This window comes from Burkholderia sp. HI2500 (assembly GCF_002223055.1).
GTDB lineage: Bacteria > Pseudomonadota > Gammaproteobacteria > Burkholderiales > Burkholderiaceae > Burkholderia.
In genome coordinates this window covers 572,535-683,671 of sequence record NZ_NKFL01000004.1, presented here as the reverse complement: position 1 = coordinate 683,671, position 111,137 = coordinate 572,535, and the positions used below count along the sequence as shown (strand labels likewise).

Genomic DNA, 111,137 nt, shown 5'->3' with positions numbered 1-111,137 from the left:
CCGCAAGGAAGTGACGTACTCGTACTTCGCCGATCCGATGTACGTGTTCATGGACGCCGACTACAACCAGTTCGAAGTCGAAGCGGAAATGATGGGCGAAGCGCTGAACTACCTCGAAGACGGCATGGCTTGCGAAGTCGTGTTCTACAACGAGAAGGCGATCTCGGTCGAACTGCCGACGGTCCTGGTTCGCGAGATCACCTACACGGAACCGGCAGTCAAGGGCGACACGTCGTCGGGCAAGGTGCTGAAGAACGCCAAGCTCGCAACGGGCTTCGAACTGCAAGTGCCGCTGTTCTGCAACACCGGCGACAAGATCGAAATCGATACGCGTACGAACGAATACCGCAGCCGCGCGTAATCGCCAGCGATACCCGCATCGAACAAAGCGCCCTTCGGGGCGCTTTTTGTTTGTCCGGCACCAACAACCGGGCGAGAGTCAGGCTCATGTAAAGCACAAAAGCCACCGGTAAAGATATTCAATTTGTATCATCGGTAACTGTTTTATAGCGCCGGAGAAATATTGCTCGTTACGCGTTCAGCGGGGCATAAAATCAGTCTTTAATCTGACATGCGGCTGCGGCCACGATGACCGACAGCCCGCCTCTCTTGACTCGACTTGCGTCCACCATGCCACACGCCCTGATTGTCGAAGACGATCCCAACAGTCTGTCCGGCCTCACCGCGCTGCTCGCCGCGGACGGCTTCTCGGTCGACACGGCCACGTCGCTCGCAGAAGCGCGCACGGCGCTCGGCCGCTCGATTCCCGATGTCGTCCTGGTCGACCTGAACCTGCCGGACGGCAGCGGGTTCGACCTGCTCCAGCACCTGCCGCAGCAACAGCCGAACGGCTCGCTGCCCGTCATCGTGCTGACCGGCAATGCGACGGTCGAGAGCGCCATCGAGGGGCTGCGTCACGGCATCTGGGACTACCTGCTGAAGCCGATCAACATTCCGCGCCTGCGCAGCCTGCTCGCGCGGATCCCGCGTCCGTACGAACTGATCGACGAAGTGCAGTCGTTGCGCGCGTCGCTGCGCCATCTCGGCCGCTTCGGCGCGCTGGTCGGCCGCAGCGACGCGATGCAGCACGTGTACGACATGATCGAGCACAACGCGCGCACCGAAACGGCGGTGCTGTTCTCGGGCGAAGCGGGTACCGGCAAGAAGCTGGCCGCGCGCACGCTGCACGACCTGAGCCGGCGCCGCAAGGGGCCGTTCGTATCGTTCGACTGCCGGACGATCGCACAGGCCGGCCGGCACGGTGCGTCGCTCGACAGCGTGCTGTTCGGCCATGAGCGCGGTGCGTTCGATGGCGCCGAGCGCCGCGAATCGGGCCTGTTCGAACAGGCCGGCGGCGGCACGCTGTTCCTCGACGAAATCACCGCACTGCCGCTCGTGCTGCAGGAAGCGCTGCTGCATGCGCTCGATTCGCAGAACTTCATGCGGATCGGCGGCACGAGCTCGATCACGAGCGATTTCCGGCTGATCGCGACCACGCGCCGCCCGGCGCGCGAAGCGGTCGCGAACGGCACGCTGCGCGAGGATCTGTGGCTGCGCCTCGATGCGGCATCGATCACGATGCCGCCGCTGCGCGAGCGCGACGGCGATGCGCTCGCGATCGCGGATGCGCTGATCGACGAACTGAACCGCGACGCGCGCGCAACCGGCCGCAGCACGACCGACAAGCGCGCGGCGCCGGGCTTCGTCCGTGAATGCCTGTCCTACGAATGGCCGGGCAACGTGCGCGAGTTGCAGGAGCGCGTGCGCTTCGCGTACGACGCATCGGGCGATTTCATCGAGACGCTGCGCGCGGGCGAGCCGAGCTTCTCGGCCGGCGCCTCATTGAACGGCAGCAGCGTGCAGATCAAGGTCGGCACGCCGCTGTCCGATGTCGAGGATCTGCTGATCCGCGCGACGCTCGACGCCGTCGGCGGCACGCGCCACCGTGCGGCAACGTTGCTCGGCATCAGTCCGAAGACGCTGTACAACAAGCTGCAGCGGATGAAGGTGAACTGAGCAGGCGGCGATGCTCGAGGGTACTGCAGGACTTGACCGTTAGTTGCGCTGAAACTCACTACGTCGACCTGCCTGATTCCTGAAGCTGCCCGGTTCGCACCAGCAGTAATCCATGAAAAAGCCGCGCGATTGCGCGGCTTTTTGTTTCGGTAACCGGAACGGCGCGGGGCGCGCCATCCCCTCCCCGCTCAGGCCAGTGCGCTGCTCAACAGCGCCTGCGCCTGCAGATACTCGGGCTGCGCGATCAGCTTGTCCCACTTGAGCGCCTTGCCGCGCCCACGCATCCGCTTGATACGTCGCACCGACTCGTCTGTGGCCCGCGCTTTCAGCCCGTTCAGCACGACCTCGGCCGCGTCCGGCTGGTTGCAGACGAGCACCATGTCGCAACCGGCCGCGAGCGCGGCGTCGGCCGCCTGCGTGAGCGTGCCGCCTTCGCGCGCGGCTTCCATCGACAGGTCGTCGCTGAAGATCGCGCCCGTGAAGCCGAGCCGTCCGCGCAGGATGTCCTGCAGCCACACGCGCGAGAAACCGGCCGGCCGCTTGTCGACCTGCGTGTAGATCACGTGTGCGGGAATCACCGCGGACAGCGACAAACCGAGCCAGTCGTACGGTGCGACGTCCTGCTTGAGGATCGCGTCGAGCGTACGGTCGTCGGTCGGCAACGCAACGTGCGAGTCGGCCTCCGCGAAGCCGTGCCCCGGGAAATGCTTGCCGCAGTTCGCCATCCCCGCGAGCGACAGCCCGTGGTTCAGGCTCTTCGCGAGCAGCGTGACGACGCGCGGATCGCGATGGAACGCGCGATCGCCGATCACTTTCGAGTGCCCGTAGTCGAGGTCGAGCACGGGCGTGAAGCTCATGTCGATCCCGCACGCGCGCAGCTCGGCGGCCAGGACGTAGCCGACGGCCGTGGCGACCTTCGTCGCGAGCAGCACGTCGCGATCCCACAGCTCGCCCAGGCGGCGCATCGCGGGCAGCACCGTGAAGCCGTCGGTGCGGAAACGCTGCACGCGCCCGCCTTCGTGATCGACGGCGATCAGGATGTCTTCGCGCACCGCGCGGATCGAGTCGGTCAGCGCGGTCAGTTGCGCGCGGTTCTGGAAGTGCCGCGCGAACAGGATCACGCCGCCGGTATTCGGATGCGCGAGGCGCCGCGCATCGTCGCGCGACAGGGCCATGCCGACGACGTCGAGCATGACCGGGCCGGGAGTCGTTTTCATCGAATCGGGTATTCCGTCAGGAGGAGGTTCGGGAAACAGGTGCAGGCGCGGCGTCCGTCTCGGCGACCACGAACGACACCGCATAGTCGCGTTCGTCGCTGACCGTCACGCGCGCCGTGATGCCACGGGCCGCCAGCCAGTCGGCCAGCTCGCCCGATGCGACGACGTACGGCTCGCCGCTCGGGTGGTTGAGGGTCTGCAGCGCACGCCACGTCATCGGCCAGTGCATGCCGAGGCCGATCGCCTTCGAGAACGCTTCCTTCGCGGAAAAGCGCGTCGCGAGGAACGCGATGCCGCGCGCCTCGGAGCGGGCGCGGCGCGCATGGAACACGCGCAGCTCGTCCGGGCCCAGCACCTTCTCGGCAAACCGGCCGCCCGTGCGTTCGAGCACGGCCGCGATGCGGCTCACCTGGGCGATGTCGGTACCGATGCCGTAGATCGCCATGTCAGTACGCGCCGGTACGACCCGGCCGGGCCGGGTCAGGCATGACGCGCGACGCGCGGTGGCATGTCATCTTCAGCGCGCGCCGCCATGCAGCGCGGCAACGCGTGCGGCGACCATGATCGCCTTCATTTCGCGCACCGCGTTGTCCCAGCCCGCGAAAATCGCGTGCGCGACGATCGCGTGGCCGATGTTCAGTTCGACGATGCCGTCGATCGCGGCGATCTGCTGCACGTTCGTGTAGTGCAGGCCGTGACCGGCATTGACCTTCAGGCCGAGCTGCGCGCCCGCCTGAACGCCCGCGACGATGCGTTCGTATTCGCGCTGCTGCTCGGCTTCGTCGTGCGCTTCCGCGTAACGGCCCGTATGCAGCTCGATCACCGGCGCGCCCGCTTCGTGTGCGGCACGGATCTGCGTCTCGTCCGGGTCGATGAACAGCGACACGCGCACACCCACGTCGGCAAGCTGCTTGCATGCCGCACGCACGGCCTCGAAGTGGCCGGCGACATCGAGACCGCCTTCGGTCGTCAGTTCCTCGCGCTTCTCGGGCACGAGGCACGCGTCGTGCGGACGCACTTCACAGGCGATATCGAGCATCTCGGCCGTCACCGCGCATTCGAGATTCATGCGCGTCTTCAGCAGCGGACGCAGCTTGCGCACATCCGCATCGACGATGTGGCGGCGATCCTCGCGCAGGTGCAGCGTGATCGCATCCGCACCGGCTTCTTCGGCGGCGAGCGCCGCGCGGATCGGATCGGGATAGGTCGTGCCGCGCACATTGCGCAGCGTCGCGACGTGGTCGATGTTGACGCCGAGGTCGATGGCGGTGGGCGTTGTCAGGAAGAAACTCATAGGTTTTGCAGGTCGATCAGGATCTGACGCGTGGCAAGCGGCGTACCGCCGAGATAGGTGTTCAGCAGGAAGCGCATCAGCGTCTTGCTTTGCGCAACCGTCTGGGCTCGATGGTAATCGTCCTGCTCCATGTCGAGCAACGTCTGTCCGGAAATGACCGGCCAATGCGACGGGACTTCGTCGTCCGCGTTGCGCACGCCACGCTCGGGATCGAACACGTAGCGACGATCGGGCTCGACCGCGCGGCGCGCGACCGTGCGGTTCAGCGCCATCGCGTAGCCGGTCTCGCGCAGCAGCACGCGCTCGAACGAGCGCAGCACCTGCACCGCGGGTTCGCCGTGCGCGAGGCGCGTGAGGGTCAGCACGTAATGATTGAAGAGCGGCGGCTGGGGATCTTCGCGTGCGCAGAATTTCACGAGCAGCTCGTTCGCGTAGAAGCCGCACAAGAGCCCGTCGCCGCCGAGCGGCAGCATCCCGCCGACCCACTCGGCGCCCGTCAGCGTGCGCACCTCGGATTTGCCGGACCAGGACAGCAGCAGCGGCTGGAAGGTCTGCAGTACGCCGCGCAGCGCGGAGTGCGGGCGCTTCGCGCCCTTCGCGACGAGCGCAAGCCGGCCATGATCACGCGTCAGCACGTCGATGATCAGGCTCGTTTCCCGATACGGATAACTGTGCAGCACGTATGCCGGCTGCTCCGCGACGCGGAAATCGGACGTGCGTGACGTCGCGCGCCGCGCCTTGCGCGGCGGTTCAGGCGGTGCCGGCAGCGGCGCGTCGTTCGCGCCGGCCGTCACCGCGTCTTCAGTCGACGTCAGCGCGTCATTCGTACCCATAGGCGCGCAGCCCTGCCTCGTTGTCGGCCCAGCCGCTCTTCACCTTCACGAAGGTCTCGAGATACACCGGGCCGTCGAACAGCTTCTCCATGTCCATCCGCGCCTCGGTGCTGATCTGCTTGAGCTTCTCGCCCTTCTTGCCGATCACCATCGCCTTGTGCGAATCGCGCTCGACGAGGATCGTCGCGAAGATGCGCTTCAGGCGCCCTTCCTCCTCGAACTTGTCGATCAGCACGGTGCTCGTGTACGGCAGTTCGTCGCCGGTCCAGCGGAACACCTTCTCGCGCAGGATTTCAGCTGCGAGAAAACGCGAGCTGCGGTCGGTCAGCTCGTCCTCGCCGTAGATCGGCTCGCCTTCCGGCAGGTATGGCTTGATCGTGTCCAGCAGGCGCTTGATGTCTTCCGGTTTCTGCGCCGACAGCGGCACGAGCTCGGTGAATTCGCGCAGCTCGCTCACCTCCTGCATGAACGGGAACAGCGTGGCCTTGTCGTTCACGCGGTCGATCTTGTTCGCGATCAGCAGCGTCGGCATGCCAGGCGGAATCAGGTCGAGCACCTTCTGGTCGTCGGGGCCGAAGCGGCCGGCCTCGATCACGAACAGGATCACGTCGACCGACGTGAGCGTCGACGTGACCGCGCGGTTCAGCGAACGGTTCAGCGCGGTGCTGTGGCGGGTCTGGAAACCCGGCGTGTCGACGAACACGAATTGCGCGTCGTCGAACGTATTGATGCCGGTAATCCGGTGGCGGGTCGTCTGCGCCTTGCGCGACGTGATGCTGATCTTCTGGCCGACGAGTGCGTTCATCAACGTCGACTTGCCGACGTTCGGGCGGCCCACGATCGCGATCATGCCGCAACGGAAACCGGTAGGAGCGGGAGTGTTCATATCGTTTGGGAGACAGGTTCGGAAACGGCCGCGCGGCGCGCGGCACGATCGATGGGCAATTCAGTGGTCGGCATCGGCCACGCGCGCCTGCGCAGCGGCGAGGCTCGCGCCGCCCGGCGGCGTCTCGGAATCCGGTGCCGCGGCGTCGCGTGTGCGCGCAGCCGCACGCGAAGCGGGGTCGGTACCGGCGGAAGACTTGTCGGCGGACGACGATGCCGGATCGGCGGACTGGCCAGCCGGCTTGTCGGCTGCGCGTGCAGCGGGCACGGCTTCCGCGGGCTTCTCCGCGGCCTTGTCGGCTCGCTCGGCCGGCTTGTCGCCAGGCTTGTCGGCCGCCGGCTTCGCCGCCCGTTCGCCCTTTTCCGCAGCCGCGTCGACATGCGCCGCGCGAATCGCGGCCATCGGCGCCGCGGCCGGCTCGGTACCGGTCGCAGCGGTGGCCGCAGGCGCCGCACCGGCCGCCCTCGCCTCGCGCGCCGCCGCGCGTTCCTTCCGCTCCGGCGAGCGCAGGTCGAGCGCTTCCTGCACGCCCTTCACGCCCGGCACGATTTCGGGTTCGACATGCTTCGACCCGCGCGCGTTTTTCGAGCGCTTCGGCTTCGCGGCCAGCATCGGCGCGGCCGCCATCACTTCATCGAGCGCCTTCTTCGCGGCAGCCTGCTCGGCTGCGCGCCGGCTCGCACCGGAGCCCGACACCTTCACGTCGAGCTTCGGCACCGTGCATTCGACTTCGAATTGCTGATTGTGCGCCGCACCATGCGTCGCCACCACCGTGTAGGTCGGCAGCGCGATCTTGTGCCCCTGCAGGTATTCCTGCAGCAGCGTCTTCGCGTCCTTGCCGAGCGTGCGCGGATCGATGTGGTCGAGAATCGGGATATAGAGGCGCTTGATGACCCCTTGGGCGGCTTCGAAGCCGCCATCGAGGAACACGGCCCCGATGATGGCTTCGAACGCGTCCGCGAGGATCGACGGGCGACGGAACCCGCCGCTGCGCAGCTCGCCCTCGCCGAGCCGCAGTCCGTCCGAGATATTCAGGGCCTGAGCAATTTCGTACAGCGACTGCTGTTTGACGAGGTTGGCGCGTACGCGCGACAGATCGCCTTCGTCCAGCTTGCCGAAACGCTGGAACAAAAGGGCGGCCACCGCGCAATTCAGAACGGAGTCGCCGAGAAACTCGAGCCGTTCGTTGTGCGTGGCACTGTGACTGCGATGGGTCAAAGCCTGGCGCAACAATTCCGCATTGCGAAATTCGTAGCGCAGCCGGCTTTCCAACTGGGATGAGGGCATGTGCAGGAGTATAACGCGGGCGCCCGGTCGGGCCGAAACGGCACGGCCGGACGCGAAAAGGCGTGACGAGGCGGTGTTACCGCCGGTTCTTAAAGTAGTTCGGCAATACGCGACGCGGCCCGTGCGTCGCGTAGTGCGAGTGAGTCGATTGCGATCAGTTGAAGGAACCGATGCGCTTCAGGTCGCTGAAGTTCATCCAGATGAAGAACGCGCGGCCGACGATGTTCTGGTCCGGCACGAAACCCCAGTAGCGGCTGTCCGCACTGTTGTCGCGGTTGTCGCCCATCATGAAGTAGTGACCGGGCGGCACCTTGCAGATCACACCGCGGCTGTTGTACGTGCAGTTGTCGCGAAACGGATAGTCGTATGCGCCCATCACGAACGGCGGCACGGCCGGGTTGTTGAGGATCGCGTTCTTCTTGTTGCCGATCGTTTCCTCGAACTGCTTCGCGTAATTCTGGCGCTCGTCGTCGAAGAAATCGGGCAGCGGCGTTTCGGGCACCGGCTGGCCGTTGATCGTGAGCTGCTTGTCCTGGTACGCGACGGTATCGCCCGGCAGGCCGATCACGCGCTTGATGTAGTCGACCGACTCGTCCTTCGGATAACGGAACACGACGACGTCGCCGCGCGACAGCGGGCTGCCCTGCGTGATCTTCGTGTTCGTGACCGGCAGGCGCAGCCCGTATTCGAACTTGTTGACGAGGATGAAATCGCCGACGAGCAGCGTCGGCACCATCGAGCCCGACGGAATCTTGAACGGCTCGACGACGAACGAACGCACGACGAACACCGCCAGGATCACCGGGAAGAAGCTCGCCGTGTACTCGAGCCACCACGGCTGGCGCAACTTCTCGTCGCGCAGCTTCGAACGCGTCTGCACCGCGTTTTCATCCGCGAAGCGCTTGTCGATGCGCGACTGCTGGCGATCGAACTCCTCGATCGCCGAGTCGGCCGCCTTGCGACGCTGCGGCAGGAACACCAGTTTGTCCAGCACCCACGCTACGCCCGTCAAGATGACGAGCACAAAAAGAATCAGCGCAAAATTCATAAAAGGATCAGTCCTGTTATTTGTCTTCGACGCGCAAGATCGCAAGGAACGCTTCCTGCGGGATCTCGACCGAACCCACCTGCTTCATTCGTTTCTTGCCTTCCTTCTGCTTTTCGAGCAGCTTCTTCTTTCGCGTGATGTCACCGCCGTAGCACTTCGCGAGCACGTTCTTGCGCAGCGCCTTGATGTTCTCGCGCGCGACGATGTGCGCGCCGATCGCGGCCTGAATCGCCACGTCGTACATCTGGCGCGGGATGATCTCGCGCATCTTCGCGGCCACTTCGCGGCCGCGATATTGCGACTGCGAACGGTGCACGATGACCGACAGCGCATCGACCTTGTCGCCGTTGATCAGCATGTCGACCTTCACGACGTCCGACGAACGGTATTCCTTGAACTCGTAGTCCATCGACGCATAGCCGCGCGACACCGACTTCAGGCGATCGAAGAAGTCGAGCACGATCTCGGCCATCGGGATCTCGTACGTGAGCTGCACCTGGCGGCCGTGATACTGCATGTTGATCTGCGAGCCGCGCTTCTGCTCGCACAGCGTGATCACCGAGCCCACGTAATCCTGCGGCATGTACAGGTTCACGGTGACGATCGGCTCGCGGACTTCGGCGATACGGCCGGGCTCCGGCATCTTCGCCGGGTTCTCGACCTTGATCGTCGAGCCGTCGCTCTGCACGACCTCGTAGACGACCGTCGGTGCGGTCGTGATGAGATCCATGTCGAACTCGCGCTCGAGCCGCTCCTGCACGATTTCCATGTGCAGCAACCCGAGGAAGCCGCAGCGGAAACCGAAGCCGAGCGCCTGCGACACTTCCGGCTCGTACTGCAGCGATGCGTCGTTCAGCTTCAGCTTCTCGAGCGATTCGCGCAGCGCGTCGTACTGGTTCGCCTCGACCGGATACAGCCCCGCGAACACCTGCGGCTTCACTTCCTTGAAGCCCGGCAGCGGCTCGGTGGCGGCCTTGGACACGTGGGTGACGGTATCGCCGACCTTCGCGGCCGTCAGTTCCTTGATGCCCGCGATGATGAAGCCCACCTGCCCCGCCGACAGCGATTCGAGGTTGCGCGACTTCGGCGTGAACACGCCGATGTGCTCGACCGGATACTGCGCGCCGGTCGCCATCATCTTGATCTTGTCCTTCGGGCGCAGCGTGCCGTTGACGATACGCACCAGCATCACGACGCCGACGTAGTTGTCGAACCAAGAGTCGATGATGAGCGCCTGCAGCGGCGCGGCCGGGTCGCCCTTCGGCGGCGGCACCTTCGCGATCAGCGACTCGAGCACGTCCTCGACGCCGAGGCCCGTCTTCGCGCTGCAACGCGTCGCGTCGGTCGCGTCGATGCCGATCACGTCCTCGATCTCCTCGATCGCGTTCTCGGGGTTCGCGGCCGGCAGGTCGATCTTGTTCAGCACCGGAACGACCTCGACGCCGAGCTCGATCGCCGTGTAGCAGTTCGCGACGGTTTGCGCCTCGACGCCCTGGCTCGCATCGACGACCAGCAACGCGCCTTCGCACGCGGACAGCGAACGGCTGACTTCGTACGAGAAGTCGACGTGCCCCGGCGTGTCGATCAGGTTCAGGTTGTAGACCTTGCCGTCGCGCGCGCGATAGGACAGCGCGGCAGTCTGCGCCTTGATCGTGATGCCGCGCTCGCGCTCGATATCCATCGAGTCGAGCACCTGCGCTTCCATTTCACGGTCGGCGAGGCCGCCGCATACCTGGATGATGCGATCCGCGAGCGTCGACTTGCCATGGTCGATGTGCGCGATGATCGAGAAATTGCGAATATGATCCATTCAGTGCCGATCAAGCGAAAAAGGCGCGCTCGACGACTGCAGAGCACGCCTTGTGTAAGTCGGTGAAAAAACAGCTTATTTTAGCCGAAAAGGCCTTTGCCGGGCGGTATTTCCTACGCCGGGCCGGGCGGTGGTCGCCGGGGGGGGGCGCCCGCCGGGCCAAGCCCCGTGCGAAACGACGCGCGCCCGCGGCAGGTCAGGCTCGGCGCCGGGCCGCCAGCGCGTCGCGCACCCGCGCGTCGTCGAACCGGTGGCGGCATACCTCCGCCCCGTCCAGCAACAGCACGGGCACGTCCTCGTCGTAGCGGGCGACGAGCGCCGCATCGGTGTCGATGTCGACGTAATCGACCGCGACGCCGAATTCGGCCGCCACCGGCGCCAGTGCGTCGCGCATGTCGTCGCACAGGTGGCACCAGCCGCGGCCGTAAAGCGTGAACATCGGCGCGTTACTTCTGGCGCGGCCGCACGGGCACGAATTGCGTGTTGTCGCCACGCCGCACGAGCACCGCGACCGCCTTCTGCGGATCGAGCTGCGCGGTCACGTCGGCGAACTGCTTCGCGTTCGTGATGTCGGTGTCGCCGACGCGCAGCACGATGTCACCGCGCTGCAGGCCCGCACGGGCGGCCGGGCCGTCGACGCCGTCGATCTGCACGCCGTTCTTCAGCTTCAGCGTCTTCATCTGCTCCGCCGTCAGGTCGCTGACCGTCAGACCGAGCGAATTGGTCTGGCGCGGCTTCTGCGGCGCGTTCTTGCGCTGCTCGGCCTTTGCCGTCGTTTCGGCCGGCGTTTCCGCGATCGTGATCGGCAGATCGCGTGCCTGACCCTTGCGCCATACGCTGACCGTCGCCTTCGTGCCGGGCTTCGTGTCACCGACCATGCGCGGCAGATCCGACGCCGCGTCGACCGAACGACCATTGAACTTCAGGATGATGTCGCCCGGCTGGATACCCGCCTTGTCGGCCGGGCCACCCGGCTCGACGCTGCTGACGAGCGCGCCCTCGGCCTTCGGCAACCCGATCGAATCGGCCACGTCCTTCGTCACCTCGCCGATCGCCACCGCGATCCGGCCGCGCGTGACCTTGCCCGTCGCCTTCAGCTGGTCGGCCACGCGCATCGCCTCGTCGATCGGAATCGCGAACGAGATGCCCATGAAGCCGCCGGTACGACTGTAGATCTGCGAGTTGATGCCGATCACCTCGCCCTGCATGTTGATGAGCGGGCCGCCCGAGTTGCCGGGGTTCACGGCAACGTCGGTCTGGATGAACGGCAGGTAGTCACCCGTATTGCGGCTCTTCGAGCTGACGATGCCGGCCGTGACCGTGTTGTCGAGGCCGAACGGCGAACCGATCGCGACGACCCACTCGCCGACGCGCACCTTGTTCGAATCGCCGATCGCGACGACCGGCAGGTTCGACGCCTGGATCTTGACGACCGCGACGTCCGTGCGATCGTCGACGCCGATCAGCTTCGCCTTGAATTCGCGCTTGTCGGTCAGCGTCACGTAGATGGTGTCCGCATCGTCGACGACGTGCGCATTGGTCATCACGTAGCCGTCGGCCGACACGATGAAGCCCGAGCCGACGCCGCGATTCTGTTCGGTGTCGGGCGGATTGTCCGGCGTCGGCGCGTTCTTCGGATTGCCGCCGCCATTGCCACTACCGTTGCCCGGCGCCTGCGGCAGCGGAATGCCGAAAAAGCGGCGGAAGAATTCCGACATGTCGCCGTTGTCGAAGCCCGGCGGAAGCACGCCGCGCGGGCCGGGTACCGGCACGTTCGCGGTGGTCCGGATGTTCACGACCGCAGGGCCGACCTTTTCGACGAGATCGGCGAAATCGGGAAGGCTGGCAGCGGGAGGCGTGACAGCGACCGCGGTTTGCGGGACGAGCGGCAGGCAGGCACACAGCGCCGCCGCCGCGAGCACTTTGCGCAGCGTGAGTTTCGTCATGTCGGAAGCCGTAGCGTTACTTGGAAGCCTTGTATTCTATGGCAGACGCGAACTGCTGCAACGTAGCCGGCGGCACTTCTCCGAGTACGGTGATCCAGTAGTCGCCGCGGCGCTTCACGAGAACGTTCGTCGCACCGGTGCTGCCTGCGCCTTCCTTGCGCGTATTCTTTTCGGCCGGCTCGATGAAAACCGAGATCGTCGCGAGGCCGTCGGTGAAGACGGCCTGATCGACCGGGATCGGCGGCTCGCCCGCGTCACGCGCGGCCATCGGCCGGCGCACTTCACGAATCTTCTGGAAACCGGCCACGCTCGGGGCGAGCTGCCAGCCCTGCGCTTCCATGTCGACCGTCGCGACCGGCGGCCGCACGACCGTCCAGCCGCTCAGGTTGCGCATGCCGGCCGCGATCGCGGCCTTGTCGCCGCTTGCGCCGCCCGTCTGCAGTTGCGAGAACGCGATCTGCTCGAGCACGTGATCGTTCGCATCGAGCGTCTGCGAGCGCAGCAGCAGCCCCGTGCGCGCGTCGGCCCACAGCTTGTACGTGAAGCGGTACGCATCCTTCGGCACGAGTTCGACGACCTGCGCGTCGATCCCTGCCACGCGGTCCTTGCCGAGCGACTTCGCGTCGTAGACGGACATCACGTGCTCGCCGCTCGCGCCGAGCAGCGCGGGGAACGAGTCGCGCGTCTGACGGCGCTCGACCACGCACAGCTTGCGCTCGGGCACGAACGTGTACAACTCGTCGTTATGTCGCAGAAGCTTGCGCGGCTTGCCGTCGAGCGTCTCGATGCGCTCGAACTCGCCGTCGCGGGACGCGACGTGCGCGATGCGCGACGACTGCACATAACCGCCGCGCTGGTAGACGAACGTGCCTTCGTAACTCTGCTGCTGCGCCGCTTGCTGGACACGGTCGAGCCAGTCGGCGGCACCCTTGCGGGTCGCGACGGGATCGTCCGGTTGCTGGGCGCTGGCAGGAAGGGATTGAACGGACAACAGGGCGGCTGCGCAAAGCAGGAGGGCCGGCAGCCGCTTCCATCCGGAGATGGCGTGATTCAACTGCAATGTCCGCATCGGGTTTATTGGCCTGGCGTGGTGGTCACGGCAGCGCGGATCAGCGGCATCGAACCCGTGACGACGGGCTGCTGCGCGAATTGCTGGTGCGCTTCAAGGTATTGGTCGAGGCTGGCGTCGCGAATGATGTTGACGTCCTGCAGGCCCGGCTGGGCCGATGCCTGCGCAACCGTCACGCGCTGCAGGTTGCCGCCTTGCGGCGCACCGGCCGACGCGACCTGGACGGCGCCCGGGGCACCGGCCGTCTGCATTTGCGGGACGACGATCCACGTCAGCGTGGCCGCCGCGGCAGCAACCGCGAACGCGGGCACGACGCGCCGGCGCAGCGACAGCAGCTTGCGCGCGACGGGTGCGGCCGCCGGCGCGAGCAGGTGCGGCTCGCTTTCGAGCGCAGCCGACATGCGCGCGGTGAACGCCACGCTCAGCGCGGGCGACAGCGCGAGCTCGTCCGAGCGCAGCGCATCGCCGATCAGGTGGTAATGGGCCCACGCAGCGCGATCCGCGCGGTTGAGCTCAGCCAGAAACTGCCCGTTGTCCGGGCCCTCGAACATTTCGCCGTCGACCAGCGCGGAAAGGCGCTCGCCGCGCGAGCACGCTTGCGACTGCGTATTGACCGACCCCATGATGCTCCCCATCTTGCACACCCCGTCGTGACTTCACGACTCTAACCGTAACTAGACCCCGACCCGCGTCGCTCCGCCCATCGCGCTTACCAGCGCTTGCCTTCGGGCGTATCGAGCAGCGGACGCAATTTGGCAGCGATTGCCTCGCGTGCGCGGAAGATCCGCGACCGGACCGTCCCGATCGGACAGCCCATCATTTCCGCGATCTCTTCGTAGCTCAGGCCCTCGATCTCGCGCAGCGTAATTGCCTGGCGCAGTTCTTCGGGCAGCAGAGCCATGGCAGCGTTGACCGTCTCGGCAATCTGCTTGCTCATCAACATCGACTCAGGCGTGTTGATATCCCTTAGTTGGTCTGCGTCGGAGAAAGTTTCCGCTTCCTCCGCATCGGCCTCCGTCGAGGTCGGCGCCCGGCGGCCTTGCGTCGCAAGGTAGTTCTTCGCCGTGTTGACGGCAATTCGGTACAACCACGTATAGAACGCCGACTCGCCGCGGAATTGCGGCAGCGCACGATACGCCTTGATGAACGCGTCCTGGGCCACATCCTCGACCTCGGCGGGATCCCGCACGAGGCGCGAAATCAGCCGAATGATCTTGCGGTGGTATTTGGAGACCAGGAGTTCGAACGCTGCCTTGTCGCCCTTCTGTACGCGCTCGACCAGAGCCTGATCGATTTCTTTTTCACTCACCTGACAAATCCGTTAACTAGGGATGCAACGCGGAGCGCTATTGTAGCGTTCCCGCGCCGGCCGCTGGTTACGGTAGGTAACCGTGCCGCCGTCAAACCCGCCCCGCCGCGCCCGCCGTTCTCGCCAGCACGGACAGCGCGCTGAACGATGCGGCGTCGAGCGCATCGGCCGGAATCAGCAGCGGCCGGGCCCGCCGGGCGCCCTGCCCGACCGACAGCACCAGCAGCAGGCTGCTCCAGTGCGCATGCCCCGTCACGCGGCCGCGTGCCAGCAGGCGCCCGGTGCGGCCAAACGCCGCGATTTCCCCGAATGCGTCGATCTGCAACTCGGCCGGCAGCCGGCGGGCACAGGCCCGCGCAGCGCACACGGCCAGCAGCGCGGCCGTCACGGCTGCCACGCCTGCACCGGCGGCCGCGCCCGCGCGCGGCGCCCAGAACAGATAGGCCGACGCGGTAGCCGACGCGACGAACACGGCCAGCACGAAATACGACACGGCCGAGGCCCGCAACGCAAAACGTTGCGGGCGCCCGGCCGGAGCATCGAATGGACTCGTCAAGCGATTGCGGCGTCAGACGCGCTTGAACACCAGCGTGCCGTTCGTACCGCCGAAGCCGAAGTTGTTCTTCACGGCAACGTCGATCTTCATGTCACGCGCGGTGTTCGCGCAGTAGTCGAGATCGCACTCCGGGTCCTGGTTGAAGATGTTGATGGTCGGCGGCGACACGTTGTTGTGCAGCGCCAGCACCGTGAACACCGATTCGAGGCCGCCCGCGCCGCCCAGCAGGTGGCCCGTCATCGACTTCGTCGAGTTCACGACGATCTTGTACGCATGCTCGCCGAAGGCCGCCTTCACCGCGTCGGACTCGTTCTTGTCGCCCAGCGGCGTCGACGTGCCGTGCGCGTTCAGGTACTGGACCTCGTCCGCGTTCATGCCGGCGTCGCGCAGTGCCGCGACCATGCAGCGGCGCGGGCCGTCCATGTTCGGCGCGGTCATGTGGTACGCGTCGCCCGTCATGCCGAAGCCCGAGACTTCCGCGTAGATCTTCGCGCCGCGTGCCTTCGCCGCTTCGTACTCCTCGAGCACCATCACACCGGCACCCTCGCCCAGCACGAAGCCGTCGCGGTCCCTGTCCCACGGGCGGGATGCGCTGGCCGGATCGTCGTTGCGGGTCGACAGCGCACGCGCTGCCGCGAAACCGCCGATGCCGAGCGGCGATACCGTCGATTCGGCGCCGCCCGCAACCATCACGTCGGCGTCGCCGGCCTGGATCAGGCGCGCTGCGAGGCCGATGCTGTGCAGGCCGGTCGTGCAGGCCGTCACGGCCGCGAGGTTCGGGCCCTTCAGGCCGAACATGATGCTCAGGTGACCCGAGATCATGTTGATGATCGAACCCGGCACGAAGAATGGCGAAATCCGGCGCGGACCACGATCGACGTAGGTCTGGTGCGTATCTTCGATCATCGGCAGGCCGCCGATGCCGGAACCGACCATCACGCCGATGCGCTCCGCATTGGCTTCGTTCACTTCCAGCCCGCTGTCCTTGATGGCCTGGACGCCGGCGGCGATGCCGTAATGGATGAACGTATCCATGCTCCGGGCTTCCTTCGCCGGGATGTACTCCTCGGCGCTGAAGCCCTTCACTTCGCCCGCGAAATGGCAGGCGAGGTTCGACGCATCGAACTTCGTGACGGTGGCGATACCGGACTTGCCGGCGACGAGATTGGCCCAGCCGTCGGCAACATTATTGCCAACAGGCGAAATCAGCCCCAGGCCTGTAACAACAACACGACGGCGGCTCACGGTAACCTCTTTTCCATTATTGGATGACAAAAACAAAAGCCACAGTGGCCACAGGAACCAGCCCTGCGAGCCCTGTGGCTGTTAGTCCGTCCGGCGCGAAGCCGGCAGGATGGCGCGTCAATCGCGAAGATCGCGGCGACGTGGCGGACAAGCGCGAAAGGCGCTTACGCCTTGACGTTTGCGCGAGCGTAGTCGATCGCTTGCTGAACGGTCGTGATCTTCTCTGCTTCTTCGTCCGGGATTTCCATGCCGAACTCGTCTTCCAGAGCCATCACCAGTTCGACCGTGTCGAGCGAGTCGGCGCCCAGGTCGTTCACGAACGAAGCTTCGTTCTTGATCTCGGCTTCCGCGACGCCCAGTTGTTCAGCGACGATCTTCTTGACACGTTGTTCGATGTTGTCCATTACCCCTCCGAGGGAAAGTTCAGATTTACAAGTGCGCGCATTTTATCAGGTTTGCTGACGCCAAAACGCGCGTTGGCTTGATGGTCGATCAAGCGCCGGTCCGCCTGAAAAACGGGATACGGCGCGGATGGTAAACGAAAATCGTTACGACATGTACATGCCGCCGTTCACGTGCAGCGTCGTACCGGTGATGTAACCGGCTTGCGGCGATGCGAGGAACGCGACGGCATGGGCGATGTCTTCCGGGCTGCCGAGGCGGCCGAGCGGAATCTGGGTCTTGAGCGCGGCCTGCTGTTCTTCCGGCAGCGTCTTCGTCATGTCGGTGTCGATGAAGCCCGGCGCCACGCAGTTCACGGTGATGCCGCGGCTGCCGATTTCACGCGCAAGCGCACGCGTCATGCCCGCCACGCCGGCCTTCGCAGCCGCGTAGTTGACCTGACCCGGGTTGCCGGCCGAGCCGACCACCGACGTGATGTTGATGATGCGGCCGCCACGCGCCTTCATCATCGGGCGCAGCACCGCGCGCGACAGGCGGAACACCGACTTCAGGTTGGTGTCGATCACCGCGTCCCAGTCCTCGTCCTTCATCCGCATCGCGAGCTGGTCCTGCGTGATGCCCGCGTTGTTGACGAGCACGTTCAGCGCGCCGAATTCCTTCACGGTCGCGTCGATCAGCGCCTCGGCGGCTGCCGCGTCGTTGACGTTCAGCACCGCGCCGCGGCCCGTGACGCCCGCTTCCGCGAACGCCGCGGTAATCGCAGCGGCGCCCGATTCGCTCGTCGCCGTGCCGATCACCGTCGCACCCAGGCGCGCGAGCTCGAGCGCGATCGAACGGCCGATGCCGCGCGATGCGCCGGTGACGATCGCAACCTGTTTATCGAGAGTCTTGTCCATGAATCGAATATCCGTCTCTTGAGAAAAGGCGCCGCGTCAGGCGGTCACCAGCTTGAGCGCTTCGTCGAGCGAAGCCGGATCGAATACCGACGCGCCCGCCAGGTTGCCGTCGATGCGCTTCGTCAGGCCGGCGAGCACCTTGCCCGGGCCGCATTCGATCACGTGCGTGACGCCCGTGCCGGCGATGTGCTGCACGCACTCGACCCAGCGCACCGGGCCCGCGGCCTGGCGCACCAGCGCATCCTTGATCGCAGCCGGATCGCTGACCACGGCGACGTCGATGTTGTTGACGACCGGGATTTGCGGCGCCTTGACGTCGACGTTCGCAAGATAGTCGCGCAGTTGGTCCGACGCCGGCTTGAGCAGCGACGAATGGAACGGCGCCGACACCGGCAGCGGCAGTGCGCGCTTCGCGCCCTTCGCCTTCGCGATCTCGCAGGCCTTTTCGACCGCGGCCTTGTTGCCTGCGATAACGACCTGCGCGGGTGCATTGAAGTTCACCGCTTCGACGACGCCCGCTTCCGCGGCTTCGGCGCAGACCGCGCGCACCGTGTCGTCATCGAGGCCCAGGATCGCGGCCATGCCGCCCTGGCCGACCGGCACGGCCGTCTGCATCGCCTGCGCACGGAAGCGCACGAGCGGCACCGCGTCCTTGAACGCGAGCGCGCCGGCAGCGACGAGCGCCGTGTATTCGCCGAGGCTGTGGCCGGCGACGATCGACGGCGCCGGGCCGCCTGCCTGCTGCCACGCGCGATAGCACGCATAGGCTGCGGTCAGCATCACGGGCTGCGTGTTGGTGGTGAGGTTCAGCTCTTCGGCCGGGCCTTCGGCGATCAGCTTGCCGAGATCCTGATTGAGTGCATCGGACGCTTCCTGGAGCGTCTCGCGCACGACGGCCAGATCGGCGAATGCGTTGAGCATGCCGACCGCCTGCGAGCCCTGCCCCGGAAATACGAATGCAAATTTCATATCGTCCCCAATTGAATCGATTCGGACGGCGCGCACGAATGGCGCGCCGATGGGATCCGCGCGCAGCTGTCGCGCGCCGCGGATCAGTAGCGGAAGACCGACGCGCCCCAGGTAAAGCCGCCGCCGACGCCTTCGATCAGCACGTGCTGGCCGCGCTGGATGCGTCCGTCGCGCACCGCGGTATCGAGCGCCAGCGGGATCGACGCGGCCGATGTGTTGCCGTGCTGGTCGACCGTCACGACCATGCGCTCCTGCGGCAGGCCGAGCTTGCGGCAGGTGCTGGTCATGATGCGGATGTTGGCCTGGTGCGGAATCAGCCAGTCGATCTGCTCGGGCGCGAGATTCGCCTTCGCGAGCGCCTCGATCGCGACCTTCTCGAGCACGTTGACCGCGAGCTTGAACACGGCCTGCCCGTCCATGTACAGGAACGCGCTGCCTTCGATCACGCCGCGGTTGACGTTGCCCGGCGTGCAGAGGATGTGCGAATAGCTGCCGTCCGCGTGCAGCGCGCTGCCGAGCACGCCCGGCTCTTCCGACGCGGACAGGATCACCGCGCCCGCGCCGTCGCCGAACAGCACGCAGGTCGTGCGGTCCTTGAAGTCGAGAATGCGCGAGAACGTCTCCGCGCCGACGACGAGCGCCGTGCGGTGCTGGCCGCTGCGGATGAAGCTGTCGGCCGTCGCCATCGCGTACGCGAAGCCCGAGCACACGGCCTGCACGTCGAATGCCGCGCCGCCGTTCTTGATGCCGAGCTTGTTCTGCAGCAGGCACGCGGTGCTCGGGAACACGAAATCGGGGGTCGAAGTCGCGACGATGATCAGGTCGATCGACTGCGGATCGATGCCGGCGGCTTCGATCGCGCGACGCGACGCCTCGAGCGCGAGATCGCTGGTCGTGACGTCGGGTGCGGCGAAATGGCGCGCATGGATACCCGTGCGCGCAACGATCCATTCATCGCTCGTCTCGATGCCTTCCTTCGCAAGGCGATCGGTCAACTGCTGGTTCGTGACGCGGTCAGGCGGCAGGTAGCTGCCCGTGCCGAGCACGCGGGAATAGAGAGTCGATTGGGCCATTTATGCTTTAGAGGATTGCGCAGCGGAAGGGTCGGCGTGATGGCCTGCGGCAGGGCTTGCATGGCCCGCACCGCCCGCGTCGTGCTCGCCTTCGCCGAGCGACACTGAATTATCCGCCATCGCGCGCGCGAGGCGCTCCAGCACGCCGTTTTTGACGGCATCATACCCGCGTTTGATCGCCCACTCAAACGCGTAGGCATCGGCCGAACCGTGGCTCTTGATCACGAGGCTTTTCAGCCCCAGCAGCGCCGCGCCGTTGTACTGGCGGTGGTCGACGCGCTTCTTGAAACGCATCAGGACAGGCAGCGCGAGCAGCGCCATCAGCTTCGACATCAGCGAACGGCCGAACTCCTCGCGGATGATGTCCGACAGCATCTGCGCGAGCCCCTCGGACGTCTTCAGCGCGACGTTGCCGACGAAGCCGTCGCACACGATCACGTCGACCGTGCCCTTGTAGATGTCGTTGCCTTCGACGTTGCCGCGGAAATTGAGCGTGCTGGCACGCAGCAGTTCGCCTGCGCGCTTGATCGTCTCGTTGCCCTTGATCACCTCTTCGCCGATGTTCAGCAGGCCGATCGTCGGACGCTCCTTGCCTTCGAGCGCCGCCACGAGTGCGTGCCCCATTTCCGCGAACTGCAGCAGGTGCTGCGGCTCGCAGTCGACGTTCGCGCCGAGGTCCAGCATCATCGTGTAGCCGGTCGGGTTCGGCAGCGCGAACGCGATCGCGGGCCGCTCGATGCCGGGCAGCGTCTTGAGTACGTAACGGGAAACGGCCATCAGCGCGCCGGTATTGCCGGCGGAGATGCAGGCCTGCGCCGCGCCTTCCTTGACGTGGTTGAGTGCGACGCGCATCGAAGAATCCTTCTTCTTGCGCAACGCCACTTCGACAGGGTCGTCCATCGCCACGACTTCGGTGGCGGGAACGATGGTCAGCGCGGGATCGTCGAGGGCTTTCAGCTTTTTCAGCTGAGCGCGGATCGCGCTTTCGATGCCGACGAGCATCAGGTGCGCATCGGGATGCGCGCGGACGAACTTGACTGCCGCGGGAACGGTCACGGACGGGCCGTGGTCGCCTCCCATGCAATCGATTGTGAGCTTTACGGTCATGGAATGCGACGAATTTCAGGCACAAAAAAGCGGCAGTTGAATGCCGCCTTTTTGTTGAGCCAGGAAAGTGTCAAGCGAACCAGTTGTCACGCGAACGGCAAGCGTAGCGCGCAACGCGTGACTTGACGCTTAGTCGTTCTTCGTCTTGACGACTTTCTTGCCGCGGTAGTAGCCGTTCGGGCTGACGTGGTGACGCAGATGCACTTCACCCGTGCTCGGCTCGACTGCCAGCGGCGCTGCCGTCAGGAAATCGTGCGAACGATGCATGCCGCGCTTCGACGGCGACTTCTTGTTTTGCTGGACTGCCATGACTAACTCCTAAATAATTTTCCGGATTCTAACACAGCCCGATCCGGCGCTTAACTACCCTGGCCCAAAGCCTTTACGCCTTCCCGCGCCACAACTGCTTAGTGTTTCTTGGTGCCGTCACCGTCCTTCTTCAGCGCTTGCAGCGCTGCGAACGGATTCGGCCGTTTGCCTTCGTCCCCGGTTTCGTCGGACTCTTCGTCCGCCGCTTCCGCGGGACCGCTCGCACCCGACACGAGGCTTTCGTGAACTGCCGGGCAAACCTCGTGCTTGGGCACGAGCGGCAACGAAAGCAGCAATTCCTCTTCGATCAAGTCGACGAGATCGAACTGGCGTGAGCCCACGATCACATCGGCTTCATCGTCGTCGAGCGGAAATTCTTCAGCTTCTTCTTCGGTCGCGACGATCCGGTACGTCATGTCGACGTCGAACGCCTGGTCGTACGGGGTCATGCAGCGCTGGCACGTGAGCCACGCATGGCCGTGCACCGCAAGTCGCAGATACGGCTGCTGCCCGTCGGCGCCGTCGTCCTGCAATTCCTTCTGGGTGAACCCTTCCGCCTGCCATGTGAAGACCGTGTCGCGATCTGGCGCGTCCGCGGGCACTTCGTTTAACATGCGCGGCAGTTGCGAGAGGCGCACCGCACCAGATGCCTGCCGCCCGCTGCGGGCGAACTCGAACAGGTCGATTGCATGCGGATCAAGCGCCGCAGCCGGTTTGCCAGAAGAAGTGTTCATGTGCGCTCCTGCCTACAGGCTGACTTGCGAATCCGGCTTGGTACCGCTCGCGTACGGCTCATCCACGGATGACGTACTTTACTTCCGAAGACCCGGCAGGCGCCACCACACGGAAGCCTGCCGACGAAAAGCGGGAAAGCATACCTGTTTTACCTTTTGCGGTCAATCACTTAAGCTTGCGTCCGCGCAACGCCGCACAACACCTGACGACTCACCGATCCAACCGACCATGCCGGATACCGTTTGCCGCCCGCCGCGGCTGATTCTTGCCTCCAGTTCACGCTACCGCCGCGCGCTCCTCGAGCGCCTCGGCATCCCCTTCGACGTCGTGTCGCCCGACCTCGACGAAACCCCGCACGACGGCGAAACGCCGGCCGCGACCGCCCTGCGGCTCGCCGGCGCGAAAGCGCGCGCCGTCGCCGCGACGATCGACGCGCCCGACGGCGTGCTCGTGATCGGGTCGGATCAGGTCGCGACCTTCGACGGGCTCCAGATCGGCAAGCCCGGCACCCATGAGCGCGCGCTCGCGCAACTCGTGTCGATGCAGGGCCGCGAAGTCGAATTCCACAGCGCGCTGTGCCTGTACGACAGCCGGACGGGTGAAGCGCAGGTCGAGGACATCGTCACGCACGTGCGCTTCCGCTCGCTGCCCGAGGCCGAACTCGATGCGTACCTGCGCGCCGAAACGCCGTACGACGTCGCCGGCAGCGCGAAGTCCGAAGGGCTCGGCATCGCGCTGCTCGACGCGATCGACTCGAATGACCCGACCGCGCTCGTCGGCCTGCCGCTGATCGCGCTCACGCGCATGCTGCGCGCCGCCGACTATCCGTTGTTTGCAACCACCCGTGGAGACCGCGCATGACCGCCGGCACGCTTTACCTCGTCCCGAACACGCTCGGCGAAGGCGACGAATCGATGCTCGCGGCCGTCCTGCCCGCGGCCGTGCAGGCGCGCGCCGGCACGCTCGGCTATTACATCGGCGAGAACGCGAAGACGACGCGTGCATTTCTGAAGAAGATCGGCACGACGCGCCCGATCCAGGAAATCGAGATCAGCGAACTGAACGTCAACACGCCGGCCGGCGCCATCGACCGGCTGCTCGCGCCCGTACTGGCCGGTGCGGACGCCGGCCTCGTGTCCGAAGCCGGCTGCCCGGCCGTCGCCGACCCCGGTGCGTTGCTGGTGCGCCGCGCCCACGAGCGCGGCGTGAAGGTGGTGCCGCTCGTCGGGCCGAGTTCGATCCTGCTCGCCCTGATGGCATCGGGCCTGAATGGCCAGAGCTTCGCATTCAACGGCTACCTGCCGGTCGACGCGGCCGCGCGCGCGAAACGCCTGCGCGAACTCGAACAACTGTCACGCAAGGCGCGCCAGACGCAGATCTTCATCGAAACGCCGTACCGGAATCAGGCGATGCTCGACACGCTCGTCGCGACCTGCGCGCCGTCGACGCAGATCTGCGTCGCAGCCGACCTGACCCTCGCGACCGAGACGATCGCGAGTCGTACCGTCGCGGACTGGAAAAAGGCGCCTGCGCCGAATCTGCACAAGCGCCCTGCGATCTTCCTGCTGCTGGCGAACTGAACGCGGCAGGCGCTCCGCCAGGTGAACGGCGGGCCATCGCGGCCCGCCCGCCTCCGGTCAGCGCAGGCTGACCGACGCGCCGCCGGCCGTCAGCGCCTTCATCGCGGCGCCGCCGACGGCCGCACCGAACTTGCGCGCGACGCGGTTCGTCAGGCTTTCCTTCACCGTATAGTCGACAAGATCCGGCGCCTTCAGCACGTCGCGCGCGACCGTGTCGGTCGTGCCGTAACCGTCCGCCAGCCCGAGCTCGACGCTCTTCTCGCCGGTCCAGAACAGTCCCGAGAACATGTCGGGTGTCTCGTGCAGCCGCTTGCCGCGGCCATCCTTCACGGCCTTGATGAACTGCGCGTGCACCTGGTCGAGCAATGCCTGCGCATGCGCGTCCATCTTCGGCGTTTCCGGCGAGAACGGGTCGTAGAAGCCCTTGTTTTCACCCGACGTATGCAGGCGCCGCTCGACGCCGAGCTTGCCCATCAGCCCGGTAAAGCCGAACCCGTCCATCAGCACGCCGATCGACCCGACGATGCTCGCCTTGTCGACGAAGATCTTGTCGGCCGCGGACGCGATGTAATAGCCGCCCGATGCGCACATGTCGGTCACGACGACATACAACGGCTTGTCCGGATGCTTCGCGCGCAGCCGGCGGATCTCGTCGTAGACCATCCCCGCCTGCACCGGGCTGCCGCCCGGGCTGTTGATCCGCAGCACGACACCGGCCGTGCCGTCGTCGTCGAACGCGGCGTCGAGCGCCGTGTTGATGTCCTCGGCATTTGCGTTGACGCCGGCCGCGATCTCGCCGTCGATCGTCACGAGCGCCGTATGCCGCCCGCTCGACGAGAACTTCGAATCGCTCGAGAAATCGATCAGCGCGAACGCGAACAGCACGAATACGGCGAGGAACGCGAAGCGGAAGAAGATCTTCCAGCGCCGCGCCGCGCGCTGCTCCTTGACGGCCGCGAGCGCGATCCGCTCGAGCGCCGCACGCTCCCAGTTCGGTTCACGGCTATCGGAACGGGGGGAGGAATCAGGGGAATTCGGTTGGTCGGCCATGCAGGGTTGTCGTTAGTCGGTCGTGGCGGGAACAGCGGGACGCAGGTCGGCGTCGGGCACCCAGAATACCGCACGCCCGTCGGACGTGTCGCGCTCGTCGACCTCGACCGGCCGCAGGCGGCCGCCGCGGCACGGGCCGCCGACGCACTTGCCGGTGTTCGGCTCGTAGATCGCGCCATGCGTCGCGCACATCAGGTAGAGGCCCGACGATTCGAAGAACTGCCCTTCGGCCCAGTCGAGCTCCATCGGCACATGCGCGCAGCGATTCAGGTAGCCGTATGCGTGGCCCTCGTAGCGCACGAAGAACACGACGGCCTGCTCGCCGCGCAGCGTCGCATCGACGCGCACGCCGGCGCCGCCGTCGGCCAGCGCATCCGATGCGCACACGCGCACGGCGTCCGGCGCCGCGCTCATGCGTGCTCCCGCAGCCACGCGGCCAGCGCGCCGACGTCCGGCGCGACGAAGCGCGGCGCGAGCGCGGCCAGTGCGTCGGCCGTGTGCGCGCCGTACGCGACGCCGACGCCGGCGGCCCCGGCACTCGCGGCCATCTGCAGGTCGTGGGTCGTGTCGCCGATCATCACGGTGCGCGACAGGTCCTGCCCCAATTCCCGGGACAGTTCGTGCAGCATCGCCGGATGCGGTTTCGAGAAGGTTTCGTCGGCGCAGCGCGTCGCATCGAACAGGCTCGTCAGCTTCGACTGGTCGAGCACGCGGTTCAACCCGACCCGACCCTTGCCGGTTGCAACGGCGAGCAGATAGCCCGTGTCGCGCAACTCGGCCAGCAGTTCGCGCACGCCGGCGAACAACTCGATGCGCTGGTCGTCGAGCAGATAGTGATAGCGGTAGCGCTCGGCGAGCCGCGAATAGTCGGACGGATCGAGGGTCGGAGCCGTAATCTGCAGCGCATCGCGCAGGCCGAGGCCGATCACGTAGCGTGACGCCTCGTCGGACGGCGTGGGCAAGCCGAGATCGCGGCATGCGGCCTGGATGCTGTGCGCGATGTGCGCAGTCGAATCCATCAGCGTGCCGTCCCAGTCGAAGACGATCAGGTCAAATTGCTGTCGAGCCATGCGGTTCAGGCGGTATCGCGCAGTGCGCTGAGTTGATCGAGGAAGCGCCGGCATTCGTCCGGCAGCGGCGCATCGAACTGCAGTGCCTCGCCGGTCAGCGGGTGGGCGAGGCGCAGCCGGTACGCATGCAGGAACATCCGTTTCAACGACGGCTGCGCATTCGCGCGCGCCAGCGCCTTGTTCAGTGCGAAATCGCCGTACTTGGCGTCGCCGGCGATCGGCAGGCCGAGATGCGCGAGGTGCACACGGATCTGATGGGTCCGACCCGTTTTGAGTTCCGCCTCGAGAAGCGCGTACTCGGGCCACAGGTCGACGAGGTTGAACACCGTATGCGACGGCAGCCCGTCGTCCTGCACCCGCACGCGGCGCTCCCCTTCCGGGGTCGAATACTTGAACAGCGGCGCCTTCACCGCGCGGCGACGCCCCCAGTCGGACTGCCATTCACCGTGGACGCACGCGAAGTAGCGCTTGTCCATCCGGTTCTCGCGAATCTGTTCGTGCAGGCCCACCAGCGCCGTACGCTTCTTCGCGAGCATCAGGATCCCGGACGTCTCGCGGTCGAGCCGGTGCACGAGTTCGAGGAATTTCGCGCGCGGGCGCGCCTGGCGCATCTGCTCGATCACGCCGAACGCGACGCCGCTGCCGCCGTGGACCGCCACCCCGGCCGGCTTGTTGATGACGAGCATCGCGTCGTCCTCGAACAGCACGTCGAAGTGCGCGGGCGGCACGATGGTGGCTTCGGCACGCGCGAGGTCGGCGGCGGCCACGCGCACGGGCGGCACGCGGACGATGTCGCCGAACGCGAGCCGGTACTGCGCATCGACCCGACCCTTGTTCACGCGCACTTCGCCGCTGCGCAGGATCCGGTAAATATGGCTTTTCGGCACGCCTTTACAGACGCGCAACAGGAAGTTGTCGATACGCTGACCGGCCGAGTTTTCATCGATCTCGATCATCGATACCTGGCCGCTTGCGACCGAATTCTGGGATATTTTGCCTAACTCGTTCATACTGAATATAATTTTGCCCAGCCTGACGTTGCGGGCGGCCTCACCGGCCGGCCCGGACCAACCGGGCAAGGCGCAAGCGCAAACCGTTATTTTACTTGCGCCGGGGGTCTGCTGCTCGCCCCTAATCAAAGAGATGCAGCAAGTTGCACGCACGGCGCCGCCCGTCGGCAAGGATCGCGCCCACAGGCGGATTCGGTCGGCAAGGCGCCGCGGTAACGGAAAGTTGGTTGAAAAGAATTTGATCGGCAGCCCGACGGCGCGAAGTGCGTCCGCGCAGGCTGCCGGTTGCGAAAATTACGGCGTTGCGCCCGATTTGGCTCCGCGAAGCGTGCGGGGCCTGGCGACGTCAAACCAGGGAAGTACACCCCAGGCGGGAAAGTCGGGCTGGATTCGATACTCCCCGCTGCGGCCCGAGCCGCAGCATCTGCCGCCCGTTGGCACGCGCGTCGCATGGCGACGCACCCCGCGGCAGTGCCCGGCCTCAGGCTTAGCGCGCTTTGACAGCGTGCGGTGTGTGGACGCCGTGCTTTGAAGCCGTGTTCGCAGGTGCCCTATGGCCGCCGGCCCCGTCTTTCGGGCCCAAGCGCCTCTTCAGGCAATTCTCCCCGCCATCGTTCCCGCTCCAGCGTGCTCGTGACAACACAACAAGGTGCGGCCTGCCGTCGTTCCCGCCCTCGCGACTGACAACCGCGAGGCGCCGCCAGCAGAGCCGCCTGGAGTCGTTCATGAAACGCATGCTGTTCAATGCGACGCAGCAGGAGGAGCTGCGCGTCGCCATCGTCGATGGGCAAAAGCTCATCGACATCGACATCGAGACAGCCGGGCGCGAACAGCGCAAAGGCAATATCTACAAAGGTGTCATCACCCGTATCGAGCCGTCGCTCGAAGCGTGCTTCGTCAACTACGGCGAGGACCGCCACGGCTTCCTGCCGTTCAAGGAAGTCGCCCGCCAGTACTTCAAGGAAGGCATCGACATGCGCTCCGCGCGCATCCAGGATGCCCTGCGTGAAGGCCAGGAACTGATCGTCCAGGTCGAGAAGGAAGAGCGCGGCAACAAGGGCGCCGCCCTCACCACGTTCATCTCGCTCGCCGGCCGCTACCTGGTGCTGATGCCGAACAATCCGCGCGGCGGCGGCGTGTCGCGCCGGATCGAAGGCGACGAGCGTCAGGAACTGCGCGAGACGATGGCGCAACTGCAGATCCCGGACGGCATGAGCATGATCGCCCGTACCGCGGGCATCGGCCGCAGCGCCGAGGAACTGCAGTGGGACCTGAACTACCTGCTGCAACTGTGGCGCGCGATCGAAGCGGCGTCGCAAAGCGGCAACCCCGGCCAGCCGATGCTGATCTATCTGGAATCGAGCCTCGTGATCCGCGCGATCCGGGACTATTTCCAGCCCGATATCGGCGAAATCCTGATCGACACGAACGAAATCCACGATCAGGCCCGCGCCTTCATGGACATCGTGATGCCGGACAACGTCGCGAAGGTGAAGCGCTACCACGACGACGTGCCGCTGTTCTCCCGCTTCCAGATCGAACACCAGATCGAAACCGCGTATTCGCGCACGGTACCGCTGCCGTCGGGTGGCGCGATCGTGATCGACCACACCGAAGCGCTCGTCGCGATCGACGTGAACTCGGCGCGTGCGACCAAGGGCGCGGACATCGAGGAAACGGCGACCCGCACGAACCTCGAAGCGGCCGACGAAGTCGCCCGCCAGCTCCGCCTGCGTGACCTCGGCGGCCTGATCGTGATCGATTTCATCGACATGGAATCGGCGAAGAGCCAGCGCGAAGTCGAGCAGCGCCTGAAAGACGCGCTCAAGCATGACCGCGCGCGCGTCCAGATGGGCAAGATCTCCCGCTTCGGCCTGATGGAACTGTCGCGCCAGCGCCTGCGTCCGGCCCTGTCGGAAGGCAGCCACGTGACCTGCCCGCGTTGTAACGGCACCGGTCACATCCGCGATACCGAATCGTCCGCGCTGCAGGTCCTGCGGATCATTCAGGAAGAAGCGATGAAGGAAAACACCGCGGCGATCCACTGCCAGGTGCCGGTCGAGGTGACCGCCTTCCTGCTCAACGAAAAGCGTCAGGAAATCAACAAGATCGAGTCGCGCTTCAAGGTCGGCATCGTGCTGATCCCGAACAAGCACCTCGATACGCCGCACTACAAGCTCGAGCGCCTGCGCCACGACGACGCCCGTCTCGACGACCCGCGCGCGTCCTGGAAGATGGCCGAGGAAGCCGCCCGCGAACTCGAGTCGGAAACCGGCTACAGCAAGCGCGCGGCGGAAGTGAAGCCGAAGCAGGAAGCCGCGGTCAAGGGCATCACGCCCGAGCGTCCGGCCCCGAGCCCGGCACCGCAGCGCCCGGTCGAACCCGTTGCAGCGCCCGCGCCTGTCGCGCCGGCAACCGGCGGCTTCATCGGCTGGCTGAAGGGTCTGTTCGGCGTATCGCCGGCGCCCGCACCCGCACCGGTTGCTCCGGCCCCGGCGAAGGAGCAGGCAGCCCGTCCGGCTCGCGGCGAACGCGCCGAGAAGTCCGAGCAACGCGGCGAACGCGGTGGCGATCGCAACCGCAACCGTCGCGGCGGCGCCCAGCAGGCGCAAGGCGGCCGCGACCAGGTCGCGGCAGGCCGTGGCCAGCCGCAACGCCAGGAGCGCGAAGGCAAGGAAGTGCGCGAACCGCGTGAGGCTCGTGAGCCGCGTGAAGGCCGCGAACCGCGCGAGGGTCGTGAACCGCGTGAAGGTCGCGAGAACCGCGAAGGTCGCGAGGGCCGCAGCCCGCGCGAAGGCCGCGAGCCGCGTGAAAGCCGTGAGCCGCGCGAACCGCGTGAGAACCGCGAACCGCGTGAACCGCGCGAGCGTGTCGAGCAGCCGGAAGGCGTTGAAGCTGCGGGTCGTGGCGAGCGCCAGGAACGTCGCGAGCGCCGCAAGCCGACTCAGCATGCGGCCACGCTGGAAACCGTCACCCGCGGCGAAACCCATCCGGACGCGGAAGCCGACAAGGCCGTCGCGGAAGCCCTGCCCGGCGCCGAGCTGGCAGCCGATGCGGAAGCCGGCGCGCGTGATGGCGAGGAACGTCGCCGTCGCCGTCGCGGCCGCCGCGGCGGTCGTCGCGAGCGCGAGGAAGACGGCGCAGTCGTCGACCACGCCGAGCAAGGCGCAGAAGGCGAAGTGACGGTGCAAGCCGTGACGCCGGAAGCACCGGCTGCTGCCGAACCGGCCCACCCGGCCGCACCGGCAGTCGTCGTGGCAGCCGCCGCGGCAAGCGCCGTCGTCGCCGAAGCCGTGGTCGAGCACCATGCCGAACCGGCAGCAGCGGCCGCTGTCGAGCCGCAGCCGGCACCGGTACACTTCGAGGCAGCACCGGTCGAAGCAGCCGTGGTCGCCCAGGCAGCAGAACCGGTACCGGTCGCACCGGCCGTCGATACGGAAGCCGGTCCGGCTCCGGTCGCGGTTTCGCCGACCGACGCGTTCGAAGTGCCGGCAGCGCCCGTCGCCGTCGAGGCGCCTCAGCAGGCCCCCGTCGAGCAAGCCGCACCGGCCGTGACGACCGAAGCCGCTCCGGTGGTTGCGGAGCCGGCCCATGTCGAAGCCGCGCCGGTCGAGGCCGTCGCCGCACCGGCACCGGCACCGGCACCGACTCCGGCCCCCGCCCAACCGGCAGCCGCGCCCGCTTCGGCGAGCCTGGATACCGTGCTGGAGCAGGCTGGTCTCGTCTGGGTGAACACGGACGCCGGCAAGTTCGCCGCTGCGCAGGAAGCCGCGTCGCGCCTCCCGCGTCCGGCTCGCGTGCCGCGCGAACGCAAGGCGCTGCCGCCGGTCGATACGGCCCCGATGCAGCAGGTCGAAACGACGCATCACTGATCGACGTACCGTCCGACCAGGAAAAGCCCGCCTCCGGCGGGCTTTTTCATGTCCGCGCTGCGGGTTTCCGCCCACCGGACCGACCGGCCGCTTGCGGCTAAAATAGAGGTCTGGTTCGCACTTCTTTCAACATGTCCCGACGCATCATTCCTCTCGCCGACGTCAGCGGGATGCCGGACGTCTCCGGCGTCGCGCACGCCCCGGACGGCACGCTGGCCGACACATTCGCCAGGCCGCTGCGCGACCTGCGCATTTCGGTGACGGATCGCTGCAACTTCCGCTGCGTGTACTGCATGCCGCGCGCCGTCTTCGACAAGGACTACCCGTTCCTGCCGCACAGCGCGCTGCTCACGCACGAGGAAATCGAACGCGTGGCGCGACTCTTTGTCGCACACGGCGTCGAGAAGATCCGCATCACTGGCGGCGAGCCGCTGCTGCGCAAGAATCTCGAATTCCTGATCGAGCGCCTCGCCCGCCTGACCACCCACGACGGCCGCCCGCTCGACCTGACGCTCACGACCAACGGTTCGCTGCTCGCACGCAAGGCGCGCGCGCTGAAGGACGCCGGGCTCACGCGCGTGACGGTCAGCCTCGACGCGCTCGACGATACGTTGTTCAAGCGCATGAACGATGCCGAGTTCGCGAGCGCCGACGTGCTCGACGGCATCTTCGCGGCCCAGGCCGTGGGCCTCGCACCGGTCAAGGTCAACATGGTCGTGAAGCGCGGCACCAACGACAGCGAGATCCTGCCGATGGCCGAGCGTTTCCGCGGCACCGGCGTGATCCTGCGCTTCATCGAATACATGGACGTCGGCACGTCGAACGGCTGGAACATGACCGAGGTGCTGCCATCGGCCGACGTCATCGCACGGATCGCCGAACACTTCCCGCTCGTACCGCTCGATCCACACACGGCGGCCGAAACCGCGCAGCGCTGGGGCTATGCGGACGGCGGCGGCGAGATCGGCGTGATTTCCAGCGTCACGCAGGCCTTCTGCGGCGACTGCACGCGCGCGCGGCTGTCGACCGAAGGCAAGCTGTACCTGTGCCTGTTCGCGTCGACCGGCCACGATCTGCGCGCGCTCGTGCGCGGCGGCGCGAGCGACGCCGAGATCGCGACCGCGATCGCCCGCATCTGGCAGGCCCGCACCGACCGTTATTCGCAACTGCGCGGCAGCGCATCGGCCGACGCCGTGCCCGACGGCGCCGGCAAGCGGGTCGAGATGTCGTATATCGGCGGCTGACGCACGCCGCCCATCCCGCCCTCTTACCATGCCCGCTTCCGCCTCTCCCACGATCGCCGGCCTGCTGCTCGCAGGCGGGCGCGCCACACGCATGGATGGCGTCGACAAGGGCCTGCAGTTGCTCGACGGCATGCCGCTCGCGCTGCACGTGCTGCGCCGGCTCTCGCCGCAGGTCGACGAGACGCTGATCAGCGCGAATCGCCATGCCGATCGCTACGCCGAACTCGGTGCGCCATTCGACGCGCGCATCGTCGCGGACGAAACACCCGACTTCCCCGGCCCGCTCGCGGGCCTGCTCGCCGGCATGCGGGCGGCACGCGCGCCGCTCGTCGCGTGTTCGCCATGCGATACACCCTATCTGCCGGCCGACCTCGTCGCACGGTTGCAAGCGGCGCTCGACGCGCGGCAGGCCGACATCGCCATGGCGGTGACCGTCGATGCACAACAAGTGCGCTCGCCGCAGCCGACGTTCGCGCTGCTGCGCACGTCGCTGGCCGATGAGCTCGCCGCCCGGCTCGCCGCCGGCGACCGCAAGGTGCGTGCGTGGTACGCACGCCACAAGACGGTCGAAGTCGAGTTTCACGACGAGCGTGCGTTTTACAATGCCAACTCCTGGCAGGAACTCGCCGCGCTGGCCCGCCGCTGACGGCACCCGCGCGGTTCCCGCCCGCCGCACGCGCAACCCGCGCCCAGGCACCCTCCTCGCGCCACCGGCCACGAACCCGATACGCCTTGCGGCGCAGTCCGACTGATGATCACGCAATCCTCGCCCGCCCCCCGAACCGCACCCGATTCCGATGCCCCGCTGTCGCTCGCCGACGCGCAGGCGCTCGCGTGCCGCTTCGCGGTGCCGGTCGACGCGTGTGACACGGTGGCGCTGCGCGATGCACTCGACCGCGTGCTCGCGGCCGACGTGAATGCCCCGTTCGACATTCCCGCGTACGACAACTCGGCGATGGACGGCTATGCGTTCGACGGCAGTACGGGCACGCACGCATCGCCGCAAGCGGAGGTCACGCTGGCGGTCGCCGGCACCGCGCTCGCCGGCCATCCGTTCGACGGTGCCGTGGCGGCCGGATCATGCGTGCGCATCATGACGGGCGCGCCGATGCCGGCCGGCTGCGACACGGTGATTCCGCAAGAACGCGTGCGCGTCGACGGCGACACGATCCACTTCGCCGCGCACGACGTCGCGCGCGGCGCGAACTGCCGCAAGGCCGGCGAGGACCTCGCGCGCGGCGCGTGCGCGCTTGCCGCAGGCCGCATCCTGCGGCCGTCCGATCTCGGCCTGCTCGCGTCGTTCGGTTTCCCCGAAGTTGCGGTGCGCCGGCGCGTGCGCGTCGCCGTGTTCTCCACCGGTGACGAACTGCGCGAGCCCGGCGAGCCGCTCGGCCCCGGCGCCCTGTACGACAGCAACCGCGGGATGCTGATCGCGATGCTCGAAAGGCTGCATGTCGACGCGGTCGATCTCGGGATCGTCCGCGACGACCCGGCCGCGCTCGAAGCCGCATTGCGCAGCGCGGTCGCCGCGCAGGCCGATGCGGTGATCACGTCGGGCGGCGTATCGGTCGGCGAAGCCGACTTCACGCGCGACGTCATGGCACGGCTCGGCGACGTAACGTTCGCCAGCCTCGCGCTGCGTCCCGGCCGGCCGCTCGCGTGCGGCACGCTCGCACGCGCCGCCGACGGCGCCGGTCACACGCTGTTCTTCGGCCTGCCCGGCAACCCGGTCGCGTCTGCCGTGACGTTCTACGCGATCGTGCGCCCCGCGCTGCTGACGCTGGCCGGCGCGCAGGCCCAGCCGCCGGCGATGCATACCGCACTCAGCACGCAAGCGCTGAAGACGCACCCGGGCCGCACCGACTACCTGCGCGGCGTCGCGACGCGCGCCGCCGACGGCCGCTGGCACGTCGCACCGGCCGGCTCGCAGAGTTCCGCGTCGCTGAGCGGCCTCGCGGCCGCCAACTGTTTCATCGTCCTGGGCCACGATACCGCGGCAGTCGACGCGGGCACCCCGGTCGACATCCTGCCGCTCGACGGCCTGATCTGAATTCCACTATCGGTATATCTCTACGGGGGCAATCCGCACATGAAGAAACAAATTTCGTCGATCGCCGCGGGGCAGACCGCAAAAGCGCTGATCCTCGTCTACCTGACGTTCAGCGTGCCGATCGTGCTGCTCGGCATTCTCGTCGCGTACGTTCGCTACGGGATGGTCGAACTGAGCACGATCCTGAGCGCGCTGCTGCTGAACGCCATCCTCGGCTTCGTACTGCTGTGGATCGCATGCCACGCGTACAACTGGGTCGCATCGCGCTTCGGCGGCATCGAGATCGTGCTGTCCGACCCGCCGGAAGAAGCGTGAGCGGCACACCGCTGATCCGCGCGGCCCAGGCACGCGACGTCGGCGCGATCCTCGCGCTGATGCGCGAGCTGGCCGAGTTCGAGAAACTCGCGCACCTGTTCGTCGCGACCGAGGCCGATCTCGCCGACGCGCTGTTCGGCGAGCAGCCTGCCGCCGAGGCAAGGGTGGCCGAGCACGACGGCGCGATCGTCGCGTATGCGCTGTTCTTCCACAATTATTCGACGTTCCTCGGCCGTCGCGGCCTCTATCTCGAGGACCTGTACGTGCAGCCGTCGCAGCGCGGCACGGGCCTCGGCACCGCGATGCTGCGTCACCTCGCTGCCTTGGCCGTCGAGCGCCGTTGCGGACGCTTCGAATGGTCGGTCCTCGACTGGAACCAGCCGGCGATCGATTTCTACGAAAAGATGGGCGCAACCGTGCTGCCCGACTGGCGCATCGTTCGCGTCACGGGCGACGCACTGGATACGCTCGCCGGGCATTGACCGCGAGCCGGCCACGCCGGCCATCGCGTCAAAAGAAAACGGGCGCCGCGGCGCCCGTTTTTGCTTTCCAGCCGATGTCGGCCATGTGCGTCATGCGTCGTCCGCGTCGGCACCGTCGGCCCCTTCCGCACCCAGCAGCCCTGCCGCCGTATCGCCCGGCAGCGCCTCGACCTGCTTGAGCTTGCGGTTCATCACGCGGGTGCGCTGCTCGGCGGCCTCGATCGAGCGCGTGACCGTTTCGAGCTGCGACTTCGTGCGCGCGAGCACGTCGCCGAACTTGCCGAACTCCGTCTTCACCGCCCCGAGCACCTGCCACACCTCGCTCGACCGCTGCTCGATCGCGAGCGTGCGGAAACCCATCTGCAGGCTGTTCAACAATGCGGTGAGCGTCGTCGGGCCGGCGACCGTCACGCGATAGTCGCGCTGCAACAGGTCGGTCAGCCCCGGGCGGCGCAGGATCTCCGCATAGAGCCCCTCGGTCGGCAGGAACAGCAGCGCGAAATCGGTCGTGTGCGGCGGCGCGACATACTTCTCGGCGATCGTGCGCGCCTCCAGCCGCACGCGTGCCTCGAGCGCGCGGGCCGCCTCCTCCACCGCCACCGCATCGGCGCGCTCCTGCGCGTCGATCAGCCGCTCGTAGTCCTCGCGCGGAAATTTCGCGTCGATCGGCAGCCACACGGGCGACGCGTCGCGCGTGCCGGCCTCGCGCCCCGGCAGCCGGATCGCGAACTCGACGCGCTCGCTGCTCTTCGGCACCGTCGCGACGTTCTTCGCGTACTGCTCGGGCGTCAGCATCTGTTCGAGCAGCGCCTCGAGCTGCACTTCGCCCCAGGTGCCGCGCGTCTTCACGTTGGTCAGCACCTTCTTCAGGTCGCCAACGCCCGCCGCGAGCGTCTGCATCTCGCCGAGCCCGCGATGCACCTGCTCGAGCCGGTCCGACACGAGCTTGAACGATTCGCCGAGCCGCTGCTCGAGCGTCGCGTGCAGTTTCTCGTCGACGGTGCGGCGCATCTCCTCGAGCTTCGCCGCGTTGTTCGTCTCGATTTCCTTCAGCCGCTGTTCGAGCGTCGCGCGCACCTCGCCGATCCGGCGGTCGTTCGCTTCGGTCAATTGCGTGAGCTGCCGGTTCAACGTGTCGCCGAACAGCCTGAGCGCGCCCGTCTGCTCCTCGCGCGCCTGCTGCGCCTGCCGCTGCACGCTCTCGCGCATCGCGTCGAACTGCTGCGCGTTGCCGGCGACGAGCTTGCCGAGCTGCTGTGCAAAACCCTCGATCTGGTTGTTCTGCACGGTCGCGACGCTCGTCAGTTGCGCGGCGAGCGTCTGCTGAAGCTGCGCGAAGCTGCCGGCCAGCTCGGTGCGCGAACCGCGCGCGTTCTCGACGATCTCGCCGCGCAATTCGCGCTCGAGCCGCTCGACTGCGCGCGCCTGCGCATGCGCGGCGTCCTCGATCTGGTCGCCGAGTATCGCCGCGTCGTCGTGGCGGCCACCGCCACGCACGAGCGCGACGATCGCCACCGCAAGCGCGACGGCCAGCACGACGACCGCCGCAAGCAACAACGTCATCGTCATGCGCGCGGCTTCCCGATCACGTCAGGGTTGATCGGATTCGGCGGTTGCCCTGCGCGCGGCCCCTCGCCCAGCGCCGCGATCAGGTTGTCGGCGGCGAGGTTCGCCATCGCGCGGCGCGTCTTTTCGGTCGCACTCGCGATATGCGGCGTCAGCACGACGTTCGGCACCTCGAGCAGTGCCGGATGGACCGTCGGCTCGCCTTCGTACACGTCGAGGCCGGCCGCGGCGATCGTCCCGGCGCGCAGCGCGACGGCCAGCGCCGCGTCGTCGACGATCCCGCCGCGCGCGATGTTGGTCAGCGTCGCGGTGGGCTTCATCTTCGCGAGTTCGGCCGCGCCGATCGTGTGATGGTTCTCCTTCGTATACGGCAGCACGAGCACGACGTGATCGGCGCGGGCGAGCAACGCGTCCTTCGACACGTATTCGGCATTGAGCTCGGCCTCGATCTCGGGCGCGACCCGCGACCGGTTGTGATAGATCACCTGCATCCCGAAGCCGCGCGCGCGGCGCGCGAGCGCCTGGCCGATGCGCCCCATCCCGATGACGCCGAGCGTCGAGCCGTAGATGTCGCTGCCGAGGAAACCGTCGTACGCCCACTTCTGCCAGTGGCCGGCCCGCAGCCAGTGCTCGGATTCGGCGATCCGGCGGGCCGCGGCCATCATCAGCGCCCAGCCGAAATCGGCGGTCGACTCGTTCAGCACGTCGGGGGTGTTGGTGCCGAGCACGTTCGCCGCGTTGAACGCGGCCATGTCGAAATTGTTGTAGCCGACCGCCATGTTCGCCACGACGCGCAGGCGCGGCGCCGCCGCCAGCTCGGCCGCACCGACCGGATCGCCGGCCGTCAGCGCGCCGTCCTTGTCGGCCAGACGCGCGGCGAGCGCGTCGGGCGCGAGTGCGTCGCCGTTGTTCCAGTCGACGTCGAAATACTGCTTGAGCCGCTCGATCACGTCCGGAAAGATCGGACGCGCGACCAGGATCTTCTGCATCGCCATCTCCGCATGCCGCGGGCGGATCGCTGCGCGCCGTGCGCCACTGGAACCACCCGCTCTAGGTTGAAAATCGTCAGCTTACGCCGTGAAGAAGATCCACGACGTAAGCAGGAATACCGGTATCAGCACGATCAGCGCCCAGCCGAGATAAGCGAAGAAGCTCGGCATCTTCACGCCGCGCGATTCGGCGATCGCCTTCACCATGAAGTTCGGCGCGTTGCCGATATAGCTGTTCGCACCCATGAACACCGCGCCTGCAGAAATCGCGGCCAGCGTCGACGCGCCGGTCGTCATCAGCGACTGCGCATCACCGCCCGCGAGGTTGAAGAACACGAGATAGGTCGGCGCATTGTCGAGGAACGACGACAGGATGCCGGTCGCCCAGAAGTACATCGCGTCGATCGGCTTGCCGTCCGGCCCCGTGACGAGATGGACGATCTGCGCGAATGCGCCGTCGGCACCGGCGCGCAGGATCACGATCACCGGCGCGATCGTCACGAAGATCCCCGCGAACAGCTTCGCGACTTCCTCGATCGGCGCCCAGTTGAACGCGTTGCCCTCGCGCGCGGAACGCGGCGTCAGCGCGAGCGAGGCGAGCGTCACGCCCACGAGCGCGACGTCGCGCACGAGATTCTGCAGCGCGACGTGCGTGCCCCACACGTCGAACGTGATGCCCGGCTTCCAGATGCCGCTCATCAGCACCAGGCCGATCACGGCCGCGAGCAGCACGAAATTGATCTTGCCGTCGATCGACAGCCGGGCACTGTCGGGTGTCGGGTCGAGTGCGGCGGGCCGCTCCTCGCCGCCCTTCCGGTAGAAGTACGTATCGAGCGCGAAGAACAGCGTCAGCAGCACCACGCAGATGAACAGCATCGGCAGTGCGAGGTGCGTGGTCGTCCAGAAGAAGCTCACGCCATTCAGGAAACCGAGGAACAGCGGCGGATCGCCGAGCGGCGACAGCGAGCCGCCCGCGTTCGCGACCAGGAAGATGAAGAAGATCACGACGTGCACGACATGCTTGCGATTGTCGTTGGCGCGCAGCAGCGGCCGGATCAGCAGCATCGCGGCGCCCGTCGTGCCCATCACGCTCGCGAGCAGCGTGCCGAGCGCGAGGATCGCGGTGTTCAGCTTCGGCGTGCCGTGCAGGTTGCCGTTCACGCAGATGCCGCCCGCGACCGTATAGAGCGCGGTGAGCAGCACGATGAACGGGATGTATTCCTCGAGCAGCGCATGCACGAGCGTGCCGAACGCGGTGCCCGCGCCGAACGCGAACGCGAACGGGACCAGGAACACGACCGCCCACCCGGCCGCGATCTTGCCGAAGTGGTGATGCCAGAACACGGGGGCGACGAGCGGGAACAGTGCGATGGACAGCAGGATCCCGGCGAACGGGATGCCCCAGAGAGCGGACAGCGTGGCACCGTCGAGCGTTGCGGCCGATGCAAGCGCGGGGACGGCGCCAAGCGCGATCCCCGACGCCATGCCCGCCCAGGCGGCATGTCGTTTCATGCAGAACTTCCTTGTTCGAGTGGTAGTGGATGCAGCGGGCGCGTCATGCGCCCCGTACGACGATCACGTGCACGCGGTACGGGCCGTGCGCGCCCAGTACGATGGTCTGCTCGATATCGCCCGTGCGCGACGGGCCCGACACGAAGTTGACCGCGCGCGGCAATTCGCCGCGCTCCGAGCGGATCAGCGCAAAGGCGTCTTCGTGACCGGCGACGATCCGCGACGCGGGAACGATCGCGATGTGCGTTTCCGGCAGCAGGCCGGCCGACGCATAGGTGTCCGGGCCGGACAGCAGCACCAGCGAGCCCGTTTCGGCCGTCGCGCAAAAGCAGCCGGTGAGGCCGACCAGATCGCCGTCGCGCGGCTTGCGGCATTCGACCGACAGGCCTGCGCCCGCCCAGTCGAAATCGGCCAGCGTACGCCACGCGACGGCCTGCGTCGGCAGGCCGTGAGCGGAAAGGTAGCGAGCCGCGGCGGCCGGTACGTCGGCAAGCGTCGCGACTTCGTCGACCGTCGTCGACAGGCGTACCGCTTCGTCGACGAATGCAGCGACGAGATCGGCCGGCGCCGGCGGGCGCGGGCCTTCCGGATGACGGGCGAGATAATCGGCAACGCCGTCGCGCTCGGCCGCATCGGGTTCGGCCGCACGCCCCTGCGCCGCGCGAATGCGCGCGAGGATCTGGCGACGGGCAGCGGAAGTGTCCATGAACGGTCCTCGTGACGTTGGCGGGCGATACCGTCGGATTATACCGGCCGACCCCGCCGCCACGCAGTTTTGGCCGTTCGGCCGACGCTTACTTCGACGCGTCTTCCTCGACCGGCTGCGCGATGCCGAACACCTGGCGCAGGTACGCGAGATACGCCTTGTCGTCGCACATGCTCTTGCCCGGCGAATCCGACAGCTTCGCGACCGGCTGGCCATTGCAGCGGACCATCTTGATCACGATCTGCAGCGGCACGTAGCCGAGATCGTTGGTGAGGTTCGTGCCGACGCCGAACGCGAGCTTGCAGCGGCCGCGGAAACGTTCGTACAACTGCATGACCTTCGGGATGTCGAGTGCGTCCGAGAACACGAGCACCTTGGTCCGCGGGTCGCAACGGTTCATCTCGTAATGACGCAGCATCCGCTCGCCCCATTCGAACGGATCGCCCGAATCGTGGCGCGCGCCGTCGAACAGCTTGCAGAAGTACATGTCGAAGTCGTTCAGGAATGCATCCATCCCGTAGACGTCCGACAGCGCGATCCCGAGGTCGCCGCGATATTCCTTCGCCCACATCTCGAAGCCGTAGATCTGCGAATCGCGCAGCCGCGGGCCGAGGGCCTGGCAGGCCTGCAGGTACTCGTGCGCCATCGTGCCGAGCGGCGTGATGCCGTGCTTCATCGCATACAGCACGTTGCTGGTGCCCGCGAACTGCGGGCCGAGGCCGTCGCGCAGCGTGAGCGCGACCTCCTCGTGCCAGACCTTCGAGAAGCGTCGGCGCGTGCCGTAGTCGGCGATCTTGCAGTCGGCGAATTCGGGCTTCGCACCGAGCAGCTTGATCTTCTCGCGCAGCCGCTCGCGGCCTTCGCGATAGTCGGGCTCGCGCTGGGTATTGCGGAAATACACTTCGTTGACGATCGCGAGCACCGGGATCTCGAACAGGATCGTGTGCAGCCACGGCCCCGTGATCTCGATGTCGATTTCACCGTTGCCCTTCGGCGACGGCGTGATCGAGATGTACTTCTCGTTCAGGTGGAACAGGGCGAGGAAGTCGACGAAATCGCTCTTGATGAAGCGCATCCTCCGCAGGTAGTCGAGTTCGACGTCGGAAAAACGCAGCGCGCACAGGCCGCGCACCTCGTCGCGGATTTCGTCGATGTACGGCACGAGATCGACGCCGGGCGTGCGGCACCGGAAACGGTATTCGACGCTTGCAGCGGGAAAGTGATGCAGGACGACCTGCATCATCGTGAACTTGTAGAGATCCGTGTCGAGCAGCGAAGTGATGATCATGATGACGGCACCGCCAATATCGTGACCGGGCCCCGGCGCACCGCGCGCCGCCCGGTCTGTCGGCCATGTTACCCGAATGCGGGCCCGACCATCGTGAAACCGCCTGCCGCCCTGCTCCGGCCGCACTGCCCGTTCCGGCGTATATGGGGCACGCACTGCCGCCGGTGCGTCCCTTCAGCGCCCCGTGGAGGGCCCCATAAACTAATCACGAAACGATATAAGCCGGATAGCCGACCACGCCATGCGGGTTTTGCGCTTCAGTTACAATGCCGGTTTTGGCGCAAACGCCACCCCATATATACCGCCAAGCAGGAGCGTTTTAATGACTCACGTTGTGACCGAAGGCTGCATCAAGTGCAAATACACGGACTGCGTGGATGTGTGCCCGGTGGATTGCTTCCGTGAAGGTCCCAACTTTCTCGCCATCGATCCGGACGAGTGCATCGACTGCGCCGTATGCGTCGCCGAGTGCCCGACCAATGCGATCTATGCCGAAGAAGACGTTCCGGGCGACCAGCAGCAGTTCACCGCGCTGAACGCCGAGCTGGCGAAGGACTGGCCGTCGATCACGAAGACCAAGCCGGCACCCGCCGACGCGGACGAGTGGAAGGACGTGCAGGACAAGCTGCACCTGCTCGAGCGCTGATCGCGCAGCCGGCGCAGAAATTTTTTTGTGCGCTGCGGCTCAAAAGTGTTGACGACCTGATCAACGCTCCATATAATCTCGTTTCTCTGCTGTTGTTGTTTGTTCCCCGATAGCTCAGTCGGTAGAGCGCCGGACTGTTAATCCGTAGGTCCCTGGTTCGAGCCCAGGTCGGGGAGCCAAAAACGCAAAGGCCCGTTGAAAGTGGACGGGCTTTTTGCTGGTAGACAAACAGGCATGCAGATGTACCGATTTATTCCCCGATAGCTCAGTCGGTAGAGCGCCGGACTGTTAATCCGTAGGTCCCTGGTTCGAGCCCAGGTCGGGGAGCCAAATAGCGAAAGGCCCGTCATTCGACGGGCCTTTTGTTTTTCCGGCCTGCCATTCGGCTTTCATCGTCCGGTCGCGCGCATGCTAGAGTCTCTGTCCCGCATTCGCATCCGGTTCCATCGATGAAGCACCGCCTCCTCCGCTTAGCCCCCTTCGCCCTCCTGCTTTCCGCGTTCGCCGCGGCGCCGCTCGCGCACGCGGAGGAAGTCGGCAGCGTCAACACCCATTTCCGCGTCACGGGCTCCGATCGCGTGGTCGTCGAGGCGTATGACGATCCGATCGTGAACGGCGTGACCTGCTACGTGTCACGCGCCCGCACCGGCGGGATCAAGGGCACGCTCGGCGTCGCCGAGGATCCGAGCGAGGCGTCGATCGCATGCCGGCAGGTCGGCCCGATCAGCTTCAAGGAGCCGCTCAAGCAGCAGACCGACGTGTTCAGCGAGCGCATGTCGTTCATCTTCAAGACCCTGCACGTCGTGCGCGTGGTCGACACCAAGCGCAACACGATCGTCTACCTGACCTACAGCGACCGCATCGTGAGCGGCAGCCCGAAGAACGCCGTCACCGCGGTACCGATGCCGGCCGGCACGACGATTCCGGTCAAGTAAAGCCCGCGCCTGCCGGGCGCGCGAGCGATACACTGTCGATTCGACCGCTCCCGCGCCCGATCATGTCCGCCACCCGCCTTCCCGACTCCGCACGCTACTGGCGCACGCCGCTGCTGCCGGATGCGGACCTCCTCACGGCCACCTATCGCGATCATGCGTTCGCCCCCCACTGGCACGACGCGTACACGATCCCCGTGATTCTCGAAGGAGCGGAGCGCTTCACCTATCGCGGCAGCGGCTATGTCGCCGAAACCGGCTCCGTGCCCGTCATCAATCCCGGTGAGGTGCATACGGGGTCGCGCGCGGCCGATGAAGGCTGGTGCTATCGCGTCAGCTACATGCCGGTCGAATTCATCCGCGAACTCACCTGTTCGATCGCCGGCCGCCCGCAGGACGCGCCGTGGTTTGCGCCCGACGTGATTCGCGACGCCGATCTTGCGGCCCGGCTCACGCTCGCGCACCGAATGATGGAGGCCGGCAGCGAGCGCGCACTGCCGTTGCAGGCACACGGGCAGCCGGCGCATGATCCGGCGACCGGCGCACCGCGCGCCTACGATCCGCTCGCCGCCGAAACGGCGATGCTCGATGCGTTGTCGACGCTGATCGTGCGCCATGCCGACGCACAGCCGCGACCGGCGCCGCTCGCAGCGGACGAACCGCGCGTCGACGTCATGCGCGAGCGGCTCGCCGCCGACCTCGTGTGCACGGTGACGCTCGACGAAGTCGCGCAGGCGGCCGGCCTGTCGCCGTTCCACGCGGCGCGCCTGTTCACCCGCACGACCGGCATGCCGCCGCATGCGTGGCGCAACCAGTTGCGCTTGCAGCGCGCGCTGGCGCCGCTGCGCGCGGGCGTGCCCGTCGCCGACGTCGCGGCGGCCAGCGGCTTCGTCGACCAAAGCCACTTCACCCGGCATTTCAAACGCATGTTCGGCGTGCCGCCCGGGCGCTGGCAGGCGAGCTGACGCGCAGCGTCCCGCCCGCCACCGCGATACCGCCCGACCCCGCAAGCGCAAGCGCAAGAACATACAAGCCGGCACACCCCCTGCCCGCTATCCTCCCGTTCATGGAGGAGCACCCTTTGAATCCGATACCCGCATCGCCTGCCCGCCGTCCATTGAACGAATGGCTCGACGGTGCGCGCGACACGATCCCGATGATGATCGGCGCCGCGCCGTTCGGCGTGATTTTCGGCACGCTCGTGGGCGGCGGCCCGCTCGCCGCCTGGCATGGCGCACTGATGTCGCTCGCCGTGTTCGCGGGCTCCGCGCAGTTCATCGCGCTCGGCCTGATCGCGGGCAGCGCGAGCTTCGTCGTCGTGCTCGCGACCACGCTGATCGTGAACCTGCGTCACCTGCTGTACAGCGCGACGCTCGCGCCCTATGTCGCCCACCTGCCGCTGCGCTGGCGCGCGACGCTCGGCGCACTGATGACCGACGAGGTGTTCGCGGTCGCCTATGCGCACTACCGGCATTTCCCGCCGGGCGCGATCGGCCCCCACTACTTCTTCGGCTCGGGGCTCGCGATGTACCTGAACTGGCAGGTCTGGACGCTCGCGGGCATCGGCTTCGGCGCGGCATTCCCGGGCCTGCAGTCGCTTGGCCTCGATTTCGCGATGGCGGCGACCTTCATCGCGATCGTCGTCCCCCAACTCGGCACGCTGCGCTATTTCGCGGCAGCCGTGACGGCCGGCACGCTCGCGTACTTCTGGCAGGGCTGGCCGTACAAGCTCGGGCTGCTCGGCGCGGTCGCCGCCGGCGTCGCGGTCGGCGTCGCGCTCACGTTGCGGCACGAACGCACGCGCGCCGGCTCGCGCACGGAGGCCGCATCGTGAGCTACGCGCTGCTGATCCTCGGGATGGCCGTCATCACGTACGCGATCCGCTCGACGCTGTTCCTGTTCGGCGAACGGCTGACCTTCCCGCCGCTCGTGCGGACCGCGCTCGGCTTCGTGCCCGTCACCGTGCTGACCGCGATCATCGTGCCGATGGTCGTCTCGCCGCACGGCGGCACGGCCGAGCTGACCTGGCGCAATCCACAGCTCGTCGGCGCGCTCGCCGCCGTGCTCGTGTCGGCCGCCACCCGCCGCCCGCTCGTGACGATCGCGGTGGGGCTCGCGGTGTTCTTTTTCTGGCAAGGGGTCGTGCTGCCCCACTGGCTACCCGCCTGAGTACACACTCGGTCATTCGTACTCAAGTTTCCGCCCGGCGCGCCGATATAGGGAATGAATACCCGCCACCGGCCTCGGCGCGCACCGGTCAGTCGACGCTGCGCCCGTCCCGGTGCGCCGTGCCGGCCGCCGGCTGGCACGGGCCGCCATCGAGACGATTCATGGGCCAGATCACCCTTTCCCTCAAGGACGACACGCTCGAGTCCCTGCGCAAGGACTACGACGCGTTCGTCCGCGTGTCGCTGAAACTCGACCCGCAGTTCGCGACGCCGTCGTTCGAGGATTTCCTGCGCGCCAAGCTGCTCGACAACATGGTGCCGCTGACCGAACACGCGGTGCAGCGGATGCTGCAGGGCGGCCAGTACGCGTGGGCAAAACGCACGCTCGACAAGGAATTTCCGGACGTCGTCGCGATCCTGATGCGACAGGCCGGCGAATTCGGCTTCGGCTTCGCGTCGCGCTCCGAATGGACCCCCGACGAACTCGCGAAGGCTTGCCGTGACTGGGCGAAAGCGATCGTCGCCGAAGCGCAGGGCGACCCGTCGCTGATCGATCCGCTCGCCTCGCAGATCAAGGGAGCCGCGCAAGACATCCAGACGCTCGAGGAACTGATGCAGACGCCTGCGTGGCGGCTCGCGGAATCGCTGCGACAACGGGTCTACGAGGCCAAGCTTGCGTGCGAGATGAGCATAGGCAGCACCGCGCGCGACAAGCTCGGCGAACTGCGCGGGCTGCTGCGGCTCGGGCTCGCGCACGGTTCGTTCCAGAAGCAGGAAGCACAGCAGATCATGGAATACCTGCGGCTGCTGAAGCCGGAGATCTTCGTCGAGGAACCGTACGACGTCTTCGCCCGGCTCGCCGCATGGTTGCGCAGCGTATTCACGCCGACGGCCGCGCGGCCGGCGCAGGGTCAGCCGGGCCAAGGGCAGAGCCAACGGCGGCCCTAACGGCGCGCCCGAACCCATCGACAAATGAAAGCGGCCCGGTTCGCGCAACGCGAACCGGGCCATCGGATGGCCGCCGTCGCGACGCGTCGTCGAGGGCGAGCGTCGCGCGGCGCCTGGCACCGCTTACTGCGTGGCGCCCTGGGCCGATGCACCGCCCTCTGCGCCGACCGACGCACCGCCTTCGGTTGCTTCGCCGGCCTTCGCCTTGGCCGAGCCGACATGGCTCTTGGCCGACTTCGCGGCATGCTTCGTATGCTTCTTGGCCGAGTGGACGGCCGACGACGTCGAGTCCTTCGCGCCATCGGCTGCCGCGCCGACTGCATCGGTTGCACCGCCTGCCGCATTGCCCGACGCATTCGCGCCCGCACCGCCCTGCATGCCGGCACCGGCACCCGCCGCCGGCGTCTGCGCCTGAACGCCGGCACCGGCTGCGCCCTGCACCGCCGTACCCGTCTGGGCAAATGCGGCCGAAGTGGCGAACGCCGTCAACGCGGCACCGATCAGCATCGTACGAATCTTGGACATGGCAATTCTCCTCAGGAAGTTGTGCGCCCGAACCGCAGCGATGCGGTCCGTTGCGTCCCCCGCCGCAACACGCAGCAGGTACGACAGAAGACCCGCAGCCCGCGCGGCCAGTTCTCGAATCTCTCAGACTGTTACCCACCGTTTCATTTGCTGACGAATGGCTCACACTCCCTAACAACTGCGGGCGGCGGCCGGCCGCGCTCGCGCGCCGGCCCGCGGTGCCGTATGATGCGAGGCGATTCCTCCCGCGCTTTGCGCACCTTCTTCGTCATGCCCAATCTGGATTTCACGCTGACCGGCGAATACGTCGAGCTGCACAACCTTCTCAAGATCACCGGCCTCGCGGACAGCGGCGGCACCGCGAAGCTGATCGTCGCGTCCGGCGCGGTGAAAGTCGACGGCGCGGTCGAGTTGCGCAAGACCTGCAAGATCCGCGCGGGCCAGGTCGTCCTGCTCGGCGACACGCGCATTGCCGTGCGCGAAGCCTAGGGCCGACGGTTCCCCCTGCCTGCGACATGGCCATCGGCGCGCGCGTTCGACACCGTTCGAATAAAGCCGTAAGCTAGCCGTCTCTCAAAATAAATACATATAGCGCGGGCCCGCACCCGCGCGAGCGCCCATTCCATGTCGCATTCCGGTCTTACGCGGACGGCCGCCGCGCCGCCGTCCCTGTCCAGTCATGCCGCCGATACCGCGCGCCTTGCCGCGCCGCTCGCGATCGCGCAGCTCTCGCAGATGGCAATGAGCGTCACCGACACGGTGCTGCTCGGCTCGCTCGGCCCCGATTCGCTCGCGGCGGGCGGCCTCGGCGCGAACTTCTTCTTCGTCATCGTGACCGTGCTGCAAGGCGTGCTGTCGTCGGTCAGCGTCAGCGTCGCGCATGCGCGCGGCGCCAAGGCCGACGAGCGCGTCCCGCACATCTACTGGACCGGCTTCGCGCTGTCCGTGCTGCTCGCGATTCCGGCCATCATCGCGCTGTCGCTGTCCGAACCGATCCTGCTGATGTTCCACGAGCCGCCGCTGCTCGCCCATCACGTCGGCGAATACACCGGCATCCTGCGCTTCGCCGCGCTCGGCAGCCTGATCGGCGTCGGGCTGATGCGCGCGTTCCTACCGGCGATCGGCGCGGCGCGCCGGCTGCTGTGGGTGTCGATCGGCGGCGTCGGCGTCAATGCCGTGCTGAACTACGGGCTGATCCACGGCGCGTTCGGACTGCCGCGCCTCGGCTTCCTCGGCTCGGCGGTCGCAACGACGATCACGATCTGGCTCACCGCATTCGCCCTGATCTGGCTGCTGCACGGCCGGCAGCGCTTCCGTCATTTCGTCACCGCCGCCCGCCCGAAGCTGCCGATGATGGGCGAACTGATCGGCATCGGCTGGCCCGTCGCGATCACGTACGGGGTCGAGTCGACACTGTTCCTCGCGACCGGCCTGACGGTCGGCGTGCTCGGCGCGACGTCGCTGGCCGCGCACCAGATCGCGCTGAACGTCGCATCGGTGGCGTTCATGGTGCCGCTCGCGATCGGCCAGGCCGCCAACGTGCGGGTCGGTTACTGGGTCGGCGCAGGGGCGCCCGTCGCCGCGCGGCATGCCGGCTTCGTCGCACTCGGCCTCGGTGTGGCGTTTATGACGCTGTCGGGCATCGTGCTGATCGTCGCGCCGCATGCGATCGTCGGCCTGTACCTGAACCTCGACGATCCGGCCAACGCAGCCACCGTGTCGCTCGCCGCGTCGCTGCTCGGCATCGCCGCGGTGTTCCAGATCGTCGACGGCGCGCAGACCGTCGGGTCGGGTGCGCTGCGCGGCCTGAAGGACACGCGCATCCCGATGCTCGCAGCCACCCTCGGCTACTGGGGCATCGGTTTTCCGACCGGCTACTGGTTCGCGTTCCACGTGGGCCTCGGCGCCCGCGGCCTCTGGTGGGGCCTCGCGGCCGGCCTCGCCAGCGTGGCCGTGCTGATGGCGTGGCGCTTCCATCTGAAGAGCGCGTCGCTCGTGACGTCGCCGCACTGAGCGCGACAAGACGCGAAATCCGCGCCGGCGCTATGCTAGTCGGCTGAAGATCTCGAGACGCCGCGCGAGCGGCGCGACTGCCTCACGATACGTCTGATTACGTCTGATGCCGCGCGACCACGCGCGGCCTTTCCCCTTTCCTGGAGGAGTGGATCATGAACGAAGCAGTTCGGATGGAACGCGATACGTTCGGCGAGATCGCCGTGCCGGCCGACCGGCTCTGGGGCGCGCAAACCGAGCGCTCGCTGCAGAATTTCCGGATCTCGACCGAGAAGCAGTCGCCCGAGCTGATCCACGCGCTCGCGATCGTCAAGCGCGCCGCGGCGGCCGTGAACCAGTCGCTCGGCGTGCTGGCCGACGACAAGGCGCGCGCGATCATCGACGCGGCCGACGAGATCATCGCCGGCAAGCATCCGCGCGAATTCCCGCTCGCCGTGTGGCAGACGGGCTCCGGCACGCAGACCAACATGAACCTCAACGAGGTGATCGCGAATCGCGCGAGCGAACTGATGGGCGGCGAGCGCGGCGAAGCGCGCAAGGTTCATCCGAACGACGACGTGAACCGCGGCCAGTCGTCGAACGACGTCTTCCCCACCGCGATGCACGTCGCGGCCGCGTACGCGATCGTCAACCACCTGCTGCCGGCGCTGCGCACGCTGCGCACGACGCTTGATGCGAAATCGAAGGCATTCGCCGACATCGTGAAGATCGGCCGCACGCACCTGCAGGACGCGACGCCGCTCACGCTCGGCCAGGAGTTTTCCGGTTACGTCGCGCAGCTCGACCAGGGCATCCGTCACGTCGAATCGGCATTGCCGCACCTGTACGAACTCGCGCTCGGCGGCACCGCGGTCGGTACGGGGCTGAACGCGCATCCGGAGTTCGCGGTGCGCGTCGCCGATGAAATCGGCCGGCTTGCGAAGCTGCCGTTCGTGACGGCGCCGAGCAAGTTCGAGGTGATGGCAGCGGCCGATGCGCTGGTGTTCGCACACGGCGCGCTGAAGACGGTCGCGGCCGGCCTGATGAAGATCGCGAACGATGTCCGCTGGCTCGCGAGCGGGCCGCGCTGCGGGCTCGGCGAACTGTCGATTCCTGAAAACGAGCCGGGCAGCTCGATCATGCCGGGCAAGGTGAACCCGACGCAATCCGAAGCCGTGACGATGCTGTGCTGCCAGGTGTTCGGCAACGACGTCGCGGTCAACGTCGGCGGCGCGAGCGGCAATTTCGAGCTGAACGTGTTCCGGCCGATGATCGCGCACAACGTGCTGCAGTCGGTGCGGCTGCTCGCCGACGGCGCGCAGAGCTTCAACGATCACTGCGCGGTGGGCATCGAGCCGAACCGCTCGCGGATCGACCTGCTGCTGAACGAATCGCTGATGCTGGTGACGGCGCTCAATCCGCATATCGGCTACGACAAGTCGGCGCAGATCGCGAAGAAGGCGCACAAGGAAGGCACGACGCTGAAGGCGGCCGCGCTCGCGCTCGGCTACCTGACCGAGGCGGAATTCGATGCGTGGGTACGTCCCGAGCAGATGATCGGGTCGCAGTAACGGCAGGAAGAGGCAGGAAGAGGCAGGATGACGGGCGCGGCGCGATGCGCGGCGCCCGCAGCGGTCAGACCGCGCCCTTCGCGACCTCTTCCGGCTTCATCTCGACGATCTTGTCGAGCGCGGCCCGCACGTCGGCCGCATATTTCGCGAGCACCTTCTGCTCGTCGGTCTCGGGCACGAACGGCGGCACCGGCACCGGGTTGCCGTTCTCGTCGACCGCGACGAACACGACGAGGCAATCGGTCGTCTGGCGCAGCATGCCGCCCTTCGGATCGCCGGCATGCACGGACACATGGATGTGCATGCTGGTGCGGCCCGTCGCGACGACGCGCGCCTTCAGCTCGACCAGATTGCCGACCATGATCGGACGCTGGAAACGGATGTTGCCGACGCTGACCGTCACGCAATAGCGGCTCGACCAGACGGCCGCGCACGCATACGCAACCTCGTCGATCCACTTCATCAGCGCGCCGCCGTGCACCTTGCCGCCGAAGTTCACGGACGACGGCTCGGCGAGGAAGCGGAATACGGTTTCGGTGCGGTCGAGGGCGGCCGGTACGGGGGACGGTTGGGACATCTTGTTGGCTCCAGGCGGCAGGGGCGCTGTAATCGGGCCATTATACGTTGCACTGCGGCAACGCGTCGCGGGGCGCCCCGTATGGCGCGGCTGCCGGGGATTGGCCCGGCGCGCGCTCGGCCGGCACCGGTCAGCGGCGCACCGTGATGCCCTGATCGATGGTTCCGTACATCTCGATGCTGCCGCCGCGCTCGCCGGACGCACCCGCACCGCCCTGCGCACAGGCCGCGCAGACGAGCGCGGCCGCCAGCAAACAGAAAATCGTCTTCATCATTGCATCGTGTCACGTGCGGCCGCCCGCTGCGGCCGCTTTCAGCCATTCTACGCGCGCGCCGCAAGCGGCCGCAGGCCGGCTCCGCCGCATCGACGACGCCCGCGCCAGTGCATCCGACATTTCAGCCAAAAGCGAAACATCGAATGCGCACGCCCACTACACTGAAGCTCATCCCGCCTGACGAGACACGACGATGACCGACCAAGACGACCACCACTTCCCGGGCCTGAGCCGCATCGGCTCGCTGATCGCCGACCCGGGGCGCGCCGCGATGCTGTGGGTGCTGATGGACGGCAGCGCGCGACCGGCAGGCGAGCTGACGATGATCGCGGGGCTGTCGCCGTCCGCTGCAAGCGCCCATCTCGCGCGCTTGACCGAGGGCGGCCTGCTCGCGCTCGACGTGCGCGGCCGGCACCGCTACTACCGGATCGCGTCGGCCGACATCGCGGCCTCGCTCGAGGCGCTCGCGAACGTCGCCCGCGCAGCCGCGCCGCATCGCCCGGTTCCGGCGCCGTCCCGCACGGTCCCGGCCGAGTTGCGCTATGCGCGCACCTGCTACGACCACATGGCCGGCGAACTCGCGGTGCGCATCTTCGACGGGCTCACCGCGCGCGGCTGGCTGCTTGCCGACGGCGATGCGATCGAGACCACCGAACTCGGCACCCAGGCGCTCGCGCAATGGGGCATCGACGTCGCGCAGCAGCGCACGCGCCGGCGCCGCTTCGCATGCGGCTGCCTCGACTGGAGCGAACGGCGCTCGCATCTCGGCGGCGCACTCGGTGCGGCGCTGCTCGATAGCTTCTGCGCGCACGGCTGGATCGAACGCGCCGCACGGCCGCGCGTGCTGCGCGTCACGGTGCCCGGACAGCAGGTTTTCGACGAGTGGCTTACGTCCGCTTGACGCCTGGATTGCGTCTGCACGACAACGGCGCGCGATCGACAGGTTTTGTTACATCGCGTGCCATTCGACTTACAAAACACCGAGCATTGAAACAGGCCGAGCGGATATTGTGAACTCAACGGCACGAATCGACGCGCCGCGATAATGACGAAGACGCTCACCATGGCCACCCTGTTCACGCTCAAGCGAACCGCCCGCTGCACGCTGGTCGCGTTCGTCGCGCTTGCGGCACTGCCCCCCGCATTCGCGCAATCGGCCGGCGCGCCGCCCTATGCGGCCGCAGCACGGCAACCGGGCGGCGATCCACCCAGCCGGGTCGCGCGGCTCAATTACCTGTCGGGTGCCGTGACGACCGAACCGGCCGGCACCGATACGTGGTCGTATGCCGCCGTGAACCGGCCGCTGACGACCGGGGACCAGCTCTGGAACGATGCCGGTGCGCGCTCGGAGCTGCACATCGGCTCGACCGCGGTGCGGCTGGGCGAGTCGACGAACCTGTCGGTGCTGAACCTCGACGACACGACGACCCAGCTGAAAGTGGGGCTCGGCACCGTATCGACACACGTGCGCGATCTGCCGGCCGGCGGATCGTACGAAATCGACACGCCTAATCTCGCGCTCGGCATCACGGGCCCCGGCGACTATCGCGTCGACGTCGCGCCGAACGGTGCGAGCACGACGGTCACGGTGCGCAGCGGCAGTGCGACCGTCTACGGCAGCAACGGCCAGTACCCGCTGTCGCCCGGGCAGCAGGTCGTGTTCACGGGCACCGACCTGCAGGTCGCGCAGCAATCCGCCGCCCCGGGCCCCGATCCGCTCGACCAGTGGGCCGCCAGCCGCGACGCGGCCGAGGAGCGCTCGGTATCGGCCCGCTATGTGTCCCGCGACATCCCCGGCTACCAGGATCTCGACGCGAACGGCACGTGGCGCGAAACCCCGAACTACGGCCAGGTCTGGGTGCCGAACGATACGCCGGCCGACTGGGCGCCGTATCACGACGGCCACTGGATCTGGCAGGCACCGTGGGGCTGGACGTGGGTCGACGACGCCCCGTGGGGTTTCGCGCCGTATCACTACGGCCGCTGGGCATACGTGGACGATAGCTGGGCCTGGGTACCGGGCCCGATGGTCGTCAGCCAGCCGCCGGTCTATGCGCCGGCACTCGTCGCGTTCGTCGGCGGTGGCGGCGGCCCCGACTGGAGTGTCGCGCTCACGGTGGGCGGCGTCGCCGCGGCCGGCTGCGCGTGGTTCGCGCTCGGCCCGGGCGAACCGTGGCATCCGGGCTGGGGCGGCTGGAGCCCGCACTACTACGACCGCGTGAACCGCAACATCGTGGTGAACAACGTCAACGTGAACAAGACCGTGAACGTGACGAACATCACCAATATCACCAACATCAACAAGACGTACGTGAACTTCCGCGCGCCGCACGCGATCACGGCCGTACCGGCCTCCGCGTTCGTCCACGGCCAGCCGGTCGCGCACTTCTCGCAGCACGTCGATCCGCAACAATGGCGCAACGCGCACGTCACGCCGGGGACACCGGGGATTGCGCCGGTGCGCCAGAGCTTCACGGGCGGGCTGCGCAATGCGAGCTACCGTCCGCCTGCGGCGATTGCCCAACACCCGTACGTCGCGACGCGCAATCCCGCCGTGCCGGCCGCGTATCGCGACCACGCGGCGGCCCACCTCGCGCAGCAAGGCGGGCGCGTACCGGGTGCCGGCGCACCTGTCGTGAAGACGAACGTGCCGGCCGACTACACGGCTCGCCCGGTCCGCGTTCCGGGCAAGCCGGACGGCGGCGCATGGGCGATGCACAACGTGCAGCTCGTGAATCCGCACGGCCCCGTCGTGCAACCGGCTCGCGCGCCTCGCGAAGGCCAGCCGGCCGCCGGGCAGGCCGGGCGGCCGGGCACACCGATGCCGGGCATGCCGAATGTCGCGCGGCCGGCGAACGGCGAAACCCCCAACGCAGCGCGTTTCGCCAACGGCGGCATGCCGCAGGCGCCCGGCAACCCGGTGCCGCATCAGGCATTCGGGCCCGGCAACGGCGTCCCGCATCCGCCGGTCGCGAACACCGGTCCGGCGGGCATCGGCAATGCACATGCGGCCGAGACGCCGTCACCCGCGTGGATGCAGCCGCACACACCGATGGAACGTCAACGCCCCGCGCCGCCGACCGCGCTCCACGCGGCGGGACAGAATGCGCTGCCGCCCGTGCGAAGCGCGTCGGTACCACATCCGGAAGGCGTGCCGACTCCGCAGGGCGCGCAGCCCGGCAGCCGGAACGAAGCGCCGCGCGCCCTGCCGCAACCGCGGCTCGACAACACGGCGCAGATTCCGCAGCCGCGTCCGCGCCCCGATTTCCAGTCGCCGGCGCAGCACGGGCAATCGCAACCGGAACGGGCCGCACCTGCGCCGCAACCGCACGCCGAATTCGCGCAACCGGCGCCGCATCGCGAAGTCGCGCCGCCCCGTGTGAACGAGTACCATCCGCCGGCCCCCGCCGTGCATGACATGCCGCGCCCGCAACCGCAGGCGCCGCGCATGGAGCCTCGGCCGCAACCTGCACCGCGTATGGAGCCGCGACCGCAGCCGGCGCCACGCATGGAACCGCGTCCGTCGATGCCCGCACCGCACATGGAACCGCGGCCGCAACCGGCGCCGCACGTCGAGGCACCTCACCCGAGCAACCCGCCGCCGCAAGGCGGTCACGAAGAGCGGCATCGCCAGTAAGCGCCGCAAACGTGAAACAAAAAGGCCCGACCGGGATCACGGGCCATTTTTCTACGGGGCGCGGCGCGATGCATCCGCGCGCCCCGGCTTGCTCGATCAGACCGCCATCGGTGCGGTCAGCGGCTCATGATGGCGGTAGCCGACGAGCGAGAAATCGGACGGCTCGATCTGTTCCAGCCACTCGGGCGCGTAGACGCCCGTCTTCGCGTATTCCGGCACGCGCTCGGCAATCTCGAGCCGCGGGCTGTCGTAAGGCTCGCGCGTGAGCTGGCGCTGCAGCATGTCGAGCTGGTTCTCGTAGATGTGCGCGTCGCCGATGAAGTACGTGAACCAGCGCGGCGTGTAGCCCGTCAGCCGACCGACGAGTTCCAGCAGCGCCGCCCCTTCCGTCAGGTTGAACGGCGTACCGAGGCCGACGTCGTTGCTGCGGATGTACAGGCACAGCGAGATTTCACGCTTCGTCGCATTCGGCAGGAACTGGTAAAGCAGGTGGCATGCGGGCAGCGCGATCTGGTCGAGTACGGCCGGATTCCACGCGTGAAACAGGATGCGGCGGTCGGACGGATTCTCCATGATCGTGTCCAGGCACTGGCGCAACTGGTCGATCGCCTTGTACAGCAGCACCTTCGGCGCACCGTCTTCGTCGAAACGCGTGACGATCCGGAAGCCGCGGCGCGTCGCATCGGCGATCTGCGCGTCGGCGCCCGCGTCGAGCACCTTGTAGCCCGGCCACTGGCGCCATTGCACGCCGTACACGTCGCCGAGATCGTCGACGCCCTGGCGATACGGGTTCGCGAGCCATTGCGCGTTCTCGTTCGCGTTCGCATCCCACACCTTGCAGCCGAGCGCGCGGAAATCGGCCGCGCTGCGCGTCGCGCGCAGGAAGCCGACCAGTTCGCCGATCGCCGACTTGAAGGCCAGCTTCTTGGTCGTCACGGCCGGGAAGCCTTGCTGCAGGTCGAAGCGCAGCATCGCGCCCGGCATGCTGATGGTGCGGATCCCCGTGCGGTTCTCCTGCCAGGTGCCGGTATCGAGAATGGTACGAACGAGATCGAGATACTGTTTCATGCGGGTTCCTTCGGCCGCGAGGGCGGCCGTACCCGCCAATTTTAGCAAGCGTGGCGAGGAAGCTCCGGCAACGGCGCCGAAAACCCTGCCAGCGTGTCGCCGCGATCGCGCATGCCGTGTGCGCACATCAGCCGGTACAGCGTGACGCGCGACACACCGAGTTCGCGTGCGGCATCCGCGAAACGGCCGCGATGCCGCAACAGCGCCTGCTCGATCGCCTGCCGTTCGGCCGCCTCGCGCGCCTCCAGCAGCGACACGGGCGCAAGCGTCGCGAAGTCGTTCAGCTCGAGATCGGCCGCGGTGATCAGCCGGCCTTCCGACATGACGATCGCGCGGCGCACGCGATTGATCAGCTCGCGCACGTTGCCCGGCCACGAATAGCCGTACAGCGACGCGACCGCGTCAGGGGAAAAGCCGCGCAGGCGACGATGCGCGTCGCCCTTGAAACGCTCGAGCATGTGGCGCGCGAGCACCTCGATGTCCTTGCCGCGCGCGCGCAGCGGCGGCTCCTCGATCTTCAGCACGCACAGGCGATGGAACAGATCCTCACGGAACCGCCCTTCGCGCAGCGCCGCTTCCATGTCCACGTGCGTCGCGCAGATCACGCGCACGTCGACGGGCACCGACACATGGGCACCCAACCGCTCGATCTTGCCTTCCTGCAGGAAGCGCAGCAGGCTCGCCTGGCTTTCGAGCGGCAAGTCGCCGATTTCGTCGAGAAACAGCGTGCCGCCGTTGGCAGCCTCGACGCGGCCGATCTTGCGCTGGTTCGCGCCGGTGAACGCGCCGCGCTCATAGCCGAACAGTTCGGCCTGCAGCAGCGTCGACGGAATCGCACCGCAATTGATCGCGATGAAAGGCGCCTGCGCGCGCGACGAACGTTCATGAATCGCGACCGCCGTCAGTTCCTTGCCGGTACCCGATTCGCCGGAGATGAACACCGGCGCGTCGGTCGCCGCGACACGGCGTATCGTCCTGAAGAGCCCGAGCATCGCATCGCAGGTCCCGACCATTTCGCCTTCGCTGCGTCCGGCGCCGACGGGCGGCGCAACGGTTTCGGTCAGCGCGATCATTCCGTGTGCATGGCCAACAGTCTCGACGATCCGCGCCGTTTCGTACGGCATCGTCACGTAGTCGAAACAGTAGTCGCGAATGAGATGGCGCAGCGTAGCGTCCTGCAACTGGCCGCGGCGCGTCGCCGCAATCCAGCCGATGTGCTGAATGCTCAGACAGGATTCGAGTTCGCGCAGGTCGGAAGGCTTGAAGCCCGGCGAAAAATCGAGCAGCCCGGCCGTTGCGACACCATGCTGCACGACGCGCCGTACGTCTCGCACGGTCTCCGCGAGATCGACACGCCAACCGCATTCGTCAAAATGGCCGCGCAACGCGTCGTTCGGTTCGCGCGAATAGTAGATCACGTGCCGCTGATCGGCGCCCATAGCTCACCCCGTTCATCAACCGTCTAACGATTGCCGTGCACGCCAGGTCACGTGCGAAAAGGATCGAATCGGGTCAGCCGAAGGCGGCTCGATTCGCCATGCCGATGCGTGGCGACGACAAAGCCTCGCATGATGGCGCTTATCTCGCGTCCAGTTATTTTGATCAAGACAGCTTAGTTATAGGCACTGAATACGACAATCCAATTTCAGCGCGGTGGGCGATGCGGCCGTATCGCTCAGGAGGTCGATGCATGTCAATCGTCTGCACATAGCCCCGGCGCAGCGATACGCTCTGTCATCAACACTTGCAACGATTTTCATCCTTGCGGCGTATCGATTGAATCAGCAGTATTCCCAAGCCCCCTCGTTTCACGCCTGAAACATTTTCAGCCGTTTTCCGACACAATTCGCAACGCTTGAGCACGAATCGCAGTCTCGACAACGGTCCCGGCGCGATGGCATGCATTTCGCTGAACATGGAAACCGTCGGAGACAGCGACCATGCGAAAACATCTTTTTCTTTCTTTCGTGCCGCTGACCATTGCGGTCGCGGCCGCCGGCCCGCCCACGCCCGTACACGCAGACGAAGGCACGAATCCGGGTCGCGCCATGCTGCTTGCGGAAAACACGCCGAGCATGCAGCACGGCAACGGGTTCGGCATCGTGACCGTGTCGTCACCGCAACCGCTGCCGACCGGCAGGACGTCGGTGACCCTGTGGGACGAGATCCCGCCACCACCGCAATTGCCGATGCCGCTTCCGGCACCGCAGCCGGGCGATGTGCAGCACGTGATGGAAGGCACCACGCACGGCAGTACCCATCAGTGATGGCACGAGTAGAACCACTTGATCAGGATGACGTATTGATTTGTACGAGCCGGACAGCATCGACCCAATGCCGGCATCGTCGCGCTCGCAACACGAAACGGTTTTTGTGCTCCGTCCCCCGGCGGGCACTCTTTTTATTCATTCCGTCGCCGCGACGCATTGCCTCGGGCGTCGCGGCGCGCAGTGCGGAAAGGCGGATGCGCATACCCGGAACCGGCGCAGGCCGCCGTTCCGGTAAAATCGGCGCCATTCCGGTTTTCCTTCCCCCGACCTTCATGACGACGTTGACCCTGATCGTCGCGCGTGCCCGCAACGGCATCATCGGCCGCGACAACCAGTTGCCCTGGAAACTTCCCGAGGATCTCGCCTTCTTCAAGCGCACGACGATGGGCGCACCGATCGTGATGGGCCGCAAGACCCACGAGTCGATCGGCCGGCCGCTGCCTGGCCGCCGCAATATCGTGGTCACGCGCGACGCGACGCGTCGCTTCGACGGCTGCGACACGGTCACGTCGCTCGCCGATGCGCTGACGCTCGCCGCGCGCGACGGCGTGCCCGAAGCGTTCCTGATCGGCGGCGCGCAGCTCTACACGGAAGGTCTCGCACTCGCCGACAGGCTGGTCGTCACCGAGATCGATGCCGACTTCGACGGTGACGCCTCGTTCCCTGCACCCGACGCCGCGCAGTGGCAGGAAGTGTCGCGCGATGCGCACCAGGCGGCCGCACCGAATACGTTCGGCTATGCGTTCGTCGTCTACGAGCGCAAGCGCGGCTGACGCGTCAGCACGATGAAAAAAGCCCGACCGGCGCGTGAACTGACCCCGTAAAGTTGGACGGGTTATGACGGCTAGGGCTGAGTTCTGTATTGCACGGGACTCAGCCCTTTTAGTTTCAGTTTGATGCGGTCGTGATTGTAGTAGTGGATGTAGCTTGCCAAGCCGGTTTGCAGTTCGTCCAGGTTGCGGAACCGATTCAGATGGAAGAACTCGGATTTCAGCGTGCCGAAGAAGCTCTCCATGGCGGCGTTGTCCAGGCAATTCCCTTTACGCGACATGCTTTGCGTGAGCGCTCGTTGCTGCAGTAGGCGGCGATACGCAGGCATCTGGTACTGCCAGCCCTGATCCGAATGCAAGAGAGGCCGCTCGTGTGACTTCAAGCGCGCCAATGCCTTGCGAAGCATTGCGCTGACCATCTCGAACGCCGGGCGCCTCGCGGTTTCATAAGCAATGATCTCGCCGTTGTACAGATCGAGCACTGGTGACAGGTACAGCTTCTGGCCGCCCACGTTGAATTCCGTGACATCCGTTACCCACTTCTCGTTCGGACGCTTTGCGTAGAACCGACGCTGTAAAACATGAGGTGCAACACGTCCGACGCTACCTTTGTAGGAGCGGTATTTCTTCGGGCGCACACAAGACTTCAGCCGCAACTCACCCATCAGACGCGCCACAGTCTTGTGGTTAATCACCTGTCCCAGATTACGTAGAGCGAGCGTGATGCGTCGATAGCCGTAGCGGCCCTTGTGCCGTTCGAACAGCGAGCAGATTCTTGCCCTTGTATCGGCATACTTGTCGGCTGCTCCGAGCAATTTCTGATGATAGTAGAACGTGCTGCGCGCCAAGCCGGCAACCTTCAACAAGCCCGCAAGCGGATATTGCTGCCTTAGCTCGAGCACGATTTGCGCTTTTTGCGTTGCGCTGATCGCTGCTGCGCTTGAGCCAAGGCTTCGAGCTTTTTTAAGTACGCGTTCTCCATGCGCAGGAAGTTCAACTCGTCGAGTAGTTCCTGTCGGGAGCGCGTATCGTCCTCGGGTAGCGGCGGTGGCGTGAGCGGTGGCTTGGGCATCTTCCTGGGGCGCCCCCGCTGGCGCGGCGACAGTGCGTCTATACCGCCTTCATCATACTGGCGTTTCCACTGGCCGATGGCCGTACGGTTCCTAATGTTGAAGCGTGCAGCCGTCTCACGCGCTGACAACCCTTCGCTACGCATTTGCTGCAGTACAAGCAACTTGAACTCTGCGCTGTAGCGCTCGCACTTCTTCTTCAAGCCCGCCGGACCATGTATGCGATGGGCCGCCACCCACTTGCGGATCGTCGCCTCATCGACGCCGTGGCGCTTGGACATCTCACGGAACCCAGCGTGGCCGGACTCGTACTCCTCTGCAATGCATACCTTGAACTGCTCCGTGTACTTGCTCATGAAAAACACCCCAAAGGTTGGATCGATGTCCAACTTTTGGGGTGCAGTTCACGCGAGCCGTCGGGCTTTTTCGTTTGATGGCGGCCGATGCCGCGTGCCGCTTACTGCCCGGCGATCGTCATCTGCTCGATCAGCACCGAGCCCGTTTCCTTCGTGCCGCGCACGATCGAATCGGCACCGATCGCGACGATATGCCGGAACATTTCCTGCAGCGTGCTCGCGACGGTGATTTCCTCGACCGGATACTGGATCACGCCGTTCTCGACCCAGAAGCCCGCCGCACCGCGCGAATAGTCGCCCGTCACGTAGTTCACGCCCTGCCCCATCAGCTCGGTCAGCAACAGGCCCGTGCCGAGCTTCTTCAGCATCGCGTCGAAATCGTCGCCCGCCTGCGTGTTCGAGCTGCGCAGCGCGAGGTTGTGCGAGCCGCCCGCGTTGCCGGTGGTCTGCGTGCCGAGCTTGCGCGCCGAATAGGTCGACAGGAAGTAGCCTTCGACGACGCCGTCCTTGACGACGCTGCGCGCACGCGTGCGCACGCCTTCCTCGTCGAACGGCGCGCTGCCCATCGCGCGCGGCACGTGCGGATCCTCGACGACCTGGATGTGCGGCGCGAACACCGGCTTGCCGAGGCTGTCGACGAGGAACGACGTCTTGCGGTACAGCGCACCGCCGCTCACCGCCTGCACGAATGCGCCGAGCAGGCCGGCCGCGAGCGGCGCCTCGAACAGCACGGGCACCTTGCGGGTATCGAGGCGGCGCGCACCCATCCGGGCAAGCGCACGCTCGGCCGCGTAACGGCCCACCGCTTCGGGTGCCGCGAGATCGATCGCGCTGCGCTTCGACGAATACCAGTCGTCGCGCTGCATGTGACGGCCGCTGCCCGCGATCGGCGCGCAAGCGATGTAATGACGCGAGTACGGGTAGCCGGACAGGAAGCCGCGCGACGTGGCCAGCACGAACTGCGAATGCTGGGCCGACACGCTCGCGCCTTCCGAGTTGCGGATCTGCGGGCTGACCGCGAATGCGGCGTCTTCCGCGCGGCGCGCGAGCTCGACGGCCTCGTCGGCCGACAGCGCCCACGGGTGGTAGAGGTCGAGGTCACGCGGGTCGGTTTCGAGCAGCTCGGCTTCGGCCAGGCCGGCCGCCTCGTCCTCGGCCGTGAAGCGCGCGATGTTGTACGCGGCGGCGACGGTATCCTTGATCGCGCCCGGCGAGAAATCCGACGTGCTCGCGTTGCCGCGCTTCTTGCCGATGAACACGGTCACGCCGACCATCTTGTCGCGGTTGTGCTCGATCGTTTCGACTTCGCCGCGGCGCACCGACACCGACAGGCCGTCGCCCTCGGAGATTTCGGTCGCGGCGTCCGTCGCGCCGAGCGCCTTCGCATGGCGAAGGATGTCGGAGGCGATTTCTTTGAGCTGGTCCTGCGTGTGCGGGAAATAGCGCGCTTGTACGTCGAGATTGGCTGCCATCGTCTTGATATCCGGTGGCGGGCGGGCGCCCGCATGTTCAAAATGTTGCGTATCCCGCGATCATAGCAAGGTCCGGGGCCGGACACCGACAAGCTTGGGGTGTCCGCGGCGCGATACAATGCCGTCCATGACACGCAAAACCCGAATCCAGCCGATCGAGCATGCCGCCGAAGACGACGACAATGGCTACGATCGCCCCAGCAAATCCCAGTTGAAGCGCGAGATGCACGAGCTGCAGGTACTCGGCCAGGCACTCGTCGATCTGCCGAAAGACGCGCTGAAACGCATGCCGATGCCCGAAAGCCTCGGCGACGCCGTGCGCGAGGCGCGCCGGATCACCGATCACGAAGGCAAGCGCCGCCAGCTCCAGTACGTCGGCCGCGTGATGCGCTCGCTGACCGACGACGAGACGGCCGCGCTGCGCACCGCGCTCGACGCGCAGCGCGGCGTGAACAAGGCCGCGACGGCCCGCCTGCACTGGATCGAACGCACCCGCGAACAGTTGCTCGCGAGCGACGACGCGCTGACCGAATTCCTGCGCCAGCACCCGGAAGCCGACATCCAGGAAGGCCGCACGCTGATCCGCAACGCACGCAAGGAAGCGCAGCAAGGCAAGCCGCCGCGCTATTTCCGCGAGCTGTTCCAGTGGATCAAGACCGCCGGCGGCACGTCCCATGCGGACGACGAAGCGGCGGACGACGCCGGAGACGACCATGACGACGACGAAGCGTAACCACCCGGACGAGCTCGTCGTCGGCCTCGTGTCGATCAGCGACCGCGCAAGCACGGGGGTCTACGAAGACAAGGGCATTCCGGCGCTGCAGGAGTGGCTCGCCGGCGCGCTGGTGTCGCCGTGGCGCGCCGAAACGCGCCTGATCCAGGACGACGCGCCGACGATCTCCGCCACGCTCGCCGAACTCGTCGACGTCGCGGGGTGCGACCTCGTGCTGACGACGGGCGGCACGGGCCCGGCGCGCCGCGACGTGACGCCCGAGGCCACGCTGGCCGTGGCGACGAAGGAAATGCCGGGATTCGGCGAACAGATGCGGCAGATCAGCCTGAATTTCGTGCCGACCGCGATCCTGTCGCGGCAGGTCGCGGTGATCCGCGAGACGGCCGACCATGCGGCGCTGATCGTCAACCTGCCCGGCCAGCCGAAGTCGATCCGGGAAACGCTCGAAGGGCTGCGCGATGCCGACGGCAAGTCGACCGTGCCCGGCATCTTCGCCGCGGTGCCCTACTGCATCGACCTGATCGGCGGCCCGTACATCGAGACCGACGCCGCGGTGGTCGCGGCGTTCCGGCCGAAAAGCGCTCAGCGCGCACCGCGCTAAACGCGTGCCGGCCCGCTCAGGCGGCCGGCGCGGACTCGCCTGCCGAAGCCGACGCGGCCGGAATCAGGAAATGCTCGCGGTAGTACTTCAGCTCGTCGATCGACTCGTGGATGTCCGCGAGCGCCGTGTGCATCGCCCGCTTCTGGAAACCCTTGTAGATCGCGGGCTGCCAACGGCGGCACAGCTCCTTGAGCGTGCTGACGTCGAGGTTGCGGTAGTGGAAGAACCGCTCGAATTCGGGCATCCAGCGCGCCATGAAGCGGCGGTCCTGGCAGATCGAGTTGCCGCACATCGGCGACTTGCCGGGCGACACGTACTGCGCGAGGAAGGCCTGCAATTGCTCGGCGGCTTCCGCCTCGGTCACCGTCGACGCGCGCACGCGGTCGATCAGGCCCGAGCGGCCGTGCGTCGACTTGTTCCAGTCATCCATCTTCGCGAGCGTTTCGTCGCTCTGGTGGATCGCGAACACGGGGCCTTCGACGGCGATGTCGAGCGTGGAATTGGTCACGACGACCGCGATCTCGATGATGCGGTCGTTATCCGGGTCGAGGCCCGTCATCTCCATGTCGAGCCAGACGAGGTTCAACTCGTTGCGCACGAGCGCGGGCTGGCTGGCGGAAGCGGCGGTATCGGTCATGAGTCATCCTGGAAAATGGCGGACGGCGCGCGGCGCCGCCCGGGCGGCCGGCATCGCATCAGCGGGGCCGGTCCGCAAGAACATATAATTCTCGCATAGAACCCTTTGGCGCCTTCGATGTCACCCTTTTCGTTCACCCTGCTGTTCGCGCTCGCCGTGCTCGCGATGGTCGTCACCAAGCTGTGGCTCGCGTCGCGGCAAATCCGCTTCGTCGCGGCGCACCGTAACGACGTCCCCGCGCAGTTCAGCGCAACCATCCCGCTGACCGCCCACCAGCGCGCGGCCGACTATACGGTCGAGCGCACCCGGCTGACGATGCTCGAAATCGTCGTCAGCGCGGCCGTGCTGGTCGGTCTCACGCTGCTCGGCGGCGTCGGCGCGCTCGACACGCTGCTCACCGGCTGGATCGGCCGCGGCTACGGGCAGCAAGTCGCGCTCGTCGCGGCGGTGCTCGTGATCACGAGCGTCATCGACGTCCCGTTCGAGTATTACCGCCAGTTCGGGATCGAACAGCGTTTCGGCTTCAACCGGATGACGAAGCGGCTGTTCTTCACCGACATGCTGAAAAACTCGCTGCTCGGCGCCGCGCTCGGCCTGCCGCTGCTGTTCGTCGTGCTGTGGCTGATGAACCAGGCCGGCAGCCTGTGGTGGCTGTGGACCTGGATCGTCTGGGTCGCATTCCAGATGCTCGTGCTGCTGATCTACCCGACCTTCATCGCACCGATCTTCAACAAGTTCGAACCGCTGAAGGACGACGCGCTGCGCGCGCGCATCGAGTCGCTGATGAAGCGCTGCGGCTTTGCGGCGAAGGGGCTGTTCGTGATGGACGGCAGCCGCCGCTCCGCGCACGGCAACGCGTACTTCACGGGCTTCGGCGCATCGAAGCGGATCGTGTTCTTCGACACGCTGCTCGCGCGCCTGTCCGGCCAGGAAATCGAGGCCGTGCTCGCGCACGAACTCGGCCACTTCAAGCGCCGCCACGTGATGAAGCGGATGCTCGTGTCGTTCGTGCTGAGCCTCGTGCTGCTCGCGCTGCTCGGCTGGCTGGCGCAACGCACGTGGTTCTACACGGGGCTCGGCGTCACGCCATCGCTCGACACGAGCAACGCGGGCGCCGCACTCGTGCTGTTCTTCCTCGCGATTCCCGTGTTCCTGTTCTTCGCAACGCCGTTCGGCAGCCTCACGTCGCGCAAGCACGAATTCGAGGCCGACGCATTCGCGGCCAGCCAGACCGACGCGCAGGATCTCGTCAGCGCGCTCGTGAAGCTCTATGAGGACAACGCGTCGACGCTGACGCCCGACCCCGTCTACACGGCCTTCTACTACTCGCATCCGCCTGCGTCGCAGCGGATCGACCGCCTGATGCAGCACGCATGAGCCGGCCGACCTCCCGCAAGCCGGCCCCGCGCGCGTCGAATGCGCAACGGGTCGAAGGCCGCGTGATCGCGGCGCACGGGCGCCACTACATCGTCGCGCCCGACGACGGCGGCCCGATGCTGCAGTGCTTCCCGCGCGGCAAGAAGAGCGACATCGCAGTCGGCGACCGTGTCGTGTACGAACTCGCATCGGCCGACCAGGGCGTCATCGTCGAGATCGGCGAGCGGCGCAACCTGCTGTACCGTTCCGACCAGTTCAAGTCGAAGCTGTTCGCGGCCAACCTCGATCAATTGCTGATCGTGCTCGCGACCGAGCCCTACTTCAGCGAGGACCTGCTCGGCCGCGCGCTGATCGCCGCCGAGGCGAACGAGCTGAAGCCGCTCGTCGTGCTGAACAAGATCGACGTCGAAGCCGCGCTGCCGATCGCGCGCGAACGCCTCGCGCCCTACCGCGCCCTTGGCTACGACGTGCTCGAGCTGTCCGTGAAGGGCTCGCCCGACGACGCGCGCGCACAACTGATGCCGCACCTCGCCGGGCATTCGACGATCCTGCTCGGCCAGTCCGGGATGGGCAAGTCGACGCTCGTGAACCTGCTCGTTCCCGATGCCGAAGCCGCCACGCGCGAGATTTCGGCCGCACTCAACAGCGGCCGTCACACGACGACGTTCACGCGCCTCTACCCGTTGGCGGGCGGCGGCGCGCTGATCGATTCGCCGGGCTTCCAGGAATTCGGCCTCTACCACCTGACGGAAGGCCGTCTCGAGCGCGCCTTCCCGGAGTTCCGGCCGCTGCTGGCCGACTGCCGTTTCTATAATTGCCATCATCTGCACGAACCCGGCTGCGCGATTCTCGACGCTGTCGCCGACGGCCGCATCGCACCGTCGCGGCATGCGCTGTATGCGCAGCTCGTGCACGAGGCGAGCCAGATCGTCCGCTGACCGCGCGGCACGCGCGCGGCGGGCAGCCGGTACCATGCGGGCCGGCGTTCACCGACAGGAGCCGCGATGCGTTTCAAGGCACCCGATCTCGCGACGGCGCAGCATTGGGCCAACGTGCTTCAGGTAGCCGGCATCGGTTGCGAGCTGCATAACTGCTACGCGACCGGCGCGCTCGGCGGCCTGCCCGCCGACGCCTGCACGCCCGAACTGTGGCTCGACGACGAACGCGACGACGCACTCGCACGCCGGCTCCTCGATGCCGCGTCGCACGGCCCGTCGGCCGGCGCCGCGCCGTGGCGCTGCCGACAGTGCGGTGAGGCGCTCGAAGCCCAGTTCACCGCGTGCTGGCAATGCGGCGCCGTGCGCGATCCGCTGGAAGACGACTGACCCACAGCAAGAAGGCCGGCTTCAAGCCGGCCTTCTGCCTTTCATCGGATACCGCACTGCCCCGTCACGACACCCAGACGGCGAGTGTCAGCATCAGCAGCAGAATCATCCACAGGATCACCGCACGCCAGACGAGACCCACCGCGGATTGCAGCGTACGCGGCGTGCAATCGTCACCGACCGTCAACGGGCCGCTGTCGCCGACGGCCAGCGCATCGAGGCTCGACGGTTCCGCGAGCGGCCCCGCGAGGCGTGCGCCGAGCGCACCGCTGCCGGCTGCCAGCAGGACGCCATCGTTCGGATCGGGCCATTGGCGCGTGTGGTTGCGCCACGCATAGATCGCGTCCTCGAAATTGCCGACGATCGCGAAGCCGAGCGCGGTCAATCGCGCGGGAATCCAGTCGATCACGAAGAACGCACGCTGCGCGAACGTCGAGAAGGCCGCCGTGCGGTCGTCGCCCGGCGTCGACCAGCTGCGTGCGAGGTATTCGGAAATCCGGTACAGCACGGCACCGGCCGGGCCGATCGGCAGCACATACCAGAAGAACACGCCGAACACGTGGCGATGCGATGCGACCACGGCGTGAATCAGCGTATGGCGGACGATTTCGCCGACCGGCATGTCGACCGTGTCGATGCCCGTCCACTCGTGCAGGATTTCGCGCGCACGCGGCACGTCGTCGTTATTGAGCGCGAGGTGGATGTCGGTGAAGTAATGGCTGAACTGACGGAAGCCGAGCGTGAAATACACGACGACGACGTTCCAGATGAATGCGAGCACGAAGCTCACCTTGAACAGCAGGAAATAGATCAGCGCGACGATCAGCACCCACGGCAGCACGACCGCGAGCCAGGCGAGGATGCCGTGCTTCTGCTTGCCCGCGTCGAGACCATGCGCGACGGTTTCCGCATGAAACTGGAACAGCGCGAACACCGGATTGTTCGGCGACAACGCGCGGACCTGTTCGATGATGAGAGCGAGGAGAACCGAAAAGAAAGTCATGCGTGGCGCCGTCTTCGGAGTTATGTCATTTTTTGCATAACGATAGCACAGCGTAAGCACCGGATGGCTGCCGGTGCAGCCGCCCGCCAGCCGGCCACGCACGCCGACAACCGTGCACGCCTAGCCGGCGGCCAAGAAGCGGTACAGATTGCGCAACATGCCGGCAGTTGCGCCCCAGATGAAGTAATGCCCGCCGGGTTCGCCATTCGGATAGGGCATCGCAAAAAAACGACGCTCGCCGCCTTCCCAGCGGAACACACGGACCTGATGGTTGGCGGGATTCATCAGGAACGCGAGCGGAACCTCGAAAATCTCGGCCACTTCGAACGTGTCGGCCTGCACGGTGAACGGCGGATGTACGAGGCCGACCACCGGTGTCACGCAAAAGCCCGTACCAGTCAGGTAGTCGGGCAGCGCGCCGAGGATCTCGACACGCTCGTCTGCCAGACCGATCTCTTCCTTCGCCTCGCGCAACGCGGTGGCGGTTGCATCGCGATCGAACGGTTCGCGACGACCGCCGGGGAAGCTGATCTGCCCGGCGTGGTCGTTCAGGTGGTCGGCGCGCTGGGTCAGCAGCATGGTGAGGCCGGACTCACGGACGACGAGCGGCACGAGGACGGCCGCGCTGCGTGGATCGACGCCCTCCTGCAGCCTCGCCTCGCCGGGCTCGACGCTCCATTCGAGCGTGCGCGCGAAACGGTCGCGCAGGCCGGACGGCGTCATCAGGCGGGAATCGATGGCCGGCAGGCCGGCGCCGGTGCCTTCGACCGGCAGGACTTCGGGATCGATGATGGGGCGGCGATTCAATGGGGCTCTCGGGTTCGTGTCGTATCGAGCATATTCTCGCGCCAGAATGAAAAAAGCACCCGGTTGGGTGCTTTTTCCTTACAGCTCTTACTCTTGGGAAGCTGCTGCGGCGCGATCCTTCGACACCAGCTTTTCCTTGATACGAGCCGACTTGCCCGAACGCTCGCGCAGGTAGTACAGCTTCGCACGACGCACATCACCGCGGCGCTTCACGACGATGCTTGCCAGCAGCGGCGAGTACGTCTGGAACGTACGCTCGACGCCTTCGCCCGACGAGATCTTGCGGACGATGAAGTTCGAGTTCAGACCACGATTGCGAATCGCGATCACGACGCCTTCGTAAGCCTGAACGCGCTTGCGGTTACCTTCAACCACGTTCACGTTCACGATCACCGTGTCGCCCGGGGCGAATTCGGGGATCGTCTTGCCGGCGAGCGCGCGCTCGATTTCTTCCTGCTCAAGTTTTGCGATCAGATTCATTACTGACTCCTTATGCCATCGTGTCGGCGTTCACACCCGCCTGCTTCCAGGCCTGGCCCCGATAGAGGATGGATTCACATCAGGCGCCGCACACGCATGTACGGCACCGCCAATTCCCGCTCGCGCAGCCGCCTCAGGAGGCGTCCTTCGCTTCGCGTGCGAGGTTCGCGAGCCACGCCTCGTCGGCGCGGCTCAACAACTTCTCGCGGCGCGCCCGGACGATCAGGTCCGGCCGCTTCCGCAGCGTATTCCTCAATGCTTCCTGGCGCCGCCACTTCTCGATCTCGGCATGATGCCCGCCGAGCAGCACGTCCGGTACGCGCACGCCGTCGTATTCCTCGGGGCGCGTGTAGTGCGGACAATCGAGCAGGCCGTCAGCGAAACTGTCCTGCACGGCCGACAGCGAATCGTTCAGCACACCAGGCAGCAATCGTACGACAGCATCCATCATCGCCATCGCCGGCAATTCTCCGCCGGACAGGACGAAATCGCCGAGGCTGATTTCCTCGTCGACGCAACGATCGAGCAGGCGCTGGTCGATCGCTTCGTAGCGGCCGCACAGCACGACGACACCGGGTTCCTGCGCCATCCGCACCGCACGATCGTGCGTGAGCGGCGCGCCCTGCGGCGACATCATCACGACACGCGTGCTCGCGATGCCCTGCTCCGCCTGCGCCGCTTTCGCGGCATCGATTGCGGCTTCGAGCGGCCTGGCCAGCATCACCATGCCCGGACCACCGCCGTACGGACGATCGTCGACCGTGCGGTAGTTGTCCGTCGTGAAATCACGCGGATTCCAGGTGCGCAGCCCGAAGCGCCCTTGCTTGACGGCCCGGCTGGTGATCCCCCAGTCGGTCAGTGCACGGAACATCTCGGGAAAGAGCGTGACGACGTCGAACTGCACCGCGCTCTCGGTAACCTGGTTCATTTCAGTAATCGGCTTCCCAGTCGACGACGATACGACGTGCCGCCTGATCCACCGTTTTGACGTATACGCCGACGAACGGAATCAACCGCTCGTCGGTGGTCGGCTGACCGTCTTTGCCGGTCGCCGGATACTCGACACGCATGATCGAATGCACGCCATTGTCGATCATCCCGCTCACCTTCCCGAGTGCCACCGATTGCTCGTTGACGACGTCGAGACCGATCAGGTCGACCCAATAGAATTCGTCCGCGGCCAATGCCGGGAAATCTTCCCGGCGCACGAACACGCGAAAGCCGCGCATCGCGTACGCGGCATCGCGGTCGCTGACGCCCGCGGGTTGCGCAACGACGGTGTCGCTGTGCGCCTTCGACTGCACGATGCGGACGGAAAGCCGCTCCGCTCCGCGTTCCAGCCACCAGTGGCGCGCCTTGAGCAGCGCATCGCCGCCGCGGCCGGCGTCGGCATGCGTCGCCACCTTGACCCAACCCTTCAGGCCATAGGCGTCGACCACCGCTCCGACCTCGACGGCATCGTCGGGCCAGGCTTGCGCCACTTCGAGACTGCCCTGCTGCTCGGCAGCCTGACCGGCGTTCGCGACAGCGTCGCGCTCGACCGGCTTGCGGACGAATGCGCCAAACGACGCACGCCCGCGCCTTGCATTACCGGAATCGTGACCCGCCATCAATGCACCTCACAGCCGGCACGACCGGCACACCGTGCCATGTTAGGCAGCCGGTTGCGCCTTTTGCGCTTCCTTCACGAGACGCTGGACGGTCGGCGACAGTTGCGCGCCAACACCTTGCCAGTACGTCAGGCGATCCTGAGCGATACGCAGCGATTCGCCCTTCGTAGCGACCGGGTTGTAGAAACCGACGCGCTCGATGAAGCGGCCGTCACGACGGTTGCGCGAATCGGTAGCAACGATGTTGTAGAACGGGCGCTTCTTCGAGCCGCCACGAGCCAGACGGATGATAACCATATGATGTCCTTCGGGAAAACCGGGTTCGAAACTACTGAAACACGCGATTATAGCCGGAAACCAGAGGTACAACAAACACTTACGCGGAAAAAATCCGGAGGCGGCCTGTCCGCCGGGCATACAATCGTCGTGTCCGGGACGTTCCACACCGTCATGCCGCCCCTTCGCGCCGCCTCGATGCGCCGCGCGCAGCACCGTTTCGCGGCGCTGCTCGCCGGCCTTGCCTGCCTCGCGTCCGCACTGGCGTTTGCCGCGCCGTTGCCGGTGGGCGAACTCGTCGTGCCGCCCGGCTTCCACGTCGAAGTGCTGGCCGACGCGGTACCGACCGCGCGCGAAATGGCGTGGTCGCCGCGCGGCATCCTGTATGTCGGCACGCGGGAAGGCCGCGTTCACGCGTTCGTCATGCACGAGGGCCGGATCAGCGCGCGCTATGTTGTAGCGTCCGGGCTCGACATGCCGGTCGGCGTCGCCTACCGTGGCGGCGCACTCTATATATCCGCCGTCTCACGCATCCTGCGTCTCGACCACATCGACGACCGGCTGGCCATGCCGCCCGCACCCGCCGTCGTCACCGACGCGCTGCCGACCGAACACCATCACGGCTGGAAATTCATCGCGTTCGGCCCCGACGGCAAGCTGTATGTACCGACCGGCGCACCGTGCAACGTCTGTCTCGCCGATCGCAGCCGCTACGCGATCATCGCACGCATGAAAGCGGACGGCAGCGGGAATGAGGTTGTTGCCCGCGGCGTACGCAATACGGTCGGCTTCGCGTGGCACCCGGATTCGGGCGAGCTTTGGTTTACTGACAACGGCCGCGACATGATGGGCGACGACGTGCCCGACGACAAGCTGAACCGCGCACCGCGTGCCGGCCTCGACTTCGGTTTCCCATACTGCCATGGCGGCGACACGCCCGACCCCGAATTCGGCAGCGCCGACGTATGCCGCCGCTATGTGCCGCCTGTATTGAAACTCGGCGCACACGTCGCAGCACTCGGCATGCGCTTCTATACAGGGTCGATGTTTCCGGCCTCGTATCGCAATAATGTCTTCATCGCCGAACACGGCTCGTGGAATCGCAGCACGAAGGTCGGCTACCGCGTGATGCGCGTCGTCGTTTCGGCGGATGGCAGCCAGGCGCGCCAGACTCCGTTTGTCACCGGCGGGCTGCGACCCGACGGCACGGTATGGGGACGCCCCGCCGACGTACTGCCGCTGCCGGACGGCTCGCTGCTCGTCAGCGACGACTATGCGGGCGCGATCTACCGCGTGACCTATGCGGCACCTTGACGCAGGACAGGGGTGACCGGGCCCGACCGGGCATCGTAGAATGCGTGCCGGGCCGCGCGCCCGCGCCGGCCCGCCGGCCGTCCATGCCAACGACAACACGCCGCCATCCATGTCCAGCAGCACCGCACCGTCCCGCCGCTTTCGCTCCAAGACGCTCACCGCCGCCCTCGCGTTCCTGTTCGGATCGCTCGGCGCGCACCGCTTCTATCTGTATGGCTTCCGCGACGTGTTCGGCTGGGCACACCTGCTCGCGACGATCGTCGGCATCCCGGGCTTCCTCCTGCTCGCCGCAACCCAGCGCAGCGCGGGCCTCGGCTGGTGGCTTGCCGTTCCCGGCGCGATCTCGCTGCTGGCAGCGTTTCTCGCCGCGCTCGTCTACGGGCTGCGCCCCGACGAAAAATGGGATGCGCAATTCAACGCAGAGACGGGCAAGCACAGCAAGTCGGGCTGGACCGTGATCTTCGTGGTGATCTTCTCGCTGCTGATCGGTGCATTCCTGCTGATGACCGCACTCGCGCTGTCGTTCCAGACGTACTTCGAGTCACAGGTCGAAGCAGCCAAGCAGATTTCGCAGTAAGCGTGACGGCCGCTACGCACCGGCGCCTTGCGCCGGTTTGGCACGCCGGTCAGAACAGGTTCAATTGCGTGTCGTCACGCGACTGCGTCGACCGCGTCGCGGCTGAACGAACAGCAATGCGCGGCGCCGCAGCAGCCGGCGCACCGCGAAACTGCGACAGATCGAGAATCCCGTTCGTGCGCTCGTTCAACCCGAGCCGCTTGACGGCCTGGCGGAAACGCTGCCGCAGCAGGTCGGCCCAGATCCCCTCGCCCTTCATCCGTTTCGAGAAATCCGAGTCGTAGTCCTTCCCGCCGCGCATGTCGCGCACGCGGTTCATCACGCGCTCCGCGCGATCGGGAAAATGCGCGGCAAGCCAGTTCTTGAACAGCGGCGCGACTTCCCACGGCAGCCTCAGGATGATGTAGCTCGCATGCGTCGCGCCGGCTTCCGCGCACGCCTCGAGCACGCGCTCCATGTCGGGCTCGGTGACGAACGGAATCATCGGGGCAATGCTCACGCCGACCGGCACACCCGCCTCGCTCAGCGCACGAATCGTACGCAACCGGCGCGCCGGCGTTGCCGCGCGCGGCTCGAGCGTGCGCGCGAGATCGGCATCGAGTGTCGTGATCGTGACCGCCGCCATCACCTGCCCGCGTTCGGCCATCGGTGCGAGCAGGTCGAGATCACGCTCGATCAGCGACGACTTCGTGATCGCGGCGAACGGCAACCCGCGATCGTGCATCACCTGGATCACGCTGCGCGTGATGCGCAGGTCGCGCTCGACCGGCTGGTAGGCGTCGGTGTTGACGCCGAGCGCGATCGGCTCCGGCACGTAGCGCTTGCGTGAAATCTCGCGCTCGAGCAGTTCGGCCGCATTGACCTTCGCATAGATGCGGCTTTCGAAATCGAGCCCCGGCGACAGGCCGAGATAACTGTGCGTCGGCCGCGCGAAGCAATAGATGCAACCGTGCTCGCAGCCGCGATACGGATTGAGCGATACGCTGAATGGAATGTCGGGTGACTGGTTGTGCGTCAGGATGCTCTTCGCACGCTCCTCGAAGACCTGCGTGCGCAGCGGCGCGGGGAAATCGGTATCGTCCGACTCGTGTGTCCAGCCGTCGTCGACCGCTTCGCGCTGCGCGATCTCGTATCGCCCCTGCAGGTTGTCGACCGCACCGCGCCCCTTGCGGGGCACGGGCGGCGCTATCGGAAATTCGTTGTCGGATCGATCGTCCATGTGCCCACCCATTCGCCTGCACCCAATACTGTATATTTATACAGTATTGGGTGCAGCATGCCAAGGGCGGGATAAAGGGCCCGACGGCCCGCCGCAGGCGCGTCAGTCACCCACCGCGATCGTCAGCGTCTCCTTGATTTCCTCCATCACGACATAGCTCTTCGACTGCACGGCGCCGGGCAGCTGCAGCAGGATGTCGCCGAGCAGCTTCCGGTAGTCGGCCATCTCGCCGATCCGCGCCTTGATCAGGTAGTCGAAATCGCCAGACACGAGATGACACTCGAGCACCTCGTCGATCTTCATCACTTCCCGGCGGAACTGCTCGAACATGTTGCCGCCCTTGTGGCCGAGCGTGATCTCGACGAACACCAGCAGCGCGGCATCCAGCTGGTGCGGGTCGACCCGCGCGTGATAGCCGGTGATCACGCCGTCCCGCTCCATGCGCCGCACGCGCTCGATACACGGCGTCACGGTCAGTCCAACCTGTTCCGCAAGGTCTTTCATCGCCATCCGGCCGTCGTCCTGGAGCAGTTTCAGGATGCGTCGGTCGAGCTTGTCGAGCGAGCGTACGGGCTGACGTTGCGTTCTCATTTGTTTATGCTGAAAACCTGAAAAATACGATAACAAAACCTACACATTCGACAATACCATAGCGCAAAAAACTAGATCAGCTAGAGGTTACACGGAGACGCAGGTGCGCCCGGCCTCGATCTGGTCCCTTCCATCTGGAGCAGCTATGCGAGTCGTCATTCTGGGCAGCGGTGTGGTGGGCGTGGCAAGCGCGTATTACCTCGCGCGCGCCGGCCATGAAGTCACGGTGATCGACCGGGAAGCCGGCCCAGCGCTGGAGACGAGCTTCGCGAACGCAGGCCAGATCTCCCCCGGCTATGCCGCGCCGTGGGCCGCACCCGGCGTGCCGCTGAAGGCCGTCAAGTGGATGTTCGAAAAGCACGCGCCGCTCGCGATCCGCCTCGACGGCACGCGCTTCCAGCTCCAGTGGATGTATCAGATGCTGCGCAACTGCACGGCCGAGCGCTACGCGGTCAACAAGGGCCGCATGGTTCGCCTCGCCGAATACAGCCGCGACTGCCTGCAGGCATTGCGCGCCGATACCGGCATCCAGTACGAAGGCCGAACAGGCGGCACGCTGCAACTGTTCCGCACGCAGCAGCAACTCGACGGCGCGGCGAAGGACATCGCCGTGCTTCAGGAAGCGAACGTGCCGTTCGAACTGTTGTCGCCGGCCGACCTGAAGAAAGCCGAACCGGCGCTTGCCGCCGTCTCGCACAAGCTGACGGGCGGCCTGCGCCTGCCGGGTGACGAAACGGGCGACTGCCAGCTGTTCACGACGCGCCTTGCCGCGCTCGCCGAATCGCTTGGCGTGAAGTTCCGCTACAACACGCCGATCGATGCGCTCGCGATCGCGGGCGGCAAGATCGCCGGCGTGCAGTGCGGCAGCGAAACGGTGCGCGCGGACGCGTACGTCGTCGCGCTCGGCTCGTACTCGACGAGCTTCATCTCGAACCTGATGAAGATCCCCGTCTATCCGCTGAAGGGCTATTCGATCACCGCGCCGATCGTCAACGAAGCGGCCGCGCCCGTGTCGACCGTGCTCGACGAGACCTACAAGATCGCGATCACGCGTTTCGACCAGCGCATCCGCGTCGGCGGCATGGCGGAAATCGTCGGCTTCGACAAGAAGCTGCGTGCCGCGCGCCGCGAAACGCTTGAAATGTGCGTGAACGACCTGTTCCCGGGCGGCGGCGACACGTCGAAGGCAACGTTCTGGACGGGCCTGCGCCCGATGACGCCGGACGGCACGCCGATCGTCGGCCGTACGCCGGTGTCGAACCTGTTCCTGAACACCGGCCACGGCACGCTCGGCTGGACGATGTCGTGCGGCTCGGGCCAGCTGCTCGCGGACCTGATCTCGGGCAAGATGCCCGCGATCCAGGCCGACGACCTGTCGGTGCATCGTTACCTGAAGGACGTGGCCGGCGAGACGCGCCCGGCGTACGCATAAGCCACAGCCCGCAGCCGTGCAAGCGGCCGGCATCAAAAAGAACGGCGCCCCTCGGGGCGCCTTTTCATTTCATCGAATCGCGTTGTCATGCCGGTCAGCGGCGTGATGGTTCATGAGGTGTCACCCTCTTCCCCCTCTGTCGATGGCGAAAAAAAGGGGCGCTCGTGGCGCCCCTCTTCTCGTGTGCTTACCGCCGAAGCGTCACACTGCTTTAGCCGAGCTCGGCTACGAGCTCCGGCACGAGCGCGAACAGATCGCCGACGAGGCCGTAATCGGCCACGCTGAAGATCGGTGCTTCCGGATCCTTGTTGATCGCGACGATCACCTTCGAATCCTTCATGCCGGCCAGGTGCTGGATCGCACCGGAGATGCCGACCGCGATGTACAGCTGCGGTGCGACGATCTTGCCGGTCTGGCCGACCTGGTAGTCGTTCGGCACGTAGCCTGCGTCCACTGCCGCGCGCGAGGCGCCCAGTGCTGCCGACAGCTTGTCCGCCAGCGGCTCCAGCACCTTCGTGTAGTTCTCGCCGCTGCCCAGACCGCGGCCGCCCGACACGATGATGCTTGCGCTCGTCAGTTCCGGACGGTCCAGCTTCGTCACTTCACGGCTCACGAACTGCGACTTGCCTGCATCAGCTGCCGCTTCGATCTTCTCGACCGATGCGCTGCCGCCTTCCGCTGCCACCGGATCGAAACCCGTTGCACGCACCGTGATGACCTTGATCGGATCGCTCGACTGCACCGTCGCGATCGCGTTGCCCGCGTAGATCGGGCGCTCGAACGTGTCGGCCGAATCGACTGCCGTGATGTCCGAGATCTGCGCGACGTCCAGCTTCGCGGCGATGCGCGGCGCGATGTTCTTGCCGTAGGCCGTCGCCGGCGCGAGGATGTGCGAGTAATCCTTCGCGATGTTCAGCGCGGTCGCTTCGACGTTTTCCGCGAGGCCCGCTTCGAGTTGCGGCGCGTCGGCCAGGAGTACCTTCGACACACCAGCGATCTTCGCTGCTGCATCCGCGGCCGCTTGCGCATTGTGGCCCGCGACCAGCACGTGAATGTCGCCGCCGATCTTCGCTGCCGCCGCCACCGTGTTCAGCGTCGCGGCCTTGATCGACGCGTTATCGTGTTCTGCAATCACCAGAATCGTCATTTCTTTCCGCTCCCTCTTACAGCACCTTGGCTTCGGTCTTCAGCTTCTCGACCAGCGTCTTCACGTCCGGCACCTTCACGCCGGCCGCGCGCTTCGGCGGCTCGACCACCTTCAGCGTCTTCAGACGCGGCGCGACGTCGACACCCAGGTCTTCCGGCTTCACGGTTTCCAGCGGCTTCTTCTTCGCCTTCATGATGTTCGGCAGCGTCACGTAACGCGGCTCGTTCAGGCGCAGGTCGGTCGTGATCACGGCCGGCAGCGTCAGCGACAGCGTTTCCGCACCGCCATCGACTTCGCGTGCAACCGTTGCTTTACCGTCAGCCACCGTGACTTTCGATGCGAACGTCGCTTGCGGGAGGCCTGCCAGCGCAGCCAGCATCTGGCCCGTCTGGTTCGAATCGTCGTCGATTGCCTGCTTGCCGAGGATCACCAGTTGCGGCTGTTCCTTGTCGACCAGCGCCTTCAGGATCTTCGCGACGCCCAGCGGCTCGACGCTGTCGTTCGACTCGACGAGGATCGCGCGATCCGCGCCGATCGCCAGCGCCGTACGCAGCGTTTCCTGCGCTTGCGCGACGCCTACCGATACGGCGATCACTTCGGTCGCCACGCCCGCTTCCTTCAGGCGCACGGCTTCTTCAACCGCGATTTCGTCGAACGGGTTCATCGACATCTTCACGTTCGCGATGTCGACGCCCGTGTTGTCCGACTTCACGCGGACCTTCACGTTGTAATCGACCACTCTTTTCACTGGCACCAGGATTTTCATGCACACGCTCCAAAGTTACGAATACGACCAGAGGCCATTCTATAGCGAGGCCTCATGACTGCGCGGCCAAGCGGACCCAACCTTCGTGGTTGTCGAGGATACCGCTTCTTGGCGACGCGCCAATGATAGCGAACGGTCGTTCTATTTTAAAAGAGAAAAAACCCGGACGCAAAGCCCGGGTTTTCGATCATCGACTCTAATCTCGCCGGGCGTCCCGTGCTTCGCCTGTTACCAGGCGGCAATGACCGCGCCGCCGAACTTGCCTTCGATGAACTGCTTCACCTCGGCCGAATGGTAGGCCGCGACCAGTTTCGCGACCCACGGCTTGTTCCGGTCCGCCTCGCGGATCGCGAGGATGTTCGCGTACGGCCCGTTCGGGCCCTCGATCGCGATCGCGTCCTGTTTCGGTTTCAACCCCGCTTCCATCGCGTAGTTGGTATTGATCGCAGCCGCGTCGACGTCACCGAGCGAGCGCGGAATCTGCGCCGCATCGAGTTCGACGATCTTCAGCTTGCGCGGATTGTCGACGATATCGAGCGGCGTCGCCTTCAGCCCCGCGTCCGCGCGCAGCTTCAGCAGGCCCTGCTTCTGCAGCAACAGCAGCGCACGGCCGCCATTGGTCGGATCGTTCGGGACCGCGATGCGTGCGCCCGGCTTCAGTTCTGCCAGCGACTTCACGCGCTTCGAATAGATGCCCATCGGAAACGTGACGGTATCCGCAACCTTGACCAGCTTATAGCCGCGATCCTTCACCTGCGCCTGCAGATACGGATCGTGCTGGTAGCTGTTCGCATCGAGGTCGCCCGACGCAAGCGCGGCGTTCGGCTGCACGTAATCGGAGAATTCGACGATGCGGATGTCGAGGCCGCTCTTCGCCGCGACCTTCTTCACCGCTTCCATGATCTGCGCGTGCGGCCCGCCCGTCACGCCCACCTTGATGGTTTCGGCCTGCGCTTGCGCGCCCGCGAACAGCGCGGCCGCGCCCAGTGCCGCCGCGAATTTCAGCATGAAGCGTCGTTGCATCGAGAGTCCCCTGACGGATCAATCTTGTTTTACTTGTGGCTCAGCCGGCGGACGAGCCAGTCGCCGAACGACTGCACGATCTGCACGAACACGATCAGGATCGCGACCACCGTCCACATCACTTCGGGCAGATAGCGCTGGTAACCATAGCGGATCCCGAGATCGCCGAGGCCGCCACCGCCAATCGCGCCCGCCATCGCCGAATAGCCGACCAGCGACACGAACGTGATCGTCAGGCCCGCGACGACGCCCGGCAGCGACTCGGGCAGCAGCACCTTGAAGACGATCTGCGACGTGGTCGCGCCCATCGATTGCGCAGCCTCGATCAGCCCGCGGTCGACTTCGCGCAACGCCGTCTCGACGAGACGCGCGATGAACGGCGCGGCCGCGAGCGTCAGCGGCACGACCGCCGCGGCCGTGCCGATCGACGACCCCGTAACGAGCCGCGTAAACGGAATCACCGCGACCAGCAGGATGATGAACGGCGTCGAGCGGACGGCATTCACGATGCCGCCGAGCACGCGATTCACCGCGAGATTCTGCAGCACGCCCTGGCGGTCGGTCAGGTAGAGCAGCACGCCGAGCGGCAGGCCGACGAGCGCGCCGACCACTCCGGAGATGCCGACCATGATCAGCGTCTCCCAGAACGACTGCACGAACATATCGAACATCTCACTCAACATACGAAAGCTCCTCTACCACCACACCTTGCTCGCGCAGGAACGCGAGCGCCTGCCCGACCTTGCCCGGCTCGCCGCCAGCGAGGACCGCGAGCGAACCGAATGCCTGCCCCTGGATCTCGTCGATCTGGCCATGCAGGATGTTGAAATCGAGTTCGTACCGGCGAATCGTCTCCGACAGGATCGGCTGGTCGACACCCGAGCCCGTGAACGCGAGCCGCAGCAAATGCCCGCTGCCCGTCTTCAGCCGCTCGGCCACGCGCACCTTCAGCGCGGGCGGCAATTCCTGCGCGATCACGTCGCCGATCAGCGCGCGCGTCACTTCGTGATGCGGCTGCAGGAACACGTCGATCACGCGGCCCTCCTCGACCACGCGCCCCGCATCGAGCACCGCGACGCGATCGCACACCTGCTTGATCACTTCCATCTGGTGCGTGATCAGCACGATCGTCAGGCCGAGCTCACGGTTGATGCGCTTCAGCAGGTCGAGGATCGAGCGCGTGGTCTCGGGATCGAGCGCGGACGTCGCTTCGTCCGACAGCAGCACCTTCGGCCGGCTCGCGAGCGCGCGGGCGATGCCGACGCGCTGCTTCTGCCCGCCGCTGATCTGCGACGGATAGCGATCCTTCTGCGCGGACAGCCCGACGAGGTCGAGCAGCGGCAGCACGGCGGCCTCGATCTCGGCACGGCTTGCGCCGGCCAGTTCGAGCGACAGCGCGACGTTGTCGAACACCGTGCGCGACGACAGCAGGTTGAAGTGCTGGAAGATCATGCCGATCTCGCGGCGCGCCTCGCGCAGCGCGCCGGCCGGCAGCAGCGTGAGATCGCGCCCGCCGACGACGACATTGCCTTCGGTCGGCCGCGTGAGCAGGTTGATGGTGCGCACGAGCGTGCTCTTGCCGGCGCCGCTTCGGCCGATGATGCCGAACACCTCACCCTGCGGAATCGTCAGGTTGATGTTGCGCAGCGCCTCGACCCAGCCACCCGGCCCGGGAAATCGCTGCGAAAGATTGCGTAATTCGATCATGTAAACAAAACGGCGGCCCGGCTGGCGAGTTGGCCCGCCAGTCGGCCGCCGATGCATCTGGAATAACCGTCGATTTTACCGCAAACCCCTCATTCCCCTTAATAATCGATTTCGATCTTTTCATAACCGCACGAAATTAGAGGAGCACCGCTGGCGCGCCGCGACGGTGCCGCGACTATGATCCGGAACACACATGCCAACTAACAGGGGACACGCCAGATGACCGCCACCACTACGCCGGCCGCCGCACCCGCCACCGCCGGACCGGCGCCTTCGTCGCCGCCCGCGCCGACCATGGGCCGGCTGCGTACCGCGGACGGGCTCGAACTGGCATCGTACCGGTGGGCCGCCGGCGACGGCTCCACGCCGCCGCGCGCGACGATCGCGCTCGTTCACGGTCTTGCCGAACACGCGGGGCGCTATGCCGCACTCGCCGGCCGGCTGAATGCGGCCGGCATCGACGTGCTCGCGATCGACCTGCGCGGGCACGGCCAGTCACCCGGCAAGCGCGCGTGGGTCGAGCGCTTCGACGGCTACCTGAACGATGCGGATGCGCTGGTCGCCGAAGCGGCGCGCGGCAATTCGCCGCTATTCCTGATGGGGCACAGCATGGGTGGCGCGGTCGCGGCGCTGTACGCGATCGAACGCGCGCCGACGCGCGGCCACGCGTTGACAGGCCTCGTGCTGTCGAGCCCGGCGCTCGCGCCGGGGCGCGACGTGCCACGCTGGATGCTCGCGGTGAGCCGCGTCATCAGCCGCGTCTGGCCGACCTTCCCCGCCATCAGGATCGATGCAGCACTGCTGTCGCGCGATCCGGCCATCGTCGCGGCCAATCGTGCTGATCCGCTCGTGCATCACGGCGCGGTGCCCGCGCGCACTGGCGCGGAGATTCTCGACGCGATGGCGCGCATCGAAAGCGGCCGCGGCGGGCTGCGCGTTCCGGTGCTCATCTATCACGGGACCGAGGACAAGCTGACCGAGCCCGACGGCAGCCGGGCGTTCGGCACGCGCGTCGGCTCGCCCGATCGCACGCTGACGCTATACGAAGGCGGCTTTCACGAAACGATGAACGATCTCGAACGCGATCGCGTGATCGACGCGTTGATCGCGTGGATTCACGCACGCGTGCCGGCGCGCTGAGCGCGCCCGGCCCGGCCGGTCAATCGGCAATCAGATCCCGGCCAGTACGCGCAGGTGTGCGACGACGCTGCGCCCGAGCGCTGACAGGTTGTAGCCGCCTTCGAGGCAGCTCACGATGCGGCCCTGCGCATGCCGGCGCGCCACGTCGACGATCTGCGCGGTCAGCCATTCGAAGTCGGCTTCGACGAGGCCGAGGTTGCCGATATCGTCCTCGCGATGCGCATCGAAACCCGCCGACACGAACAGCATCTGCGGCTTGAACGCATCGAGGCGCGGCAGCCAGAACATGTCGACGGCTTCGCGGATCGCCATCCCGTTGCTGCGCGCGGGCATCGGCAGGTTGACCATGTTCGGCGCCTGGTGATCGGCGCCCGAGAACGGGTACAGCGGATGCTGGAAGAAGCTGCACATCAGCACGCGCTCGTCATTCGCGAATGCGGCCTCGGTGCCGTTGCCGTGATGCACGTCGAAATCGATGATCGCCACGCGCTCCAGACCGTGTACGTCGAGCGCATGCCGCGCGGCGATCGCGACGTTGTTGAAGAAGCAGAAACCCATCGCACGCGCGGGCTCCGCATGGTGGCCAGGCGGGCGCACGCCGCAGAACGCATTCGCATAGCGGCCTTCGATCACCGCGTCGGTCGCCGCGATCGCGGCACCGGCCGCGCGCAGGGCTGCACGCCACGTATCGCGGTTCATCAGCGTATCGGGATCGATCTCGACGTAACCGTCGACCGGCGTCATGCTCCGGATGTAGTCGATGTGCGCCTGCGTATGCACCCGGCCCAACGCGACCTCGCTCGCGAACGGCGCGGTTTCGTGCACGATCAGGTCGTCGATGCGGCTCGCGATCAGTTGGTCCTGGATCGCCGACAGGCGGGCCGGGCATTCCGGATGCCATTCCCCCATCTCGTGCAGCATGCAGTCGGGGTGCGTATAGAAAGCGGTTGCCATAAGCTGTCATCCGCGGCGCACGGTGCGCCGCAGGTCTCCATCAATGATGTCCATCGTCTGCCGCGAATTCGCCGCTAACTTACCACAACGGGGGCCCGCCACGCCCCGGCGCGCCGGATCCGTCGGGTATACTGCGCCGAACCCAATCGCCTTGTCCGCCCGCTTCGACATGAATTCCAGCAAGCCTGCCGCCCTTCTCTCCGCGCTGTTCCGTACTCGCGTGCCGCTCGTCGCGGCCGCTGTGGTCGCGGCCCTCGGCACCGCGCCTGCCGGCGCGCAGACGCAACCCGCAAAGTCCACGGGCAAGCTCGTCGCGCAGGCCCAGCCGCAGCAGCCGACGCCGCAAGGCCAGACCTTCGAAGAGGAAATTGTTCCGCAGCGTTACGCGAACAACGCGAAGGTCGATGCGTTCATCGACGAGATGGTCAGCCGCAACGGCTTCGACTCCGCCAGCTTGCATGCGCTGTTCTCGCGCATCAGCTATTCGGCGACAGCGGTCAAGCTCGTGAAGCCGGCCCCGTCGCCGACGGTCAAGAACTGGCGCGTCTACCGCTCGCGCTTCATCGAGCCGATCCGCATCAACGCGGGCGTGAAATTCTGGAAGGCGAACCAGGCAACGCTGCAGCGCGCGTCCGAGCAATTCGGCGTGCCGCCCGAGGTGATCGTCGGCATCATCGGCGTCGAGACGATCTACGGCCGCTACATGGGCAATTTCCGCGTGCTCGACGCGCTGACGACGCTCACGTTCGACTATCCGGATACGCCGAATCGCGACAGCCGCCAGGCGACGTTCCGCAAGAACCTCGAGGATTTCCTGGTCTGGACGCGCGACAACCAGCTCGACCCGACCACCGTGCTCGGCTCGTATACAGGCGCGATCGGGATTCCACAGTTCCTGCCGAGCAGCATCCGCGAATACGCGGTCGACTTCGACGGCACGGGCCATGTCGACCTGCGCAGCAGTCCTGTCGATGCGATCGGCAGCGTCGCGAACTACCTGAAGCAGCACGGCTGGGAAACCGACCGCCCGGTGGTCTGGCAGATCACGCCCGACACGGGCAGCTTGGGGATCGCCCAGGCCGCCGCCGACGGCCAGCCCGAACCGCACTGGGCGCTGTCGCAACTGCTGCGCGCGGGCATGACGCTGAACGAGCCGACGGTCAACATTACGACCGAAGGCGGTACCCCCGTGACGGTGGTCGACCTGCCGTCGCCGGGGCGTGCGACCGAGTACATGCTCGGCCTCAAGAATTTCTATGTGCTGACGCGCTACAACCGCAGCTTCTTCTACGCGCTCACCGTGTACCAGCTTGGCGAGGCGGTGAAGGCGCAGATGGAAGCGAGCGGCGCACTTCAGCCGGCCACCGCCGACACCGAGTCGCAATAAGCACCAACCGCTCAAAGAAAAAGCGCCGCACTAGCGGCGCTTTTTTATCGCATGCGCGCTGCGCGCACCTGCCTGCGTTCAGGCAGGAAACACGCCCGTGGACAGGTAGCGGTCGCCGCGATCGCAGATGATGAACACGATCGTCGCATTCTCGACCTGACGCGCGATGCGCATCGCGACTTCACATGCGCCGCCCGACGAAATGCCCGCGAAGATGCCTTCGACCGACGCGAGCCGGCGCGCCATCGTTTCCGCCGCGGCCTGGCTCACGCTCTCGACGCGGTCGACCCGGCTGCGATCGAAGATGGTCGGCATGTACGCTTCCGGCCACTTGCGGATGCCCGGAATGCGCGAACCGTCTTCCGGCTGCGCACCGACGATCTCGATTGCCGGATTCTGTTCCTTCAGATAGTGCGACGTGCCCATGATCGTGCCCGTCGTGCCCATGGCCGACACGAAGTGCGTGATGCGCCCTTCGGTATCGCGCCAGATTTCCGGGCCGGTCGCTTCGTAGTGCGCAATCGGATTGTCGGGGTTCGCGAACTGGTCGAGGATCACGCCCTTGCCTTCGCGCTGCATCTGGTCCGCGAGATCGCGTGCCAGCTCCATCCCGCCCTTCACCGGCGTCAGGATGATTTCGGCGCCGTAGGCAGCCATGCTCTGGCGGCGCTCGACCGACAGGTCCTCCGGCATGATCAGCACCATCTTGTAGCCGCGGATCGCCGCTGCCATCGCAAGTGCGATACCCGTATTGCCGCTCGTCGCCTCGATCAGCGTATCGCCCGGCTTGATGCGCCCGCGCGCCTCGGCCTTGCTGATCATCGACAGTGCCGGACGATCCTTCACGGAGCCCGCCGGATTGTTGCCTTCGAGCTTCGCGAGCACCACGTTGTTGCGCGCGCGAATTTCATCGTCCGGCAAGCGGACCAGTTGGACGAGCGGCGTATTGCCGATCGTGTCTTCGATAGTTTTGTAAGCCATGGAGATACCGTGAGTACGAGGCCGATCAATCGATCGATTGTAAACCAGCACCGCTGCTCACGCCGGCAACCCCATTGCGACGATGGAATACGCGTGCCGTGCAACACGCCGCCGCCTACACCGCGCCCACGCAAAAAACCCGCGGCATGCCGCGGGAAGCCGTCGCAATGACGGCGACTGAAGGAGCTCGTTGTCGGTCGCGCGCGTCGCGTTACTTCTGTGCCGTGCGGGCAGGTGGTGCCGCGGGCTTGCCGGGCGGCTTGCCCGGTGCGGGCGGCGTGGCACCCGTGCCGGCCGCACCGACCGTCAGGCCTTCCCGCTGAAGCCGCTCGACGGTATGGCCGCCCATGCCTTTCACGCGCGACGCGAGATCTTCCGCATTCTTGAACGGACCGCGTGCGCCGCGTTCGTCGAGAATCGCCTTCGCCCGTGCCGGGCCGATGCCCTTGATGCCGACGAGCGCATCCTCGTTCGCGGTGTTGACGTCAACGGCCGCCCAGGCCGACGCGATCGTGCCGAGCATTGCCGCTGCGGCCAACCATTTCCTGATCATGTGCTGGATCTCCGATGAAAAACGGCCGGCGGCTGCCGACCGTGAGACCCAGTCTATCGATGCAACGCTTCCGCTTAAACCTGGCCAGATAGCCAACGCACATAGCGGTCGACGCCTTCCTGCACGGTCAGGAACGGCGCGTCGTAACCGGCCGCGCGCAGCTTCGTCTGATCGGCCTGCGTGAAGCACTGGTACTTGCCGCGCAGTGCGTCGGGGAACGGCACGTATTCGATCAGCCCTTGCTCGACCTGCTGCGCGAGTGTCAGCGGCGGCTGGTTGTCGAGCGCACGCAGCGTGTTCACGACCGTCGACGCGATATCGTTGAACGGCTGCGCACGGCCGGTGCCGAGGTTGAAGATGCCCGACTTCTCCGGATGATCGAAGAAGAACAGGTTCACCTTCGTCACGTCCTCGACCGACACGAAGTCGCGCGTCTGCTCGCCCGGTGCATAGCCGTTGTACTCGCCGAACAGCTTCACCTTGCCTTCCGCACGGAACTGGTTGAAGTTGTGGAACGCGACCGACGCCATGCGCCCCTTGTGCGTCTCGCGCGGGCCGTACACGTTGAAATAGCGGAAGCCGGCGATCTGGCTCTTCGCGGTCGGCAGCACGCGACGGATCACCTGGTCGAACAGGAACTTCGAATAGCCGTAGATGTTCAGCGGCGCCTCGACCTCGCGCTCCTCGACGAAGCGCGTCGATCCACCGTAGGTCGCGGCCGACGACGCGTACAGGAACTGCGTGCCCTGCGCGAGGCAGGCGTCGAGCACCGCGCGGCTGTAGCGGAAGTTGTTGTCCATCATGTAGCGGCCGTCGGTTTCCATCGTGTCCGAACAGGCGCCTTCGTGGAAAATCGCGCGTACCTTGCCGAAATCGCCGCGCGCGAAACGTTCGACGAATTCCGTCTTGTCCAGATAGTCGTCGATCTCGCAATCGACGAGATTCCGGAACTTGTCCGCACGCGTCAGGTTGTCGACTGCGATGATGCGCGTTTCGCCGCGCTCGTTGAGCGCCTTGACGATGTTCGCGCCGATAAAACCGGCTGCGCCGGTGACGATGAGGGTCATGATCGTCCTGCCTGAAAAGTGCGAGCCATGCGTGCGGCGCGCTCGTCGCGCCACCGCATGCGCTCAGTGAAACAGTTCGTCGTAGTCCACCGTGGCCGTGCCGAGCTTGCCGACCACGATGCCTGCCGCGCGATTCGCGAGCACGACGGCGTCGACGAGCGGCACGCCCGCGCCGAGCATCGTCGCGACCGTTGCAATCACGGTATCGCCCGCGCCCGACACGTCGAACACCTCGCGCGCGAGCGCCGGTGCGTGCAGTTCGCCAGTGGCGGAAAACAGCGTCATCCCTTCCTCCGAACGCGTGAGCAGCAGCGCGTCGATGTCGAGTTCCGCGCGCAGCTTCGCGACGCGCGCGCGCAGATCGTCTTCCGACTTCCACTGCCCGACCACTTCGCGCAGTTCAGCGCGATTCGGCGTGATCAGCGACGCGCCGCGATAGCGTGCCCAGTCGTCGCCCTTCGGGTCGACGAGGACGGACTTGCCGGCCGCACGCGCCTTCTCGATCATCGTCGTGACGTGCGTCAGGCCGCCTTTTGCGTAATCCGACATCAGCACGACGTCGTGCTGCGGCAGCAGCGCATCGAAGCGCGCGAGCCCCGCGAGCAGCACCTCGTGCGTCGGCATCGCCTCGAAGTCGACGCGCAGCAGTTGCTGCTGGCGCGCGAGCACGCGCAGCTTGATCGTGGTCGGCAGCGCCGGGTCGCGCTCGAGATGCGGCGTCACGCCGCTGCTGCCGAGCAGCTCGACGATCCGCTCGCCGGGTTCGTCACAACCGACGACGCACAGCAATCCGGCCTGGCCGCCGAGCGTCACGGCGTTGCGTGCGACGTTGGCCGCACCGCCGAGGCGCTCTTCCTGACGCTGCACGTGCACGACCGGCACCGGTGCCTCAGGCGAAATGCGATCGACGTTGCCGAACCAGTAACGGTCGAGCATCACGTCGCCGACGACAAGCACGCGCGAGCGCGCGATCTGCTCGCGCGGCACCGGAACGACTTCGCGGAGAGTATTCATCGTGTGGTCAGCCACGGGTGGACGACTGGGGATCGACATACGGCCGGCCGATCGCGTAGTAGTCGATGCCCAGTTCGGCCATCGCATCCGGCTCATAGAGGTTGCGACCGTCGAAGATCACCGGCGCCTTCAGTTCGGCCTTCAGGCGCGTGAAGTCGGGGCTCCGGAATTCCTTCCACTCGGTCACGATCACGAGCGCGTCCGCGCCCGTCACGGCGATGTCCTGCGTCTCGACGAGATGCAGCCGCGCCAGCGCGTCCGGATCGGTGCCGAAATCGAGCGCAAACACGCGCCGCGCCTCGTCGACCGCGACCGGATCGTACGCACGCACGGTCGCGCCGCGTTCGAGCAGCGCGGCGATCAGGCGACGGCTCGGCGCCTCGCGCATGTCGTCGGTGTTCGGCTTGAACGCCAGGCCCCAGACCGCGAACTCGCGGCCGGTCAGGTCGGCGCCGAAGCGCTGCTCGATCTTGCTGATCAGCACGTCCTTCTGCGCATAGTTGGCCGCCTCGACGGCCTCCAGGATGCGCAGCGGCTGGCCGTTCTCGCCGGCCGTGCGAATCAGCGCCTGGACGTCCTTCGGGAAGCACGAGCCGCCGTAGCCGACGCCGGCGTACAGGAAGTGATAGCCGATGCGCGGATCGGAGCCGATCCCGCGGCGCACGGCCTCGATGTCGGCGCCGACCTTGTCGGCCAGATTCGACATCTCGTTCATGAACGAGATGCGCGTGGCGAGCATCGCGTTCGCCGCATATTTCGCGAATTCGGCCGAACGCACGTCCATGTAGATCGTGCGCTCGTGGTTGCGATTGAACGGCGCGTAAAGCTTCTTCATCTTCTCGCGCGCGATCGTGCCCGTCTCGTCGTCGTCGACGCCGATGATGATCCGGTCCGGACGCATGAAGTCTTCGACCGCGGCGCCTTCCTTCAGGAACTCCGGGTTCGACACGACCGAGAAGCGATGCGCGACGCTGCCTGCCAGACCGCGGGCGGCAAGCGCCTCGTCGACCACGCCGCGCACGCGCTGCGCGGTGCCGACCGGCACTGTCGACTTGTCGACGATCACCTTGAAGCCCGTCATGTGGCGGCCGATGTTGCGTGCGGCTTCGAGCACGTACTGCAGGTCGGCCGAGCCGTCCTCGTCGGGCGGCGTGCCGACGGCGATGAACTGGATCTCGCCGTGCGCGACGCTCGCCTCGATATCGGTCGAGAAGCGCAGGCGCCCCGCCGCGCGGTTGCGCGTGATGATGTCCAGCAGCCCCGGTTCGTGAATCGGCATCCCGCCGTTGTTCAGGATGTCGATCTTGCGCTGATCGACGTCGAGACAGAAGACGTCGTGACCGATCTCCGCGAGACAGGCGCCCGTGACGAGACCGACATAGCCGGTGCCGATGATGGTGATTTTCATAGATGTTCCGGTACTTCCCGGTAATTGACTAACTTGGCCGCCGGGACGAGCCCGGCGACAACCGCAGCGCGTTTCCGCTCGCCGGGATCAGCCCGGCATCGCAGGTTCGACGCGGCGCGGCGCATAGGTTTCCCAGCCGCTGCATCCGGGGCACTGCCAATAGAAGAGCCGTGCCCGGAAACCGCAATTCTGGCACGTATATCGTGGCAGATTCTTCGTGCGCTGCTTGATCAGCGCACGCATCATTTCAAGTTCCTTACGACGCGGTTCGTCGGCCGCGGCGATTTGCGCATCGAGCAGATGCAGCATCCCCGACAGGTTCGGAGACTTCTCCATCTGCGTGCGCGCGAGCGTGTGCGCGGCATCCTGGCCGCGCAACCCAGCGATGTGCTGGTACGCGATGTCGAGCAGGTCGTTCGACGGATAGCGGTCGATATACCCCATCAGCAGCTCGGCGCCTTCGGCATGCTTGCCGAGCGCGACGTACGCCTTCATCAGCTTGTCGGCGACGAGCGGCAGATACGCCGGATTCTGCGCCTCGACGCGCTTCCAGTGCTCGATCGCAGCCGCGTGGTTGCCCTCGGCTTCCGCCGCGTCGCCGGACAGCACCGTCGCGCGCACGTTCTGCGGGTTCACGGCCAGCGCCAGGCGCAGCTGTTCGGCGGCCGCTGCCGCGTTCTTTCGCTGCAGCGCGTCCTGCGCGAGTTCGCAGTGGAACTGGGCAATTTCGACGCCAAGCGGCTTGTCGCTCATCGACTCGATGCGCTTCGCCGTATCGATCGACTTGTTCCAGTCCTTCTCGATCTCGTAGATCGTCAGCAGCGCCCGCTGCGCGCCGAGCGCGTAATCGCCGTCGGCGAGCTTGTGAAACGCCTCTTCGGCACGATCGAGCAGCCCGGCCTTCAGGAAATCCTGGCCGAGCTCGTACAGCGCGTGGTCGCGCTCGTTGACCGGCAGGTCCGTGCGGCTCAGCAGGTTCTGGTGCACGCGGATCGCGCGATCGGTCTCGCCGCGGCGGCGAAACAGGTTGCCGAGCGCGAAGTGCAGCTCGACCGTCTCGGGATCGAGCTTGGCGACCTCGATGAACGCATCGATCGCCTTGTCGGGTTGTTCGTTCAACAGAAAATTCAGGCCGCGAAAATACGAGCGCGGCAGGTTGGCACTCTCCGACAGGAGATTCTTCAGGTCATAGCGTGACGCCGCCCAACCGAGCGCGAACGCAACCGGAATCGCGAGCAACCACCAGAAATCCAGATCCATGCGAAATATCGAAGCAGAGACGAAAACCGCGCGATGATCGCGCGGCGTCCGTGTTAAATGACGGGCGGCATCGGCGGCTGGTCGATGACGGCCGGCGTTTCGCGCGCCGCACGCAGATCGCGCTTCAGGCGCCCGTTCTCGAGACGCAGGCGGAAGATCGAAGGCAGCGCGGACAGCAAGCCGGCCAGCAGCCCCACGGCGAAGAACGCCAGGCCGATCAGGATCAGCGGCGCTTGCCATGAATAGCCGGCAACGAAATTCAGCGTCGCGGTTTGCGTATTGGCCAGCGCAAGCACCAGCAGCAGTACGAACACCAATACCCGGATCAGCCAGACGATAAACTTCATGAAGCCCTCTCTTTGTTGAGGTTTGCCGCGGCGCGCGACTCCCCTTCGTCGCACCGAATCGACCCGTATTGTAAAGGATGCGTTTCCGCGGCTGCGCAGATCCTGCGTGCCGCCGTTGCGCGATGATCGCCGGAAATGAAAAAAGCGCCCGCAAGGGGCGCTTTTCTTTTCAGCCTTCGCCGGATAGGTTCCGGGCAAACCGGATGACGCTTAACGCTCGTCGTCCGGATCATCAGCCTTCAGCGGTTCACCGGCGCGGCCGTCGACGCGTTCGCGCAATTCCTTGCCAGGCTTGAAGTGCGGCACGAACTTCTCGGGCACCTGCACTTTCTCCCCTGACTTCGGGTTGCGTCCGACGCGCGCCGGGCGACGGTTGAGGCCAAAGCTGCCGAAACCCCGAATTTCAATGCGATGCCCTTTCGCCAGGGCGTCAGACATCGCATCGAGCATCGTTTTCACCGCGAAATCCGCATCCTTGAGGACAAGTTGCGGAAATCGCGATGCCAGCTGCGCGACCAACTCGGATTTGGTCATACTTCAGCAGACCTCGTGAGGCTTACTGGTTCTGGCCGTCGAGCTTCGCCTTCAGCAGCGCGCCGAGGTTGGTCGTACCGGTCGCAGCAGCGCTGGAGTCCGACTGCAGGCCGCGGATCGCTTCCTGTTGTTCAGCCGAATCCTTCGCCTTGATCGACAGGTTGATGCCGCGCGACTTGCGATCGATGTTGATCACCATCGCGTTGACCTTGTCGCCTTCCTTCAGCACGTTGCGTGCGTCTTCGACGCGATCCTGCGAGATTTCCGACGCGCGCAGGTAGCCTTCGATGTCACCCGTCAGCGTAACGACCGCACCCTTCGCATCGACCGTCTTCACGACGCCGTCGACGATCGAGCCCTTGTCGTTCATTGCAACGTAGTTGCTGAACGGGTCGCCTTCGAGCTGCTTGATGCCGAGCGAAATACGTTCCTTCTCGACGTCGATACCGAGCACGATTGCTTCGACTTCGTCGCCCTTCTTGTACTTGCGAACCGCTTCTTCGCCAGCTTCGCTCCACGACAGGTCCGACAGGTGGACCAGGCCGTCGATGCCGCCCGGCAGACCGATGAACACGCCGAAGTCGGTGATCGACTTGATTGCGCCCGTGATCTTGTCGCCCTTCTTGAAGTTGCGGCTGAAGTCATCCCACGGATTCGGCTTGCACTGCTTCATGCCGAGGCTGATACGACGACGGTCTTCGTCGATCTCGAGGACCATGACTTCGACTTCGTCGCCCAGCTGGACAACCTTCGACGGAGCAACGTTCTTGTTGGTCCAGTCCATTTCCGACACGTGGACGAGGCCTTCGATGCCCGATTCCACTTCGACGAATGCGCCGTAGTCGGTGATGTTCGTGACCTTGCCGAACAGGCGCGTGCCCGACGGGTAACGGCGCGAGATGCCTTCCCACGGATCGTCGCCCAGTTGCTTGATGCCCAGCGAGACGCGGTTCTTCTCTTGGTCGAACTTGAGGATCTTCGCGGTGACTTCCTGGCCAACCGACAGGACTTCGCTCGGGTGACGCACACGACGCCATGCGATGTCGGTGATGTGCAGCAGGCCGTCGATGCCGCCGAGGTCGACGAACGCGCCGTAATCGGTGATGTTCTTGACCACGCCGTTGACGATCGCGCCTTCCTTCAGCGTCTCGAGCAGCTTCGCGCGCTCTTCGCCTTGGGTTGCTTCGATCACTGCACGACGCGACAGCACGACGTTGTTACGCTTGCGATCGAGCTTGATCACGCGGAACTCGAGCGTCTTGCCTTCGTACGGGGTCGTGTCCTTGACCGGACGCGTGTCGACCAGCGAACCCGGCAGGAACGCGCGGATGCCGTTGACCATCACGGTCATGCCGCCCTTCACCTTGCCGGTGATCGTGCCGGTGACGAGTTCGTTGTTGTCGAGCGCCTTTTCCAGCGACAGCCACGATGCAAGGCGCTTCGCCTTGTCGCGCGACAGGATCGTGTCGCCGTAGCCGTTTTCGAGTGCGTCGATCGCGACGGACACGAAATCGCCCGACTGCACCTCAACCTCGCCCTGATCGTTCAGGAATTCCTCGATCGGAATGTAAGCCTCGGACTTCAGGCCTGCATTGACGACCACGAAGTTGTGGTCGACGCGCACGACTTCGGCGGAAATCACTTCGCCGGCGCGCATGTCTTGGCGGGTCAGCGACTCTTCGAACAGAGCCGCGAAAGATTCAGTATTCGGGGTAGAGGTTTGCAGGTCGGACATAAAAATCTGATTGTGCATGGATCGCTGTGCCACGCCGGCCGGAATGGCAGGCTGAAAGGGCCAGATCGAGGTCCACACGGGGTTAAGGGTTCGAAACACGCTCCGCAATTACGCACGGAACACCTACCGCTGCCCGCCTTCTCAGGCCGGCTGGCCGAGCGCCCGGTACCACTGCAGCACCTGGTCGACCGCTTCATCGACCGAAAGCGCCGATGTGTCGAGCAGCTTGGCATCTGCTGCGGGCTTAAGCGGCGCGGCCGCGCGATTGCTGTCGCGCGCGTCACGTTCACGAAGATCCCGGAGCAAGTCATCTATATTAGCAGAAAAACCTTTTTGCATCAATTGCTTATGCCGTCTGGTCGCGCGCGCCTCGGCGCTGGCCGTCAGGAACACCTTCAGCACGGCGTCCGGGAAGATCACGGTACCCATGTCGCGCCCGTCCGCAACGAGGCCCGGCGTCTTGCGGAACGCGCGCTGGCGCGCGACGAGCGCGGTGCGCACCGGCCCGTGCACGGCGATCGCCGACGCGCGGTTGCCGACCGCTTCGGCGCGGATGTCGTTCGACACATCGACGCCGTCGAGCTGCGCGCAGCCTTCGCGGAACGTGATGTGGAGATCGTCGATCAGCTTCACCAGCGCGTCGATGTCCTCAGCCTCGATGCCATAGCGCACGCTCGCGAGCGCGGCGAGCCGGTACAGCGCGCCGCTGTCGAGCAGGTGGAAGCCAAGATGCGCGGCGACGAGCGCGGCGACGGTGCCCTTGCCGGAAGCAGTCGGGCCGTCGATCGTGATGACGGGAGTCGGGTGAAAGGGTCGGGTCGATTTCATCAGAACAGTGGGGTCAGGCTTTGGCGAGCGCGGCGAAGCGGTCGAAATAGTCGGGGAACGTCTTGCCGACGCACTTCGGATCGTTGATCCGCACGGGCACGCCGCCCAGGCTGACGAGCGAGAAGCACATCGCCATCCGGTGATCGTCGTACGTGTCGATCGCCGCGTTCGGCGTGAGCTTTTCCGGCGGCGTGACGACGAGGTAGTCGGGGCCTTCCTCGACGATCGCGCCGACCTTGCGCAGCTCGGTCGCCATCGCGGCGATGCGGTCGGTTTCCTTCACGCGCCAGCTCGCGATGTTGCGCAGCGTGCTCGTGCCGTTCGCGAACAGCGCCGCGACCGCGATGGTCATCGCCGCATCGGGGATCAGGTTGAAGTCCATGTCGATCGGCTCGAGCTTGCCGTGGTCGTGGCCGATGCCGCGTACGTCGATCCAGTCGTCGCCCATCGTCACGTTCGCGCCCATCTGCATCAGCGCGTTCGCGAAGCCGACATCGCCCTGGATGCTCGCTCGCCCCACGCCTTCGACGCGCAGCGGGCCGCCGCCGAGCGCGCCGGCCGCGAGAAAGTACGACGCGGAAGACGCGTCGCCCTCGACCATGATCCGCCCCGGCGAGCGATAGCGGACGCCGGCCGGCACGACGAAGCGCTGCCAGCCGTCGCGCTCGACGGTCACGCCGAAGCGCTCCATCAGCCGGATCGTGATGTCGATGTACGGCTTCGAGATCAGCTCGCCATCGACCTCGACGACGATCTTGCCGTCCTTCGCCTTCACGAGCGGCAGCGTCATCAGCAACGCCGTGAGGAACTGGCTCGACACGTCGCCGCGCACGCGGATCGGCGCGTCGACGGAAATGCTCGCCGGCTTGATCCGCAGCGGCGGGTAGCCTTCGTTCAACTCGTAGTCGATCTGCGCGCCGACTTGCCTCAGACCGTCGACGAGGTCGCCGATCGGCCGCTCGTGCATGCGCGGCACGCCGTGCACGCGATAGTCGCCGCCGTTCACCGCGAGCGCGGCGGTCAGCGGCCGCACGGCCGTGCCCGCGTTGCCGAGGAACAGGTCGGCCGTCTTCGCGGTGAATGCGCCGCGCGTGCCCGCCACGACGCAGGTGTCGCCATCACGCGCGAGCTTCACGCCGAGCTTGCCGAGTGCGTCGAGCATCACGCGCGTGTCGTCGGAATCGAGCAAGTTGGTGATCGTCGTTTCGCCTTCGGCAAGCGCCGCGAGCAGCAGCACGCGGTTCGAAATGCTTTTCGAGCCGGGCAGGCGCACGGTGCCCGATGCGCTGGAGTACGGGCCGAGATCGAGATAGTCCATGGGAATCGTCCTGTTATTTCTTGACCGGTTCGGCAGCGGGCGTACCGCCACGCTCCTGCCATGCCTTGCGGGCAGCGCGCGAGCGCGTGAACACCGCTTCGAGCGCCGCGCCGTCGCCGGCGTCGATCGCCGCGCGCAGCCGCGTGAGCACACGCGTGTAGCCATCGAGCTCATCGAGCAGCGCCGCGCGGTTCGCGACGCACACGTCGCGCCACATCTCCGGGCTCGACGCCGCGATGCGCGTGAAATCGCGGAAGCCGCCCGCCGCGTACGAGAATTTCAGTTCCGCGTCGGCCTCGCCGAGGATCTGCTCGACGAGCGCGAACGACAGCACGTGCGGCAGATGACTGATCGACGCGAATACGCGATCGTGCTGCTCCGTGCTCATCGTGCGCACGTCGGCGCCCGTTGCACGCCACATCGCATCGATCCGCGCAACGGATTCGGGTGCGTTCTCCGGCAGCGGGCACAGCACGACGTTGCGGCCGACGTACAGATCCGGCAACGCGGCCTCGACGCCGCTCGACTCGCGGCCGGCGATCGGGTGACCCGGCACGAACTGCGCGATCCGCGCGCCGAGCGCTTCGCGCGCGGCCGCAACGACATCGGACTTGGTGCTGCCTGCATCGGTGACGATCGTCGCCGCTTCAAGCCACGGCGCGATGCGCGCGAGCAGCGGGCCCGTCTGCGCGACAGGTGCAGCCAGCAGCACCAGATCGGCACCCGTCAGCGCGTCGCGCAATTGCGCGTCGTCGTCGAGCGCCGCCGCGCGGTCGATCACGCCGAGTGCGAGCGCACGCTCGACCGAAGCACGCGAACGGCCCACGCCGACAACCTCGCCCGCGCCGCCCGGCGCGCGCTCGCGCAACGCGCGGGCCAGCGATCCGCCGATCAGGCCGACGCCGAAGATGACCAGTTTGTTGAATGCAAAGCCTGACACGACTAGAGCCAAGTTACGCGCGCAGGACGACGCCCCGCACGCGGAATTCCAGATTCCGGGCCACGGGCCCGCACCCGGCGCAACCTGCGCCGGATGCCGCCCGAACCCGCCTTCGGCAGCACCGATCGGCCTGCCCTGCCCGCGTGGCCGCAACGCCTGCGCGAACAGGCCACGGGCCGCCACGCATCAGCGTGCGCGCGGATACGACCCGAGTATCTTCAGGAACGCGGCCTTCTGGCCGAGTTCCGCGAGCGCGGCCGCAACCGACGCATCGTCCCGGTGCCCTTCGATGTCGATGTAGAAGTAGTACTCCCACGTGCCGACGCGCGCCGGACGCGACTCGAAGCGCGTCATCGACACGCCGTGCCGCGCGAGCGGCTCGAGCAGCTTGAACACGGCGCCCGGTTCATTCTTCACCGACACGATCAGCGACGTCTGGTCGTGACCGCTCTGCCCGGCCGGCTGCTTGCCGATGATCACGAAGCGCGTGCGGTTGTGCGGATCGTCCTGGATCAGCGAGAACGCGATCTGCAAGCCGTAGTGTGCGGCCGCGCGGTCGCCCGCGATCGCCGCGACGGTCGGATCGGCCGCCGCGAGACGCGCAGCCTCCGCGTTGCTCGCCACCGCCTGCCGCTCGAGCTGCGGCGCATTCGCCGCAAGCCACTGCTGGCATTGCGCAAGCGCCTGCGCGTGTGCGCAGACGCGCTTCACGCCGTCGAGCGTGCCGCTCTGCGTCAGCAGGTTGTGATGGATCGGCAGCGCGAGTTCGCCGCTGATCAGCAATTGCGTCTGCAGCAGCAGGTCGAGCGTGCGCGACACGGCGCCTTCGGTCGAATTCTCGACCGGCGCGATACCGAACGCGGACGCGCCGGCCTCGACCGAGCGGAACACCTCGTCGATCGACGGGCACGGCAGCCCTTCGATCGACTGGCCGAAATACTCGAGCATCGCCTGCTCGCTATACGTGCCGACCGGCCCGAGGAACGCGACGTGGATCGTCTGCTCGAGCGCGCGGCTCGCGGCCATGATCTCGCGCCAGATGGCGCTGATATGCTCGCTCGCGAGCGGCCCCGCGCTCATGTCCTGCAGCCGGGCGATCACTTGCAGCTCGCGCTCCGGCCGGAACACCGGCGCGTTGAAATGCTTCTTGACCTCGCCCACCTCCAGCGCCACCGCGGCGCGCTGGTTCAGGAGCGCGATCAGCTGCGCATCGATCGCATCGATGCGATCGCGCAGCGGTTTCAGGCGGGAATTCAGTTCGTCGTCCATGCGTTTTGCCGTGCTGTTTGAACAGCGCCGCCGTCAGGCGCCGCGCTGCTCGAAGTCCTTCATGTACTCGACGAGCGCTTTCACGCCCTCGAGCGGCACCGCGTTGTAGATCGACGCCCGCATGCCGCCGACGGACTTGTGGCCCTTCAGCTGCAGCAGCCCGCGCGCCTTTGCGCCGGCAAGGAAGTCTTCGTTGCGCGTTTCGTCGGCCAGGAAAAACGGCACGTTCATCCGCGAACGTGCTGCCGGCTCGACCTTGTTCAGATAGAAACTGCTCGCATCGATCGTGTCGTAGAGCAGCTTCGCCTTTTCGATATTGCGGGCCTCGATCGCTTCGAGGCCACCCTGCCGCTTCAGCCACTGGAACACCAGGCCCGCGATGTAGATCGCGTAGGTGGGCGGCGTGTTGTACAGCGAGTTGTTCGCTGCGATGGTCTTCCATTCGAACGCGGACGGGCAGATCGACAGCGCACGGTCGAGCAGATCCTCGCGCACGATCACGAGCGTCACGCCGGCCATCCCGATGTTCTTCTGCGCGCCGCCGAACAGCACGCCGTACTTCGCGACGTCCAGCGGACGCGACAGGATGTGCGACGAGACATCCGCGACCAGCGGCACGTCACCGAGATCGGGAATCTCGAACGTCTCGACGCCGTCGATCGTCTCGTTGGTACACAGATGCACGTAGGCCGGATCGTCCGACAGCTGCCATTCGGCGCGCGCGGGCGCACGCGTGAAGCCGTCTTCCGTCTTGCCGGTTGCGGCGAGATGCGGCGTGCCGTATTTCTTCGCTTCGCTGAACGACTTCTGCGACCACGAGCCCGTGACGACGAAGTCGGCCGTCGTGCGCGACCCGAGCAGGTTCATCGGGACGATCGCGTTTTCCGCGATACCGCCGCCCTGCAGGAACAGGATCCGGTGACTGGCCGGCACGCCGAGCAGGTCGCGCAGGTCGGTCAGCGCGGCCTCGTGGATCGACATGAATTCCTTGCCGCGATGGCTCATCTCCATCACGCTCATGCCGCTGCCATGCCAGTCGAGCATTTCGTCGGCCGCTTGCCGCAGCACTTCCTCGGGCATCGCCGCAGGGCCGGCGGAGAAATTAAAGACGCGCATCGTGAAAACCTCGGAGGGACGCGACCGGCTCGCCGCCGGCAGAACGCGCCAGAAAAGAAATGGCCGCTTGCGCTCGCGCGCAAACGGCCATTATCGCACTGTCGTCAGGCTCCCGCCAAACCCGGCCGAACGGCCGGGGGCGTGCCCGGACGGCTTTACTTGCCCGGCTTGACTGCTGCGACTTCCTTGTCAGCCTGCGTGCGCGTTGCCTGGATAGCTTGCGGCATGTACTTCTGCATCAGGCCGTTGACCACGTCGCGACCGACCTGATCCTGAACCTGGATGAACTTGCGGCCCGTCGGGCTCTTGTAGAACGTCGTCAGATCCTTGATCTCCGACGTGCTGTAGTACTTCGCGTAGGCGTCGTACTGAGCCGACATCGCGTCGCTCTGGAACTGTTGCGTGCCGAACACCTTGCCTGCGCCGTCAACCAGCTTCGGCACCGCGTTCTTCTGCAGCGTCGGAACGGCAGCCTGCTTCTGCTTGTCGTTCAGCGTCTTGTTTTCCGACAGCGCGTCCGACAGGATTGCCGGGACGAGTTGCTTGGCCTGCATTTCGGCGCTGTTGCCGATTGCCGACACGAGCTTCGGCGCGTCGATCGCGTCGAGCAGATCCTTGATCGCTGCCTTCTTGTCGGCGTCGATCGGCGCAGCTGCTGCCGGAGCTGCCGGTGCGGAATTCGACAGCGCTTGCGCCATCGCGAACGTCGGCACCAGTGCAGCCAGCAGAACCAGTTGCTTGAATTGCTTTTGCATCATCACTCCCTTTTGGAAATATGAATGGTTGCTCGCCGGCCGCGGCGCTTCGCGCCTGCGGCGGCTAGAGTCTCATCCGTTCTTCAGGCTTCGCCGTCCGACGCCTCGTCGGCTTCGCCCTCTCCCTCTTCGGCCTCCGCGATCTGCTGCAGGCCAGAGAGCTTGGTACCCTCATCGAGACTGATGAGTGTAACACCTTGCGTGGCACGCCCCATCTCGCGAATCTCCGAGACACGGGTGCGAATCAACACGCCGGCCGTCGTGATCAGCATGATCTGATCTTCGGCATCGACGAGCGTTGCAGCCACGACCTTGCCGTTACGCTCGGACGTCTGGATCGCGATCATACCCTTCGTGCCGCGGCCGTGACGCGTGTACTCGGTGATCGGCGTGCGCTTGCCGTAGCCGTTCTCGGTCGCGGTGAGCACCGTCTGCTCCTCGCTGCCGGCAACCAGCAGCGCGATGACCTGCTGGCCGTCCTCGAGCTGCATGCCGCGCACGCCACGCGCCTCGCGACCCATCGGACGCACGTCGTTTTCGTCGAAGCGCACGGCCTTGCCGGAGTCGGAGAACAGCATCACGTCGTGCGCGCCGTCGGTGATCGACGCACCGATCAGGAAGTCGCCTTCGTCGAGACCGACCGCGATGATGCCCTTCTTCATCGGACGGCTGAATGCCTCGAGCGGCGTCTTCTTCACGGTGCCGAGCGACGTTGCCATGAAGATGAACTTGTCGGCCGAGAATTCCTTGACCGGCAGCACGACGTTGATCTTCTCGCCTTCCTGCAGCGGGAACATGTTGACGATCGGGCGGCCGCGCGAGTTGCGCGAGCCCTGCGGCACTTCATAGACCTTGACCCAGTACACGCGGCCGCGGTTCGAGAAGCACAGGATGTAATCGTGCGTGTTCGCGATGAACAGCGTCTCGATCCAGTCGTCTTCCTTCATCTGCGTCGCCTGCTTGCCGCGACCGCCACGCTTCTGCGCACGGTACTCGGACAGCGGCTGCGACTTCACGTAGCCCGCATGCGACATCGTGACGACCATGTCCTGCGGCGTGATCAGGTCTTCGGTGTTCAGCTCGGTCGCGTTCAGCTCGATCTTCGAGCGGCGCGCGTCGCCGAACTCGGCCTTCACCGAGGTCAGCTCCTCGCCGATCATCGTCGTGATCCGCTCGGGGCGCGCGAGGATGTCCAGCAGGTCGGCGATCTGGGCCATCACTTCGCGGTACTCGCCGATGATCTTGTCCTGCTCGAGGCCGGTCAGGCGCTGCAGACGCATCTGCAGAATTTCCTGGGCCTGCGTGTCGGACAGGCGGTACAGCCCGTCGGCCTGCATGCCGAACGCCGGGTTCAGGCCTTCCGGGCGATACGCGGAGCGGCCGCCGGCCGCCGCGTTCTCGCTCTCGGCACGCGTGAGCATCTCGCGCACGAGCGACGAATCCCACGGCTTCGCCATCAACTCCGCCTTCGCGATCGGCGGCGTCGGCGCGGCCTTGATGATCGCGATGAACTCGTCGATGTTCGCGAGCGCGACCGCGAGACCTTCGAGCACGTGGCCGCGTTCGCGGGCCTTGCGCAGTTCGTAGATCGTGCGGCGCGTCAGCACTTCGCGTCGATGCGACAGGAAGCACTGCAGGATTTCCTTCAGGTTCAGCAGCTTCGGCTGGCCGTCGACGAGCGCGACCATGTTCATGCCGAACGTATCCTGGAGCTGCGTCGCCTTGTACAGGTTGTTCAGCACCACTTCCGGCACTTCACCGCGCTTGAGCTCGATCACGACGCGCATGCCGCTCTTGTCGGACTCGTCGCGGATGTCGGAGATGCCTTCGAGCTTCTTCTCGTTGACGAGCTCGGCGATCCGCTCGAGCAGCGAGCGCTTGTTCACCTGGTACGGCAACTCGTCGACGATGATCGCCATCCGCTGGCCGCGGTCGATCTCCTCGAAGTGCGTGGCAGCACGCATCACGACGCGGCCGCGCCCGGTGCGATAGCCGTCGCGCACGCCGGCGACGCCGTAGATGATGCCGGCCGTCGGGAAATCCGGCGCCGGGATGATCTCGATCAGCTCGTCGATCGTCGCTTCCGGGTTGCCCAGCAGGTGCTGGCACGCGTCGACGACTTCGTTCAGGTTGTGCGGGGGGATGTTGGTCGCCATGCCGACCGCAATACCCGACGAGCCGTTGATCAGCAGGTTCGGGATGCGCGACGGCAGGACCGACGGCTGCATTTCGTTGCCGTCGTAGTTCGGCTCGAAATCGACCGTTTCCTTGTCGATGTCGGCGAGCAGCTCGTGACCGATCTTCGCCATGCGAATTTCGGTGTAACGCATCGCCGCGGCATTGTCGCCGTCGATCGAGCCGAAGTTGCCCTGCCCGTCGATCAGCATGTAGCGCAGCGAGAAGTCCTGCGCCATCCGCACGATCGTGTCGTAGACCGCGGTGTCACCGTGAGGGTGGTACTTACCGATCACGTCACCGACGATACGCGCCGACTTCTTGTACGCGCGGTTCCAGTCGTTGTTCAGTTCGTGCATCGCGAACAACACGCGCCGGTGCACGGGTTTCAGGCCATCGCGGACATCCGGGAGGGCACGTCCGACGATCACGCTCATCGCGTAATCGAGATACGAACGGCGCATTTCCTCTTCTAGGGAGGTGGGCAGGGTCTCTTTGGCGAATTGATCCATGTATCCGTATCGTTTCGGAGCGAAGACGGCGAACGCCTTTCGCGTGGGCGCTGCATGCGCAACGCAACGCGAGATTCTAACATGCGCCCATCAGCCGCCAATTCGCCCCCTCTATATATGAATAGCAAAAATCGCGGCGTCGGCGAATCGGCCGCAATGGCACATCGCAATCGCCCCCGACTCGTCATCACAGACGATTGCCGCGTCACGCGTTCCTCGCGCACGAGTAAACAACTGCATTCATCGGCGCAATTTCGCCGCCACACTCTTGACAATTTCTAAAAGTTACGGCAGGCCAGTGTTGCGCATGCACCACAAAGTTGAAGCGATCTTGGGGTGGGGAGGATTTTTTTTCGTAGGAAGGGAACGATATGGCAAAATGCCAACGCACTGAAAGTTAGACGCTGCTCGAAGTCTACACAGAGGCGGCGCCGCGTTTTTTGTGCCGCACCAATGTTATACTTCGAGCAATGTATGACTTGTCACCGTCAACAGGCTCGCAGTAAACCTGCGGTAATCTCAATTTCGAGAGGAGAAATATGAATAAACTTTCAAAGCTCGCGTTCATTGCAGCTACCGCAGTTATGGCTGCATCCGCTTCGGCACAGTCGGTGCCGGCGTCGCGCCAAGCCGTCAATGACAACTGGGTCAACGGCACGGGCGAATGGGTGTGGATGAACGGTACGAACGAGCTCTGCTGGCGCGATGCGTTCTGGACGCCGGCCACCGCCAACGCGAAGTGCGATGGCGCACTGGTCGCCCAGGCACCGCAGCCGCCGGTCGCTCCGGTCGCTCCGGCTATCACGAGCCAGAAGATCACGTATCAAGCTGACGCACTGTTCGACTTCGACAAGGCAACGCTCAAGCCGCTGGGCAAGCAAAAGCTGGACGAACTGGCTTCGAAGATCGAAGGCATGAACACGGAAGTGGTCGTCGCAACGGGCTACACGGACCGCATCGGTTCGGACAAGTACAACGACCGTCTGTCGCTGCGCCGTGCGCAAGCCGTGAAGTCGTACCTGGTCAGCAAGGGTGTGCCGGCCAACAAGATCTACACGGAAGGCAAGGGCAAGCGCAACCCGGTTACGACTGGCTGCAACCAGAAGAACCGCAAGCAACTCATCGCCTGCCTCGCACCGGATCGCCGCGTGGAAGTGGAAGTGGTTGGTACGCAGCAAGTGCAGAAGACGACCGTTCCGGCAAACTAAGCCGCGGTTTTCGACTGCTTCAAAGCCCCGCTCCGGCGGGGCTTTTTCTTTGACGCCCGTCCAGGCGCTCGCCGCTTCGCCGCTCGTCCGCTTCTTATATACTCGGGGCTGACGAATCGCAGCACCGCCCTCCTTCCGTAGCCCGTTTGCCGACATGACCAACGCCGACCCGCACGAACTCCAGAAATTCAGCGACCTCGCCCATCGGTGGTGGGATCCGAATGCCGAATTCAAGCCGCTGCACGACCTGAACCCGGTCCGGCTCGGCTGGATCGATGCGCATGCGCACCTCGCCGGCAAGCGCGCACTCGACATCGGCTGCGGCGGCGGCATTCTGTCCGAATCAATGGCCGGACTCGGCGCGCAGGTGAAAGGCATCGACCTGTCGACCGAAGCACTCGGCGTCGCCGACCTGCACAGTCTCGAAAGCGGCATCTCGGTCGATTACGAGGCCATCGCGGCCGAAGCGATCGCCGCGCGCGAACCGGGCACCTACGATGTCGTCACGTGCATGGAAATGCTCGAGCACGTGCCGTCGCCCGGCGATATCGTCGCCGCCTGCGCGACGCTCGTGAAGCCGGGTGGCTGGGTGTTCTTCTCGACGCTGAACCGCAACCTGAAGGCATACCTGTTCGCCGTGATCGGCGCGGAGTACATCGCGCAAATGCTGCCGAAGGGCACGCACGACTACGCGCGCTTCATCCGTCCGTCGGAGCTGGCCAGCTTCGTGCGGGCAACGGATCTGCACATCGTGGAGATCAAGGGCATCACGTATCACCCGATCGGCAAGCGCTTCGCGCTGTCGAACGACGCCGACATCAACTACCTCGTCGCGTGCCGTCGCGGCGCGTGACCTTCCAACCGGCATGACGACTCCCCTCTCGACCGCGCGGGCACCACTCGACGAACCGCGCCTGCTGCACTGCGATGCCGTGCTGTTCGACCTGGACGGCACGCTCGCCGACACGGCCCCCGATCTCGCGGCCGCCGTCAACAAGATGCAACGCGTGCGCGACCTGCCCGAGACACCGCTCGACGTGCTGCGGCCGCTAGCCTCGGCCGGCGCGCGCGGCCTGCTCGGCGGTGCATTCGGCATCGATCCGCACACGCCCGGTTATGAAGCGATGCGCGACGAGTTCCTGGCCAACTACGCGACGGATCTATGCGTGCACACGACGCTGTTCCCCGGCATCGACGACGTGCTCGACGAACTCGACGCGCGCGGCGTGCGCTGGGGCATCGTCACGAACAAGGCCATGCGGCTCACGGCGCCGCTCGTCGACCTGCTCGGCCTCGCGCGGCGCGCCGCCTGCGTCGTCGGGGGTGACACAACGCCGCACCCGAAGCCGCACCCGGCCCCGTTGCTGCATGCGGCCGACCAGTTGACGCTCGCGCCTGCGCGCATCGTCTACGTCGGCGACGACCTGCGCGACATTCAAGCCGGCAGCGCCGCCGGCATGGCGACGGTCGCGGCGGCGTACGGCTATTGCGGTGATGGCGCGGCGCCGGCCGACTGGCAAGCGCAGCATCTCGTCGACACGACGCTGCAACTGCGCGAACTGCTGCGCGATGTTGGGCTATAATGATTGATCTTATCCGCGGGGGCGACCTGGTTTCGACAGGGGTTGTGAAGCGGCTAGGGCATGTCGAGGACCCGTCACCTCGTTAATCAATGGGAAAATCGTAACTGCAAACGACGATACGTTCGCACTGGCAGCCTAAGGGCCGCCGTCCTCTGCCTAGTTCACTGACGGGCTAGTGTCGCAAGACCGGTAGCAATACCGCCAGAGGTCATTTACGTCAGTTAAGCCCTGTCGGCGTCGCGACGCCAGGGTCGAAAACCTAGCGAATCGCCGTAGTGCAGCGTGTTCGTCCGCGTCGCTGCGGTTAAATCAAATGACTGAACTAAACATGTAGAACTAGTCGTGGAGCGCTTCTGGACGCGGGTTCGATTCCCGCCGCCTCCACCAAATACCCGCCAAACGTCTCCAACGTTTGACCAGAGAGCCCCGCCAAGCCTAGCTTCGCGGGGTTTTTTGTTGCAAACTTCCGCAAGCTTCTCCAACTGACAGCAACCCCCAACCGGGGGTCCTCGCGGGGGTTCTCCCCGGAAATTCTGATCGAGAACCCCCGATCGCCTCGCTGGAAGCCCCCTGCACAAGAGAGCGCATATGGCCCTCACCGACATCACGATCCGCAACACCAAGCCGACCGACAAGCAACAGAAACTTTTCGACGGCGGAGGCCTATTCCTGCTCATCAAACCGACCGGCAATAAGCGTTGGGTGCTCAAGTACCGATTCGGCGGAAAAGAGAAGAGCCTTGCGCTCGGCACCTATCCGGCCGTGCCTCTCATCGAGGCGCGCAAGCGGCGCGACGCCGCGCGCGACAAGCTGGCGGCGGGGATCGACCCGGGCGAGGTGAAGAAGGCCGAGAAGCGCAGCCAGCGCCTCAACGCGGAAAACTCGTTCGAGGCTGTCGCGCGAGAGTGGCATGCAAAGTACGCGCCGTCTTGGTCCGAGAGCCACGCGGCCCGCATCCTGCGCCGACTGGAAGTCGACGCATTTCCGTGGATCGGCGGCAAACCCGTTGCCGACCTCGCGCCGCCGGACGTGCTCGATGCGCTGCGCCGTGTCGAGAAGCGCGGCGCACTTGAAACGGCCCACCGCCTGCACGCGAACATTGGCCAGGTATGCCGCTATGCAGTGGCGACCGGTCGGGCGACGCGCGACGTCACCGCCGATCTGCGCGGCGCACTTCCGCCAGTACAGCAAACGCACATGGCCGCAATCACCGATCCGAAGCAGGTTGCGGAACTGCTGCGAGCGATCGACGGCTATCAGGGCACGTTTCCCGTCGTATGCGCGTTGCGCCTTGCCCCGCTGGTCTTTCAACGGCCTGGCGAACTGCGCGCCGCCGAGTGGTCAGAGTTCGACCTCGACGCCGGCGCATGGGAAATCCCGAGCGCGCGAATGAAGCGCACCAGACAAGGCAAAGCGGCGGGCGGCGCGCACATCGTTCCGCTGTCAGCGCAAGCGGTCGCGATCCTGCGTGAGCTACACGCGCTAACAGGCGCAGGCCGATTCCTGTTCCCGAGCGTTCGAACGAAGGACCGCCCGATGTCGGACAACACGATCAACGGCGCGCTGCGCCGACTCGGCTACGACGGCGACACGATGACCGGCCACGGCTTCAGAGCAATGGCACGAACGATTCTCGACGAGGTGCTCGGCGTGCCCGCAGAGATCGTCGAAGCACAACTCGCGCACGCCGTAAGAGATCCGCTCGGTCGCGCGTACAACCGCACCGCACACCTGCCGCATCGCCGTGAAATGATGCAACGATGGGCCGACTACCTCGACCGGCTCAGGGCCGGCGCCGACATCATCCCGATCACCGCCGCGTCTGGAGCCGCATAGAAGCCCGGCAGAATTCCGGGGATGAGATCGCCGCCTCCCTACCCGGCCGGCCCTTCACTTACACGGAATAGCTCACCGGATCGGCCAGCCAGCGATGCACCTCGTCGTTTCGCCAGACGGTACAGCGCGCGGTCAGCTGTATCGGCTGCGGTGCGCGCCCTTCCAAGCACCGTTTTCGCCATGTCTCGCGCGACACACCCACGAACGGCGCAATCTGATTCCACCGCGAAACACCATTGAGCGGCAGCGAGTCGACGTGCTTATGCATGGCACCCCTCCGCTTCGGCGAGCGCCGCGCGTCCGTAGACTTGCTCCACCCAGGTTCCGCGCCCGTCCCCGTGACCGAGCCACGTCGACACGCCGGCGGCCGCCTCCCGGCGCGATACGCCGGCGGCCTTCTGTCGCTCCAGATGCTCGGTCGCATACGCGTACCGGAGGCTGTGCGGCGCGCGCTCACCGGCCATGCCGACCTTGCGCACGACATAGTGGTAACGCTCCATCGCTCGCTTCAGATCTGGCTTGCGGACCAATTTCCCGCCGTACTCGTTCGACAGTCCAATCGCCCGCTCCACCAGTTCAGCGGCACGCAAGCGATCTAACGGCGGGCTCCGTCGCGTCTTGCCTCCCTTCGTCCCGTGGATGATGGTCACGAACCCATCCCCGATCGAGCTCGACAGCGCGCGCCGCCAGTCAGCCAGCGATTTGATGCTTTGAACCGCCTCCCTCGCTCGCAGCCCAAGTTCGAACTGCAGCTCAAGCACAACCGCAATACCCGGGTCGATCGCAGCGACGGCGGCGCGGTACGGCTCCAGCTCGTCGCGCATCATCGGCCACTTCGTGCCGGCCCGGCTCGCGCCCGACAGACCGAGCGCCGCATTGCTCATCTTGTCGGCAAACGGCCGTCGACCGATCCCTTCGAGCGCAGTTCGGATGTGCGACATGTTGTTGCCGGCCGTCCGATTCGAGAGCCCTCGCGCGATCATGTCATTCGACCATGCAATCAGGTGCTTCGCTTTGAGCTGGCCGGTCGTGTGCACCTGAAAGCCCATATCCCACAGAAACCGCGCGAAACGCGCGAGCGACTTCTCCCGACCGCTGGAGGTCAAGTTTGCCTGTTTGCCACGCGCCCCGCGCGCAGCACGGCACAGGTCGGCCGTGAGAGATTTGTGCGACATGCGTACCCTGTATCCATGACGTGAGGCTCGACCCCAGTTGCCTCCCTGCCCGCTGGACGGATCCGCGCAAACGCAGCTGGGAGACAACAAACGGGGGCACGAGCCTCGGCCTGGTGAGATTGGGAGCGTTCTACGCCAGCAAGCTGGCGCAGCCCGGCGCGCATCAACCCGATGAAGGTCGGCACGCGGCGGGAGGACGCTTCCCCCGTTTGATCCGTGTTTTGGCTTTGCGACCGATCGGGGGCGCCAATGCCCCGACCGCGCGAATTGATGCGTGCCGAGCGAGTCGACACGAGTTTCCAGACGCCGAGGCCGAGCGCGCCGTAAATCGTCATGGGGACGATTGAAACGGACGCAGCAAGGCACGGCGTAAGCGCTGGGGAGCGCACGTCACGGATTGATTGCCGCGGGAGCGGCATACGGGGATTGCACATCGTGCCTTTCGCAGGAAGCAAAAGGCGATGGAGGGCTCCACCTATCGGCGAAGCAGTCACGAGCCCATCAGGAAACGATGGACGGATTTTGGGTGTAGGCCCTACTCAATTCATTCGGTGATCGAGCCACCGTGCCCGCAGAGCGAGCTTTCCAAACAATTGCCGATCAGTTTCGGCGCACTTCAGTCGATGCCTTACCCAGGCGGGGTGTGAAGCAAGATTAGCGACGGTCGTACCGCTTGGCAACAATTTTTCAGCGGCCCTCGTCTCGCGCTGAAGAATGGCGGTCACGTCTACAGAGTGACGCACGCGGGACATGATGATGTGCCGTGCCAGTGCCCGCGACATCACAAAGTGATGCACCGCTTTGGCGGCGAAAACGGTCTGTGTCTCCTTTGCAACATGATGGCCTACGCGCTCGGCTTTTCGCGAGGTAGGCGGCTGTCACCGATTCACGCCAAAAGTTATTCAAGATTCCGCAAACGTCGCCAAATATTCCAAACATCATAGATATTTCGGCATTTGACACTCTTGTTTTCGTCTCGTTATATATAAAATGTGCGCGCGCGAAGTGATTCGCGCAATCCCACACTCGCCACCCAGGGGGAACGCAATGTCGCTGTCCCTTTCGGCATCCGCTCCGACGAAGCGCCCGATCGAGCCGGCCCAAAGTGTTGACTGGTTCCGCGTCCTCGAAGACGTGCGGCGGGCCGACTTTACCCTCGCCGAGATCGCGCAGTACACGCAGATCCCGCGCACGACGCTGCTCGGCTACCGCAACCTCGGCGCCGAGCCGAAGCATTACGCGGGCGTCACGCTGTTGAAGCTGTGGGCGCAGGTCACGGGCAACGCGCCCGACCAGGCGCCCACCGTGCAGCGCATGCCGACCGTCTCCGACATCCTGCGAAAGTCGTGAGGCGAACGGCAGCGCGCCGCTCTAGCGGTGCGTCAACTGTTCCAGAAGCTCCGGCCATTTGCCTGCGTCGAAGGTCAGCCCCTTCCGGCTCGGCACCATCTCGCCTCCGCCATCCGGAAGGCACCACAAACGGATATTGATCACGGGCCGGCCCATGTAGATCTCGCGCGTGATCCGAATTTCCGCCGAGTCGTTCTTACGCACGCGTGCCAAGACTTCCATCGGTTGCCTCCATGTGCTGAACGAGTGCCGTCGCTGCGGCCCTTGCAGTCCTGAATTGACCGAGCGCCAGAGGCGCACCGGCCTCCGACACCTGCCACAAACCATCGTCGTGACGGTCGATCGAGAATCCGCGCTCGTGCCGCCAGCTTCCGCTGGTGCAGCGCGTCAGCCCCATCGCGATCAGGGCCTGATTGCCCGGCATCACGGACACCGTCGGCTTGGGCACCGGCGGTGTCGCCTGTCTCGACAGGACTTCAACCGCCCGTCGCAGGCAATGAGCGAGGTTGCGAGCCGACGACGCTTCCGCGCGTAACGATCCGGGGCGGCTGCTCGACGATTTCCGCGCCAGCGCTCGTTCGATCACCGGCTCGGACACCGCACACGCGGCGTGGCCGTCCAACGAATCGGAAAGTGCGCGCAGCTTCCGGAGACGTTCGCTGTCGACCATGCGATCACCCTCCGAATGCATGGCTGAGATCCGGCGCGCGATGCGGCGTATGCTCCTGCGGCGCCCAGTAGAACGACTGCCCCCATTCCTGAGCGGCCTTCTGCTGCTGTCGACCGAGATAGCCCGGCGACAGGTTCTCCTGCAAGGCATTCATGAAGCCATGATCGATCGCTGCCTTCGCGTACCAGAGGTTGACGAACGGGGTGTGCGAACGCGCGAGATTGACCGCCTGCGCACCGATGTCGGTCGGCTTCCCTTGGGCGGCCTTGTACACGCCACCGATGCCGATCCCGTACACCAGATCGAACAGCGCTCCGAGGCTCGGGCCTGCCAAACTCTTGAGCGCATTTGCGCCCGGCGATCCGAACTGACTGTTCGGGTCTTGCAGCAGCATGTCGCCGACGAATGCGAGACCGCCGCCCTGTGCCGCGGCCTGAAGCCAAAACTTCGGCCGCGCCATATCGATCGGGTCCTTCCCATTGCGCAATTGGTTGATCTGCGTGATCACCGCGCCGAGCAGGACCGACGACAGCAGGAACGACGACGCGTACACGTACCGGTTCGCCATCAGCGGCTGCCCTTCCTCGAAGCCGGTCGGCAGGCTCAACATGCGCCGCCAATGGCGAGAGATCAACGCGATCGGGAACGCCTTGAACTGCATCACGGCGCGCGCGATCTCGCCGGGCACCGTACCCGCCTTGAGCCCCCACGTCGTCACGCCGCGCGTCGCGAGGTCGGGATTGAGGACGGCCGTCTCGCCCTCATTGTTGATGAAGGACAGCACCTTCTGAACGACCTCCTGGGTGCGCGGCGCGCCGGTATCGTGGATCGATTCCGGCGTGAGCAATTCACGGCCACGGTACTCCGTCAGTTGCGTCCGGTTGATCACCCCCCAATCTTCCGGCGTGAAGCCGGCGCGCTCCAGCCGCGTGCGATCGTAGTTGTGCAGCCGTTCCCACGGCGTTTGTCCCATTTTTCCCATCGCGCCCATCATCGACAGACTGAACCCGCGTCGTAGGCCGTCGGTCCACGCCTGCAGCAGCGACACCTTCATCGTCGAATTGGCAAGCTTCCCGGCCAAAGACGGGTTCAGCAGGTCACCCGAGATGCGATTCAGTTCGCTGGCTAGCGATTCAGCGATGATGCCGTGCATCGTCAGGAAGTCCTTCGTCTCGCCGTGGAACGCCGCAGCACCGACGTCCTGCAGCAGTTGAAAGTACGGCAGCTTGTTGACGCCCGCCGTAACCGCGATCGTATGCAGGTCGGAGATGGACGCGATGAGCGTCCCCTGCAGCTTGCCGAACGTCTCGATCGAGCGGATCGTCTGCGCGATGTTCGACACTCGGGCACTCGCCGGTGTCGACAGCTCGCCGTTGACGAGCCCCCAATACGTCTGAGGACGCACGCCGAAGCTCTTCGGCAAATCCGATACCGGCCGGCCGTCTGCCTTCGCCGCGAGCTCGAACTGCAGGCGCATCTGGCTGTTCGGGTTCGGCCCGTACGCCTCGACAAGCGCGATGTCTTTCGACATCCGGCCGAGGTGGCCCATCATCGCCTGGAACGCGCTGCCCTTGCCGAACTCGCTCATGTACTCAAGATAAGCCTCGGCATCCTTGAAATGGATCTGCCGCGCCTCACTGCCGCGGTTCGCGCGCGCGCCGGTTCCGGGCATGCCGCCGTTACCCGGTTCGAGCTTGTTCAGCCCGTCCGTGCTGATGGTTTCCCACGCGGCACGCAGCAGATCCGTCACCTGGTCGTCGCGCATCAGCGTCCCGTCTTCGTTCACATATCGGTCGCGCGCGAGCTTGGGCATCAGCTTGTTCACCCACGCGTCCCGCGCGGCGTCATCGCCCTTGCCCTGCACCTTCGCGGAGTCGTGAGGTTGTGGCGTATACCCGTAGTCCAGCCGGCCAACGTCGCCACCGCTTCGATTGAAGCGTTCGCGCAGCGCGCCGATCACGTCGAGCCACGCGCGGGCGCCCTTCTGCGCGATTGCATTGCCGCTACTGCCGTCCGCGTTGGCGAAAATTTCGCGGAACAGGTCACGCGTCATCGACGGATTGTCGGCGTCGAACAGGTACATCGCGATACGCCGCGTGAATCCCACACTCTCCTTCGATTTCACGGCTGTGATGTAGTCCATCAACTGGCCGATCGACTCGTTTTTGATCGCGGCGGCATTATCCTGCGTGCGAACGATGTCCTCGACGAGCGCATGCGCGCGCTTGCCGCCGTGCGCCAGTTCCCGCTCAATACGCGTGTCGGTCTGCACCGTCTTCAGGGCCGCCAATTGCGCATTCCGATACGTGCGCTCGGCCTCGGCCTTCATATCGGCCGCCGCCTGCTCGGCCGCCGCCATCGTTCGGTCATCGGCCGACAT

At 65.9% G+C, this 111,137-nt stretch carries 112 protein-coding genes, 2 tRNA genes and 1 other RNA gene (1 of these 115 only partly in view); 41 read left to right on the top strand and 74 right to left on the bottom strand.

Going from position 1 to position 111,137, the window contains the following annotated elements:
* Positions 1–361: the 3' portion of an elongation factor P gene (gene efp / locus CFB45_RS05810; protein ID WP_011351421.1), read on the top strand. Its footprint begins 197 nt before the window's first position; only the last 361 of its 558 coding nucleotides appear in the window; the start codon falls outside the window, past its left edge; it ends in the stop codon at positions 359–361.
* 269 nt (positions 362–630) lie between these two features.
* Positions 631–2,016 carry a sigma-54-dependent transcriptional regulator gene (locus CFB45_RS05805; protein ID WP_089424858.1) on the top strand — a complete coding sequence of 462 codons (1,386 nt, stop codon included), beginning with the start codon at positions 631–633 and terminating at the stop codon, positions 2,014–2,016.
* A 188-nt stretch (positions 2,017–2,204) separates the two neighbouring features.
* Here CFB45_RS05805 and nagZ read toward each other — a convergent pair whose 3' ends face one another.
* The 22 genes from nagZ to CFB45_RS05695 all read right to left on the bottom strand — a co-directional run bounded on the left by nagZ (position 2,205) and on the right by CFB45_RS05695 (position 22,006).
* The gene (gene nagZ / locus CFB45_RS05800; RefSeq protein ID WP_089424857.1) at positions 2,205–3,233 is read right to left on the bottom strand and encodes a beta-N-acetylhexosaminidase; all 1,029 of its coding nucleotides are present in this window, start codon (positions 3,231–3,233) and stop codon (positions 2,205–2,207) included.
* A 16-nt stretch (positions 3,234–3,249) separates the two neighbouring features.
* Positions 3,250–3,678: a holo-ACP synthase gene (gene acpS, locus CFB45_RS05795; protein WP_011351418.1), complete on the bottom strand. Its 429-nt coding sequence runs from the start codon at positions 3,676–3,678 to the stop codon at positions 3,250–3,252.
* Positions 3,679–3,750: 72 nt separating this feature from the next.
* Positions 3,751–4,527: a pyridoxine 5'-phosphate synthase gene (gene pdxJ, locus CFB45_RS05790; protein ID WP_046545252.1), complete on the bottom strand. Its 777-nt coding sequence runs from the start codon at positions 4,525–4,527 to the stop codon at positions 3,751–3,753.
* Positions 4,524–5,360, bottom strand: coding sequence for a DNA repair protein RecO (gene recO, locus CFB45_RS05785; protein ID WP_011351416.1), 837 nt, complete (start codon positions 5,358–5,360; stop codon positions 4,524–4,526). Before recO ends, pdxJ begins: the two co-directional genes overlap by 4 nt.
* Complete coding sequence (era, locus tag CFB45_RS05780; protein ID WP_089424856.1) at positions 5,347–6,246, bottom strand: GTPase Era; 900 nt, start codon at positions 6,244–6,246, stop codon at positions 5,347–5,349. The genes recO and era overlap by 14 nt, the downstream gene beginning before the upstream one ends.
* 60 nt (positions 6,247–6,306) lie before the next feature.
* The gene (rnc, locus tag CFB45_RS05775; protein WP_089424855.1) at positions 6,307–7,533 is read right to left on the bottom strand and encodes a ribonuclease III; all 1,227 of its coding nucleotides are present in this window, start codon (positions 7,531–7,533) and stop codon (positions 6,307–6,309) included.
* 154 nt (positions 7,534–7,687) lie between these two features.
* On the bottom strand, positions 7,688–8,581 hold the full coding sequence (gene lepB / locus CFB45_RS05770) for a signal peptidase I (protein WP_027788005.1): 894 nt from the start codon (positions 8,579–8,581) through the stop codon (positions 7,688–7,690).
* Between the two features lie 16 nt (positions 8,582–8,597).
* Entirely contained in the window at positions 8,598–10,391 is a 1,794-nt protein-coding gene (gene lepA / locus CFB45_RS05765; protein ID WP_089424854.1) for a translation elongation factor 4, read from the bottom strand.
* Positions 10,392–10,587: 196 nt separating this feature from the next.
* Complete coding sequence (locus CFB45_RS05760) at positions 10,588–10,830, bottom strand: glutaredoxin family protein (RefSeq protein ID WP_089424853.1); 243 nt, start codon at positions 10,828–10,830, stop codon at positions 10,588–10,590.
* Between the two features lie 7 nt (positions 10,831–10,837).
* A complete protein-coding gene (locus tag CFB45_RS05755) occupies positions 10,838–12,337 on the bottom strand; it encodes a DegQ family serine endoprotease (RefSeq protein WP_089424852.1) in 1,500 nt (499 codons plus the stop codon).
* Between the two features lie 16 nt (positions 12,338–12,353).
* The gene (locus tag CFB45_RS05750; protein ID WP_059527587.1) at positions 12,354–13,406 is read right to left on the bottom strand and encodes a MucB/RseB C-terminal domain-containing protein; all 1,053 of its coding nucleotides are present in this window, start codon (positions 13,404–13,406) and stop codon (positions 12,354–12,356) included.
* Positions 13,407–13,411: 5 nt separating this feature from the next.
* On the bottom strand, positions 13,412–14,029 hold the full coding sequence (locus tag CFB45_RS05745) for a sigma-E factor negative regulatory protein (RefSeq protein ID WP_089424851.1): 618 nt from the start codon (positions 14,027–14,029) through the stop codon (positions 13,412–13,414).
* An 86-nt stretch (positions 14,030–14,115) separates the two neighbouring features.
* Positions 14,116–14,715, bottom strand: coding sequence for an RNA polymerase sigma factor RpoE (gene rpoE, locus CFB45_RS05740; RefSeq protein ID WP_006490873.1), 600 nt, complete (start codon positions 14,713–14,715; stop codon positions 14,116–14,118).
* 91 nt (positions 14,716–14,806) lie between these two features.
* Entirely contained in the window at positions 14,807–15,271 is a 465-nt protein-coding gene (locus CFB45_RS05735) for a hypothetical protein (protein ID WP_089424850.1), read from the bottom strand.
* A 12-nt stretch (positions 15,272–15,283) separates the two neighbouring features.
* A complete protein-coding gene (gene fabF / locus CFB45_RS05730; RefSeq protein WP_089424849.1) occupies positions 15,284–16,516 on the bottom strand; it encodes a beta-ketoacyl-ACP synthase II in 1,233 nt (410 codons plus the stop codon).
* Between the two features lie 164 nt (positions 16,517–16,680).
* Positions 16,681–16,920 (bottom strand): acyl carrier protein, encoded by a 240-nt coding sequence (acpP, locus tag CFB45_RS05725; RefSeq protein ID WP_004197638.1) that lies wholly within the window; start codon positions 16,918–16,920, stop codon positions 16,681–16,683.
* A gap of 144 nt (positions 16,921–17,064) precedes the next feature.
* Positions 17,065–17,814, bottom strand: coding sequence for a 3-oxoacyl-ACP reductase FabG (gene fabG, locus CFB45_RS05720; protein ID WP_006476504.1), 750 nt, complete (start codon positions 17,812–17,814; stop codon positions 17,065–17,067).
* A 36-nt stretch (positions 17,815–17,850) separates the two neighbouring features.
* Complete coding sequence (fabD, locus tag CFB45_RS05715) at positions 17,851–18,783, bottom strand: ACP S-malonyltransferase (protein ID WP_089424848.1); 933 nt, start codon at positions 18,781–18,783, stop codon at positions 17,851–17,853.
* Between the two features lie 83 nt (positions 18,784–18,866).
* Positions 18,867–19,856, bottom strand: a complete 990-nt coding sequence (locus tag CFB45_RS05710; protein WP_027788011.1) for a beta-ketoacyl-ACP synthase III — start codon at positions 19,854–19,856, stop codon at positions 18,867–18,869.
* Positions 19,857–20,963, bottom strand: a complete 1,107-nt coding sequence (plsX, locus tag CFB45_RS05705) for a phosphate acyltransferase PlsX (RefSeq protein WP_089424847.1) — start codon at positions 20,961–20,963, stop codon at positions 19,857–19,859. It abuts the gene before it with no gap.
* Between the two features lie 129 nt (positions 20,964–21,092).
* A complete protein-coding gene (gene rpmF / locus CFB45_RS05700; RefSeq protein WP_006051932.1) occupies positions 21,093–21,272 on the bottom strand; it encodes a 50S ribosomal protein L32 in 180 nt (59 codons plus the stop codon).
* A 98-nt stretch (positions 21,273–21,370) separates the two neighbouring features.
* Positions 21,371–22,006, bottom strand: coding sequence for a YceD family protein (locus CFB45_RS05695; RefSeq protein ID WP_089424846.1), 636 nt, complete (start codon positions 22,004–22,006; stop codon positions 21,371–21,373).
* Between the two features lie 229 nt (positions 22,007–22,235).
* On the opposite strand from CFB45_RS05695, the gene CFB45_RS05690 reads away from it, so the two are divergent.
* Both CFB45_RS05690 and CFB45_RS05685 read left to right on the top strand, forming a co-directional pair.
* Positions 22,236–22,868, top strand: coding sequence for a Maf-like protein (locus tag CFB45_RS05690; protein WP_089424845.1), 633 nt, complete (start codon positions 22,236–22,238; stop codon positions 22,866–22,868).
* Positions 22,865–23,587 carry an SAM-dependent methyltransferase gene (locus CFB45_RS05685; protein WP_089424844.1) on the top strand — a complete coding sequence of 241 codons (723 nt, stop codon included), beginning with the start codon at positions 22,865–22,867 and terminating at the stop codon, positions 23,585–23,587. Before CFB45_RS05690 ends, CFB45_RS05685 begins: the two co-directional genes overlap by 4 nt.
* 57 nt (positions 23,588–23,644) lie before the next feature.
* On the opposite strand, the gene CFB45_RS05680 is transcribed toward CFB45_RS05685, so the two are convergent.
* The 4 genes from CFB45_RS05680 to CFB45_RS05665 are packed head-to-tail and all read right to left on the bottom strand — an operon-like array spanning position 23,645 to position 26,717.
* Positions 23,645–24,637 (bottom strand): S49 family peptidase, encoded by a 993-nt coding sequence (locus tag CFB45_RS05680; protein WP_089424843.1) that lies wholly within the window; start codon positions 24,635–24,637, stop codon positions 23,645–23,647.
* Between the two features lie 12 nt (positions 24,638–24,649).
* A complete protein-coding gene (locus tag CFB45_RS05675) occupies positions 24,650–25,051 on the bottom strand; it encodes a Rieske (2Fe-2S) protein (protein ID WP_089424842.1) in 402 nt (133 codons plus the stop codon).
* The gene (locus tag CFB45_RS05670; RefSeq protein ID WP_043181953.1) at positions 25,048–25,707 is read right to left on the bottom strand and encodes an HAD-IA family hydrolase; all 660 of its coding nucleotides are present in this window, start codon (positions 25,705–25,707) and stop codon (positions 25,048–25,050) included. Before CFB45_RS05670 ends, CFB45_RS05675 begins: the two co-directional genes overlap by 4 nt.
* Before the next feature lie 5 nt (positions 25,708–25,712).
* On the bottom strand, positions 25,713–26,717 hold the full coding sequence (locus tag CFB45_RS05665; protein WP_089424841.1) for an RluA family pseudouridine synthase: 1,005 nt from the start codon (positions 26,715–26,717) through the stop codon (positions 25,713–25,715).
* A gap of 725 nt (positions 26,718–27,442) precedes the next feature.
* On the opposite strand from CFB45_RS05665, the gene CFB45_RS05660 reads away from it, so the two are divergent.
* From CFB45_RS05660 to CFB45_RS05635, 6 genes are all read left to right on the top strand, one after another.
* Positions 27,443–30,589 (top strand): Rne/Rng family ribonuclease, encoded by a 3,147-nt coding sequence (locus tag CFB45_RS05660; protein WP_089424840.1) that lies wholly within the window; start codon positions 27,443–27,445, stop codon positions 30,587–30,589.
* A gap of 131 nt (positions 30,590–30,720) precedes the next feature.
* Positions 30,721–31,833 carry a GTP 3',8-cyclase MoaA gene (moaA, locus tag CFB45_RS05655; RefSeq protein ID WP_089424839.1) on the top strand — a complete coding sequence of 371 codons (1,113 nt, stop codon included), beginning with the start codon at positions 30,721–30,723 and terminating at the stop codon, positions 31,831–31,833.
* A gap of 28 nt (positions 31,834–31,861) precedes the next feature.
* A complete protein-coding gene (gene mobA, locus CFB45_RS05650) occupies positions 31,862–32,479 on the top strand; it encodes a molybdenum cofactor guanylyltransferase MobA (protein ID WP_089424838.1) in 618 nt (205 codons plus the stop codon).
* Between the two features lie 105 nt (positions 32,480–32,584).
* Entirely contained in the window at positions 32,585–33,883 is a 1,299-nt protein-coding gene (gene moeA / locus CFB45_RS05645) for a molybdopterin molybdotransferase MoeA (protein WP_089424837.1), read from the top strand.
* A gap of 39 nt (positions 33,884–33,922) precedes the next feature.
* Positions 33,923–34,198 carry a hypothetical protein gene (locus CFB45_RS05640; protein ID WP_006401288.1) on the top strand — a complete coding sequence of 92 codons (276 nt, stop codon included), beginning with the start codon at positions 33,923–33,925 and terminating at the stop codon, positions 34,196–34,198.
* Positions 34,195–34,680: a GNAT family N-acetyltransferase gene (locus CFB45_RS05635; protein WP_089424836.1), complete on the top strand. Its 486-nt coding sequence runs from the start codon at positions 34,195–34,197 to the stop codon at positions 34,678–34,680. The genes CFB45_RS05640 and CFB45_RS05635 overlap by 4 nt, the downstream gene beginning before the upstream one ends.
* A gap of 90 nt (positions 34,681–34,770) precedes the next feature.
* Here the strand turns inward: CFB45_RS05635 and rmuC are convergent, their stop codons facing one another.
* The 5 genes from rmuC to pncB all read right to left on the bottom strand — a co-directional run bounded on the left by rmuC (position 34,771) and on the right by pncB (position 40,741).
* Positions 34,771–36,249 carry a DNA recombination protein RmuC gene (rmuC, locus tag CFB45_RS05630; RefSeq protein WP_089424835.1) on the bottom strand — a complete coding sequence of 493 codons (1,479 nt, stop codon included), beginning with the start codon at positions 36,247–36,249 and terminating at the stop codon, positions 34,771–34,773.
* A complete protein-coding gene (locus CFB45_RS05625) occupies positions 36,246–37,235 on the bottom strand; it encodes a 2-hydroxyacid dehydrogenase (RefSeq protein WP_089425869.1) in 990 nt (329 codons plus the stop codon). The genes rmuC and CFB45_RS05625 overlap by 4 nt, the downstream gene beginning before the upstream one ends.
* Positions 37,236–37,316: 81 nt before the next feature.
* Entirely contained in the window at positions 37,317–38,747 is a 1,431-nt protein-coding gene (locus tag CFB45_RS05620; RefSeq protein WP_089424834.1) for a sodium:proton antiporter, read from the bottom strand.
* A 43-nt stretch (positions 38,748–38,790) separates the two neighbouring features.
* Positions 38,791–39,453 (bottom strand): LutC/YkgG family protein, encoded by a 663-nt coding sequence (locus CFB45_RS05615; protein WP_089424833.1) that lies wholly within the window; start codon positions 39,451–39,453, stop codon positions 38,791–38,793.
* Between the two features lie 88 nt (positions 39,454–39,541).
* Entirely contained in the window at positions 39,542–40,741 is a 1,200-nt protein-coding gene (gene pncB / locus CFB45_RS05610) for a nicotinate phosphoribosyltransferase (protein ID WP_089424832.1), read from the bottom strand.
* Positions 40,742–41,063: 322 nt separating this feature from the next.
* Here pncB and fdxA point away from each other — a divergent pair, with 322 nt between their 5' ends.
* From fdxA to CFB45_RS05565, 8 genes are all read left to right on the top strand, one after another.
* Positions 41,064–41,387, top strand: coding sequence for a ferredoxin FdxA (fdxA, locus tag CFB45_RS05600; RefSeq protein ID WP_011351384.1), 324 nt, complete (start codon positions 41,064–41,066; stop codon positions 41,385–41,387).
* A 103-nt stretch (positions 41,388–41,490) separates the two neighbouring features.
* Positions 41,491–41,566 (top strand) — tRNA-Asn (locus CFB45_RS05595).
* A gap of 75 nt (positions 41,567–41,641) precedes the next feature.
* Positions 41,642–41,717: transfer RNA gene (locus CFB45_RS05590), tRNA-Asn, on the top strand.
* 119 nt (positions 41,718–41,836) lie between these two features.
* The gene (locus tag CFB45_RS05585) at positions 41,837–42,322 is read left to right on the top strand and encodes a CreA family protein (protein WP_089424831.1); all 486 of its coding nucleotides are present in this window, start codon (positions 41,837–41,839) and stop codon (positions 42,320–42,322) included.
* Positions 42,323–42,384: 62 nt separating this feature from the next.
* Positions 42,385–43,284, top strand: a complete 900-nt coding sequence (locus CFB45_RS05580) for an AraC family transcriptional regulator (RefSeq protein ID WP_089424830.1) — start codon at positions 42,385–42,387, stop codon at positions 43,282–43,284.
* A 101-nt stretch (positions 43,285–43,385) separates the two neighbouring features.
* Positions 43,386–44,153 carry an AzlC family ABC transporter permease gene (locus CFB45_RS05575; RefSeq protein WP_089424829.1) on the top strand — a complete coding sequence of 256 codons (768 nt, stop codon included), beginning with the start codon at positions 43,386–43,388 and terminating at the stop codon, positions 44,151–44,153.
* Positions 44,150–44,488, top strand: coding sequence for an AzlD domain-containing protein (locus tag CFB45_RS05570; protein WP_089424828.1), 339 nt, complete (start codon positions 44,150–44,152; stop codon positions 44,486–44,488). Before CFB45_RS05575 ends, CFB45_RS05570 begins: the two co-directional genes overlap by 4 nt.
* 161 nt (positions 44,489–44,649) lie before the next feature.
* Positions 44,650–45,435 carry a DUF4088 family protein gene (locus CFB45_RS05565; RefSeq protein ID WP_089424827.1) on the top strand — a complete coding sequence of 262 codons (786 nt, stop codon included), beginning with the start codon at positions 44,650–44,652 and terminating at the stop codon, positions 45,433–45,435.
* Positions 45,436–45,558: 123 nt separating this feature from the next.
* On the opposite strand, the gene CFB45_RS05560 is transcribed toward CFB45_RS05565, so the two are convergent.
* Positions 45,559–45,960 (bottom strand): hypothetical protein, encoded by a 402-nt coding sequence (locus CFB45_RS05560; protein ID WP_089424826.1) that lies wholly within the window; start codon positions 45,958–45,960, stop codon positions 45,559–45,561.
* Between the two features lie 270 nt (positions 45,961–46,230).
* Between CFB45_RS05560 and CFB45_RS05555 the strand changes: the two genes are divergently transcribed.
* The 3 genes from CFB45_RS05555 to fumC all read left to right on the top strand — a co-directional run bounded on the left by CFB45_RS05555 (position 46,231) and on the right by fumC (position 49,523).
* Positions 46,231–46,449 carry an RNA-binding S4 domain-containing protein gene (locus tag CFB45_RS05555; protein WP_006486208.1) on the top strand — a complete coding sequence of 73 codons (219 nt, stop codon included), beginning with the start codon at positions 46,231–46,233 and terminating at the stop codon, positions 46,447–46,449.
* A gap of 135 nt (positions 46,450–46,584) precedes the next feature.
* Positions 46,585–47,973: a multidrug efflux MATE transporter NorM gene (norM, locus tag CFB45_RS05550; RefSeq protein WP_089424825.1), complete on the top strand. Its 1,389-nt coding sequence runs from the start codon at positions 46,585–46,587 to the stop codon at positions 47,971–47,973.
* 155 nt (positions 47,974–48,128) lie between these two features.
* A complete protein-coding gene (gene fumC / locus CFB45_RS05545; protein ID WP_047850516.1) occupies positions 48,129–49,523 on the top strand; it encodes a class II fumarate hydratase in 1,395 nt (464 codons plus the stop codon).
* A gap of 64 nt (positions 49,524–49,587) precedes the next feature.
* On the opposite strand, the gene CFB45_RS05540 is transcribed toward fumC, so the two are convergent.
* Together CFB45_RS05540 and CFB45_RS38935 are read right to left on the bottom strand one after the other, a co-directional pair.
* Positions 49,588–50,100, bottom strand: coding sequence for an acyl-CoA thioesterase (locus CFB45_RS05540; RefSeq protein WP_039370920.1), 513 nt, complete (start codon positions 50,098–50,100; stop codon positions 49,588–49,590).
* Between the two features lie 130 nt (positions 50,101–50,230).
* Complete coding sequence (locus tag CFB45_RS38935; protein ID WP_164991999.1) at positions 50,231–50,371, bottom strand: hypothetical protein; 141 nt, start codon at positions 50,369–50,371, stop codon at positions 50,231–50,233.
* A gap of 196 nt (positions 50,372–50,567) precedes the next feature.
* Between CFB45_RS38935 and CFB45_RS05530 the strand changes: the two genes are divergently transcribed.
* Together CFB45_RS05530 and CFB45_RS05525 are read left to right on the top strand one after the other, a co-directional pair.
* Positions 50,568–51,275: an ArsR/SmtB family transcription factor gene (locus tag CFB45_RS05530; protein WP_089424824.1), complete on the top strand. Its 708-nt coding sequence runs from the start codon at positions 50,568–50,570 to the stop codon at positions 51,273–51,275.
* Positions 51,276–51,437: 162 nt separating this feature from the next.
* Entirely contained in the window at positions 51,438–54,011 is a 2,574-nt protein-coding gene (locus tag CFB45_RS05525; protein ID WP_089425867.1) for a DUF6600 domain-containing protein, read from the top strand.
* A 96-nt stretch (positions 54,012–54,107) separates the two neighbouring features.
* On the opposite strand, the gene CFB45_RS05520 is transcribed toward CFB45_RS05525, so the two are convergent.
* Complete coding sequence (locus tag CFB45_RS05520) at positions 54,108–55,079, bottom strand: thymidylate synthase (protein WP_039370925.1); 972 nt, start codon at positions 55,077–55,079, stop codon at positions 54,108–54,110.
* 41 nt (positions 55,080–55,120) lie between these two features.
* Positions 55,121–56,518 (bottom strand): sigma-54 dependent transcriptional regulator, encoded by a 1,398-nt coding sequence (locus CFB45_RS05515; RefSeq protein WP_089424823.1) that lies wholly within the window; start codon positions 56,516–56,518, stop codon positions 55,121–55,123.
* A 501-nt stretch (positions 56,519–57,019) separates the two neighbouring features.
* Here CFB45_RS05515 and CFB45_RS05505 point away from each other — a divergent pair.
* Complete coding sequence (locus tag CFB45_RS05505; RefSeq protein WP_089424821.1) at positions 57,020–57,346, top strand: hypothetical protein; 327 nt, start codon at positions 57,020–57,022, stop codon at positions 57,344–57,346.
* A gap of 275 nt (positions 57,347–57,621) precedes the next feature.
* On the top strand, positions 57,622–58,122 hold the full coding sequence (locus CFB45_RS05500; protein ID WP_089424820.1) for a dihydrofolate reductase: 501 nt from the start codon (positions 57,622–57,624) through the stop codon (positions 58,120–58,122).
* A 71-nt stretch (positions 58,123–58,193) separates the two neighbouring features.
* On the opposite strand, the gene CFB45_RS05495 is transcribed toward CFB45_RS05500, so the two are convergent.
* Together CFB45_RS05495 and pmbA are read right to left on the bottom strand one after the other, a co-directional pair.
* Positions 58,194–59,545, bottom strand: a protein-coding gene (locus CFB45_RS05495; RefSeq protein ID WP_089425866.1) for an IS3 family transposase whose coding sequence is annotated in 2 segments (ribosomal slippage) — positions 58,194–59,071 and positions 59,071–59,545 — 1,353 coding nt in all. Because the reading frame shifts where the segments join, the coding sequence is not laid out codon by codon here.
* Between the two features lie 101 nt (positions 59,546–59,646).
* Positions 59,647–61,017 carry a metalloprotease PmbA gene (pmbA, locus tag CFB45_RS05490; RefSeq protein WP_039370934.1) on the bottom strand — a complete coding sequence of 457 codons (1,371 nt, stop codon included), beginning with the start codon at positions 61,015–61,017 and terminating at the stop codon, positions 59,647–59,649.
* A 127-nt stretch (positions 61,018–61,144) separates the two neighbouring features.
* Between pmbA and yjgA the strand changes: the two genes are divergently transcribed.
* A complete protein-coding gene (gene yjgA / locus CFB45_RS05485; RefSeq protein ID WP_272482667.1) occupies positions 61,145–61,750 on the top strand; it encodes a ribosome biogenesis factor YjgA in 606 nt (201 codons plus the stop codon).
* Positions 61,731–62,351 (top strand): molybdopterin adenylyltransferase, encoded by a 621-nt coding sequence (gene mog, locus CFB45_RS05480; protein ID WP_011351366.1) that lies wholly within the window; start codon positions 61,731–61,733, stop codon positions 62,349–62,351. The genes yjgA and mog overlap by 20 nt, the downstream gene beginning before the upstream one ends.
* A gap of 16 nt (positions 62,352–62,367) precedes the next feature.
* Here the strand turns inward: mog and orn are convergent, their stop codons facing one another.
* Positions 62,368–62,988: an oligoribonuclease gene (gene orn / locus CFB45_RS05475; protein ID WP_046545212.1), complete on the bottom strand. Its 621-nt coding sequence runs from the start codon at positions 62,986–62,988 to the stop codon at positions 62,368–62,370.
* 117 nt (positions 62,989–63,105) lie between these two features.
* Between orn and CFB45_RS05470 the strand changes: the two genes are divergently transcribed.
* From CFB45_RS05470 to CFB45_RS05460, 3 genes are all read left to right on the top strand, one after another.
* A complete protein-coding gene (locus CFB45_RS05470) occupies positions 63,106–64,365 on the top strand; it encodes a M48 family metallopeptidase (protein ID WP_089424819.1) in 1,260 nt (419 codons plus the stop codon).
* Complete coding sequence (gene rsgA / locus CFB45_RS05465; protein WP_089424818.1) at positions 64,362–65,303, top strand: ribosome small subunit-dependent GTPase A; 942 nt, start codon at positions 64,362–64,364, stop codon at positions 65,301–65,303. The genes CFB45_RS05470 and rsgA overlap by 4 nt, the downstream gene beginning before the upstream one ends.
* Positions 65,304–65,369: 66 nt before the next feature.
* On the top strand, positions 65,370–65,690 hold the full coding sequence (locus CFB45_RS05460) for a putative signal transducing protein (protein WP_089424817.1): 321 nt from the start codon (positions 65,370–65,372) through the stop codon (positions 65,688–65,690).
* Positions 65,691–65,754: 64 nt separating this feature from the next.
* On the opposite strand, the gene CFB45_RS05455 is transcribed toward CFB45_RS05460, so the two are convergent.
* From CFB45_RS05455 to rpsP, 6 genes are all read right to left on the bottom strand, one after another.
* Positions 65,755–66,693 carry a CobD/CbiB family protein gene (locus CFB45_RS05455; RefSeq protein WP_011351361.1) on the bottom strand — a complete coding sequence of 313 codons (939 nt, stop codon included), beginning with the start codon at positions 66,691–66,693 and terminating at the stop codon, positions 65,755–65,757.
* A 120-nt stretch (positions 66,694–66,813) separates the two neighbouring features.
* Positions 66,814–67,500 (bottom strand): CoA pyrophosphatase, encoded by a 687-nt coding sequence (locus CFB45_RS05450; protein WP_069247448.1) that lies wholly within the window; start codon positions 67,498–67,500, stop codon positions 66,814–66,816.
* Positions 67,501–67,587: 87 nt separating this feature from the next.
* On the bottom strand, positions 67,588–67,980 hold the full coding sequence (rplS, locus tag CFB45_RS05445) for a 50S ribosomal protein L19 (RefSeq protein ID WP_006753174.1): 393 nt from the start codon (positions 67,978–67,980) through the stop codon (positions 67,588–67,590).
* Positions 67,981–68,113: 133 nt separating this feature from the next.
* Positions 68,114–68,908 carry a tRNA (guanosine(37)-N1)-methyltransferase TrmD gene (gene trmD, locus CFB45_RS05440; RefSeq protein ID WP_006476548.1) on the bottom strand — a complete coding sequence of 265 codons (795 nt, stop codon included), beginning with the start codon at positions 68,906–68,908 and terminating at the stop codon, positions 68,114–68,116.
* A gap of 1 nt (position 68,909) precedes the next feature.
* Complete coding sequence (rimM, locus tag CFB45_RS05435; RefSeq protein ID WP_089424816.1) at positions 68,910–69,590, bottom strand: ribosome maturation factor RimM; 681 nt, start codon at positions 69,588–69,590, stop codon at positions 68,910–68,912.
* A gap of 42 nt (positions 69,591–69,632) precedes the next feature.
* Positions 69,633–69,887 carry a 30S ribosomal protein S16 gene (gene rpsP, locus CFB45_RS05430; protein WP_006476550.1) on the bottom strand — a complete coding sequence of 85 codons (255 nt, stop codon included), beginning with the start codon at positions 69,885–69,887 and terminating at the stop codon, positions 69,633–69,635.
* 153 nt (positions 69,888–70,040) lie between these two features.
* Here rpsP and CFB45_RS05425 point away from each other — a divergent pair, with 153 nt between their 5' ends.
* Together CFB45_RS05425 and CFB45_RS05420 are read left to right on the top strand one after the other, a co-directional pair.
* Positions 70,041–71,180 (top strand): PQQ-dependent sugar dehydrogenase, encoded by a 1,140-nt coding sequence (locus CFB45_RS05425; protein WP_089424815.1) that lies wholly within the window; start codon positions 70,041–70,043, stop codon positions 71,178–71,180.
* 109 nt (positions 71,181–71,289) lie between these two features.
* Positions 71,290–71,757, top strand: a complete 468-nt coding sequence (locus tag CFB45_RS05420; protein WP_039370986.1) for an NINE protein — start codon at positions 71,290–71,292, stop codon at positions 71,755–71,757.
* A 49-nt stretch (positions 71,758–71,806) separates the two neighbouring features.
* On the opposite strand, the gene CFB45_RS05415 is transcribed toward CFB45_RS05420, so the two are convergent.
* Positions 71,807–72,988 (bottom strand): PA0069 family radical SAM protein, encoded by a 1,182-nt coding sequence (locus CFB45_RS05415; RefSeq protein WP_089424814.1) that lies wholly within the window; start codon positions 72,986–72,988, stop codon positions 71,807–71,809.
* A 90-nt stretch (positions 72,989–73,078) separates the two neighbouring features.
* Positions 73,079–73,567 carry an Lrp/AsnC ligand binding domain-containing protein gene (locus tag CFB45_RS05410; protein WP_011351353.1) on the bottom strand — a complete coding sequence of 163 codons (489 nt, stop codon included), beginning with the start codon at positions 73,565–73,567 and terminating at the stop codon, positions 73,079–73,081.
* Between the two features lie 145 nt (positions 73,568–73,712).
* On the opposite strand from CFB45_RS05410, the gene CFB45_RS05405 reads away from it, so the two are divergent.
* Positions 73,713–74,999, top strand: a complete 1,287-nt coding sequence (locus CFB45_RS05405) for a D-amino acid dehydrogenase (RefSeq protein ID WP_089424813.1) — start codon at positions 73,713–73,715, stop codon at positions 74,997–74,999.
* A 211-nt stretch (positions 75,000–75,210) separates the two neighbouring features.
* On the opposite strand, the gene CFB45_RS05400 is transcribed toward CFB45_RS05405, so the two are convergent.
* From CFB45_RS05400 to CFB45_RS05380, 5 genes are all read right to left on the bottom strand, one after another.
* Positions 75,211–76,146 (bottom strand): electron transfer flavoprotein subunit alpha/FixB family protein, encoded by a 936-nt coding sequence (locus tag CFB45_RS05400; RefSeq protein ID WP_059666582.1) that lies wholly within the window; start codon positions 76,144–76,146, stop codon positions 75,211–75,213.
* 16 nt (positions 76,147–76,162) lie between these two features.
* A complete protein-coding gene (locus CFB45_RS05395; RefSeq protein WP_089424812.1) occupies positions 76,163–76,912 on the bottom strand; it encodes an electron transfer flavoprotein subunit beta/FixA family protein in 750 nt (249 codons plus the stop codon).
* Between the two features lie 228 nt (positions 76,913–77,140).
* Positions 77,141–77,935 carry a MetQ/NlpA family ABC transporter substrate-binding protein gene (locus tag CFB45_RS05390; protein ID WP_089424811.1) on the bottom strand — a complete coding sequence of 265 codons (795 nt, stop codon included), beginning with the start codon at positions 77,933–77,935 and terminating at the stop codon, positions 77,141–77,143.
* 29 nt (positions 77,936–77,964) lie between these two features.
* Positions 77,965–78,618 carry a methionine ABC transporter permease gene (locus tag CFB45_RS05385; protein WP_011351347.1) on the bottom strand — a complete coding sequence of 218 codons (654 nt, stop codon included), beginning with the start codon at positions 78,616–78,618 and terminating at the stop codon, positions 77,965–77,967.
* Entirely contained in the window at positions 78,608–79,642 is a 1,035-nt protein-coding gene (locus CFB45_RS05380; RefSeq protein ID WP_089424810.1) for a methionine ABC transporter ATP-binding protein, read from the bottom strand. Before CFB45_RS05380 ends, CFB45_RS05385 begins: the two co-directional genes overlap by 11 nt.
* 219 nt (positions 79,643–79,861) lie before the next feature.
* On the opposite strand from CFB45_RS05380, the gene CFB45_RS05375 reads away from it, so the two are divergent.
* Positions 79,862–80,782 carry an alpha/beta hydrolase gene (locus CFB45_RS05375; protein WP_089424809.1) on the top strand — a complete coding sequence of 307 codons (921 nt, stop codon included), beginning with the start codon at positions 79,862–79,864 and terminating at the stop codon, positions 80,780–80,782.
* A 30-nt stretch (positions 80,783–80,812) separates the two neighbouring features.
* On the opposite strand, the gene CFB45_RS05370 is transcribed toward CFB45_RS05375, so the two are convergent.
* Positions 80,813–81,736, bottom strand: a complete 924-nt coding sequence (locus CFB45_RS05370) for a histone deacetylase family protein (RefSeq protein WP_089424808.1) — start codon at positions 81,734–81,736, stop codon at positions 80,813–80,815.
* A 43-nt stretch (positions 81,737–81,779) separates the two neighbouring features.
* On the opposite strand from CFB45_RS05370, the gene mltB reads away from it, so the two are divergent.
* Positions 81,780–83,123 carry a lytic murein transglycosylase B gene (gene mltB, locus CFB45_RS05365; protein WP_089424807.1) on the top strand — a complete coding sequence of 448 codons (1,344 nt, stop codon included), beginning with the start codon at positions 81,780–81,782 and terminating at the stop codon, positions 83,121–83,123.
* A 78-nt stretch (positions 83,124–83,201) separates the two neighbouring features.
* Here the strand turns inward: mltB and cysM are convergent, their stop codons facing one another.
* The 16 genes from cysM to gyrA all read right to left on the bottom strand — a co-directional run bounded on the left by cysM (position 83,202) and on the right by gyrA (position 100,935).
* Entirely contained in the window at positions 83,202–84,104 is a 903-nt protein-coding gene (gene cysM, locus CFB45_RS05360) for a cysteine synthase CysM (protein WP_089424806.1), read from the bottom strand.
* A 211-nt stretch (positions 84,105–84,315) separates the two neighbouring features.
* A complete protein-coding gene (locus tag CFB45_RS05355) occupies positions 84,316–84,657 on the bottom strand; it encodes a ComEA family DNA-binding protein (protein ID WP_089424805.1) in 342 nt (113 codons plus the stop codon).
* 74 nt (positions 84,658–84,731) lie between these two features.
* Positions 84,732–85,724: an ADP-glyceromanno-heptose 6-epimerase gene (gene rfaD / locus CFB45_RS05350; protein ID WP_039343257.1), complete on the bottom strand. Its 993-nt coding sequence runs from the start codon at positions 85,722–85,724 to the stop codon at positions 84,732–84,734.
* A gap of 63 nt (positions 85,725–85,787) precedes the next feature.
* The gene (gene rfaE1 / locus CFB45_RS05345; protein ID WP_089424804.1) at positions 85,788–86,738 is read right to left on the bottom strand and encodes a D-glycero-beta-D-manno-heptose-7-phosphate kinase; all 951 of its coding nucleotides are present in this window, start codon (positions 86,736–86,738) and stop codon (positions 85,788–85,790) included.
* A gap of 7 nt (positions 86,739–86,745) precedes the next feature.
* Entirely contained in the window at positions 86,746–88,146 is a 1,401-nt protein-coding gene (locus CFB45_RS05340; RefSeq protein WP_089424803.1) for a UDP-glucose dehydrogenase family protein, read from the bottom strand.
* A gap of 87 nt (positions 88,147–88,233) precedes the next feature.
* Positions 88,234–89,406 (bottom strand): lipopolysaccharide assembly protein LapB, encoded by a 1,173-nt coding sequence (gene lapB / locus CFB45_RS05335; RefSeq protein WP_089424802.1) that lies wholly within the window; start codon positions 89,404–89,406, stop codon positions 88,234–88,236.
* Between the two features lie 53 nt (positions 89,407–89,459).
* The gene (locus tag CFB45_RS05330) at positions 89,460–89,753 is read right to left on the bottom strand and encodes a lipopolysaccharide assembly protein LapA domain-containing protein (RefSeq protein WP_021157458.1); all 294 of its coding nucleotides are present in this window, start codon (positions 89,751–89,753) and stop codon (positions 89,460–89,462) included.
* A 210-nt stretch (positions 89,754–89,963) separates the two neighbouring features.
* Complete coding sequence (locus CFB45_RS05325) at positions 89,964–90,287, bottom strand: integration host factor subunit beta (RefSeq protein ID WP_006486894.1); 324 nt, start codon at positions 90,285–90,287, stop codon at positions 89,964–89,966.
* Between the two features lie 22 nt (positions 90,288–90,309).
* Positions 90,310–92,022, bottom strand: coding sequence for a 30S ribosomal protein S1 (gene rpsA, locus CFB45_RS05320; RefSeq protein ID WP_011544885.1), 1,713 nt, complete (start codon positions 92,020–92,022; stop codon positions 90,310–90,312).
* Between the two features lie 141 nt (positions 92,023–92,163).
* Entirely contained in the window at positions 92,164–92,850 is a 687-nt protein-coding gene (gene cmk, locus CFB45_RS05315) for a (d)CMP kinase (protein WP_039343267.1), read from the bottom strand.
* Between the two features lie 13 nt (positions 92,851–92,863).
* The gene (gene aroA, locus CFB45_RS05310) at positions 92,864–94,168 is read right to left on the bottom strand and encodes a 3-phosphoshikimate 1-carboxyvinyltransferase (RefSeq protein ID WP_089424801.1); all 1,305 of its coding nucleotides are present in this window, start codon (positions 94,166–94,168) and stop codon (positions 92,864–92,866) included.
* 13 nt (positions 94,169–94,181) lie between these two features.
* Entirely contained in the window at positions 94,182–95,108 is a 927-nt protein-coding gene (locus CFB45_RS05305; RefSeq protein ID WP_089424800.1) for a prephenate dehydrogenase/arogenate dehydrogenase family protein, read from the bottom strand.
* A gap of 186 nt (positions 95,109–95,294) precedes the next feature.
* Positions 95,295–96,377: a prephenate dehydratase gene (pheA, locus tag CFB45_RS05300; protein WP_069247429.1), complete on the bottom strand. Its 1,083-nt coding sequence runs from the start codon at positions 96,375–96,377 to the stop codon at positions 95,295–95,297.
* A 33-nt stretch (positions 96,378–96,410) separates the two neighbouring features.
* Positions 96,411–97,493 (bottom strand): 3-phosphoserine/phosphohydroxythreonine transaminase, encoded by a 1,083-nt coding sequence (serC, locus tag CFB45_RS05295; protein ID WP_089424799.1) that lies wholly within the window; start codon positions 97,491–97,493, stop codon positions 96,411–96,413.
* Positions 97,494–97,648: 155 nt separating this feature from the next.
* Positions 97,649–98,248 (bottom strand): DUF2059 domain-containing protein, encoded by a 600-nt coding sequence (locus tag CFB45_RS05290; protein WP_006486966.1) that lies wholly within the window; start codon positions 98,246–98,248, stop codon positions 97,649–97,651.
* Positions 98,249–98,331: 83 nt separating this feature from the next.
* Complete coding sequence (gene gyrA / locus CFB45_RS05285) at positions 98,332–100,935, bottom strand: DNA gyrase subunit A (protein WP_089424798.1); 2,604 nt, start codon at positions 100,933–100,935, stop codon at positions 98,332–98,334.
* Positions 100,936–101,474: 539 nt separating this feature from the next.
* Here gyrA and ompA point away from each other — a divergent pair.
* The 5 genes from ompA to CFB45_RS05260 all read left to right on the top strand — a co-directional run bounded on the left by ompA (position 101,475) and on the right by CFB45_RS05260 (position 105,562).
* Complete coding sequence (ompA, locus tag CFB45_RS05280) at positions 101,475–102,143, top strand: outer membrane protein OmpA (protein ID WP_006476579.1); 669 nt, start codon at positions 101,475–101,477, stop codon at positions 102,141–102,143.
* 154 nt (positions 102,144–102,297) lie between these two features.
* A complete protein-coding gene (gene ubiG / locus CFB45_RS05275; RefSeq protein WP_089424797.1) occupies positions 102,298–102,996 on the top strand; it encodes a bifunctional 2-polyprenyl-6-hydroxyphenol methylase/3-demethylubiquinol 3-O-methyltransferase UbiG in 699 nt (232 codons plus the stop codon).
* A gap of 13 nt (positions 102,997–103,009) precedes the next feature.
* Complete coding sequence (gene gph, locus CFB45_RS05270; RefSeq protein ID WP_089424796.1) at positions 103,010–103,726, top strand: phosphoglycolate phosphatase; 717 nt, start codon at positions 103,010–103,012, stop codon at positions 103,724–103,726.
* A 17-nt stretch (positions 103,727–103,743) separates the two neighbouring features.
* Positions 103,744–104,113, top strand: a transfer-messenger RNA (tmRNA) gene (gene ssrA / locus CFB45_RS05265).
* Between the two features lie 201 nt (positions 104,114–104,314).
* A complete protein-coding gene (locus CFB45_RS05260) occupies positions 104,315–105,562 on the top strand; it encodes a tyrosine-type recombinase/integrase (RefSeq protein ID WP_089424795.1) in 1,248 nt (415 codons plus the stop codon).
* 58 nt (positions 105,563–105,620) lie between these two features.
* Here the strand turns inward: CFB45_RS05260 and CFB45_RS05255 are convergent, their stop codons facing one another.
* Together CFB45_RS05255 and CFB45_RS05250 are read right to left on the bottom strand one after the other, a co-directional pair.
* Positions 105,621–105,830 (bottom strand): helix-turn-helix transcriptional regulator, encoded by a 210-nt coding sequence (locus CFB45_RS05255; RefSeq protein WP_089424794.1) that lies wholly within the window; start codon positions 105,828–105,830, stop codon positions 105,621–105,623.
* Positions 105,823–106,737 (bottom strand): integrase domain-containing protein, encoded by a 915-nt coding sequence (locus CFB45_RS05250; protein WP_089424793.1) that lies wholly within the window; start codon positions 106,735–106,737, stop codon positions 105,823–105,825. Before CFB45_RS05250 ends, CFB45_RS05255 begins: the two co-directional genes overlap by 8 nt.
* Positions 106,738–107,784: 1,047 nt before the next feature.
* On the opposite strand from CFB45_RS05250, the gene CFB45_RS05245 reads away from it, so the two are divergent.
* On the top strand, positions 107,785–108,087 hold the full coding sequence (locus tag CFB45_RS05245; RefSeq protein ID WP_089424792.1) for a hypothetical protein: 303 nt from the start codon (positions 107,785–107,787) through the stop codon (positions 108,085–108,087).
* 21 nt (positions 108,088–108,108) lie between these two features.
* Here the strand turns inward: CFB45_RS05245 and CFB45_RS05240 are convergent, their stop codons facing one another.
* Genes CFB45_RS05240 through CFB45_RS05235 form a run of 3 tightly spaced genes read right to left on the bottom strand, consistent with a single transcriptional unit; the run spans position 108,109 to position 111,137 of the window.
* Complete coding sequence (locus tag CFB45_RS05240) at positions 108,109–108,309, bottom strand: transcriptional coactivator p15/PC4 family protein (protein ID WP_059501707.1); 201 nt, start codon at positions 108,307–108,309, stop codon at positions 108,109–108,111.
* The gene (locus tag CFB45_RS38930; protein ID WP_179255040.1) at positions 108,284–108,757 is read right to left on the bottom strand and encodes a hypothetical protein; all 474 of its coding nucleotides are present in this window, start codon (positions 108,755–108,757) and stop codon (positions 108,284–108,286) included. The genes CFB45_RS05240 and CFB45_RS38930 overlap by 26 nt, the downstream gene beginning before the upstream one ends.
* 4 nt (positions 108,758–108,761) lie before the next feature.
* Complete coding sequence (locus CFB45_RS05235) at positions 108,762–111,137, bottom strand: hypothetical protein (protein ID WP_144025166.1); 2,376 nt, start codon at positions 111,135–111,137, stop codon at positions 108,762–108,764.

Excerpts from the sequence above, each read along its gene's own strand:
- CFB45_RS05805 (WP_089424858.1), top strand. The coding sequence starts at position 631 with ATGCCACACGCCCTGATTGTCGAAGACGATCCCAACAGTCTGTCCGGC.
- nagZ (WP_089424857.1), bottom strand. The coding sequence starts at position 3,233 with ATGAAAACGACTCCCGGCCCGGTCATGCTCGACGTCGTCGGCATGGCC.
- acpS (WP_011351418.1), bottom strand. The coding sequence starts at position 3,678 with ATGGCGATCTACGGCATCGGTACCGACATCGCCCAGGTGAGCCGCATC.
- pdxJ (WP_046545252.1), bottom strand. The coding sequence starts at position 4,527 with ATGAGTTTCTTCCTGACAACGCCCACCGCCATCGACCTCGGCGTCAAC.
- recO (WP_011351416.1), bottom strand. The coding sequence starts at position 5,360 with ATGGGTACGAATGACGCGCTGACGTCGACTGAAGACGCGGTGACGGCC.
- era (WP_089424856.1), bottom strand. The coding sequence starts at position 6,246 with ATGAACACTCCCGCTCCTACCGGTTTCCGTTGCGGCATGATCGCGATC.
- rnc (WP_089424855.1), bottom strand. The coding sequence starts at position 7,533 with ATGCCCTCATCCCAGTTGGAAAGCCGGCTGCGCTACGAATTTCGCAAT.
- lepB (WP_027788005.1), bottom strand. The coding sequence starts at position 8,581 with ATGAATTTTGCGCTGATTCTTTTTGTGCTCGTCATCTTGACGGGCGTA.
- lepA (WP_089424854.1), bottom strand. The coding sequence starts at position 10,391 with ATGGATCATATTCGCAATTTCTCGATCATCGCGCACATCGACCATGGC.
- CFB45_RS05760 (WP_089424853.1), bottom strand. The coding sequence starts at position 10,830 with ATGTTCACGCTTTACGGCCGCGGCTGGTGCCACCTGTGCGACGACATG.
- CFB45_RS05755 (WP_089424852.1), bottom strand. The coding sequence starts at position 12,337 with ATGACGAAACTCACGCTGCGCAAAGTGCTCGCGGCGGCGGCGCTGTGT.
- CFB45_RS05750 (WP_059527587.1), bottom strand. The coding sequence starts at position 13,406 with ATGCGGACATTGCAGTTGAATCACGCCATCTCCGGATGGAAGCGGCTG.
- CFB45_RS05745 (WP_089424851.1), bottom strand. The coding sequence starts at position 14,029 with ATGGGGTCGGTCAATACGCAGTCGCAAGCGTGCTCGCGCGGCGAGCGC.
- acpP (WP_004197638.1), bottom strand. The coding sequence starts at position 16,920 with ATGGACAACATCGAACAACGTGTCAAGAAGATCGTCGCTGAACAACTG.
- fabG (WP_006476504.1), bottom strand. The coding sequence starts at position 17,814 with ATGGACAAGACTCTCGATAAACAGGTTGCGATCGTCACCGGCGCATCG.
- fabD (WP_089424848.1), bottom strand. The coding sequence starts at position 18,783 with ATGAAATTTGCATTCGTATTTCCGGGGCAGGGCTCGCAGGCGGTCGGC.
- CFB45_RS05710 (WP_027788011.1), bottom strand. The coding sequence starts at position 19,856 with ATGGCCCAATCGACTCTCTATTCCCGCGTGCTCGGCACGGGCAGCTAC.
- plsX (WP_089424847.1), bottom strand. The coding sequence starts at position 20,963 with ATGACCGTAAAGCTCACAATCGATTGCATGGGAGGCGACCACGGCCCG.
- rpmF (WP_006051932.1), bottom strand. The coding sequence starts at position 21,272 with ATGGCAGTCCAGCAAAACAAGAAGTCGCCGTCGAAGCGCGGCATGCAT.
- CFB45_RS05695 (WP_089424846.1), bottom strand. The coding sequence starts at position 22,006 with ATGAACACTTCTTCTGGCAAACCGGCTGCGGCGCTTGATCCGCATGCA.
- CFB45_RS05690 (WP_089424845.1), top strand. The coding sequence starts at position 22,236 with ATGCCGGATACCGTTTGCCGCCCGCCGCGGCTGATTCTTGCCTCCAGT.
- CFB45_RS05685 (WP_089424844.1), top strand. The coding sequence starts at position 22,865 with ATGACCGCCGGCACGCTTTACCTCGTCCCGAACACGCTCGGCGAAGGC.
- CFB45_RS05680 (WP_089424843.1), bottom strand. The coding sequence starts at position 24,637 with ATGGCCGACCAACCGAATTCCCCTGATTCCTCCCCCCGTTCCGATAGC.
- CFB45_RS05675 (WP_089424842.1), bottom strand. The coding sequence starts at position 25,051 with ATGAGCGCGGCGCCGGACGCCGTGCGCGTGTGCGCATCGGATGCGCTG.
- CFB45_RS05670 (WP_043181953.1), bottom strand. The coding sequence starts at position 25,707 with ATGGCTCGACAGCAATTTGACCTGATCGTCTTCGACTGGGACGGCACG.
- CFB45_RS05665 (WP_089424841.1), bottom strand. The coding sequence starts at position 26,717 with ATGAACGAGTTAGGCAAAATATCCCAGAATTCGGTCGCAAGCGGCCAG.
- CFB45_RS05660 (WP_089424840.1), top strand. The coding sequence starts at position 27,443 with ATGAAACGCATGCTGTTCAATGCGACGCAGCAGGAGGAGCTGCGCGTC.
- moaA (WP_089424839.1), top strand. The coding sequence starts at position 30,721 with ATGTCCCGACGCATCATTCCTCTCGCCGACGTCAGCGGGATGCCGGAC.
- mobA (WP_089424838.1), top strand. The coding sequence starts at position 31,862 with ATGCCCGCTTCCGCCTCTCCCACGATCGCCGGCCTGCTGCTCGCAGGC.
- moeA (WP_089424837.1), top strand. The coding sequence starts at position 32,585 with ATGATCACGCAATCCTCGCCCGCCCCCCGAACCGCACCCGATTCCGAT.
- CFB45_RS05640 (WP_006401288.1), top strand. The coding sequence starts at position 33,923 with ATGAAGAAACAAATTTCGTCGATCGCCGCGGGGCAGACCGCAAAAGCG.
- rmuC (WP_089424835.1), bottom strand. The coding sequence starts at position 36,249 with ATGACGATGACGTTGTTGCTTGCGGCGGTCGTCGTGCTGGCCGTCGCG.
- CFB45_RS05625 (WP_089425869.1), bottom strand. The coding sequence starts at position 37,235 with ATGCAGAAGATCCTGGTCGCGCGTCCGATCTTTCCGGACGTGATCGAG.
- CFB45_RS05620 (WP_089424834.1), bottom strand. The coding sequence starts at position 38,747 with ATGAAACGACATGCCGCCTGGGCGGGCATGGCGTCGGGGATCGCGCTT.
- CFB45_RS05615 (WP_089424833.1), bottom strand. The coding sequence starts at position 39,453 with ATGGACACTTCCGCTGCCCGTCGCCAGATCCTCGCGCGCATTCGCGCG.
- pncB (WP_089424832.1), bottom strand. The coding sequence starts at position 40,741 with ATGATCATCACTTCGCTGCTCGACACGGATCTCTACAAGTTCACGATG.
- fdxA (WP_011351384.1), top strand. The coding sequence starts at position 41,064 with ATGACTCACGTTGTGACCGAAGGCTGCATCAAGTGCAAATACACGGAC.
- CFB45_RS05585 (WP_089424831.1), top strand. The coding sequence starts at position 41,837 with ATGAAGCACCGCCTCCTCCGCTTAGCCCCCTTCGCCCTCCTGCTTTCC.
- CFB45_RS05580 (WP_089424830.1), top strand. The coding sequence starts at position 42,385 with ATGTCCGCCACCCGCCTTCCCGACTCCGCACGCTACTGGCGCACGCCG.
- CFB45_RS05575 (WP_089424829.1), top strand. The coding sequence starts at position 43,386 with ATGGAGGAGCACCCTTTGAATCCGATACCCGCATCGCCTGCCCGCCGT.
- CFB45_RS05565 (WP_089424827.1), top strand. The coding sequence starts at position 44,650 with ATGGGCCAGATCACCCTTTCCCTCAAGGACGACACGCTCGAGTCCCTG.
- CFB45_RS05560 (WP_089424826.1), bottom strand. The coding sequence starts at position 45,960 with ATGTCCAAGATTCGTACGATGCTGATCGGTGCCGCGTTGACGGCGTTC.
- CFB45_RS05555 (WP_006486208.1), top strand. The coding sequence starts at position 46,231 with ATGCCCAATCTGGATTTCACGCTGACCGGCGAATACGTCGAGCTGCAC.
- norM (WP_089424825.1), top strand. The coding sequence starts at position 46,585 with ATGTCGCATTCCGGTCTTACGCGGACGGCCGCCGCGCCGCCGTCCCTG.
- fumC (WP_047850516.1), top strand. The coding sequence starts at position 48,129 with ATGAACGAAGCAGTTCGGATGGAACGCGATACGTTCGGCGAGATCGCC.
- CFB45_RS05540 (WP_039370920.1), bottom strand. The coding sequence starts at position 50,100 with ATGTCCCAACCGTCCCCCGTACCGGCCGCCCTCGACCGCACCGAAACC.
- CFB45_RS38935 (WP_164991999.1), bottom strand. The coding sequence starts at position 50,371 with ATGAAGACGATTTTCTGTTTGCTGGCGGCCGCGCTCGTCTGCGCGGCC.
- CFB45_RS05530 (WP_089424824.1), top strand. The coding sequence starts at position 50,568 with ATGACCGACCAAGACGACCACCACTTCCCGGGCCTGAGCCGCATCGGC.
- CFB45_RS05525 (WP_089425867.1), top strand. The coding sequence starts at position 51,438 with ATGGCCACCCTGTTCACGCTCAAGCGAACCGCCCGCTGCACGCTGGTC.
- CFB45_RS05520 (WP_039370925.1), bottom strand. The coding sequence starts at position 55,079 with ATGAAACAGTATCTCGATCTCGTTCGTACCATTCTCGATACCGGCACC.
- CFB45_RS05515 (WP_089424823.1), bottom strand. The coding sequence starts at position 56,518 with ATGGGCGCCGATCAGCGGCACGTGATCTACTATTCGCGCGAACCGAAC.
- CFB45_RS05505 (WP_089424821.1), top strand. The coding sequence starts at position 57,020 with ATGCGAAAACATCTTTTTCTTTCTTTCGTGCCGCTGACCATTGCGGTC.
- CFB45_RS05500 (WP_089424820.1), top strand. The coding sequence starts at position 57,622 with ATGACGACGTTGACCCTGATCGTCGCGCGTGCCCGCAACGGCATCATC.
- pmbA (WP_039370934.1), bottom strand. The coding sequence starts at position 61,017 with ATGGCAGCCAATCTCGACGTACAAGCGCGCTATTTCCCGCACACGCAG.
- yjgA (WP_272482667.1), top strand. The coding sequence starts at position 61,145 with ATGACACGCAAAACCCGAATCCAGCCGATCGAGCATGCCGCCGAAGAC.
- mog (WP_011351366.1), top strand. The coding sequence starts at position 61,731 with ATGACGACGACGAAGCGTAACCACCCGGACGAGCTCGTCGTCGGCCTC.
- orn (WP_046545212.1), bottom strand. The coding sequence starts at position 62,988 with ATGACCGATACCGCCGCTTCCGCCAGCCAGCCCGCGCTCGTGCGCAAC.
- CFB45_RS05470 (WP_089424819.1), top strand. The coding sequence starts at position 63,106 with ATGTCACCCTTTTCGTTCACCCTGCTGTTCGCGCTCGCCGTGCTCGCG.
- rsgA (WP_089424818.1), top strand. The coding sequence starts at position 64,362 with ATGAGCCGGCCGACCTCCCGCAAGCCGGCCCCGCGCGCGTCGAATGCG.
- CFB45_RS05460 (WP_089424817.1), top strand. The coding sequence starts at position 65,370 with ATGCGTTTCAAGGCACCCGATCTCGCGACGGCGCAGCATTGGGCCAAC.
- CFB45_RS05455 (WP_011351361.1), bottom strand. The coding sequence starts at position 66,693 with ATGACTTTCTTTTCGGTTCTCCTCGCTCTCATCATCGAACAGGTCCGC.
- rplS (WP_006753174.1), bottom strand. The coding sequence starts at position 67,980 with ATGAATCTGATCGCAAAACTTGAGCAGGAAGAAATCGAGCGCGCGCTC.
- trmD (WP_006476548.1), bottom strand. The coding sequence starts at position 68,908 with ATGAACCAGGTTACCGAGAGCGCGGTGCAGTTCGACGTCGTCACGCTC.
- rimM (WP_089424816.1), bottom strand. The coding sequence starts at position 69,590 with ATGGCGGGTCACGATTCCGGTAATGCAAGGCGCGGGCGTGCGTCGTTT.
- rpsP (WP_006476550.1), bottom strand. The coding sequence starts at position 69,887 with ATGGTTATCATCCGTCTGGCTCGTGGCGGCTCGAAGAAGCGCCCGTTC.
- CFB45_RS05425 (WP_089424815.1), top strand. The coding sequence starts at position 70,041 with ATGCCGCCCCTTCGCGCCGCCTCGATGCGCCGCGCGCAGCACCGTTTC.
- CFB45_RS05420 (WP_039370986.1), top strand. The coding sequence starts at position 71,290 with ATGTCCAGCAGCACCGCACCGTCCCGCCGCTTTCGCTCCAAGACGCTC.
- CFB45_RS05415 (WP_089424814.1), bottom strand. The coding sequence starts at position 72,988 with ATGGGTGGGCACATGGACGATCGATCCGACAACGAATTTCCGATAGCG.
- CFB45_RS05410 (WP_011351353.1), bottom strand. The coding sequence starts at position 73,567 with ATGAGAACGCAACGTCAGCCCGTACGCTCGCTCGACAAGCTCGACCGA.
- CFB45_RS05405 (WP_089424813.1), top strand. The coding sequence starts at position 73,713 with ATGCGAGTCGTCATTCTGGGCAGCGGTGTGGTGGGCGTGGCAAGCGCG.
- CFB45_RS05400 (WP_059666582.1), bottom strand. The coding sequence starts at position 76,146 with ATGACGATTCTGGTGATTGCAGAACACGATAACGCGTCGATCAAGGCC.
- CFB45_RS05395 (WP_089424812.1), bottom strand. The coding sequence starts at position 76,912 with ATGAAAATCCTGGTGCCAGTGAAAAGAGTGGTCGATTACAACGTGAAG.
- CFB45_RS05390 (WP_089424811.1), bottom strand. The coding sequence starts at position 77,935 with ATGCAACGACGCTTCATGCTGAAATTCGCGGCGGCACTGGGCGCGGCC.
- CFB45_RS05385 (WP_011351347.1), bottom strand. The coding sequence starts at position 78,618 with ATGTTGAGTGAGATGTTCGATATGTTCGTGCAGTCGTTCTGGGAGACG.
- CFB45_RS05380 (WP_089424810.1), bottom strand. The coding sequence starts at position 79,642 with ATGATCGAATTACGCAATCTTTCGCAGCGATTTCCCGGGCCGGGTGGC.
- CFB45_RS05375 (WP_089424809.1), top strand. The coding sequence starts at position 79,862 with ATGACCGCCACCACTACGCCGGCCGCCGCACCCGCCACCGCCGGACCG.
- CFB45_RS05370 (WP_089424808.1), bottom strand. The coding sequence starts at position 81,736 with ATGGCAACCGCTTTCTATACGCACCCCGACTGCATGCTGCACGAGATG.
- mltB (WP_089424807.1), top strand. The coding sequence starts at position 81,780 with ATGATGTCCATCGTCTGCCGCGAATTCGCCGCTAACTTACCACAACGG.
- cysM (WP_089424806.1), bottom strand. The coding sequence starts at position 84,104 with ATGGCTTACAAAACTATCGAAGACACGATCGGCAATACGCCGCTCGTC.
- CFB45_RS05355 (WP_089424805.1), bottom strand. The coding sequence starts at position 84,657 with ATGATCAGGAAATGGTTGGCCGCAGCGGCAATGCTCGGCACGATCGCG.
- rfaD (WP_039343257.1), bottom strand. The coding sequence starts at position 85,724 with ATGACCCTCATCGTCACCGGCGCAGCCGGTTTTATCGGCGCGAACATC.
- rfaE1 (WP_089424804.1), bottom strand. The coding sequence starts at position 86,738 with ATGAATACTCTCCGCGAAGTCGTTCCGGTGCCGCGCGAGCAGATCGCG.
- CFB45_RS05340 (WP_089424803.1), bottom strand. The coding sequence starts at position 88,146 with ATGAAAATCACCATCATCGGCACCGGCTATGTCGGTCTCGTCACGGGC.
- lapB (WP_089424802.1), bottom strand. The coding sequence starts at position 89,406 with ATGGATCTGGATTTCTGGTGGTTGCTCGCGATTCCGGTTGCGTTCGCG.
- CFB45_RS05330 (WP_021157458.1), bottom strand. The coding sequence starts at position 89,753 with ATGAAGTTTATCGTCTGGCTGATCCGGGTATTGGTGTTCGTACTGCTG.
- CFB45_RS05325 (WP_006486894.1), bottom strand. The coding sequence starts at position 90,287 with ATGACCAAATCCGAGTTGGTCGCGCAGCTGGCATCGCGATTTCCGCAA.
- rpsA (WP_011544885.1), bottom strand. The coding sequence starts at position 92,022 with ATGTCCGACCTGCAAACCTCTACCCCGAATACTGAATCTTTCGCGGCT.
- cmk (WP_039343267.1), bottom strand. The coding sequence starts at position 92,850 with ATGAAATCGACCCGACCCTTTCACCCGACTCCCGTCATCACGATCGAC.
- aroA (WP_089424801.1), bottom strand. The coding sequence starts at position 94,168 with ATGGACTATCTCGATCTCGGCCCGTACTCCAGCGCATCGGGCACCGTG.
- pheA (WP_069247429.1), bottom strand. The coding sequence starts at position 96,377 with ATGGACGACGAACTGAATTCCCGCCTGAAACCGCTGCGCGATCGCATC.
- serC (WP_089424799.1), bottom strand. The coding sequence starts at position 97,493 with ATGCGCGTCTTTAATTTCTCCGCCGGCCCTGCGGCGATGCCCGAGGAA.
- CFB45_RS05290 (WP_006486966.1), bottom strand. The coding sequence starts at position 98,248 with ATGCAAAAGCAATTCAAGCAACTGGTTCTGCTGGCTGCACTGGTGCCG.
- gyrA (WP_089424798.1), bottom strand. The coding sequence starts at position 100,935 with ATGGATCAATTCGCCAAAGAGACCCTGCCCACCTCCCTAGAAGAGGAA.
- ompA (WP_006476579.1), top strand. The coding sequence starts at position 101,475 with ATGAATAAACTTTCAAAGCTCGCGTTCATTGCAGCTACCGCAGTTATG.
- ubiG (WP_089424797.1), top strand. The coding sequence starts at position 102,298 with ATGACCAACGCCGACCCGCACGAACTCCAGAAATTCAGCGACCTCGCC.
- gph (WP_089424796.1), top strand. The coding sequence starts at position 103,010 with ATGACGACTCCCCTCTCGACCGCGCGGGCACCACTCGACGAACCGCGC.
- CFB45_RS05260 (WP_089424795.1), top strand. The coding sequence starts at position 104,315 with ATGGCCCTCACCGACATCACGATCCGCAACACCAAGCCGACCGACAAG.
- CFB45_RS05255 (WP_089424794.1), bottom strand. The coding sequence starts at position 105,830 with ATGCATAAGCACGTCGACTCGCTGCCGCTCAATGGTGTTTCGCGGTGG.
- CFB45_RS05250 (WP_089424793.1), bottom strand. The coding sequence starts at position 106,737 with ATGTCGCACAAATCTCTCACGGCCGACCTGTGCCGTGCTGCGCGCGGG.
- CFB45_RS05245 (WP_089424792.1), top strand. The coding sequence starts at position 107,785 with ATGTCGCTGTCCCTTTCGGCATCCGCTCCGACGAAGCGCCCGATCGAG.
- CFB45_RS05240 (WP_059501707.1), bottom strand. The coding sequence starts at position 108,309 with ATGGAAGTCTTGGCACGCGTGCGTAAGAACGACTCGGCGGAAATTCGG.
- CFB45_RS38930 (WP_179255040.1), bottom strand. The coding sequence starts at position 108,757 with ATGGTCGACAGCGAACGTCTCCGGAAGCTGCGCGCACTTTCCGATTCG.
- CFB45_RS05235 (WP_144025166.1), bottom strand. The coding sequence starts at position 111,137 with ATGTCGGCCGATGACCGAACGATGGCGGCGGCCGAGCAGGCGGCGGCC.